Origin of the sequence: Solibacillus sp. FSL R7-0682 (assembly GCF_038005985.1) — a bacterium.
GTDB lineage: Bacteria > Bacillota > Bacilli > Bacillales_A > Planococcaceae > Solibacillus.
This window is the reverse complement of the sequence record NZ_JBBOUI010000001.1, coordinates 1064418-1179760: the sequence shown is the minus strand read 5'-3', so window position 1 is coordinate 1179760 and position 115343 is coordinate 1064418. Positions and strand designations below refer to the sequence as shown.

Here is a 115343-nt window from a genome sequence, read left to right as displayed (position 1 = left end):
ATTGGTCGTGTTGATGAATTTGAAGCAGTGAAAATTGATGCAAATGAATTTGTTACATTTCAATTAAAAACTCTAGACAACTAGAGTTTTTCTTCACCCCAAAATTGACCGGTGGTTAATAAATTTTTTCGAGGTGTACAATGTTTAAAAATATGAACTTTAGTCTATTGTTCTTTGCTACATTTTTCAATTCGTTCGGGGATGCCACTTTATTCGTTATTTTATTGAGCATGATTCAACTTTTTGACGGTGGTAGTATTAGCACATCTTTTTATTATTTATTCTCAGCTCTACCTGTTTTAATATTTGGCTTACATATAGGTGCTTATATCGAAAACAAGTCACTAAAAAATGTAATGCTCAAGTCGGTTGCAATTCGTATTTTATTACTGCTTCTATGTTACATTTACTCATTATTCGCTGATTATTCGACTTACTTTATTTTTATAGTAATCTTCATCATCACATTTATTCATCTCTTTTTTGTAAATGCAAGCGGTGCTATGATGCCCCAAATTGTAGAGCACGTCCATATTCCTAAAGCAAATAGCTTATTTCGTGTTATGACAATGACGGGTAAGCTTCTTGCGTATTCATTTACTGCCCTTCTTTTCCAATTCAATTTAACTGTCTATGAAATGCTTTTACTTCTAATAATTTTTTATGTAGGTGCCCTAGCATCTATTTTCTTTATGCGTGTAATAAATCAACAGACCCCTGAACCAGTTCACAAAGATCGTTTATTCGATGCTATCAAGGAAGGCCTTACCTATATTAAGCAAGATAAAATGCTTTCAAGATTGTTTATCGTATTTGGTTTAGGCTGGATGGTAGGCTCAGCAATTGATTTATATTTAATTAGCTATCTAAGGCTAGTATTAGGAAAAGGAGCTGAAAATTTATTTGTTTTTACAACACCGACGATGATTGGCATTTTGATTGGCTCATTTATTAGCCCAATTTTATATGAAAAATTGAATAAAAAACTCGGCCTCTATTTATCGCTATTCGCCTTTAGTTTTGCGATGTTATGTTTTGCGCTGGAACTGCCTCTCCATTTATTACAGGCAGTATTAATTGTAGGAGGAATTTCGCAAGGGATTTTGAATATTTTCGTTGTTAGCATTCTACAAACTACCGTACCAAGTCATTTTATCGCGCGCGTTTTTAGTGTTTATAACATTATTTGTATTGGAGGTGGTATTCCTACCTATTTGATATTCGGCTATTTTATCGACCAAATGGGCGTAATTTCACTAGGGTTTATTTTATCGATCTATTTATCAGTCGTTGGAATGATATGCGTCCTCTGTTTACCTAATTTAAATAAGGATAATTCGCAGTAAATATTTTGCGTTACTTTTTACCATGGGCGGCTACGAAATAATGATATACTTCATTTAAAAATTAAGTTTTCCATTTCACTACCAATACCCCAACTTTCTTGATACAATTTTCATTAAAGAAAAAAAGCTTTGATAAAGCCACGTCCTCCATTAATACGACTTGCATGTAAATTGATTTTTTAAATGCAAGTTTTTTTACTATGTTCCAGCAATCTTTCACATAGCTTCACACATGCCTTTTTAACAACAATTAGATAATTCTTCCTTATGTTTCTTTTGTAGACTTACACACCCCAATAACAACTAACAACTAACAACTAACAACTAACAACTAATATTATCTTTAATTTCAAAGGACGATAGCAAATCCCCTTAAAATAGACGGTAAGGATTAAATAGAAATGAATTTTATTATTTGTTATAAATATAATTGCATTAAAATATCTATCCTATTGAAATGAGGTTTTTTTGTGAATGCTCAAATAACCGCATATATATCGATTATGTGTGCAGCGGGTGTACTCAATCTATTTTTATGTATTTATGCATTTTATAAGCGACATACATATTCAAATATTGTGTATTATTTTCTTGCGTATGTGGCAACTATAACTATTTATTGTTTTTCTAGTGCAGTTGGATTACTTGCGACAAGTATAGAAGAAATTAAATTTTGGACAAGTGTTCAATATATCGGTATAGCAGTTTCACCAGCTTTAGGTTTATTATTCGTTTTAAAATATTACGGTTTTTATCTTTCAAAAATTATGGCAGTGCTAGTACTGTTGATTCCAACTATAACTGTTTTAATGGTTTCGACAAATGATTGGCATCATTTACATTATCGTGTGTTTAAAGTGGATCCATTTTTAGGTGTTCCATTTATTTATCAGGAGGAAGGTTTTTGGTATCTCGTTCATGGAACCTTTTGCTTCTCCTATATGTTTGCGGCATTTCTTTTCGCTTGCTCGCGCTGGAAAGAAACAAATAAAGTATATCGTCCCCAATCAATTACAATAATCCTTGGGCAGCTCATTCCAATTATAACGGCATTTTTATATTTAATAGATGTAACACCTCGAGGCGTTGACCCTGTCCCAATGGTACTTTGGATTACTTCCGCATTATATTTATGGTCAATTAAATCATCTAGATTATTTACAATGATGCCAATTGATAAAGATACTATTTTTAATAGTATAAATGATGGTGTAGTAGTACTTGATGATTCTAAGCAATTAATAGAATATAACAAAGCATTTCAAAATATATTTCCACAGCTGAATAAAACAATGCTTGGCTTAAACTTTTTAAATATGTGGGAACTGCTTACAAATAAAAGTTTCCCATATGACTTTGAAAGTTTACTTAATACGAAGGAACTAACAATCGGGGAAGCTGAAGATAGAAAGATTTATCAAATAAGTATTTCACCATTACGAAATCTTAAAAATAGTAAGGGGTATATTATTATTTTTGCTGATATTACGAAGCTGAAGGAATTACAGTTACAGCTTGAGCGTCAGGCTTATTACGATGAGCTTACTCAAATTAATAATCGACGAGCATTTTTCCAACAATGCGAACAGGATTTTATTACTGCTACAACGAATTCAACTCCATTTACGATCATCCTATTAGACATTGATCATTTTAAAAAAGTAAATGATACTTATGGTCATCATATAGGCGATGAAATTATTGTTCATGTCGTTAATCGGTGTAAAACACAGCTCCCAGATACGGCACTGTTTGCTAGGTCTGGTGGAGAAGAGTTTGTTATTGCTTTAAATGGTTACAATCAAATTGACGCTTTAGCATTAGCAAAAGACTTATGTACATCTATGGAGTCACAGGTTTGTGTTACTGAAAAGGCTTCTTTAAATGTGACGGTTAGTTTAGGCATAGCTGAAGCTAATTATGAAACAGCAGAAACACTTCATCAGTTACTCAACAAAGCAGACCAAGCTTTATACTCAGCAAAGAAAGCAGGACGCAACCGTACAGGGGTATATGAAGAAAAGAATATCTCTCTAAGTATTTGAAGTGGATTTGAAAGAGTCGAAGCTTGTGGTACTGTTCAAATTCTCACAAAATTTATAGTAATATTAAGTTTAACAGAATGGGATGGGATTGCATGCACTTACGTCCGTTCGAAAACCTTTCATAATACCAAACGAGGGGTTGGGTACGATAATTAAATAGAGGTGATTGTAATGAATAATAATAAAGATACATATTTTCTGAAAATTAGACCCCTATCTATTTCTGATTATGAAACAGTTTTAGAATGGAGCAGACATGAAAATTTTTGTCTAGCTAATCAATGGGAGCTGAATCGTGAGCCCGATGAGGTTTATTCTTGGTGGCATAAATGTGTAAATAATACTGCTAATAATTTTATTCGTATGGGAATAGATATTGAAGGGAATTTAATTGGTTATACTGACCTCGCTAATATTACAAACAACTCAGCTGAATTAGGTATTTGCGAACAATTAAAAGGTAAACAAACTAGTCGTATACCACATTTTGAAGTGCTTGAATACCGATCATATGGGTACGTTTGAGTTGTGTAGAGAAAAACTGTTTACACGATTTTAGGGTTTTCTATGTGGTATATGAAATTGTTTGCAATAAAATAACGCGCTTTCTACTAATTTTCCGGGTACTAGCAAGATGTTTGCAGACAATAGAAAAGGATGGCGTGCGAGCCATCCTTAATAACTTATTAATATGTCAGATATTATTTATAGCCAGTCAGGTATTATAGCATCTTTGATTTGTTTTTTTATGTCTGAGTAAGTTCCCTTTGCTATTTCCTTATGGTCAGGTACAGGGAAAGTTTTACCATTAGGACCTTTCATAATAATATGGCTTCCATTTTGTCTAACTTCTTCAAAACCAACTTTTTTAAGTTTTTTTACAAGATTTTTACCGCTAATTACTTTTGGTAAATCCAATTCTTTCATGACAGCATCTATAACTGCCTGTTTCCCAAAATCTTTTACAGCATCCACTACAGCTTTTCTCAATAAATAAGCAATAATAGGTGCTACAGTTGTATTGTATTCAATCTCTGTTTCATCTACTAAAATCAACTCTTCAGTCAAATTATCATCATTTATGTAATGACCTTTTTCGACCGTACTAGCCTTAACATTTAGACTTGTACTTGATACCGTAACTAAGAACAAAGAGAAAATCATTAAAGAACTTATAACCTTTTTCATAAACTTCAACTCCTTTTAATTTTATAGTTATAGCATATTAGAATTAAAGTTAATTTTCAACATTTAATTTACTTTTATGTAAAATAAAGTAAATTAAATTAAAAAAGAGTAGTTTAACTACTCTTTTAGGATTTCTTATTCTATTTCTTGTTTTTTAATTACTGTCGCTATATCGTCTTCTACATTAAAAATTATGAAGTCATCATCTTTTATTACAACTTCTTTTTTGTATCTTATTTCTTTATCAATTATCATTTCAAAATAGTTAGATTCTATATTTAATTCGAAAACTGGACATTCATCAAATCTAACATCACCAATAAAAATAGCCCTAATTTTTTTCATAGTATTGTATCCTCCGTAATCTGAGTAACAACTGTCACTCTTTATTAGGTACATTCCTCTCCTACTCTTTTTTTACTTTAAATGTAAATAAAATGCAAGAGTTATATTCGTGAATTTACTAGAATAAACCTGGAATTTCGGTAACGATTTTAAAGTAAATACTTTACTTCCCTTACCGATCGGTTTATTTACATCTACTCAGCATACAATCAGCTCCTGTATGTTATGCGAACAATTAGAATTAGGTTATAATACAACTAAAATCAAATTCAATATTCCTCACTCACAATAGGAATAAATAATAGTAAAGGTTGTGAAATACAATGGCATTAACAAAAGAACAACAACGCATAACTGCATTGATAGAAAAGCATTCATCACAAATGCCTTTCTATGTAAATGAATATGTTCAGGATAAGTTGAATGGAGTATTATGATCATGTATTAAAAGAGATGGAAGAACGTGATGAAGAGATTGCAATCAACATGTTCACATCTTAATTTTTTGTCCACTTTGTACACTTCTTGTACACTTCATTTTAATTTTATATGTTATTTAATGCTTTTCATATATTTCCACCCCAAAAGAAAAAACGCTCAAAACCCTTTAATATCAAGGTTTCAAGCGTTTTTCTTTATTGTATTATGTTGACCATAATTACTCGTATTACGTCCCAGGAGGGATTCGAACCCCCGACCGACGGCTTAGAAGGCCGTTGCTCTATCCTGCTGAGCTACTGAGACATGTTTTTCTAACCAATTGGTAAGAAAGACAATTTTTATTATAGGCTACAAGAACTTGAAAGTCAACAGCATTTTCTACAAATATTATTATTGAAAGAAAATAAAAAGCTTATTCGCATGCCTGCCATTGTTCTACAAAAACCAACATTCGACACCCTCTGCAAAACTGGTGCATTCCTTATACCCTATAAAAATATTATACTCTCTTACCGTGCCAGATAGAATATCCTACCTACCAATAAGAAGCAGCTTTCCTACACTTTATCGTTCAATAAACATTTGTTCGATTAAATTATTATTATCGTCATAACAATCTAACGTAAAATGTGTGTTGGAGATTGTAATCGTTACAAATGATTTTTCTTTAATACTGCGTGGCTTTAATAAACTACCAGGGTTCACAAAGAAAATCCCGTCAATGTATTCCGCGCCAAGTTCATGAGAATGACCAAAGCATACAATATTCGCTCCCACTTCTTTTGCTCGGTAAACCAGCTTCATCGGTGAATTTTTCACATCATATAAATGACCGTGAGTTACATATATGCGCTCGCCATTCACTTGGAATAATATTTCTTCTAAATAGTTTGGATCGTGATCGCAATTGCCCTTTACCCGTTCTAAGTTTTCCATCGCTGAATGAAAATAGGGTAATTCACTATCCCCACAATGAATCATCTTCACTGCATCTGGATGAAAGCTTTTCACACGTTCAATAACCTCTATATCTCCATGTGTATCACTCATTACTAATAGTTTCATGCCATCACCTCATTTTTAAAATAACGTATTATTAGTGTGACATTTTTTACCGAAAAATTCAACGCAATTGAAACAGCAAAATAGGTAAACCCTTCTATAAAAAATCACCTTACGCTGTACCAACGTAAGATGACGTATCAAAATTATTTTAAAATTTCCGCTAACTGGTATGCTAATTCACGAATGGCATTGCCTCGATGTGAAATCGCACCTTTTTCTTCCGCACTTAACTCCGCCATATGCTTTTCTAGTGCTGGCACGTAGAAAATTGGGTCATAGCCAAAGCCGTTTGTTCCGCGCTTTTCATGAGCAATAACTCCCTCACACGTACCAAACACTGTTTTTGTCTCCATATTTGGTCCTGCAATCGCTAATGCGCAGCAAAAGCGTGCTGTACGTTCTTTCTCCGGTACGTCCTTCATATTTTCAAGCACCTTAACCATATTGGCCTCGTCATCATGATCGCCTGCGTAGCGAGCTGAATATACCCCTGGTTCGCCATTTAGTGCATCAATCGCTAAACCACTATCGTCAGCAATTACAATTTTACCAAGCAAGTTCGCTAATGTTTCTGCTTTTAAAATTGCATTTTCTTCAAATGTTGTACCAGTTTCTTCGATTTCTAAATCTGGCGCCACCTCAAACATCGTTACGACCTCATAGCCAAATGGTGAGAATAGTGCTTCAAAGTCTTTTGCTTTGCCTTTATTTTTTGTTGCAATTACTACTTGTTTCATTATGCCTCTACCTTTCCGATGAAGTTTGCAAGCTCGCCAAGTGCTTGTTTTTGGATGTCGATTAACTGAGAAATCCCTGCTTCGCCTAAATCTAATAGTTCATTTAGCTCCGCACGAGAGAAAGTAGCCTCTTCACCTGTTCCTTGTAACTCAACAAATTGTCCTGAACCAGTCATGATCACATTCATATCGACTTCTGCTGCAGAGTCTTCAATATAATTTAAGTCTAATACTGCACCAATTTCAGCTAGCTTTCCTACACTTGTTGCCGCTAAATAATCTGTTACGGGGAATTTCTCAAATGACTTGTCTTCTGCAAGTTTTGCAATAGCTTGAGTCATCGCAACAAACGCCCCTGTAATGGACGCTGTACGTGTGCCACCGTCAGCTTGGATGACATCACAGTCAATCCATACTGTTTTTTCACCAAGTGCTTCTAAATCCACAACTGCACGCAATGCTCGTCCAATTAGGCGTTGTATTTCCATTGTGCGCCCTGTCACCTTCCCCGCAGATGATTCACGGCGTGTGCGTTGCTCTGTGGCACGTGGAAGCATCGAATACTCCGCTGTTATCCAGCCCTTTCCTTGTCCACGTAAAAAGCCCGGTACTCTATCTTCAATCGTTGCTGTGCAAATTACTTTTGTATTACCAACTGTAATTAATACAGAACCTTCGGGATGCATTAAATAATTATTTTCAATTTGAACTGGACGTAATTCATTCACAGCTCGTAAGTCATGTCTAGTCATAGGTGACCTCCTCAATTTGTTCGCGCACTTATCTTAACATACTTTTTTTCACGTCTAAAGTGCAAATACACGACTAACAAAGAAAAGACTCAAATAGACTACACATCTATTTGAGTCATATGCTATTTCGTTATTTAGGAAATGAAATTCGACGAATGTCTAATTCGCCACGATCTAACCAACGCTCCGCAATGGAACGAAAAATCGGAACAGAGCCTGAAGCATAAAACACGTGCTTTGGTGGCTCTTGTTCCGTACGCAATTTACCATTATAACGTAAAATCGCTTCAACATCTTTTGCTGTTTCCTCTGCAGATGATAAAACATTTACATTTGGTCCCACTGCAGCCTCAATTTGCTTTTGTAAAATTGGATAATGCGTACAGCCTAAAATGACTGTATCAAAACGCTCATCCTCTAAAGGCTTTAACCCTTTCGCTACTAAGTCGTATGAAAACTGCCCTTCGTATTCTCCACTTTCTACAAGCGGCACGAATGTAGGACAAGCAAGTGGGATGACATGGGTTTTCGTAGTAAGCGATAATAACGCTTGCTCGTAAGCACCACTTTTAATCGTCCCTTCTGTAGCTAGAACAACAACTTCATTTCGTTTTGTCTTTTTAATGGCTGCCCTTGCACCAGCATTAATAACACCCAACACCGGGAAGGGCATATGTTTTTGTAAGCTTTCTAATGCTACCGCAGTTGCCGTATTACAAGCAATCACAAGCATTTTAATATTCATTTTTTCCAGTGACTTTGCCATTTGCCAAGTAAAATTTCTTACTTCCTGTTTAGAACGTGGCCCATAAGGACAACGCGCTGTATCACCAATATAATATATAGTTTCGTTCGGCAAAAGCTCCATAATGGCTTTTGCAACTGTTAACCCGCCAACTCCAGAATCGATTACACCAATTGGGGCATTCACTAGTACCGCCTCTATCCTATTTCATTAATAAATGTAGTTTTTGTAAGTTCTTCGATAATTGTTCGAACTCTTCTACGTCAAATTCTTCCGTAATATCGCGTAAGTATTCCCGACGCTTTATGATTACCTCTTGAATTATACGCTCGCCTTCAGGTAAAAGATGAATTCGTACAACACGTCGGTCATTTTCATCCCGAACACGTTGTACCAACTCATTCTTTTCCATACGATCAACTAAATCAGTTGTCGTACTGAATGCTAAATACATTTTCGTGGATAAATCACCAATTGTCATATCTCCTGATTCGTGTAACCACTGAAGTGCTACAAACTGCGGAGGTGTAATAGTATAATTACTTAAAATTTCGCGACCCTTTTGCTTAATTAAGTGTGAAATATATCTTAACTCTTTTTCTAAGATTGCTACAGACTCAGAGCTATGTTTGCTTTGATCTTTCATCTACTCCATTCACTCCTCGAAACGTTTCATAGTTCTATTTTGATGTTTTTTGCGTAAAATAGCAAGTATGCATTCAGTTTATTGACAATTCTTGTAGTCGTAATAATTCAATAAGTGCCTGCGTTCGACTTGAAACGCCTAACTTTTGAATCGTATTAGAAATATGATTACGTACGGTTTTCTCGCTAATTCCAAGTTTTTTCGATATTTCTCGAGTTGAATAGTCTTCAATTAAAAGTTCAAAAATTTCTCGTTCTCTTTTTGTTAACAGCGAACGATGCTGCGGTCGATTCATTTTTGCAACACCCTCCTATCCTCTTCTTTGTACAGTATGTTCGTAATACAAAGCTGGTGAGGGCATTTAACTATTTCCCAAGCAATAATTTTTTTTGTTCTTCTAAAAGTGGGACACCTTTTCCTGTCTCATAGTTCAATTGAACTAAAGTACCACGTCCAGTGTAGCATACTTCCTCTTTTTCATTTTTCACCAAATAATGCAGATCCATAGAAGACGTTCCTAATGAGGCTGTTTTTACATAAATCGTCAGCATTTCATCAAAAAATACTTCCTTTAAGTAATCACATTGAATATCCGCTACTACAAGCATATTTTTTTCTCCTGATTGAGATGCAAAATCAAAGCCTAATGCTTTAAAATATTCAATTCGCGCGTACTCAAAGTAGGCGAATACCTTTGTATTATTAACATGTCCATACATGTCTGTTTCTGAAAAACGTACTTGAACCTTTGTCGAAAAGCTAAATCCTGCCATCCATTCTGTCACATCTTGAATATATGTTGCTCTCATTATAAATCCCCCTTTGATTGAAATCTCATCATCCCCCGATAATGAATACTCGTTCATTATAGCATGAATTCTTTATTAAGATAATACATTTTATTCCATATACGTCGACCTATACTTTAACAACTATTTTCTTTTACATACGTGAATGATCAGCTAATTTAATTGAGCACAAAAAAGACCCTCACTTAAAGTGAGAGCCTTTTATCTATTAATTAGTCAACCATGTGATCAGAACCGAAGAAGTTCTTGAACATTTGAACTGTTGCTGCACGGTTAAGTGAAGCGATAGATGTTGTTAAAGGAATACCTTTTGGACAAGCAGCTACACAGTTTTGTGAGTTACCACAGTTAGCAAGACCGCCGTCCCCCATGATTGCTTCTAAACGCTCGTCTTTATTCATTGCACCTGTTGGGTGAGTGTTGAATAAACGAACTTGTGATAATGGAGCTGGACCGATGAATGAAGCTTTTTCAGACACGTTTGGACATGCTTCCATACATACACCACAAGTCATACATTTAGATAATTCATAAGCCCATTGACGTTTGCGCTCAGGCATACGTGGACCTTCACCTAAATCATACGTACCATCGATTGGAACCCATGCTTTAACTTTCTTAAGTGCGTTGAACATACGGCTGCGGTCAACCTGTAAGTCACGTACAACTGGGAAAGTTTTCATTGGCTCTAGACGGATTGGTTGAGTTAATTTATCAACTAATGCAGAACAAGATTGTTGTGGGCGGCCATTGATTACCATTGAACATGCACCACATACTTCTTCTAAACAGTTCATATCCCAAGTAACAGGAGTTGTCGTTTTACCATCTGCAGTTACCGGATATTTTTGAATATACATTAATGCAGAGATAACGTTCATACCAGGACGGTAAGGAACTTCGAACTTCTCAACACGAGTAGCTCCGTTCTCTGTATCTTGTCGAAGGATTTCTAACTGAACTGTTCTACCAGTATTTACTGTTTCCATTATTTAGTTCCCCCTTCTTACGCTGAGTAGTCGCGTTTACGTGGTGGAATTAACGAAACGTCTACTTCTTGATAAGTGATAATTGGTTCGCCCGTTGCTGGATCGAACTTCGCCATAGTTGTTTTTAAGAAGTTCTCATCATCACGTTCTGGGAATTCTGGTTTGTAGTGAGCACCACGAGATTCGTTACGTAATAATGCACCCTTCGTCATAACTTTAGCAAGGTATAACATATTTTTTAACTGACGAGTGAAGTGAGCACCTTGGTTTGACCATTTTTGTGTGTCATTGATGTTGATGTTTTCCCAACGCTCCTGTAACTCAGTTAATTTTGCATATGTTTCTTCTAATTTAGAGTTTACACGTACTACAGTCATGTTGTCAGTCATCCACTCACCAAGTTCTTTGTGAAGTAAGTAAGCGTTTTCTGTACCATCCATGTTAAGGATAGCTTCCCATTTTTCTGTTTCTTCTTGTACGCGACGAGTGAAGATTTCTTCTGGTAAATCTTCAGCATGCTTTTTAAGGCCATTAATGTACTTAACAGCATTTGGACCTGCAACCATACCACCGTAAATCGCTGATAATAATGAGTTCGCACCTAAACGGTTAGCACCGTGTTGTGAGAAGTCACATTCTCCAGCAGCGAATAAACCAGGGATTTCAGTCATTTGGTCATAGTCAACCCATAATCCACCCATTGAATAGTGAACTGCTGGGAAGATTTTCATAGGTAATTTACGTGGGTCATCCCCTACGAATTTTTCGTAGATTTCGATGATACCACCTAATTTGATATCTAATTCGTGTGGATCTTTGTGTGAAAGATCTAGGTACACCATGTTTTCGCCGTTGATACCAAGTTTTTGGTTTACACATACGTCGAAGATTTCACGTGTTGCGATATCACGTGGTACTAAGTTACCATAAGCTGGGTATTTTTCTTCTAAGAAGTACCAAGGCTTACCGTCTTTGTAAGTCCAAATACGACCACCTTCACCACGTGCAGATTCTGACATTAGACGGTTTTTGTCGTCACCAGGAATCGCTGTTGGGTGAATTTGAATCATTTCACCGTTTGAGTATGATGCACCTTGTTGATAAACGATCGATGCTGCAGAACCAGTGTTGATTACAGAGTTTGTTGTTTTACCGAAGATAATACCAGGACCACCTGTTGCCATAATTACAGCGTCAGAACGGAATGATTTAATTTCTTCAGTTTTTAAATCTTGTGCAACGATACCACGGCAAACGCCTTCATCGTCAATTACCGCACCAAGGAATTCCCAGTGCTCATATTTTGTTACTAAACCAGCTACTTCGTGTGCACGAACTTGCTCATCTAGTGCGTATAGTAATTGTTGACCAGTCGTTGCACCAGAGAATGCTGTACGGTGCATTAACGTACCACCGAAACGACGGAAGTCAAGTAAACCTTCTGGCGTACGGTTGAACATTACACCCATACGGTCCATTAAGTGGATAATGCCAGGGGCTGCATCACACATACCCTTTACTGGTGGTTGGTTCGCTAAGAAGTCCCCACCGTATACTGTATCGTCAAAGTGGATCCATGGAGAATCCCCTTCACCTTTTGTATTTACTGCTCCATTAATTCCGCCTTGTGCACATACAGAGTGTGAACGTTTTACAGGAACTAACGAGAATAATTCAACTGCAGTACCAACTTCAGCTGCTTTAATCGTAGCCATTAAGCCAGCAAGACCGCCACCAACGACGATAACTTTACTTTTTGCCATGATTATTTCTCACTCCTCATTTAACTAATTACTTTTACTCACAATTCATTCAAAACATTTTCCTCACTATGTATAGTGATTAAGTAAGGTCAATTATACGAATGAAAGAATTGCTGCAACACCAACAATACTTAAGATTGCAAATACGATCATTGAAATATAAGTAAAGATATGCTGAGATTTTTTTGATTGAGTAATACCCCAACTTACGCAGAATGACCATAAGCCGTTTGCTAAGTGGAATGTTGCAGATAAGATACCAACGATATAGAATACTAACATCGCTGGGTTATCAACGATTTCAGCCATCATTTCGAAATTAACTTCTGCACCTAAAGCTTTTTGGATACGTGTTTGGAAAATGTGCCAAGCAACGAAGATTACTAGGAAAATACCTGTAAAACGTTGTAATGCGAACATCCAGTTACGGAATGTGCTGAAGCGTTTCGTGTTGTGTGTAGCAGTAAATGCAATGTACACTCCATAAAATGCGTGGAACATAAGTGGAATATAAATAATAATCCATTCCATAGCTAACAATAATGAGTGAGGAACTAATTCCATAACACCTGTTGCATTATTGTAAACCTCTTCACCACCAACAGCAGTGAAGTTCAAAGATAAGTGGAACGCCAAGAATAACCCGACTGGGATTACACCTAGTAACGAGTGTAAGCGGCGCCATAAAAATTCACGATCTTTCGACAAAACTGTTACCCCCCTTAGTACTTGAAATTTGCAATCACATCGTCACTATTTTGTAGAAGATGTTTTATTGACTGCACATTTCATCATGGTACAATATTATGACATGTCCATTGTACTCTCAACAGTTACTAGCGTCAAGGCAACTCCGTATATTTTATAATCATTTTAAAAACGGGTTTTTACTGTTTTGAGTTTGTTTTTTTCTACTTATATCTCGATTCTTTTACAATGAATCTATATTATAAGAAAATTTATGAAAGAGGTATTTTACTATGGAAGGACTTAAAATGAAAACGATTCCAAGTTTTGGATATGAAATTATCCGTGATCATCTTCTTCATTCGATTCTCGGCAAGCATGAAGAAGATGTTTTATATTGGGCAGGTAAAGAATTAGCACGTAAATTCCCGTTATATTCAATGGATGAAGCAGCTTCATTTTTCGAAGAGGCTGGTTGGGGGCAATTAATCCTCGAAAAAGAGACGAAGGATGAGGCGCATTACATACTGACCACTGTTGATGAAGAATCCTCGCTAAATGTTGAGCATCGTTGTTTCCGATTAGAGGCAGGATTTTTAGCAGAACAAAAGCAAAAACAACTCGGCTATTTAACAGAATGCTATGAAGAAAAGCATGTTAAGAAGAATACGATTAAATTTACTGTAAAATGGGACTCAAAAGAGAAAATTTAACGATAAAAAAAGACCTGTAAGCTTATGCTTATAGGTCCTTTTTCGATTATTGATTCATAACTTTCACTGCTAAATTAAACTCATCATGCAGTACATTTGCTGCACGTATCATTTCGTCTTGTGGCACGACGACAGAAACTTTAATTTCAGAAGTACTTACCATCTTTACAGGAATATGCTCCTTACCGAGGCGTGCAAACATTCGCGCTGCAACACCAGGATTTGACGCCATACCAGAACCAACGATCGACACTTTTGCAAGCCCTACTTCAAAATCAGCAAAGCTAAATCCTAATGATAGCTTACTTGATTCTAACACTCTTAAGCTTTCCGCAAACTCATCTTTAGAAATTGTAAATGAAATGGTCGGTTTTACATTATCGATCACTGCTTGAACGATGATATCGACATTGATATCATGCTCAGCTAAAATACTAAATACTTCTGATAATGATGCGGTTTCATACGAGTCATATCCAATTGTTAAACGTATAATATCCGATTCGTACGCAACGCCACGTACGATTAAATTTTTTTCCATCTCTATATCCCCTTTAATCAATGTACCTTCTACATCCGATTGATTTGATCGAACGACAATTGGCATAAAGTATTTTTTTGCTAATTCCACTGCTCGTGGATGTAGAATATGTGCACCTAAGTTTGCTAATTCAAGCATTTCATCATACGAGAGCTCTTTTAATTTGCTTGCCTGTTGAACAATCATCGGATCTGCTGTGTATATCCCATCGACGTTTGAATATATATCGATTCGCTCTGCACCAATTGCAACACCTATAACTACTGCGGATGTTTCCGAACCACCCTTGCCCAATGTTGAGATACATTCATCTTCAGTAATTCCTTGGAAACCTGCTACAACAACAATTTCTCCTAACGCGAGATGTTTTTTTAATCTTGCTGTGTCTACAGTATCCACACGCGCATTTTGATGTGTCGAATTTGTATAAATTCCTGCTTGCCATCCTGTTAAAGATACAGCTTTACCACCTTGCTCCTGAATTGCCATCGCTAGTAGGGAACTCGTCATTTGAGCCCCAGTGGCAACTAACACATCCATTTCACGCTTTGAAGGTTGATCTGTAATTTCTTGAGCGAATTGACGTAATTCTCTACGAACAGACGCCATCGAAGAAACGACAACTACTAAGTTTATGCCTTTTGCTTGCTCATTTATGACTTTTTTTGCGACTTGTTGAATTTTTTCTGGGGTAGCAATTGCTGGCCCACCAAATTTTGCAACAATAGTTTGCATCACATACACTCCTTTAGTTACGAGACATAAGTTCATTTCTATTTTTCTTATATGCAACGTGAAGTGTCTTTTTAAAACAAAAAAACGACCTTCCACGTTCATGGAAAGTCGCCGTCAATACAAATAATAAACATACGTTAAATGTTTTCGGGATAGCTCTCCAGAACATACGCTCTGACAGTCTTACATCTCTTAAATGTAAAACCAGCAAAATACGTGAACAATACGTTTTTCACTTCGGCAGGATCCCCTTTCGATTGCTGTCAATGGATTTGTTCTTCCTCGAGCAATGTACTTTTGAATACTGCACCTCTATCGTTAGAAAATATAGAATTAATAATTATTTTATCATAGCATTAGTCATTATTCAATGATACATCATGAAAATGACTATATATTGCCTGGGCGAGCTTATTTGGCGCTCCCGACTCCACTAATTGTTCAACAGAAGCCTCACGAATTTTTTTCACAGATCCAAAGTGCTTCATCAGCTGCTGCTTTCTCTTAGGTCCGACGCCTTCAATTTGATCAAGTACGGATACGATGGCATTGGCTTGTCGTTGTTGGCGTAAAAATGTAATGGCAAAGCGGTGCACCTCATCTTGAATACGCTGCAACAAATAAAAGCCATCACTCGTACGTTTTAGTGGAATTGGTTCAATTGGGTCACCGAATAATAATTGTGAAGTATTGTGCTTATCATCCTTTGCTAAACCCGCAATTGGAATCATTAATCCAAGCTCATCTTCAATCACTTCTCGAGCCACTTCCATTTGTCCTTTCCCTCCATCAATAATAATTAAATCAGGCAAAGGTAAATTTTCACGTAGCACACGCGTATACCGACGACGTATCACTTCTTGCATTGCACCGTAATCATCGTGTTTTGCTGCTTGCTTCGTTTTATATTTTCGGTATTCCTTTTTCGCAGGCTTCCCATCAATAAAAACGACCATCGCAGAAACCGGGTCTGTCCCGTGCATATGACTATTATCAAATGCCTCAATGCGTAACGGGATTGAAATATTCATCGCTTCTCCTAGTGCTTCGCAAGCTCCAATTGTTCGTTCTTCCTGTCGCTCAATTAATTGGAACTTTTCACTAACAGCAATCGACGCATTTTTCGTTGCTAAATCGACAAGCTCTTTTTTCTGTCCCCTTTTTGGGATGATTACTTTACAGTTCAGTAGTTTTTCTAATAAAGATTCATCCACATTCGAAGGAATAAAAATTTCTTTCGGCAAAATATGATTCGGTTCATCGTAAAAACGACCGACAAATGTTAAAAACTCTTCCTCTGGTTCGTTATAAATCGGGAATATCGAAACATCTCGTTCGATGAGCTTTCCTTGTCGAACAAAGAAGACTTGTACACACATCCACCCTTTTTCAACTGCAAAACCAAAAACATCTCGATTGCTTAAATCATCAGTTACTATTTTTTGCTTTTGCATAATGCTGTCTATATGTGTGATTAAATCACGAAACTCCTTCGCTCGTTCAAATTCTAATTTTTCTGCGGCATCTAACATTTTTTGCTCTAAATCCTGTTTTATTTCATCTACGCCACCGTTTAAAAACTTTGAAATACTTTCAATCATCTCATCATAGACTTTCTGTTCAATGTCCTTCACGCATGGTGCTAAGCATTGCCCTAAATGATAGTAAAGGCAAACTTGTTGAGGTAATTGAACACATTTCCGTAAAGGATAAAGACGGTCCAATAGCTTTCGTGTTTCATTGGCTGCATAAGCATTTGGATACGGACCAAAATATTTCGCCTTATCCTTTTTTACTTTTCTCGTTGTAATAATACGAGGGTAACGTTCATTCGTAATTTTAATGTACGGATAAGTTTTATCATCTGTTAGTTTAATATTATATTTTGGATCATGTAGCTTAATTAAGTTCAATTCTAAAATAAGTGCTTCAATATTACTTGAAGTGATGATGTATTCAAAGTCTTCAATTTCACTGACTAAACGAGCTGTTTTCCCATCATGACTGCCTGTAAAATAAGAGCGCACACGGTTTTTCAATATTTTGGCCTTGCCAACGTAAATAATTGTCCCTTGGCGATCCTTCATAATATAACAGCCAGGCTCATTTGGCAGTATTTCTAATTTCGCCTTAATGATTGCATTCATTAAATCACCTTTTATTCTGACATTCCATTTTAGTTTATCTTATTTTAAGCATAGAAAAAAGCCGTACATCTTATTAGATATACGGCTTCCGTTCTTAAAAATTATTTGTTGTCGTTAATGAAATCGATTAACGCTTCTTTTGGCATGAAGCCAGCAGTTTTTGCTTTTAACTCACCATCTACGAATAATAATAATGATGGGATAGACATAATTTGATATTCTGCAGCAGTTGCTTGGTTGTTATCTACATCAACCTTTACGATTTTAACGTCGTTACCGATTTCTGCATCTAACTCTTCAAGAACTGGAGCGATCATTTTACATGGGCCACACCATGCTGCCCAGAAGTCTACTAAAGCTACACCATTTGAAATTTCTTGTGCGAATGTTTGATCTGTACCGTGTACAATTGCCATATTGAAACAGCCTCCTTATATAACATCTGTTAGTAGTATAGCATGATTTGCCAATTTAAAAATAATAATATGCTTACAAAATGGATAGTTTCATCCAGATAAAAAACCTCCTCGAAATCGTTCAAGGAGGTCAAGAATGGATTAAGCGTTTACTTTTAACGCTTTGAATTCTTCAATTAACATTGGCACAACTTCGAATAAGTCACCAACAATACCGTAATCTGCTACTTTAAAGATGTTCGCTTCTGGATCTTTATTAATTGCTACGATTACTTTTGAGTTTGACATACCAGCTAGATGTTGGATTGCTCCAGAAATACCTGCTGCGATATATAAGTCAGGCGTTACAACTTTACCTGTTTGGCCAATTTGAAGTGAGTAATCGCAGTATTCTGCATCACATGCACCACGTGAGGCACCAACAGCACCGCCTAGTAAGTTAGCTAACTCTTTTAATGGCTCAAAGCCCTCTTCAGACTTTACGCCACGACCGCCCGCAACTACAACTTTCGCTTCTGAAAGATCGACACCTTCAGTAGATTTACGAACAACCTCTTTAATAATTGTACGTAAGTTTGTAATGTCCACCGTCACAGTTGAAACATCACCTGAACGACTTGCATCTTTAGCAAGTGGTGCAATATTGTTTGGACGAATTGTTGCGAAAATAATACCCTCTTTAACTTTTACTTTTTCAAATGCTTTACCAGAGTAGATTGGACGAATAAATACTGTGTCATCTCCAGCGCCTTCAATTTCAGTAACGTCAGATACTAAGCCTGCTTGTAAACGAGATGCTACTTTTGGCGATAGATCTTTCCCTAATGAAGTGTGACCAAATACGATTGCTTCTGGCTTTTCTTGTTCAATAACTGCTAAAATCGCTTGGCTAAAGCCGTCAGAAGTATATGTTTTTAAATGTGGATGCTCTACCGTAATCACACGGCTTGCACCGTAGGCTACTAATTCAGGTGCTAACCCCGCTACTGAATCCCCTACTAATAAACCAACTACTTCACCACCGTCAGCAACTTGAGTACCTGCTGCGATTGCTTCGAATGAAACGTTACGTAAGCTCCCTTCTCGAACCTCACCTAACACTAAAACTTTCTTTGACATGAATTATCCCTCCATTACCATCTTCGTAAAATTAAACATTTTCAATGAGTAGAATTTTTCAAATTAAACTACTTTTGCTTCGTTGTGCAATAAGTTAACTAATTCTTTTACCTGTGCAGAAAGGTCACCTTCTAAAATACGTCCAGCTGCTTTTTGTGGTGGTAAGTAAATTTCTACAGTTTCTACTTTTACTTCAACATCATCTTCATCAATGTCTAAATCATCTAACTCAAGCTCTTCAAGTGGTTTCTTTTTCGCCTTCATGATCCCTGGTAAAGATGGGTAACGTGGTTCGTTTAACCCTTGTTGTGCTGTTACTAGTAATGGTAAAGATGTTTCTAAAATTTCAGAATCACCTTCGATATCACGAACGATTTTCACATTCGTTCCGTCAATTTCAAGGCTTGTAATTGTTGTTACGTAGTTGATGCCTAGTAAATCCGCTAAACGAGGACCTACTTGACCAGAACCACCATCAATTGCAACGTTACCTGCTAAAATTAAATCTGCTTCTTTGTCTTTTAAATATTCAGCTAAAATATAAGCTGCTGAATATTGATCTAATTCATCTAAATCATCTTCTGTATTAATTAAAACTGCTTCATCAGCGCCCATTGCTAATGCTGTACGTAATTGCTTTTCTGCATCTTCGCCACCGATTGTTACAACTGTTACTTTACCGCCTAATGCATCACGCTTTTGAATCGCTTCCTCAATTGCGTACTCATCATATGGATTGATGATAAACTCTGCACCATCTTCTTGAATTTTACCGTTTGCTACAACGATTTTTTCTTCTGTGTCAAAAGTACGTTTTACTAATACAAAAATATTCATTATCTAGACCTCCTAAAAGCTTTTAATTTATTCCTCATTTACAGGTAAATAGCGATATATTATTTACCTGTAAAAATTGGTTCACGTTTTTCAATAAATGCTTGGATACCTTCTTTTGCATCGCCTGATACAAATACTTCACCAAAGCTCGCTGCCTCTGCTTCTACACCTTCATAAAATGATGGTGTCTTAGAATAATTCAGCATTTGAATTGCTGCTTTTAATGCGATCGGAGACTTCTTCGCAATTTTCTTCGCGATTTCAAGCGTTTTCGGTAATAGCTCTTCATCTGTGAACGCTTTGTTTGCTAATCCCCACTGAACCGCTTCCACCCCTGAAATCGGATCACTTGTGAACATCATTTCCGCTGCTTTTGCAACACCTACATAACGTGGTAAACGCTGAGTCCCTGCAAAACCAGGAATAATTCCTAACGATAACTCTGGTAAGCCGAGCTTTGCTGTTTCAGTAACGAAACGTATATGACATCCCATCGCAAGCTCTAATCCACCACCTAGGGCCGCTCCGTGAATTGCTGCAATAATTGGCTTAGAATACGTTTCTAATCGTTCGAAAACAACTTGACCGTTTTTCGCTAGCCCTGCAAACTCTTCACCTGATGCTACACTAGTAAACTCTTTAATATCAGCGCCTGCTGAGAAGAAACGGCCTTCTCCATGAATAACGATTACGCGAACCGATTCATCTTGCTCAACCGCGTCTAACAATGCATTGACATCCTGAATTAAACCTTGTGATAACGCATTTGCTGGTGGTCTCGAAATCGTAGCGATTGCTACGCCTTCTTCTACTGTCCAACTAAGAAACTCCATTTCCCCACATCCCCTTTTTATGCTTTAATTGCATTTAATATTAATTGTTTAACTTTTGGAGCTTGTTCCATTAAGTCATATCGATATTCATTCATTACCCATGTTGTCGTAATTTCATCGATTGTTCCAAAGACCATTTGACGAGCAATACGAACATCCATTGCTTGATTAAACTCTCCATTTAACATACCTTCGATTAAAATTTGATCGAGTAATACTAAGTACTCTTTTAAAATAGTATTAATCTTCAATCTAATTTCTTTATTCGACTGTCTTAACTCCAATTGAGTTACTGTAGCTAAATGGCGATCACTCGATAAAACTTGGAAATGATTTTCAATCATTCGACTGAGCTTTTCGGAAGAAGTTTCTCCACTTTTAATTATATCCTGTAAATTCTCTACGAAAATACCCATTTTTTCCTGGAATACGGAAATTAAAATATCTTCTTTGTTTTTAAAATATAAATAGATTGTCCCATCAGCTACTCCAGCCTGTTTGGCAATTTTAGAAACTTGGGCTTGATGATAGCCATTTTCTGCTATTGCAATGACTGCAGCATCTACTATTTGCATATACTTGGGTTTATTTCGTTTCAAGCTGTTCACCACCAAAAAAATATGAAAACATGAATGACCATTCATTCATATTTTCATATTATAATTTGTAAAACATTCTGTCAATAGTTTACTACCATATTATTTTGCCGCTGGTTGCTCTGCAATCTTTTGCTTCTCTTCGTCAACAAGTGTTCGACGTAAAATCTTTCCTACAGCTGTTTTTGGTAGCTCATTACGGAACTCATAGAAGCGCGGCACTTTATATGCAGCTAAATTTTTACGGCAAAATTCATTTAACTCTTTTTCAGTTACTGATTTACCTTCTTTAAGAACAATGTATGCCTTCACCGTCTCCCCACGATATGGATCTGGAATACCAGCTACAACACATTCCTGAACGGCTTCATGCTCGTATAAAATTTCTTCTACTTCACGTGGATAAATATTAAAGCCACCTGCAATAATCATATCCTTTTTACGATCAACTACATAGAAATAACCTTTTTCATCCATATAGCCTAAGTCTCCTGTTAAGAACCAGCCATCATTGAAAGTCATTGCTGTGTCTTCAGGACGGTTCCAGTAGCCTTTCATTACTTGCGGACCTTTAATTGCAATTTCCCCAATTTCACCCGGAGGTAAAATTTCGGCTTCACCTGACCGTAAAATTACAGAATCTGTATTTGGCCATGGTAAACCAATTGAACCATTGATACGATTTTCCCAAATTGGGTTTGCATGCGTTACTGGAGACGTTTCAGTTAAACCATAGCCTTCTACGACACGGCCACCAGAAATTTTTTCAAAGCTTTCTTGAACTTCTAATGGAAGTGGTGCTGAGCCACTTAAGCATGCTTTTATTGAAGAGAGGTCATATTTAGAAAGGTCTGGATGATTTAATAATCCGATATACATAGTTGGTGCCCCTGGGAATAATGTCGGCTTTTGTTTGTCGATTGTTTTCAATGCTTGCTCAGCATCAAATTTCGGTAATAACACCATTTTCCCCTGTTGCATCACTGATAAAATTAATACAGTCGTCATTCCATATACGTGGAAGAATGGCAAAATACCTAAAATCGTTTCCTCTCGCTTGTTACAACGATACATCCATGCATCACACATAGTTGTATTTGAAATGAGGTTTTTATGAGTTAGCATTACGCCTTTTGGGAATCCTGTCGTACCACCTGTGTATTGTAATAATGCTAAATCCTCTTCAAAATCAAAGTCTACCTCAATTGGGCTTGTAGAAGCAGATTTCATTATTTCAGTAAACAGATGATTTGTTCCGCTATGCTCCACTTTTACACTGAAGCCATACTGCTTCTTTTGAATAAATGGATACACTAAATTTTTAGGGAATGGTAAATAGTCTTTAATTCCCGTAACGATAACATTTTCTAAACTCGTTTCTTTAATTATTTTCATTGTACGCGGATACAAAATGTCCATGACTAAGATTACTTTTGCACCAGAATCCGCCATTTGATATTGAAGCTCACGTTCTGTATAAAGTGGGTTCGTTTGAACGACAATACCGCCTGCATACATCGTACCATAGTATGCAATTACCGCTTGTGGACAGTTTGGTAACATAATTGCTACTCGATCGCCCTTCTCCACCCCTAGAGAACGCAGATAATTAGCAAACTTCATTGCTGATTCATACAATTCCTTGTATGTCATTTCCTTCCCCATAAAATGCAAGCCAATTTTGTTTGGTACTTCTTCGTATGCCTGTGTTAAAAATTGCTGTACAGGTATTGCCGGAATATCCAACGTATGTGGAATTTCTTCCGGATAACTCGATAACCAAACCTTTTCACTCATAATAATTCCCCCTTTGTGAAAGCTCTTACTTTTTAATCATTATAATTAAAAAAGGTAATTCTTTCAAACTATTTAATCGAATTTTTAGTTATTTTCTCGCTTATGCATTTATTTACTCAAAATAATATTATGACTTTTATAATATTCCTATTCCATTTCCCTTTAAATTGATTCTATTGTTATTAAAATATATTTTTCCACAAAAGTTTTGTTGTTAAAAATTTTCTTAAATGAATTTGAAATCTAGTACATTTTTTTAAAACAAAAAGCAAGTAAACTAAGTTTCTTTAGCTTACCTGCTCTTGTATGGATTAATGAAAGTTTAAACTGTAAACATATAATAGATTCCTACTGCTAGGAATAATAAACAGACAACAATTAAAATTTTAGACAATGTTTCCATCTTTTTTCTCCTAGGATATACTAGCACCAATTACGAATGACAAACCGACTGAAATCGTGAATGAGATAAAGCCAACCGAACGATTGTCTGCTGCAATTTCTTCGTCCACATTAAACTTAGGCGTTAAAAATTCAAATAATAAATAGGCAAAAATTAGTAACATAAATCCGAATAATCCCCAGCCTACCATCTCAACAAATGATGTATGCTGCTCAATTGAATAGCGGAAAATATTACAAATCCCCATAATTTTTCCGCCTGTTGCAAGTGCTACTGCAACATTTCCATTTTTTATCTCTTCCCAATTTTTATATTTTGTAACGATTTCAAATAGAATCATCGCAACAAACAAGCATAGGACAACAACGCTAAAATAGCCAGCTGTTTCAACGAGCGGATGGCGCCAAAAGCTTGAACTTAGCTGCAATCCATTCAACTCCCTCTAAGTTACTTTTCTATCTTTAATATTAGCGATTTTTTTATAAGGAGCAAGCGTTATTTTAACTCGACAACGGTTACACCAAAGCCACCCTCGCCCGCTTCACCGTAGCGGAATGTTTTTACACGCTTATGATTTTTCAAGTAGCTTTGAATCCCTTGGCGTAAAGCACCTGTTCCTTTACCATGGATAATCGAGACACGCGGGTAATTTGCTAAAAGCGCATCATCTAAATATTTCTCTGTACGAAGAAGCGCATCCTCGTAACGTTCTCCTCGTAAATCAAGCTCTAATTTCACATGACTATTGCGATTTTTTACATTCATCATTGTGCGTGTAGCTTTTTCTTTTTCAGGCTTAATGTATTCTAAATCACTTTCTGGTAGCTTCATTTTCAAAATACCAATTTGAACAACCCATTCTTCGCCAGCTACTTTTTGAAGAATTGTTCCTTTTTGGCCGTAGCTTAATACTTTAACTTCGTCTCCTACTTGGAGGTTTTGTTTACGCTCACGGGCAGCTACTGCTTTTTGTAATACTTTATTTTCAATTGGCGCAGCTTCTTCTAAGCGCTTTTTCGCATCAATTAGCTCATGCTCCTTAACGTTTGATGCGGCATTTTCTTTCATCTCACGTAATTCTGTAATTATTTTTTCGGCTTCTTTTTTCGCCTCATCCACAATTTTACGCGCCTTCTCTTTTGCCTTTTTCTCTAAGCTTTCTTTCTTTTCATCGTATGTGCGTAAACGCTCCTCTAGCTGAGCACGAATCCCTTGAGCATCTTCTAGTAATGCATGGGCTTCATCTGCTTCACGTTCTGAACGTAATCGACTTTCTTCTAATGAGGCAATCATCGACTCAACCTCATGACGATCTGTACCTGTAAATGACTTTGCCCGTTCAATAACGTCTGTATTTAAACCGAGACGCTTTGAAATTTCAAAGGCATTTGATCGACCAGGAACACCGATTAAGAGTCGGTACGTTGGGCTTAATGTTTCAATATCAAATTCAACACTTGCATTCACTACGGAAGGACGGTTATAGCCGTAAGCTTTTAACTCTGGGTAGTGGGTTGTTGCCATAACGCGTGCACCTTTACCAACTACTTCATCTAAAATCGATATAGCTAAAGCAGCACCTTCTTGTGGGTCTGTCCCTGCTCCAAGCTCATCGAAAAGGACAAGAGAGTGCTCGTCAAATTTGCTTAAAATATCTACAATGTTCACCATATGTGAAGAGAAAGTTGATAAGGATTGTTCAATTGATTGCTCATCGCCAATATCGGCGAAAATTTTTTCAAATACAGCAAGCTCTGAGCCATCCAAAGCGGGTACTGGTAAACCACATTGTGCCATTAACGTACAAAGTCCTACCGTCTTTAATGTTACCGTTTTACCACCTGTATTCGGTCCCGTAATAACAATCGCCGTAATATCTCGGCCAAACTCGATCGTATTTGCCACTGCTTCTTCAATTGGCAATAGTGGATGACGGGCACGTACTAAACGTGTGAAGCCTTCATTATTCATTTTCGGCATTGTACATTTGTTGGCTTGTCCGTATTTCCCTTTTGCTAAAATAACATCGATTTCACCAAGTAATTGGACAAGTACAAATAAATCATGCCCTACCTCTGCAACCTTTGCTGTAAGTTCGGCTAAAATACGGTCAATTTCAGCTTTTTCCTTCACTTTTAAGCGCTGAACTTCGTTATTTGATTGAATAACTGATTCTGGCTCAATGAATAATGTTTGGCCAGATGCCGATTGATCATGCACAATTCCACCGTAATGCGAACGGTATTCCTGCTTTACGGGAATAACGAAACGGTCATTACGAATCGTAATAATGGAATCAGAAAGCATCTTTGACGCATTTGATCCGCGCGTTAAGCTTTCTAATTTTTGACGCACCTTTGATTCTTCCGAGCGTAACGATTGGCGAATTGAGCGAAGCGCTGGACTAGCAGAGTCTAATACCGCACCATTATCATCAATACAGTCGTTAATTTCATGCTGAAGCGCTGTTAATACAGGCATTTGCTCTTTACGCTCGATAAAATGGGGAATTTCGATTGTATTTTCTGCTTCGATATCCTCGATAAAATTACGTAAAATACGGCTCGCACGAATCGTACTCGCAATTTCCATTAACTCCATCGGGCTTAACATCCCGCCAATTTGTGAGCGGCGTGCATGGGGACGAACATCGAAAATGCCGCCCATTGGCACATTACCTTTCACACGTAAAATAGCTAAGCCTTCATCCATTTCCTCTAACAACTCAACAACAGTTTCAAAATTCGTTTCAGGCACTAATTCGTCAATAGCTTGCTTACCAATTGAATTCGTACAAAACGCAGAAACTTGTTCACGTACTTTATCAAATTCTAGTGTTTTCAATGCTCGTTTTTCGATCATGAGAACACCTCCTGTTTTTCTAAGTTAGTTTTTATTTTTTTTAATAAATGTTTCAAATTGCTTTAACGACCATGTATTTACAATCAATTCTTTTTTTAACCATGCTTTTTGCGCATATTTTGTACCAATATCCATAAAACGTAGTTGATCAATTGCATGAGCATCTGTATTAATCGCAATCGGTACATTCTTTTCCATAGCAAGCTGTAAATACTCAACACTTAAATCAAGTCGATATGGATTAGCATTTAACTCTAATATTTTGCCATGCTCAGCTGCCCATTCAATTAGTAACGGCACATCCGGGTCATAGCCACCACGTTGGCCAACAATGCGGCCTGTTGGATGGGCAATCATGTGCACATAAGGGTTTTCCACAGCCGTTTTTAATCGGGCCATAATTTTATCCTGTGACTGCGTAAAGCTTGAGTGAATCGATGCAATAACGAAGTCTAACTCCTTTAACACATCGTCATTAAAATCTAACGTGCCATCCGGCAAAATATCCATTTCAGTTCCGCGGAATAAACGGAAGTTCGGATGTTTCTCATTAAATGCATAAATATCTAGTTTTTGTTGCTCCAAGCGTTCTGGAGTTAAACCATTTGCTACCTTTAAATATTGGGAATGGTCCGTAATAACTGCATATGTGTACCCGAGTTCTATTAAGGCTTCCCCCATTTCTGTAACTGAGTGCGCACCATCAGACCATGTCGTATGCATATGCAAATCGGACACGATATCACCAGGTTGTACAAGGTACTTTAGTTCCTGTAAACGATCTAATTCCTTCCCACTTTCTCGCACTGTTGGTGGGATAAATGGTAAATTGAAATGTGCAAAAAATTGCTCTTCTGTTTCAAAGGTTTGAATCGTTCCATCCTCTTGCTCAACGCCATATTCACTAATTTTTTTGCCCATTGATTTTGCTAGTTGTCGCATGCGAACATTATGATCCTTTGAGCCTGTAAAATGGTGCAATGCCGTTGCAAATTCTGAACGCTTTACTAGCCTGAAATCCACACTAACTGGCTCTTCTCGGTCCAAAATAACCGACACCTTTGTATCACCAGCAGCTATTGTTTCTAAAATCGCTAGTCGTTTTAAAATCGCTTCACGAACAAGCTCATACTGTTCAGTCGCAACAATAAAGTCGATATCCTTACTCGTTTCTGCAACACGCCTGAAGCTTCCGGCTACTGAAAACTTTTCAACTTCTGGGAGGCTAGCAAGTAATGCATTTATTTCCAATACAACCGGCTCCAGTTGCCAAATTGGGAGTCTTTCCGCTCGCGTACCAAAACTTTCAAGCTCCTTTAAAATTTTTTCCTCCGTCTTGACTGCAAAGCCAGCAAGTTCACGAACTTTCCCTGTTTCACAAGCTACCCTCAATGAAGCTGCATCAATGATGTTTAGCTCTTGATATAGTTTAGCTAGCTTTTTGCCACCTAAGCCAGGTAACTTCATTAATGGCACTAACCCTTTAGGCACAACTTCCTCTAATTCCTTTAATGTGCTAGATTGCCCAGTTTCAATCAGTTCTAAAATGACGGCTGCTGTTCCTTTTCCGATGCCTTTTATTGCAGTAATATCTTCAATTTCACTTAAGCTACGTTCATCTGCTTCAAGAGCTGCAGCTGCTTTTCGAAATGCTGATACTTTAAACGGGTTTTCCGCTTGTAACTCCATATATAATGCTATTTTTTCTAATGTACGAATAATAATTTTTTTGTTCATTTAAAAGCCCCCTTCTTACTGAAAAAACTTCTCCCGAAAATCGAGAGAAGCATAGCGCAATGATTTTCAATTATTTCATGTAAATATACCACCAGTTTTGGAATACTTTCGTAATGACTGGTGTATGCTCGAGCATAAGGCCTGTAATAAAGGAATTATCGACAATTGACTGAATTGACTCAATTGGGATAAGTGCAACTACGTATAAGCCTATAAATAAAATAATATATGCTTCTACAAAGGACAGCGTAGCCCCTAATACATAATTCAATGAGCTAATCACAGGTAAATACGTAAGGAAATCAAACATTGACCCTAAAATTTGCAACGATATCTTTACGACAAAGAAAATAATCGCAAAGGCAAATACACGGTAAAATGTACGGTCAACATCAAGTGTATCAAGCACTAATGTCATTGTTGAACCTTCTGTAAAGCCTGGGTACGGAATCCATAATACAAACTTATCTGCTAATGGCTTGTAATAAATTATTGCCACAACTAATGCAATTATAAAACTACCGATATGAATTAATTGTACGACTAATCCACGTTTTGCACCAATTATTAAACTAATGATAAAAATCGCGAGAATAAATAAATCTAACATGTATGTCAACCCTTCAACTGTTTCAATTGTTCTTCTAATTTTTCTACCTGCTCTTTTAATAATAAATAATCATGAACAGAATTAACCGCTGTCAGCACTGCTAATTTGGCACTGTCTAAAGATGGGTTATGTACACTAATTTCACGCATCTTGTCATCTACGATTGAAGCAACTAAGCGCATATGACCTGTCGACTCAGTTCCAACCATTTTATATGTATGACCGTATATTTCTACTGAAATTCGATTCTTTTCTTGCTCAGCCAAAATAATCCCTCCGTAAAAGAATATATAAACAGTGATTCAAGTACATACCATTTTGTAAAACAGCTTTCCATCCTACTTGAAAGCAACCCGATTCCTGTTCTTATGCGTATTGCCATTTTCATATTGTACATCATACCATTTCCAATTTAATCTAAGCAACACAATCCCCGCATTGTCTCAAGTATTCGTGTGAATAATATGAGATTTCCTCTTTTCATATACTATAGTTATACTATGAACTAATGAATGTTTTCGAAAGGATTTTTTATGACAAATATCGTTTTGCAGTTAACAATGAGTGAGCAACACAAAATCAAAGAATTTTATAGTGAAAAATTAATCGAACGCAATGCCCCAGGAGTCATTTTTGCAGCGAAGCTTTACGATACTTCCATTACGGCTTACAAATCAGGCAAAGTAATGTTTCAAGGGGGTGGCGCAGAACGTGAAGCTGCGAGATGGGGCACTGCTGTTAAATCAACCGTTAAAGTGTCAAACACAAAAGGTGATCAACTACCTGACAATTTTGCCACGCTATCAGTTATTGGCTCAGATGAAACAGGTACAGGAGATTATTTTGGACCTGTCACTGTCGCAGCAGTATATGTACCTGCTGACAAAATTGCTTTAGTTCGTGAATTAGGTGTAAAGGATTCCAAACAACTAACGGATGATTTTATGCGAAAAATTGCGCCTGACTTGATGAAAGTTTGTACACATAGCGTTTTAACCCTTCGAAACGAAAAGTATAATAACATTCAAGCACGTGGCTATTCCCAAGGGAAAATTAAAGCATTACTCCACAATCAAGCATTGAAGCATGTACTGACGAAGATGGAGACTGAAAAACCCGATTACATTTTAATCGATCAATTTGCTGAACGAGGTATCTACTACAATCACATCAAAAACGAAAAAGAAATTATTAATGAAAATGTATTATTTTCAACGAAGGCTGAAAACTTACATGTAGCTGTTGCCACTGCTTCTATCATAGCAAGATATGCTTTTTTAAAGGAAATGGAACGGCTATCTGAAATCGTTGGATTCCCCCTTCAAAAAGGCGCAAGTGCAAAAGTAGACGAAATGGCTGCAAAAATATGGCTAAAATTCGGTGAAGATACATTAAAGTCAATGGCAAAATGGCATTTTGCCAATACAGAAAAAGCAAGAAAGCTTATTCAAAAACGAAAAGGATAAAAAGAAAGGCTGGTCCCCCAACAGAGGAACCAGCCTTTCTCAATTTTCCATGATTGCAAAATAATTGTCTTCATCATCAGCAAAATTAAACACTTTGCCAAACGGCATATTAACAAGCTCCCCTACAGTGACCCGCTGAGATTTTAACTTTTCATATAATGCGTCCAAATCTTTTGCGTAAAACATTAACGATGGCGTACTTAACGTTAGCTCTGGCTGCATCTTTTCTATCGTTTCTTTATCATGTAAAACAATACTTGTTTGTGCTTCTGAACTCGGTGCAATTGTTATTGCACGTATTCCATTATCAATATCTGAAACAACCACAAAGCCAAGCTTTTCTGTCCAAAATTTCTTGGCTTGCTCTTGATTTTTAACATAAAGCATTACTTGTCCTAATTGTTCGATCATCATCTTTTCACTCCTTCCCTATATTTCCCTATTTTATCCTAATTAAATAAATAAAAAACGGTAAGAGCACAAATTCTCTTACCGTCTATTGATTATTGTTCTTGCTTTCGTCCTACATAATCTTCACGTTTTGTAATATCTACACGTTTTAAGAAGAGGGCTAAAATTAATGCTACAATTGTCACTCCAACTGAAATCATGAACGAATACGTTACGCCATCAAGTAATGCCTGTTGACCTACTTGTGCTTGAAGCTGTGCTATTTGTTCTGCTGTTGGTTGAACACCTGGTGTAGCATTGGCTAGCATATCTGCAGCAATTTCCTCTGCACGCATTTTAGTGTGTGAGTTGAAGATTGTTACTAATATTGCCGTACCAATCGCACCTGCTACTTGCTGTGCTGTATTGTTCATTGCAGTACCGTGTGGATTTAAACGGTTTGGTAACGCGTTTAATCCATTTGTCATAATCGGCATCATAACTAGTGAGATACCAAACATTCGAATTGTATACACCGTAATAATGTATAAATAAGATGAATCAGCTTCTAAGTATCCTAAGCCTATTGTTGAGAGCGTTGTAATCGTTAAACCAACAATAGCTAAAATGCGTGGTCCCATCTTATCAAAAAGCTTACCTGTTATTGGTGACATAATCCCCATTATAAGTGCACCTGGAAGCATCATTAAACCTGCTTCAAATGGTTCAATTCCACGAACGTTTTGCACGTAAGCAGGCGTTAAAATCATCCCTGAGAACATCGCTACAGATAATACCATTGAGATGACCGAAGCTAATGCATAAGCTGGATACGTATAAATACGTAAATCTAATAATGGCTCTTCTAAACGTAATTGACGGATGACAAACCAAATCAAACCAATTGTCCCGATGACAATTGTCCCCCAAACTTCAATTGCTCCCCATCCAGCTGTACTTGCTGTACTGAATCCGTACAATAATCCACCGAAACCAATTGTTGATAGTGCAACGGATAAAATATCGATTTTTGCTGGGCGATTTGGTAATACATTATCTAACTTCCAAATTGAAAGTGCTAAAGAAATGATTGCGATCGGTAAGATCATTTTGAACAGAACGCTCCAGTCATAATGTTCAACAATCCATCCAGAAAGTGTCGGTCCAATTGCTGGTGCTAATACCATAACTAAACCAATCATCCCCATTGCAGTACCACGTTTTTCCACTGGGAAACTAATGAGCATTACATTCATTAAAATCGGCGACATCGCAGAAGCCCCTGCCGCCTGAACCATACGTCCCGCTAATAAAAACTCAAATGATGGTGCAAAAGCCGCCAATGCAGTACCAAGGACGAAAATGGCCATTGAAATAATGAATAACGGTCTTGTTTTAAATTTTGTTATCAAATAGGCTGATGCTGGTACTAATACACCACTCACTAGCATATAGCCTGTTGCAAGCCATTGTACGGTTGAATAATCTTCAATATCAAATGCAGTCATTATTGATGGTAATGCGACATTTAATAGTGTGTTATTTAAAAAGGCAACGAATGCTCCGACAAATAATACCGCAATCATTAAATACGGAGGTTTATTCGTTGTAGTTGTTTTTTGAGAATTTTCCATGTACAAAGTCCTTTCTTAAATTCTATTCGAATCATATTTTTATACTCGAACTATTTTATACTCAAGGTATAAAAAATTCAACAAAAATATACCACAAGTCCAATAACGTTGATATTTCCGCTTTTTCCAATTAGAATCAAAGTATAAATTTAACGGAGGAACATTATGAACCAGCGAAAAAGAAAAGTAATTGAGGTCGCGCAACAACTTTTTATCGAAAAAGGTTTCCATAATACATCAATTCAAGATATTTTAGAAAAAGCCTTGATTTCAAAAGGGACATTTTATAATTACTTTTCATCAAAAAATGAATGTTTTATCGCCATCATGGAGCAAACACGCTACATCGCAAGCTTAAGACGACATGAGTTAATGCTCGGACAAGATCCAGGGAATGAAGAGATTTTAATCGAACAAATAAAAGTTTTAATGCAAGTATATAAGGAACAAAATTTATTCTCTATTTTTGAAGGGATCTTTCATTCAAATGATAAGGAACTCCGAGATCTCCTTACACGTTACCGCCTAATCGAAATTGAATGGGTGGCTAATCGATTTATTGATGTGTTCGGCGAAGAAACTCGTCCCCATGCCTTTGAAATATCCATTTGCTTTTTTGGGATGGTGCAGCATTTATCGATGGCATCTCGAATGATTTATGGCACTTCATCTGACACAGATAAAATCGTATTTGTCGCTTATCGAAATATAAAAGCGATCATTCCTATTATGCTTGAAAGCCCAGACATTTTAATCGCGCAAGGGGCAATCCAATTACTCGATTCGTCACATTCTATCCAAAACATTTCAAAAGAAATGATAATCGAAAAACTTCATGGCTTTTATGAGGAGTTACAGTATGACAAAGTTTACGCTATTGGTTGTGAACTTACAGAATGTCTATTAGATGAATTTAATCGCGACCAGCTTCGTTTGTCGGTCATTAAATCGCTTCTCAAGCCATTTCATGAAGCATTAGTCGATACGAGTCACGAGGCAGAATGTATTGAACTTGCAAATCTAATGTGGTATTACATTAAGCTTTTACACAATAAACAGTAAAAACCATTCACAGCAAAGTAATTACTCAGCTGTGAATGGTTTTCATTTATTAATTATTTGCGATATGAACTTTTAATTGTTTCCCTTTAATCGGCGTTGTTTTCATCGCCTTTAATACAAGCTGCCCTTTCCCATTTAAAATCTCAACAAATGTTGACGCATCTAAAATTGTTATAATTCCGATATCTGCAGCCGTCATGCCCGGAAGTTTTGCAATGGTCCCAACAAAATCAATTGCACGTAATTTTTTCTTCTTGCCGCCATTAAAGTAGAGCTTCGTAATTTTCGCATCGACCTTTGCACTCTTTTGCTTTTTTCTTTCGGGACGTGCTGCCATTTTTTTATCAAAGGCATCAACCTTTGCTTCTACCTCCTCATGCGTAGGTAATGTCATTTTAGGAATCGTAAATCCAATGAATTCTTCAATTCCTGCTAAAAACTCCTCTTCAAATGGCGTTACAAAGGTAATGGCCTTCCCTGCTAAACCAGCACGACCTGTTCGTCCTGTACGGTGCACATAGGCTTCTTTTTCCATCGGTAAATCATAGTTAATGACTAATGAAATATTTTCGATGTCAATCCCGCGCGCTGCTACATCTGTTGCAACTAAATAACGAAAATCACCGCGTTTGAAATCATTCATCACTAAAAGACGTGTGGACTGATCCATGCCACCATGTAATTTATCGACACTATATTCCCGGTCATATAAATAGTCATGCACTTCATCAACACGGTCCTTTGTTCGACAGAAAATAATACATGTATCTGGATTTTCAACTACCGCTACTTTTGCTAGTGTGGATAACTTTTCTTCCTCTCCTACTTCCATCACACCATGTTCAATTTTCGGAGCCGCCTCCTCATTATGTACTACAATATCAACTGGCTCATTTAAGAAATTAGCAGACAGGTTTTTAATCTCTTCTGGTACCGTAGCAGAAAATAACATCATTATCGGCTCCGTTGATAGGTGAGCTAAAATCGCCTCCACCTGTTCAATAAAACCCATATTCAACATTTCATCCGCCTCGTCTAAAACAACGTAGCGAATTTTATCAAGCTTTAATGTTCCTTTTTCAATATGATCTAATACACGACCTGGTGTCCCTACTGCCACATGTGTCTTTTGCTTTAATTCATCTTGCTGATAACGGAACGGTTGCTTGCCATACAGCGCGGCAGCTTTAATTCTTTTATAACGACCGATATTTGTAAACTCTTCCTTTACTTGCACTGCTAATTCACGTGTTGGAGTTAATATAAGGGCTTGTGGCTTATTTTCAATCCACTTGATTTTTTCACAAATCGGAATTGCAAAGGCTGCTGTTTTCCCACTTCCTGTTTGTGCCTTAACAATTAGGTCCCTTTCCTCTAATGCATGGGGTAATACCTTTTGTTGCACTTCAGTAGGCGATGTATAATCTAAATCGTATAATGCATTATTAATTTCTTGGGATAATTTAAATTGTTTAAAGTCATTTGACATAATTTTTTCCTCTTTTTCTATAATTAATGGACAATCGCGGGATCAACAATCGCGATAAATTTTCGAGTTGCTCGGGATAACGGAACGGATTTCAAATGAACGATCCCCACATGTCGTTTTGGTATTTTATTTTGTAGTTCAATTTCATATAAAATTCCTCTGTCAAGGTAGTCCAAACAAAATTCCTTTGTCACGCTGGCAATACCTAAATTAATTTTTGCAAATTCAAGCACTAAATCATGGGAGCCAAGTTCAAATTCAGGAGCAATCGTAAAGCCCTGCTCTTTAATATAGTTTTCCACATAATTGCGAGAGTTTGCCTTCTTCTCTAAAAAAATAAGCGGTAATTTCATGAGCATTGTCAAGCTTACTGGCTTTTTCGTTAAATTTTTATATTTTTCTCCGCACACAAATATATCATGAATTTCCTTACATGGTATGACTTTAAGCTGTTCATCGTATACAGGTAGGTTACAAATCCCTAAATCGGCTTCTCCAGCTTTTATAAATGCTAATATTTCACTTGTTGTACCGTTTAATACTTTTAATTTAATCCCAGGATATTTAATATGAAATGTTTCTAAATATGGTAATAAAAAATGGCGGGAAATCGTATCGCCTACCCCTATTCTTAATAATCCAGTACGTAAATTTTTAAATTCTAATATCTTTTCTTCACCTGCATCCAAAATTCCTAGGGCAGAATTAACATACTCGTGTAATAATTTCCCTTCATTGGTCAACGTAACTCCTTTTGGTGTGCGATTAAAAAGTAACGTTTCAAGTTCTTTTTCAAGCTTCGAAATTGCCTGACTCACTGCTGGTTGCGTCATATATAATTCAGCTGCTGCCTTGGTAAAGCTGTTATTTCGACTAACAACATTAAAAATTCGATATAATTCAAGTTTCGCCAACATATAATCACCACTTATATCTGTTATTAGAAATATTAATTTTACTTATATCACATCATTACGTTATAGTAAACCTCGTGAGTATTCTTTAAGAGAAATGAATTTAAAATACATACGTTATGGATAATAGCGTTTTATATTAAGGGAGAGATTATTTTGGAACGTGTAGTAGGAACAGTTGTACGAGGTCTTCGTGGCCCAATTATTAATGAAGGGGACGATATTGTACAAATCGTTGTCGACACGGCATTAAATGCTGCAAAGGTAGAAGGTTATGACATCGAGGATCGTGATATCGTAACAGTAACTGAATCTGTTGTTGCACGTGCACAAGGTAACTATGCCAAAATTACAGATATCGGTGCAGATGTACAAGAAAAATTTGGAGATGATACGGTTGGTGTTATTTTCCCAATTCTTTCACGTAACCGCTTTTCTAACATTTTAAAAGGAATTGCAAAGGGGACAAAAAAAATCGTCCTAATGCTAAGCTATCCATCTGACGAGGTTGGTAACCATTTAGTAACATTAGATGAACTGGATGAAAAAGGAATTAACCCATGGACAGATGTATTAACTGAAGCTGAGTTCCGTGGTCACTTTGGTTATAACAAACATACATTTACTGGTGTTGACTATATCGAATATTATAAAGAACTAATCGAAGAACAAGGCGCTGAAGTGGAAGTCATCTTCTCAAACAATGCAAAAACAATTTTAAACTATACAAAGAGCGTTTTAACTTGTGATATTCATTCTCGCTTCCGTACAAAACGTTTATTAACTGCTGCGGGTGCTGAAAAAATATTTGGATTAGATAACATTTTATCTGAATCAGTAAACGGCTCAGGATTCAATTCAAAATACGGTTTGCTTGGATCGAACAAATCAACAGAAGATGGTATTAAATTATTCCCTGACAATTGCCAACCAATCGTTGATAAAATTCAATCTAAAATTCTTGAAGCGACAGGGAAATTAGTCGAAGTTATGATATACGGTGATGGAGCATTTAAAGATCCAGTAGGTCAAATTTGGGAACTTGCTGACCCAGTTGTCTCACCAGCATATACACCTGGTCTTGACGGTACACCAAACGAAATTAAATTAAAATATTTAGCAGATAATGACTTTTCTGAATTAAAAGGTGAAGATTTAAAAGCTGCGATTAAAGAATATATTAATAATAAGGAAGAAGATTTAACGGGGAACATGGCTGCACAAGGCACTACACCTCGTAAATTAACTGATTTAATTGGTTCTTTATCTGATTTAACTTCGGGTTCAGGTGATAAAGGAACACCAATGATTTACATCCAAGGTTATTTCGATAACTATACAAAATAAAAAATTGTTGGAGAGGTGAGCAACCTATGCTCTTCCTCTCCTTTTTTTTCATTAATTTCCTTTCATAAAAATGCGCAAAAATGCCAAAAATAAACCTATCTAGTTATAGGGTTGTTCTCTTTTTATGAAAATTTATTCTATTTAAAGTATTAGATTTTCTTATTGCCTTCAATGTTTCATTTCTTCATTGCTTCAACTCAATAAAGTTCTTTATTATTCCACGACGAAATGATAATATTTTGACTATTGTAAAAAAGAAATAGGTGTAATTATGAAAAATTTATTTAGAAAAAAACCAATCAATGACCTTTTACTCAATGAAGGTCGTGTTGCTCTTGCCAAAACATTAGGACCATTTGATTTAATCTTATTAGGTGTTGGCGCCATTGTTGGTACAGGGATTTTTATCCTTCCTGGTACGGTTTCTGCACAACATGCCGGTCCTGGTATTGTCTTTTCATTCGTCGTTGCGGCAATTGTGTGTGCACTTGCGGCAATGTGCTACTCTGAATTCGCTTCTACCGTTCCCGTAACAGGAAGTGCCTATTCCTATAGCTACATTGTTTTTGGAGAAATTATTGCTTGGCTAGTCGGCTGGTCATTATTACTTGAATACGGCCTTGCTACAGCTGCCGTTGCAACAGGCTGGTCAGGATATTTTGTCTCATTATTAGAAGGTTTCAATATTCATTTACCCGTCGCCTTAACCGGAGCATATAATCCTGAAAATGGAACGTTTATTAACATACCCGCCATTTTTATTATTTTTGCTATGGGCTACCTACTAATCCTTGGTATGAAAGAGTCTACTCGTTTTAATGCTATTATGGTGACAGTAAAAATTTTGGTCGTTTTATTATTCATTTTAGTCGGTATGTTTTATGTAAAACCTGAAAACTGGACGCCATTTTTACCATTCGGCATGGGTGGAGTGTTTACGGGTGCCGCGCTTGTTTTCTTTGCTTATTTAGGATTTGATGCTGTATCCTCTGCTGCGGAGGAAGTAAAAAATCCACAGCGTAATATGCCGATTGGAATTATCGGTTCGTTATTAATATGTACAATACTATATGTGGCAGTCTCTCTTGTCTTAACAGGTATCGTTCCTTATACGCAACTTAATGTAGCAGATCCAGTTGCCTTCGCAATGCAAGTAATTAATCAAGGTTGGATTGCTGGTATCATTTCACTTGGCGCTGTTGTAGGTATGATGACAGTAATATTAGTGATGATGTACGGTGGAACACGCTTACTTGTCGCTTTTGGTCGTGACGGCTTAATGCCAAAAGTGATGACAGAAATTAGTCCAAAGCGTAAAACTCCAGTGAAAAATACCGTTATCTTTACTATTATCACTTCATTTTTTGCTGGTTTTATTCCTCTGGGGACTCTTGCAGAGCTTGTGAACATGGGAACTTTAATTGCCTTTATTTTTGTATCAGCAGGTATCATTTATTTACGTAAAAATGAAAACCTTCCGAAAGGCGGCTTCAAAGTACCATTTTATCCAGTATTACCGATTATTTCGTTATTGTTATGTATTTTCTTAATTAGCCAATTATCATTCCACACATGGATTGCTTGTGGCATTTGGTTTATTATCGGGATGTTTATTTACTTTACGTATGGTAAAAAGCATTCGGAGCTATCTAAAAAATAATGTATTTGAAAGTGCCAGACATCAATTAATGTCTGGCACTTTTTTATAGGCGACTTGTTAGATGAAAGACTTAAGTAACCCAGACATTTCCCTAACCTTTTGCATAACGTAAAGCAAATGCATGAAAGAAGGGAAATATGTGAATGTAAATCCATTTAATGGACAGCAAGGAGAATTCGAGCCATTCAATTGGCCACAATCGCCTGGTTTCTTTCCACCAGGCCCGCCTGGACCACCTGGACCACCCGGCGGCCCACCACCATGGACACCTGGGCATCCCGGTCCACCTGGGCAACCTGGGCAACCTGGACCTGGAGGAGGCGGTCAAATTCCTCCCCCTCCAATGGGACCACCACCTACGTTTACTCCTACTATGGCTACATGGCGGCCAGGTTCAGGTAGTATGAGAAGCTGTTTATTTAGGCACACCTATGTCTGGCTAAATAATCAACAAGGATTTTGGTTTTATCCAACATTTGTAATGGGGAATATTATTCTTGGCTACCGCTGGAGACAACGATGGGGTTGGACTTATCAACCGCTAAATCCAGACAGTATTTATACATTCCAATGCTTCTAATTTAAAATATTATACTTTTTAAGCGTTCCACTATATATGAGTGGAGCGCTTTTTTTTGTCCAATTATTTGAAAATCTCAATCAGTTCTTACCATACACACTAAATACCGGTAACTGAAACATTTGTAATTAAACTGTAATTTATGCTTTTAAGGCTAATTATGACGTGGGTTTTGCGTTCCTTAAAAATACTCTGGCAACAATTTCCTCCGAGAATCCCCTATTTTCTATGCTAGAGTCAATGGTGTCAAAGTTTTAGGAGGTAAATAGGATGAAAAAACGTTTTATTACAACATTAGCATTAACGATTGGCTTTAGTTCATTATCTGCTATCCCAGTCATTACCGAACCAGCACCGGTATTTGCTGCTAATGCACAAAATAATGATCAAGCGGTTGCCAACAAGGCAAATCAATTAATTAATACAGCTAAAAGTTTAATCGGAAAGGCGACATATAGTAACACTGAGTATAAGCCTACTGCACCATATAAATTCTCTTGTGCAACATTCCTTATGTATATCTTTGAGAAAAATGGGGTTGATTTAGCTACTTACAATGAAGACTCTATGATGCAACAAGGAACGGCAGTTGCTCGTAACAATCTTCAAAAAGGAGATTTACTATTTTTCAAAAGTAAAAAAACAGGAACTGATCCTGACCATGTAGCAATGTATATTGGCGATAATAAAGTAATTCATATGGCCGATTCAAAGCAAAACATTGTTATTTCAGATTTAGATAGCAAACCATATTACACGGAAAATTATGTAGGCGCTCGCCGTGTTTTACCAACACTAATGTCTTCAAATCCTGCAACTACAGGGGACAAAATTGTTGAAAAGGCATACGCCAATATAAACAAAGTAACGATGGGATCTGTCAACAATGACGCTTCTTTAAAATTTACGATGGGCGGATTTGTCGAGTATATTTACCGTACAACGGGTGTGTCACTTGGAACAAAAACAATTAGTGAACAAATGAAGCTTGGAACGGCCGTATCAAAGGCGAATTTAAAGAAAGGGGATTTAGTTTTCTTCAATAGTACAGTAGGCTCTAAAACTCCTTCACTTGTCGCGATTTATGCGGGTGATCATCGATTAATTATTCCGAATTCTAATGGCGTTATTACTCGTGTGATGATGGTAGATTATTATAAAGATCATTATATTACTGCTCGACGTGTAATTAATGGATCAACGTCTTCAACACCATCTACACCATCACAGGAAACTCCATCAACAACAGCTTCGGCTACTAAAATTGTAACTACTGCGAATAACTTATTAGGAAAAACGAAATTTGGTTATAGCTATAATGAAAGCACGTTAACGTTTACAAGTGCGGGATTCACTTATTATGTCTACCAAAAAAATGGTGTCGATTTAAAATCGAAACTAGCTTCTAGTCAAGCAAATGTCGGTACTTCGGTTCAAAAGGCCAACTTAAAAACTGGTGATCTACTATTCTTCTCTGAGGATAATAGCGGGACAAAAATTACCCAAACTGCTGTGTATGTTGGAAACAATCAATATATCATGATGAAAACAGGCGGGACAGCTGTCAAACAAAATATCAACTCAACATGGTCAAAAGAAAATTATGTGAAAGCGAAACGTGTGATATAATATAAAAGAAGAATCCTATGTTTATGCATTAGGATTCTTCTTTATTCCCTATTTTTTTTGCTTTAACTGTTGGGCAAATTCAATCATCGCTCTACTCGACATAGGTCCTTTAATAAGCAATATAGTTCGCGCATCTAGCTTCGGCTCTAATAGCTTTAACACCCCTTGTATGTCTTTAAAAGCATGAACTTCTGCTTTCGTTCCATCCGCAATTGCTTGCTTTGCGATATCTTCCGCTCGTGTACCAACTGTAACGACCGTATTAATCGGATAGGTCGCAACTAAACTGCCAATATCTCGATGATACTTTTTTTCAAACCGACCAAGTCGTTTAATATCACCTAACACAACGATTAGTTTTTTCCCTTTACCTATTGAATGTAATACTTTTAATGCTGCTTCAACTGAAGTTGGGTTATTTGTCCACGTATCATCAATAATAGTACTTCCACCAATACCTTTTGACAGCTGTAAATGCCGTTCCATCTGTTTAAATGTTCTTAAATGTAAAATAGCTTTTTGAACAGAAAGACCCATTTCTCTTACAGTAGCAATTGCTGCGAGAACATTATACACTTGATGTTCTCCAAAGCCTGGGACATACGCTTGATATGTTTTATTATCTATATGCACTTGAAATCTCATACCATTTGCTGCAAATTGCAGCTTAGTCGCATAGACATCTGCCTTATCCTTTATACTGAATGTTACAAGCTTTCCTTGAAAAGTTGTTAACGAAATTTTCTTTGTATTGGCATCATCCGCATTGATAATGAGGGTTCCACCTGTTCTTATCCCTTCCAAAATTTCTGCTTTTGCTTTTATATAACCTGCTAAGTCTTTACAGCCATCTAAATGATGAACACCGATATTCGTAATAATCCCAATTGTTGGCTGATAAATCTTACATTGATGCTTAATATTCCCTGAGTTTCCTAGTCCAAGTTCAAATACTGCTGCTTTCGTATTACTATTAATCCCCAGTAAATAAGGTAAGGATTGGCGTGGTTCATTTTTGCTACTAAAGGACGTTTGCACTGGCATTTCTTTACTTAAAATATGTTTCAGCATTTCTTTTGTTGTTGTCTTTCCACACGTTCCAGTAATCGCAACAACTGGAATATCAAATAAATTACGATAATATTCAATAAATGTCCAATACGCCTGCAAGACACTCCGCACTTGAATAACTGTTGTTTGAGGGAGTGCATGTCTTAGTTCATCTTCTTGCTTATCTGAAATTATAACTACAGGTGCTTTCACATTTAGCTCATTCCAATTTATTTTGTCGCTCTTACTTACAAATAATAACGTATTCGGCGCAACTAAATCATGACGATTATAATAAATTACGTGTTTTACGTACCAATTTTCCGCTCCACTAAGTAATTCCCCTTTTAGTATTTGCCGAATCGTTTTCACATGTATAGCTCGGATAATATCCCCCCCTTTCCACTAGGTTATGAAGATTTTTCTCAATTCACTAGGTTGAATGATTAACATTAATCTTTAAAATATTCTCGTACTGCAATGGATCATTAAATCTGTAAATTAATGACATATCTGGCACATAATTTCCTTCAATAATCCATATCTGTCCATAATCTGTAACGCCCACATCGAATCCAATTATCGTGCGTTCAGCAGGTTGATCAAGTAAATTTGCCGCCATTAAACAAGCCTTATCAATTTTCTTTTCAAGGCTCGGATGATGGATAGGTTGTATTGAGGAATGCTTTAATGCCAACTCTAAAGGTAAAACCGCTTGAGCTGCATTTGTAACAAAGAAATGTGGTCCTGCTACTTTGACAGCCTTCCCTGTAACTTGCCAATCGCTTTGATCCTTATTAGTCATAACACGTATATCAGTAAAGTAGTTTTTAATTGTTGCTAATTCTATCCCTTGTTGAATAATGTAATTATCTTCGATTGGTGCTAGTTCACGAATATGCTCATACACTGGTTGAATACCTTGTATAACCCATTTTTGTCTGCCCATATGAATTTCGTAACATATGCTATTAACATTTTGAACTTTAATAATGCCCTTACCTTGTTGACCATTACATGGTTTTAAAAATATAAGGGGATATGTTTGTAAAAAGGATTGAAATGTCGCTGCTGTTAATAAATCCGTTTTCGGCATTAGGTATTCTAGGGATTGGTATTGATTCCATTTACTTACTGAAAAGTGTAAAAATGAATCTGTAATATAAAAAGTACCCATCCTATTGAATGAGACTTCTACAACAATTGCCTCGCATTCCGAGTAATATTTACCTAATTGTTCTGCCGCCAATAAAGCAATTTTTTGTATACTAGCCCGTTGCGAAGAATAAATAATATATTCTTGAAAATGATTTGATTGTTTTGTTGAAGCCGTAACACGCCAATTTAAACCTCTTTTTTGAACGGTAATAAATCGTCGGTAATTTCTTATAGGAATAAATTTTTCATTTATTTGAGGCTGTATAAGATACCTTCTATTATTGACTTCCTTTTGTATTAGCTCATAAACCGTTTCTCGTTCGGTTGCTTCAAAAGAATGTATAGTTGTCGTTATATGAAACACTTCTTGTATTTTATTAATTGTAATAATATCCATTCCAACAATCGGTTTTAGATATAAGCAGTCATACCTCTCTAACATTTCAAATAGCGTATCTTTCGAATAATTAATTTGCGGAGCTAGATATGGTCGTAATGAATCATGCTGTGCAAGTATTTTGTATTGTCCTACCCTTCCTCTGATTGCTTGCATTTCTCCTCCTCCCATTCCCTTAAATCGAGTTCCTTTATCGTCTGAAAATCTTCTACACGATATTTCTTAATTTTGACAGCCTAAAGATACAACGGCCCCTTCTGAAATTGGTACAATTCCTAATTGGTTGAAAAACCCCTCAATTACAAAGCTTTCAACAAAATCACTAGTAGTATTTTCTAATTTATCCACAAATTCTGCAGTGAACGGATATTGTTCCGACTCAATTGTTCCTGTACCAGTCACCGTTACGATACAGGTGTTGTCTCTTACTCTACAAATAACATCCTTGATGGCATTCGCAGTGAAAAGAAAACTGTACTTATTTGCTATACCTGTTTCATCAAATCGTAAGGTTAATGTTGAATTAGCAAGATTGGAAATACAGACTTCTGCTTTATAGGTTAAATCTCCAATAACCGTATAAGGTACCTGATTAAAGCCAACTTTTCGATAAAATGAAGTGCCGTCTACTTTCACACCACACGGACATATCCCTCCCATTTTACTCTCCTCCCTATCTGTAAATTAGTACACTATATTCCTCTAAAGTTCGATGTGCTTGTGTATTTGCCATTAAGTGTTTTATAGCCTATAAGCTGTTTGTCACAATTTAAAATAATCCAACAAAAAAATCCTCCTTAAAAATGAGGAGGATTCCATTCTTTATTTTTTAAATTACTCGCTAATTCAAACATCGTTTTACTATACATATCTCCTTTTATTAAAATAACTGAGTTCTGATCGACTAAATCCTTCAACAAGTAATAAGCTAAAATTCCATTGTTAAAGCTATAAACATCTGCTTTTATGCCTAATTTTAATGCATAATCCCCCATTATTCTTGCATGTTCTCCAACTGTAATTAGTATATCTACTCCTTCGTTAAATATAATTTCGCCAGCCTGTTGATGAATAAAGACCCCCCACGAGCCGATATCTGTAATCGTACCTATGATGGCAACCCTTTTCCTTCGACCCGCTAACTCATTTAATACCTTTAAACCCGCTTCTAATGAAGTAGTCGTAATGCTCCAAGTATCGTCTATAATTAATGCCCCGTTCAAGCCTTTAAACAATTGTAGTTGCTTATTTAATGGCCGATACGTTCGCAATGGGGCAATTGCTTGTGAAATTGACAATCCAACTTCTACTGATGCTGCTATTGCTGCTAAGGCATTGTAGACTTGATGCTCCCCATATCCACTTACTTCTACATGATGTTTCTGCCCTTGATAATGGACCAAAAACTCCATTCCGTTTTCACCGTACTGAATGTTACTTGCTGCATAATCATTCGATAAACTTCTTCCTATTTTAATCAATTTCCCATTAAATTTTTGGAAATTTATTTTCTTTGTATTTTCATCATCCGCATTAATAATTAAAGTCCCATTATCATCGAGTATTTCTAACATCTCACTCTTTGCGTCAATATAGCCTTCGAGGGTTTTACAGTAATTTAAATGATGTGCACCAATATTTGTAATGATGCCGACTGTAGGCTTAAAATAACTTCCTGCATTTAAAATATCGCCTGGCGCACCTACTGCAGTTTCAATAACTGCAACCTCGGTATCTTCTTCAATGTTTAATAAATATTGAAAATATGCTGTCCTTGAATTTGTACTAAGCTGTGTAGCAGTCACTTTCATATATGAAGATAAAATATGCTTTGTCATTTCCTTCGTCGTCGTTTTTCCAGCGGTACCTGTAATCGCAACGACGGGAAGTTGAAACTGATTACGATAGAAATAGGTAAATTTCCAAAAAGCCTCTTCTGACTCCTCCACTTCAATAACTGTCACCTGACTTGGAAGCTCATGAGCGCTATATTTCCATTCTGTTACAAGTACAAGTGGAAAAAAAGGTTTTAATTCGTCCCAACTCAAAATGCGTTTTTCAATAAATAGAACTGTATTTTTATGCTTTACTTGCTTTAGACGGTACGCACCATAATGAATATTCACTGATGGTCCGTGTGTTATTTTTCCAGAAACAATGGTGCTTAACCTGTCCGCCGATATAGGTTTCATACTCATTTCACACTCCTTCCTTCTATAGCATATGTTCGAAAAAAAATGCTACTTAGATATTTGAATTACACATGATGGATAACCATACAAAATCTATTTCTTGCCATACATTTAAGAGGAGGTATATCCATTTGAAAAATGGAGGTGAAGAAATTGAAATCAATCCTTTTTATCGGTGTCAATAAATCTGGATCAAGTAGAGAAGCAACACGAGTTGCTGAAAAATTAGGTTATTTTATAGTTCTCTTTACAAGCAATGACAGACAATATGAACAGAGGGAACTATATCCTGAAATTCACAAAATGGTTTTTGTCGATACAACCAATATGGAGGCAATGCGAACAGAAATTACGAAACTTCAAAAGACTGGACTTGATTTTAAAACAATTGTCAGTTTTGTCGACCCCTATGTCCATATAGCCTCCCTACTTTGTGACGAATTTTGCATAAATCTCACATCTTCAAAAGCTATTGAAATGATGGAAGATAAAGAAGAAACACGAAAATTTTTAATGAAGGAAGCTTATTCTCCACAGTTTAAAGTGATTGGACCAAATGAAAAAGTTTCAGGTAAACTTACCTTTCCATTAATTCTAAAGTCTCCTAAATCCACGGGCTCCAAAGATGTTTTACTAGCCCAAGATTTAAAGCAGTTTAACAAACATCTTACTTCACTTCAAAAAAAATATCCTGAAGAAACGATCATCGCAGAGGAATATTTAAGGGGGCCACAATATTTAGTTGAGGTTATTGTGTATAAACATCAGCCACATATCGTCGCGGTCATGAAACAAGACATTACAAAAGGAAAACGATTTATTATTACAGGCTATAGGCTACTTGCAACCGTACCTCCTAATCTTGTAACTAGTCTAGATGCATTATGCGAATCAATTGTAAATACTTTTAACATTGAGACGGGTGCGTTTCACTTAGAACTGCGTTTAACAAGTAAAGGATGGAAGCTCGTTGAAGTTAATCCCCGCATTTCAGGTGGAGCGATGAATAAGATGATTGAAGCTGCTTATGGAATTAATCTAGTTGAACAAACGTTAAAGCTTTTCCTTGGGGAAGAGCCCGATTTACAGCCTACCCAGCACTATTTTGTCTATACAAAGTATTTAATCGTCAAACGTAAAGGTATTTTAGAACGAGTGACAGGCAAACTACGTGCAACAAAATCCCCAGGTGTATATGATGTGTATATTAAACCTAAAAAAGGTACATTACTTATTCCGCCTTTATCAATGGGACACCGATATGCCTATATAATCGCACAAGGAAAATCAATTAGTGAGGCGGTAAGACTAGCGAATCAAGCGTCACGCTTAATTAAATTTCATATGCGAGAACCATAAACAAATAAAGAGGCTGTCTCCAATGTATTAGACACATTCGAAACAGCCCTTTTCTTATGCTTTAAATTGTTGATCTAAATATTGAATTGTTTCAAACATATTCGTTTTACTCGCGCCTTTCACTAAAATCGTGTCGCCTCTCCTCACCAATTTTTTGAGCAGTTCATGTAACTTATCTTTATTAATAAAATGGTGGATGCGCGAGGCAGGCATTCCATTTTCTTGCGCCGCTTGCCCAATTTCCTCTGTTCGGAAACCGTACGTAATTAATTGATCAATATTTTTCTCACTAATATAGGCACCTAACTTACGATATTCTTCTTCACGTAAATCACCTAATTCCCGCATTTGCCCGATGATTGCAATTTTTCGCCTTTTACTTATGGCACATAGTACATCAAGTGCTGCTCTTGCTCCTTGTGGATGTGAGTGTACTGTATCATCAATTAATGTAATTTGGTCCCGACAATGATAAAGTGTAAGTCTTCTTGGCGGTTTTTTAAATACTAGCCCAGCTTTAATATCCATTGGGGAAAAGCCTAACAAATCTGCTAAAGCAATCGCGTTTAAAGCGTTATATACATGATGTTCTCCTAGTATCGGAATAAACACTGGCAACTCTTGACCACCAAGTTTTACTTTAAACGCCATGCCATCCTCTTTATACTCCACGTCATATGCCATATAATCCGCCTTTTGTTGAATACCGATTGTTTTTATTTCCCCTTTAAATTGCTCGGTTAACAAATGCTTGGAATTGTCGTCATCTTTATTCAAAATAAGTAAACCGTTTTGATCCATACCTTGTATAAGCTCTGACTTCGCCTTAGCTACTCCTTTAATATCTCCATCAAAATTGCCGACATGAGCTAATCCAATATTTGTGACAATACTTATATTAGGTTGAATAATACTACAATGACTTGTAATAACGCCTGGATATGCCATACCGTATTCTAGTACGACAGCTTCATGGGAATCGTCAATGAGCTCCTTATGCTTTTTCGTATGCTCAGTCGTATTCCAGTAATCTTTCGACTCAAATACCTTCCATTTCTTCGATAAAATCGATGCGACAAATGCTTTCGTTGTCGTTTTCCCTGCACTCCCTGTAATGGCGATAATCGGTGTCTCTTTCTTCTCTACAACTGAAATTTCATTTTGTGCTTCGCTAATTTTTTGTCTAACTTCGTGCTGATGTTTCGCAAGATATTTGGCATATTGGATTGTATGCCTAACTACATCTAATTCTAAATAAAAGGCTGGTGGGCACCCTGGTCGCCAGTTGACCTCATAAATCCATAGTTTATGATTTTCATCTAAGCCTACATCAATACCGATTTCATCGATAACTTCTCCGAATTTTACCATTTGAATGTCATCTAGGTGCCGCGCTAATGACAGACCAAAATGCTCAAGCATACGTTTAATGTTAAAAGCCTGTTCTTTAAATTCTAATTGTAAAAAGGGATCTAAATAATTCGTAAAGCCCCCATTGTTTATATTTGGAACGATCGAGCCAATCGGTGCAACCCGTGGATATACGGTTGTAATGACCCATTTACCCTCCCCGTTTTTTTGTACATGAACCCTGAAATCAAACACTTGCCCTGATTTCATCGTCGACTGGATGTATGGCTGCAAAATAAATGATTCTTCCGCCAATTGCTCTTCTAAAAACTTATCTAATTGCTCCTTAGAGAAACGTTCTTTTACTGTATCTTTTTGCACCTCGTACCCATTTACTAATCTAGAAATAAAATAAATGCCCTTTCCTTTACGACCTTCAATCGGTTTAAATACGACCTTTTTATAAGCTTGAATATTTTTATAAAATTGTTCTATATTTTTTATTGTTTCCGTCGGTATTAAATAGGTAGCAAATTCCTTTGCCTCGAGTAACCGTTTCGTAATGTTCCACTTATTTCCAATTGAATGAGTTGTAAACGGAATTTCTTTTTTTAATTTTTGAATAATATTTCTTGAGACAGCTAATTTCTCTGGACTTCCCGCATTATAAATTACATCGGGAAAAGGCATTGTCCTGTCTTGCCAGACGCCATCTTCTAATACTTTTCCTTGAATTTTTCTTGTAGTAAAGTTAACGGTTCTTGGAGAAAAATAAAAAAATGTTACACCCTCTGCCTTTGCTACTGCTGCAAATGCATACGATTTAAGCACGGTTTCGGGATCTTTCCGATGATGCAACATGCCAATCGTTGTCATTTTATACACTCCCTTTTTTACGTACCATCACCATTTTTCTACATATAAATCTCTACTTAATAATGCCGGCTCTAAAAGCTGTACTGCTAAAATTGAGCGCAAATTAATTGTCACCTGTGAATCTGTCTTTTCTAAACGTACGATGTCCTTAATGACATTCGTTTCATTTTCTTCGGAGTCAATGGCACGTAATAAAGACAATGTTATTTGTTGTTTCGACTTTTCAACTGCTTCAATTCTAAAATAGCACGTTTCTAATTTCATTTTTGAATCATAAATGCGCATCATACTACTTTCAGTTGTTAGTAGAAAAAATGGTATTGTATCGCTTCCAACTATTTTCGTAAATAAATGACCATAATATTTTGACCATGAATTCGTGAGTAAGTCCTGCAATCGTTTTAAATCTTCAAGTGCATCACATAAGGCGCGTTGCTTCTGATTTTCATACTTCACAATGCTTCTCCTTCCTTCTGTCGCCATTTATGGTCTTCATAATAAATGCAGATTTACATACAAAATGGTTCTTCATACGATATGACCGTGCTAGGAAAATGGCGATATAGAATGCCCAATTGTAAAAAAAATCAATTATCTTTCCAACTATTTATGCAAGGCAATTGTTTGTATTTTTTAAATTTCAAGACTGACCTCTATGTTTTATAATATTTTGGCACTTTTAACAGTACCAACTATTTGTTAATGTAAACATTATTCGCGAATAGATTAAAAGTTTAGCTGTAAGAAGAAGAAGTTTGGAGGATTTGTTCAATGCAAAAGACATCAACAAACATTAATACACCTACAAGTACTACACGTACATTTGATTTAATACTATCGGCAATGCTAATTGCACTTGTTTTCGTTTCAACTTTATTTCTAAATATTCGATTACCTATTGCTGCTAATGGGGGCTTAGTTCATTTAGGTACCGCTATGCTTTTTATCGTATCGATTTTATTCGGTCCTAAAAAAGGTGCTATAGCAGGGGCACTTGGTATGGGATTATTTGATTTAGTATCAGGATGGACATTATGGGCACCTTTCACATTTATCGCACGTGGTTTACAAGGATATGTAGTTGGAAAGATTGCTTGGTCATTTAACCGTCAAGGAGATAGTCTAGTCTTGAATATTTTTGCTGTAATTGTTTCAATTCCAGTTATGTTAGCAGGCTATTATGTTTGTGAGGCTGTTCTTTTTAGTAGCTGGATGATCCCACTTGCATCTATCCCAGGAAACCTTGTGCAAAATTTTGTAGGGATTATTATTGCAATTCCGGTTTGTATTGTGTTGTCTAGGATGAAAATTTTTAAGAAGCAATAAATAGATTGCGTTACTAGAAAAATAAATATTTACATAAATTATAAAAAATTGTAATATTTAGAAAATAATAAAATACGATGATTGGAAGTAGTAAGAGCATTTAATTGTTAAGAGAGCTGTTGAATGGTGAAAAACAGTCAATAAACCTCTGAACTCGTCCAGGAGTATTTATGCCGAATGAAAAGTAAGCATGAACGGCAGCTACCGTTATAGTGTAAGTGGGTTAATATTGTTCTTAACCAATTAGAGTGGTAACGCGAATCAAACTTCGTCTCTTTTTAGAGATGGAGTTTTTTTATTTTAAGGAGGGAGCTTATGAAGGAAATTATTGATTACTACGAGCAATTTGATGAATGGGGTAGATTGGACAGAGAACCACTCGAATTTCATGTGAATTGGCACTACATTAAAAAATACTTACCTGTTAAAGGAAGAATTTTAGACAATGGTGCTGGTCCTGGTAAATATTCAATGGCTCTAGCTAAAGAAGGCTTCCGTGTTACTTTGACTGATTTAACACCTAAATTAGTTGAAGTTGCCGAGGCAAAAGCAATTGAGCTAAAGTTAGAAAATCAATTTAGCGAATTTATAGTCGCAGATGCAAGAAAACTTGAACAAATTGAAGATGAACAATTTGATGCAACGCTCATGCTTGGCCCAATGTATCACCTTCAACAAGAAGTAGACCGTATAATAGCATTAAAGGAATTAAATCGAGTTACGAAAAAAGATGGCATTGTTTTTGTTGCGTTTATGCCAAGGACGAAGCATATTTTTAATTCCTTAATAAATCCAGAAAACTGGAGACCGAATGATAGCATGATAGAAATTGAGCAGTTTTCCAAATCTGGTTGCTTTAATCATTCAGAAGTAAATCGATTTACAGGCGCCTATTATTTTGACATTGACGAAATTCAACCTTTAATGGAATCGCAAGGTTTTCAATGTATCCAATTAATTGGCTCCAATATTGCTACAAGTATGACTAAGGAAAGCTGGAATTATTGGAAATTAAAAGGCGAAGAACAAAAAGTTCTTGATTTAATTATTAAGAAAGCTGCGGATCCATATTTATTAGGAATGTCTTCTCACTTACTTTATATTGGACGGAAAACGAAATAAATTTCGCTGTTCAGACATCCTATTAAAACAGAATAAAACACCTCGAACGCAGTATCACATTCGAGGTGTTCGTCTATTTAACGTTTTTATTTTATTTTATTTTGTAGGCTTAATATATGGAACAATCGGTACCGTCACACCGATAGAAGCACCTCGAATATATTCACTTTCTAATAGTGCTTTAAAGCTTTCTGTTCTTCCGGTTAACATAACCCCCAACACAGTTACTTCAGAAAATGGCTTTTGCTCATTCTTTTTAATATACGCCTGAATCATTTCATTTGTTTGACTTTCATCATACAATTTAAGGTTCTCGATGAACGTATGGAACCCCTCTACCGATAACTCATTATCAGCATATCCATAAACAGGTTGCCCTAGAGGACCCTTTGATTCATCTCCAATATTAGATACCATGTATAGCCATACGATATTTAAGGCATCGGGGATACTCTTTTTCACTTCTTCCATTGTCATAGGCTTTTTAAAAGAAATCGCTACTTCTGCTACATGATTGTCCATTTTAATTAGCTCAGGCAATTGATTTTGAACACCGTCATAATAACTTATTATTTTAGGATGATAAAACGTTGGAACCTTTTGCTTCGTTTGTTTATCGTATTCATATTCTGTCGTACCGCGGGAAAAATAACCTGGTAATAATTCATTATAGTCAATAGATGCACCAAACCATGAGTAGGAACTTGTTAACGTACTCCATGGAACAAGGTATCCGTTAATATTTTTTGATCGGTTTGTCACAATATTCCCACCAAACATCGATGAGTTAGCCGTCACTTGGGAGTCAATATTGATATTCGGCTGTGTAATCGAATGCTCTAAAAATAAGGACTCATGTAAATTCTTATGATGAATCGACGATAAATAATTGCCTAATCGATTCATACCGATTAATAGCACTATGCTAACGAAGAAGGAGATAATAATAATTTTTAACCATTGCTTTATTTTTGCCTTTTTTAATGCCCTTTGAATCGATTGATCCATTTTTGTAGCCCCCCAAGTTCTAATTGAATTGTTTTTCTTGCTCGATGCAATTTCTTTTTGACGTTTTCAACTTGAAGTTCAAGTAATTGTCCAATTTCTTCGTATGATAAGTCATAATAATATTTCAACATAAATATTTCCCGGTATGCTGGTTTGATGTTTTTTAAAATAGAAACAATTTCATCTTGATCAAGTATTTTTTTCATTGGATTAGAAGTATCTACCAATTTCTCCTGCAGCTGATTACTTAGTTCAAGATGTTTTGTATGCTTTTTTCGTTTCAAATCAATAAACTCATTCATTGCAACCCGGTAAAACCATGGACGTAAATTGATTTCCTCTAAATCGTCAATCATCGTATAGATTTTATAAAACGTATTTTGTATAATGTCCTCAGCGTCTTCTTTAGTTGCGCCTTTTGAGATTAAAAATCTTACTACTTCACCACCTATTTCTAATAAATAGGAGGTAAGTTCATCATGCTTATTCATTGATTACCTCCTCATTAATATAACGATTGAAGGGTAGATAAAGTGGACAAATTCCTAAAAATTATTTCCTTAAAAAAATTTTAACAAAAAAACCATGAAAGCTGAGTACTCTTTTCATGGTCTTTGACAAACGCTTAGCATTCTTACTTATAAATAATTTCATTTCGCTAAGTAGGATTATTATATTTTTTATTTATTTCTCCCAAATTAAAGTCATTTCTTGCAAAAGTTCATCCCATGTTTGCTCTTTTGTGATCGTTACTTTTTCAAGATCAAACTCTCCATAATACACTTCATCAACATTTTTACTATCGGGTAGCATAAATTGCTCGGGACCTATCCTTTCATCCTCTCTTAAAAAATTACTCGTAGGTGAATTTGCAATTGTTTCCACATAATAGATTAAGCTTATATTTTTTGTTTCCCCATCGATTTCAACCTTCAACGGATGTGTCATATGCGTACCTGCATGGCTTTTTCCAAAGTAATTTGAAACAAGTTCCCCATCTTCTTGCTGTTCAATTGCAAATAAATCGGTCGAATAAGGGATCGTTTTTTTGTAATGAAAAATATATGAAAATACTGCTAAACACAAGAGCACTGTTGTAAGAAAAGAGCCACCAATTAGTAAGATTTTTTTTCGGTTCCATTTTTTATTGACCTTTTCAAACAACGTCACATTTTTTTCAATCGGTACATACATTGTTTGCGTCATTTGTTCATATTCCTTTTGACAAGCTTCACATACTTTTAAATGCTTATTCACTAACTCTTTCGTATCTTCACTCACAACATCATCTACATAAATAGGTAACAGATCTTGAATTACTGTACATTTAATTTCTTTCATCTTGTCTCGCCTCCATTTGCACAATTAGTTTCTTTTTTGCACGATAAAACGTTACTCTCGCCCATCCATCACTTTTCCCAAAAAGCTGCCCTATTTTCTCAAAGGATAATTCGCCAAATGTACGAAGTGTAAACACTTCTTTATAGGGATCTTCCATCCTGTGTAAATAATAGTGAATCGTGAAAGCTTGTTCTTCATCCGCTAAATGCTCTACCATTTGGACATCTAGTGCCGATTCCTCTATTTGGCTAATTTGACGCTGCTGTTTTTTGTAATGCGTAAAATATGTATTTTTCGCTATTGTAAACAGCCAGGCGCGTATATCTTTTTTACCGTCAAATTGGTGAATGGACTTCAGTGCTTTAAAAAATGTTTCTTGTGTGATTTCTTCTGCAATATTTTCATCTAATGCCAACGATCTCATATATAAATAGACATCATTAAAATACTTTTGATAGATTTCCTCAAAGTCCATATCGTTCCCCCTTCACATAAATAACTAGCCAACCTTTAAAGTGTTACAAAAATTTTTAAATAAAAAAGACATATTCATTTTATGTGAATATGCCTAATGAATTTAAAATATTATTATAACCCGTACTCATTTTTAATATGGTACACTACCACAACTACTACTGCCTATTTCACCAACCTACTAATCGCTTTAAAGCTGTCCCCTTTAGCAATTTGTTGCATTTCAAATAAAGCCATTTCAACGCTTGTAATCGTTGCGCCGAGCTGCATCATTTTTTGAAGACCGATTTCACTATTGGTTGCTGTACGTGATGACACACAATCTGCCAACACTTCTACTACATAGCCATTCGCTAGTAAATCTGCTGCAGTTTGATAGACGCAAATATGTGTTTCAATGCCAGCAAGTAACACCTTTTTACGACCTGTTTGCTCAAGTGCTTGGACAAATTCCTCCGTTTGGTAGGCACTGAATGTAATTTTTTCAATTGGTGATTGATCCGTTAAATGCTGGGCGATAGTCTCTACTGTATGACCTAGCCCCTTTGGATATTGCTCTAACCATAAAACAGGGAGTTGTAATTCCTTCGCTCCTTGTACAACTGTTGCAATATTCCCTATTATAAACTCGCTATTATCGACAATTTGTGCTAGCTTCCCCTGAATATCAATTAACACGAGTACTGTTTCTTCTTTTTTTAGCATCATTTATCCTCCCCTAAGTGAAATTCCCTTTCATTATACGTCAAAATGAAGCAAATTGAAGTAGGAACTTTGATTGAATCGTTATCGAAGAGCATGTATAGTAAGAATTAGATATGGAGGGTTTACATGCTACGTCTTAGTTGGCTCATTAGTATGGGCATTAGTTTATTTGGCGTTATGATTATTCAACACTTTTTCACAGTAAAGCCTGATGATGTGGCAGAGGCAGGAAATCTTGGCGCATTAGGGATGGCTCTTACTGCACCATTTATTCTTTTAAGCTTATTTATTACATACCGCTTCCTCGTCGAAAGCTCACGTCATGCACGGGATCAGATGATGCGATTAATTTATTTAGTATTTGGTGTTGCACTGCTTGTCGTCATGATTTACTTTGCCATTGATTTTAAAAATGAAGTGTATGCTTCCCTTGGTGGGAATACGAAAACCCAGGGCTCACAAATTTACGGCTTCCCTGTATTGAATGAATATACGAACCATGTATTTATTAACTTTTATACATTCGGTGTCGTACATTTGATTAGCGGTATTGCTGGTGCGCTTGTCGGACTGTTTAAGTCTACTACAAGCGAGAGCGCCGAAACTAGTGAATAAGGACAAATGAAAAAGGAAGTGATTATCGAACAATTCGTCGAATCACTTCCTTTTCATCTTTTATTTATCGTACTTCCGCGCCAGCTTCTGCTAATGCTTTTAATACTTTATTGTGGGCTGTCACCACTTCTTCATCCGTAAGCGTACGCTCTGGATCGAAGTATTTTAATGAGAAGGCAACGGATTTTTTACCGGCAACCATTTTCTCACCTGCATAAACGTCAAATATTTTTACATCCTTCAATAGACTAGTTCCTGCACCTGTAATGATGTTCACGATTTCACCTGCTGGCGTTGTAACATCTAGCTCTAATGCGATGTCACGTGTCATAACTGGGAAACGTGGCACAACAGAATAGAATAATTCATCTTTCGTCGCCTTTAAAATGGCATGTAAGTTTAACTCGGCTACGTATGTTTCTTTTACGTCAAATGCTTTTTGCTCTTGTGGGTGAAGCTGAGCGATTACCCCAACCTTTTCACCGTCTAACAAAATTTCTGCAGTTCGACCTGGGTGTAAGCCATCTAATTGAGCTTTCACATAAGACACGCGAGAAGCTAAGCCAAGTTTTGCAAATACTGCTTCAATAATGCCTTTAGTTACGAAGAAATCTACATTCTTCTTCTCACCTTGCCATGTATTATCAATCCATTTACCTGTTAATACAAGGGCTAAATGCTCCTCTTCAAATGGTAATTCTTCAGCAGTTTGACCAAGGAACACTGAACCAATTTCATAAAATGCGACTGTTTCTGCTTGACGTGCTACGTTATAGCTTGCAGCTTCCACTAAGTGTGGAATTAAGCTTTGACGTAACGTTGAGCGATCTTCCGACATTGGCATTAATAATTTCGTTGTTTCTTCTGCTTTTAAGGCAAATTTTTGTGAATGACTTGCTGAAGTTAATGAATAAGTAACGGCTTGATAAAGACCTGCACCTTCCATCACATTACGTACGATTCGACGACCTGCTTGATACGTAGTTAAGCCACCAATTTGATCACTTGTTGGAATGCTTAAAGGAATTTCATCATAGCCATACATACGTGCGATTTCTTCTACTATATCTTCTTGGATTTTAATATCTTGGCGACGCGTTGGTGCATCGATAATTAATACCCCATTTGCTGCCTCTACATCGAATTTTAAGCGTTCTAAAATCGAAAGCATATCTTCTAAAGAAATTTTCATTCCTAAACGACCATTAATAAAATCAGGAGATACGACAACGCGTGCAGCTGTTTTATCTAGCTCATCAACTAATACTGTACCCTCTAACACTTCACCACCAGCTAATTCGGCAAGTAATTGTGCTGCGCGCTCAGCTGCTGGAAGTACACGGTTCGGGTCAACACCCTTTTCAAACCGTGCAGAAGAATCTGAACGTAAGCCGATATCCTTTGACGTACGACGCACGGATGCTGGGTTGAAGTAAGCCGATTCAATAACTACTGTCGTAGTCGCATCTGAAACCTCTGATTTTGCACCACCCATTACACCGGCAACTGCTTCCGCTTCTATCCCATTCGTAATGACAAGGTTGTGAGCAGCTAATTTACGTTCCTGATCGTCTAATGTCGTGATCACTTCACCGTCTTTTGCTAATCGCGTTACGATTTCACCTGTTGCAAGCTTGTCATAGTCAAATGCGTGTAATGGTTGACCATATTCCATTAATACGTAGTTTGTAATATCTACTACATTGTTATGTGGACGTACACCAGCAGCCATTAAGTAATGTTGTAACCATAGTGGAGACTCTTTTACTTCAATATTTTTTACAACTTTTGCAGCGTACATTGGATTTGCTTCTGTATTTTCAACACGTAGCTTTAATACATCTGAAACCTTTTTTGAAGATGTTGCATACGTAATTTCAGGAAGCTTTACTTCTTTTGAAAGAATCGCAGCCACTTCATAAGCAACTCCTAGCATGCTCATTGCGTCTGAACGGTTTGGTGTTAAGCCTAGTTCTAACACTGTATCACGTAATCCTAGAACTTCTAATGCATCCACACCAGGTGTAGCATCAGCTGGTAATACGTAAATACCTTCAGCGTAAGCTTTTGGTACGAGACGACCTTCAATACCAAGCTCTTGTAATGAGCAAATCATACCGTTCGATTCTTGACCACGTAATTTTGCTTTTTTAATTTTAATGCCACCTGGAAGTTTTGCACCTGGACGCGCAACGATTACTTTTTGACCTGCATCGACATTTGGTGCACCACAAACGATTTGTTGTAATTCCTCTTCACCAACGTCTACTTGACATACATTTAATTTATCTGCTTCTGGATGCTTTTCCTTTGATACTACGTGACCGACAACGACATTTGTCATGCCTTGCGCACGATCGATTACTGCATCTACTTCAATCCCAGCACGGGTAATTTTTTCTGCTAATTTTTCCGCCGATAATTCTGCGAAATCTACATATTGGCTTAACCATTTTAACGATACTAACATTTCATTTGTCCTCCTTACACTTCTGCCTGGTGGAATTGTGATAAGAAGCGTGTGTCATTTGTATAGAAATGACGAATATCATCCACACCGTATTTTAACATTGCGATACGCTCTGCACCGATACCGAATGCGAAGCCTGAAAGTTGTGTTGAGTCATAGCCTGCCATTTCAAGTACGTTTGGATGTACCATACCCGCACCTAAAATTTCAATCCATCCAGTCGATTTACATACATTACAGCCTTTACCGCCGCATTTATGACATGAAACGTCTACCTCTACAGATGGCTCTGTAAATGGGAAGAAAGATGGACGTAAGCGAATTTCACGCTCTGCACCGAACATTTTCTTTGCTAATGCATCTAATGTACCTTTTAAATCAGACATACGAATGTTTTCACCAATGACAAGTCCTTCAATTTGCATGAATTGATGAGAGTGTGTTGCATCATCCGTATCCCGACGGAATACTTTACCTGGACAAATAACTCGAATTGGTTCTCCTTTTTTCGCTTCCATCGTACGTGCTTGCACTGGGGAAGTATGCGTACGTAATAACGTTTCTTCTGAAATGTAGAATGAATCTTGCATATCACGTGCTGGGTGACCTTTTGGTAAGTTCATCGCTTCGAAATTATAGTAATCCTTCTCTACCTCTGGACCTTCTACGATTTCGTAACCCATCCCTAAAAATAGGTCTTCTATTTCTTCAATAACACGAGTAAGTGGGTGACGATTTCCTACACGCACTTGTGCACCTGGTAACGTTACGTCAATTGATTCATTTTCTAACTGCTCTTGAATGGCAGCCTCTTCTAATACCGCTACTTTCTTTTCTAGCTCAGCTGTCACGTTTTCACGCACTGTGTTAACAAGTGCACCCATCTTTGGACGATCTTCAGCAGAAAGCTTACCCATTCCCTTTAAAAGGTCTGTGATTGGTCCTTTTTTACCTAAGTACGCAACCCGAACTTCGTTTAATGCTTTCAAATCTGTTGCTTCGGCAATTTTCGCTAAAGCTTCTTGTTCCAATTGCTTTAATTGTTGTTCCATAAAACTTTGCCTCCTATAAAAATCTTTTAGAAAATAAAAAAACCTCGTCCCCTAAAAAAGGGACGAGGACGAGTTTCGCGGTACCACCCTAGTTATTGCTTGTAATAAGCAATCACTTCATTTGAGCTAACGACTATCTCTAGCCGGCTATCCTTTCACCAAATTGGCTCCCGGACGCTGCTCGCGGGGTGAACTTCACTATGCAATTTGTTAGTAAGCTTACAGTCAGTGGCTTACATTCCCTAAAACAAATTTCACATAATTACTCTTCCCGGTCAAAGCATTTAGTATTTATTCTTCAACCAGTCTAAACGATTTTTCACCAATTTTCAACTAATGTGTAAATTTTACTCTTACATATCCCAAAGAAGGATTAAAAGTGTACCAAGTACAGTAACAACTACTAAACCAATACCGTAAAGAATGTTTGAGTAAATTGACCATTTGTCTTCTGTTTCACCAGCGTGCATGAATACCATGAACTGTAAACCAGCTTGAATGAATGCCGTTACTAATAGAATAATCATCCCTGTAGTGAATGACATGTCTGTGAAGTACACAAGCATTGCAATCACTGTTAAAACTAGAGAGAAAACGAAGCCCATAATTTGGCCGATTGGAAAGAACTTAGCCATAGATTACATCATTCCTTTCAAGTAAATGAAACTGAAGATGAAGATCCAAACAACATCTAGGAAGTGCCAGTAAAGTGAGAATACAAATGTCTTACCAGCAGTTACTGAGTTTAATCCACGTTTTGCAATTTGGTAAATAATGAATGAACCCCAGAATAGACCCATTGTTACGTGAAGTCCGTGAGTACCTAAAGTTGTTAATAAAATCGAAGTGAAGGCACTTACTGTAATACCTGCACCAATGTGCACATAGTGTACGAATTCGTAAATCTCAACGCCTAAGAATACTAAACCTAGTAATAATGTGATAACCATGAAGTTGATTGTCGCTTTTTTACTACCAAGACGCATTGCATGAATCGCTAAACCAATTGTGAAACTTGATGTTAAAAGTACGAATGTTTCGATTAACACCGGTGTAATTTCAAAAATTTCCGCACCAGTTGGACCGCTACCTGTACGGTCAACAAGTGTGAAGTATGATGCGAATAATGTACCGAATAACATAATTTCCGCACCTAGGAATACCCAGAAACCAAAGATTTTCAGGTTATTTTCCTCTGTAGAATACTCTAAAGGAACATTGTTGTTAACTTTACCCATTATTTCGCACCTCCTTTTTTCTCATAGCTTTTTTCTGTTTCTTCTACTTCATGTGCATGAATGTGATAACCATGGTCGTCTTCTAATGAACGGTATGCCATACAAGCAAGAACTCCGATTAAACCGAAGATTGTTAAGTACCACATACTGAATACCATTGCGAAACCGATGATGAAGAAGAATACAGACATGATGAATGTCTGACCTGAGTTATTTGGCATATGAATGTCTTCAATTTTGCCTTTGAATAACTTTGTACCGTGCTTTTTAGAATCCCAGAATGCTTCTGAAGAGCTATCAGTTACGTCTGGAGTAATCGCAAAGTTGTAATGCGGAACTGGCGTATGTGTCGCCCATTCAAGACCACGTGCATCCCAAGGGTCGCTTGAAATATCGCGTGAAGAGTTTTTAAAGCTGTACCAAATGTTCCAAACGATCATTACGAATGAAACTGTTAAAATACCAGCACCGATGAACGATACCATGTTTAGTAATGAGAATCCTGTTGATTCAGAGTAAGTGTACATACGACGTGCTTGACCATCTAAACCAGTGATATACATTGGAATGAAGGCTAACACGAAACCGATTGACATTGTCCATACTGTTGCTTTACCAATACGTTCGTTAAGCATGAAGCCGAACATTTTTGGCCAGTAGAATGTTAAACCTGCTAACATCGCGTAAACAACACCAGGGATGATTACGTTATGGAAGTGGGCTACTAAGAACATTGTGTTGTGGTATTGGTAGTCCGCTGCTGACATCGCAAGCATAACCCCTGTTACACCACCAAGTGTGAATAAAGGAATGAAGTGCATCGCGTATAACATTGGCGTTGTCATCTCAATTTTCCCTTTATACATTGTGAATAACCAGTTGAAAATCTTAACCCCTGTTGGGATGGCAATTGCCATTGTTGTAATCGAGAAGATCGAGTTCGTGAATGCACCTTGACCCATTGTAAAGAAGTGGTGAGTCCATACTGCGAACGCGAATACTGAGATTACGATCATAGACCATACCATTGACGTATAACCATATAAGTTACGACGTGAGAATGTTGAAATAATCTCAGAGAAAATACCGAATGCCGGTAAGATTAAGATATAAACTTCAGGGTGACCCCAAACCCAGAATAGGTTGGCCCATAACATGTCCATACCACCGTTACCGATCGCGAAGAACTTCGTGTCGAATAAACGGTCAAGTGTACCCATCGCTAACGCTACAGTTAAAACTGGGAACGCGAATACGATGATTAAGTTAGCAATAAGCGCTGACCAAGTGAACATTGGCATTTTGAATAATGTCATACCTGGAGCACGCATTTTCATAATTGTCGTAATGAAGTTAATACCCGTCATTAACGTACCAAGACCCGCAATTTGTAGCGAGAGCATGTAATAGTTCGTACCTACTGAAGTACTGAACTCGTTGTCTGCTAGTGGGAAGTAAGATGTCCAACCAGCATCAGGAGATCCACCCACGATGAATGAGATATTGAATAATCCCATACCCATGAAGAATAACCAGAACGCTAAGTTATTTAAGCGTGGGAACGCAACGTCACGTGCCCCGATTTGTAATGGTACTAAATAGTTAAAGAAGAAAGTAATGAAAGGCATCGCCATGAATAGGATCATGACTACCCCATGTGTTGTAAAGACTTCGTTATAGTGCTGTGCATCTAAAAATGTATTATCTGGAACAGCAAGTTGTAAACGAAGCATTACGGCATCAACGCCACCACGGAATAGCATTAATAATGCTACTACTAAGTACATAATACCGATTTTTTTATGGTCAACAGTTGTAATCCACTCGCGCCATAAATAGCCCCATAATTTGAAGTACGTAACGACTGCAATTAACGCAATTGTACCAAGGATAATTGAAGCCATTGCGATATAAATCAGTGTGCTTGGGTGTGGAACAGCAAACTGTGCAAAAAATTCCTTCATAATAGTACTCCTTTCAAAAAGTAATAACTCCAATAATTAGTGTGAAGAGTGATCCTCTTCTTCAGATGATTCATTATCATCGTGATCGTGATGTGGAGCTGGTGAGAACTCTAAGTGTGTACCAGTATAAGTAGACTTACCTAAGTGACCTGGTTCTAGTAATTCATTGAATTTTTCTTCTGTAAGTGGTTTGGCAGTTTCGTGAACTTCCGTTACCCACTCATCAAATTCTTGTTGTGTCATAGCTGTAACATCGAAAGTGTTTTCTGCAGTTCCGCGACCAGAGAAGTTCGCGTTACGTCCCCAGAATTCGCCTGGGTTGTCAGCAGCTAAGTGTAAAGTCGTAACCATGTCTGCCATGGCATACTTTTGTCCACCTAATTGTGGAATCCAGAAACTTGTAATCGGACCATGAGAATATAATTTAAACTCAATTGCACGACCTGCTGGAATGTATAAGTAGTTAACTGTTTCAATTCCTTGTTCTGGATAGCTGAAGTGCCATTTCCAGTTAGATGAAGAAGCATAAATTACAAGCGGCTCCTGATCTTCATAGCCTTCAGGCGTACTTTCTACAATGTAGTTACTCTTAACAGAAACTACTGATAAGAAAATTACGATGATAACAGGAATACCAATCATAAATGTTTCTACTAGCCAGTGACCATGAATATGTGGTGGCTCGTAATCTGGACTTTGTTTTGAAGCACGATATTTAACTAACATAAATACCATAATTGCTAATACAACAAATACAATCCCTGACATTAAGTAAATTAATAACATCGTGTCATCGGCTTGTCGTTGTGCTTGAGGACCTTTAGGATCAAGTACTGTTAACTTATCGTTACAGCCTGCTAATAACATAGCACCTAGTCCCATGAAAGAGAGTAATGTTCCCTTCATATTTGCTTTCATAGTTGGACTCCTTTCCAAAATAAATAGAGCTAGTTAGACTGTCTTAAGCGCTTTCAAGTAGTGCTTAAAATTAGACCAATTAATCATACATGTGCAATCGAATAATTCACTTTCACCATTCCTACTATGCATATAGTAGAAATAAATTATATTATCCCGTAAATACATACATAAACTGCTCGTATATATTTTTTCCAAAATAATAAATGGGAAACCTACTTTATTAAATAATTTATTTTCTTGCACATCGCTCAAGTTATTATCTAACCACCCTCGATTTTAGTTAAACATCAAATAAGTGTCAAAACATCAAATTGGAAAAAAACCATTTTTCTTACTGTTTTCAAGACTTTTTATTTTAGTATTGCAAAATAATGTCCAAAAACATAGTAAAACCGCGCACTAGCGAGCAATAAAAAACTTGTTTCTAAAATTGACAGTTCTATGAACTTGAAAAAGTAATTTTTTTTCGATTAATCAGAATTAGAAATTTTATTCATATAATGGTTTAAATTGGGAAATATATATTTATACTCTACTAAAAAAAGGGTTTTGAGTAGGTTCCTATTACTCAAAACTCCTTATGAATCAAAATTTATTTAACAAAAGTATATAATAATATCCCAGTGGCTACTGCTACATTTAGGGATTCTGCCCCACCTAAAATTGGAATAATGACATTCTGATCGGTTTTTGCTAATAATTGTGGACTAATCCCACTACCTTCATTCCCAACGATTAACGCAAATGCATTACTCGGCTGAACATCTTTATATGATATAGACTCTTCTAAAGACGTTCCATATACTCGGACACCATCTAGCTGTAGATTTTCAATCCACTCCATTAAATCTCCACGTACAACAGGAATATGGAAATGCGAACCTTGAGCAGAACGAAGAGTTTTTGGATTAAATGCATCTACACAACCTTTCCCCAATACTACTGCATCAATACCGGCTGCATCTGCCGTTCGGATCATTGTCCCAATATTTCCTGGATCTTGCACTGCATCTACTAATAGGACTCTACGCCAATCAAACATTTCATCTTCTGATAGTGAGCGTTGCTTACAATGTGCAAATACCCCTTGTGAATTTTCAGTCTCCGCTATTTCTTTTGCCACAGCATCATTTACTTGAATGATTTCTACATCATCAATTGCCCATAATAAAGGTAAATCAACGCCTTCACGAACAATAATTTGAACAACTTGTTCTTTATGTTTTAAAGCTTCCTCAACTAAATGAAACCCCTCAATAATATACTCACCTGTTTTTTCACGTTCTTTGCGCTGTGTCACAAGCTTTTTCCAATGCTTTACTAATGCATTTTGTGTCGATTCAATTCGTTTCATACATATTCCGTCCTTTATCTTTAATCGATTATTCATTCTATCATAAAATGTGTGATTCTATCATGAATTCATCTGTATTATTTATTGGAATTTGTACATAGTAAGAAAAAAAGGAGGTTCAAATATGGATTTTCAAATTCGACAAGCTATTACAGCAAATGTGACAGGTCAAAATGCAGATGAGTTTAGTGATATTGTCAACGATGCGATTTCACGAGGTGAAGAACATTTACTGCCTGGACTTGGCGTATTTTTAGAAAAATGGTGGAATGCCGCGAATGAGACGGAACGAAATGATTTTTCTCAAAAACTTGCTACCCAATTTTCCGCTTAATACTATTAAAGCTGTTCTGAAAAGTAAACTACTACTTTTTAGAACAGCTTTCATTTATTTTAGATTAAAGAATTATTCCCTTCATTATTAAATTACGTTAGTATTTGTAAATTATTTTAAGTATTAATCCTTACATATAAAGTCTTTGATGAAATAAAGTGAAAATCCCCTCTAATTAGTTGTGAATTTTTTTACTGCTTCAACAAACCGAATTTCTAAAAAAACCATAAATTTAAAAAACATTGCGTGACATTTCATAAATTTCAGAATTTTCACTATTGATAGATTATTCAAAGCGTATTACACTGGAAAACATCAACTTAGACAATGCTTTAATTAGAAGGGAAATGACTTTATGAAAAACTTTATTAACAATGTATTAACCGGCATGAGCATGGGGATTGTTGTCTGTTTAATTCCGAATGCCCTTGTAGGAGAAATACTAAAACTAATTATTCCATACGTGCCTCAATTACAAATTATTTTAGATACATCAATTGTTGCTATGAGTTTATTGCCTCTTGTTATTGGCGTGATGACGGGTATTTGCTTTAAGCTAACACCAATTCAAACATGTAGTGTTGGACTTGCTTCCTTTATCGGAAGTGGTGTTTATACGATGCAAGAAGGTGTATTAACTCTTGCAGGTATTGGGGTTGTTATTAATATCGGGATTACAGCAGCACTTGCTGTACTATTTGTTCAGTTTTTAGGAAACCATTTAAAGGATTTTACACTTATCGGGATGCCTGCATTAACAATGTTTATTCCAGGTCTTATCGGTGTAGCCCTTTTACCTTATGTACGTTCTGCATCTGGTTGGGTAGGAGAAGTCATCATGTACGCAACATCACTACAACCAATTTTAATGGGCTCTATTATTGCTGTTATATTCTCAATTTTAATTATTTCACCGATATCTACGATTGGTGTAGCAACCGTTATTATGCTTTCTGGTATCGGCGCAGGTACTGCAAATCTTGGAGTATGTGCATCGGGCGTTGGGATGTGTATCGCAAGTTATCGTGCTAACAACTTCGGTACTGCGATTGCACACGTTGTGTCAGCGAAAATTCAAATGCGTAATTTCTTTATGAAGCCAACGATTGCTTTTCCGATGATTCTAACTGCTGCTATTTTGGGTGCATTAGGTGGTTACTTCGAAATCGTAGGTACACCTTATAGTGCTGGCTTTGGGCTTGGTGGTTTCGTAGGACCACTAAAATATTTAGATTTAGTTGGTTGGAATGCTACATCAATTACTCTTTCGTTAACCTTATTTATTGCATTACCTATTATTTTAAATTTAATTTTCATCAAGCTGTTCGAGCTGAAGTTTAAATGGATTAAATCAAGCGACTACGCTGTTCATTATGAATAATGAATTAACCCGGTAGCACCATTGCTACTGGGTTATATTTATTTAGTTTTTGAGAAAAAAATAAAAAGCAATCCAGCGTCTCCCGGATTGCTTTTTCTATGTAGTGATGAAGTATTCCATCTTGACTACATTCATCACATTTGTAGTTGTATGATGCGGCACAGCGTCTCCTGTTTCTTCATCAAAGGGAACTACTACAATATTTGTTCGCTCTTCCTGCTTACAAATATTGCATTGTTACAAAAAGTCTATGAAAGATGCGACCCGCGCCTTTGCAAGACCCGTTTCATTAACCTAATAATGAAACTAATACTGCTTTTTGAGCATGTAGGCGATTTTCGGCCTGCTCATAAATATAGGAATTCGGTCCATCAATTACTGATGTTGCGACTTCTTCTTCACGGTGTGCTGGTAAGCAATGTAGGAACATATAATCTTGTTTGGCATGGGCAACTAATGCGTCGTTTATTTGATATGCTGCGAAATCTTTTAAACGTTGCTCTGTCTCTTCTTCTTGCCCCATTGATGTCCAAACGTCTGCATAAATAACATCCGCATTTTTCACTGCTTCGATTGGATTATTCGTAATATATACAATGCTACCATTACGCGCGCCAATTTCTTGTGCTTTTTCAATAATTGTATCATCACATTCATAACCTTCTGGAGTAGCGACTGTAACATGCATCCCTACGTGTGCAGCAGCAACAACTAATGCATGTGCAACATTATTGCCATCCCCAACGTATGCAATTTTTAAACCTTTTAATTCGCCCTTATTTTCAGCGATTGTTTCAAGGTCAGCTAATGCTTGGCATGGATGATCCATATCCGTTAATCCATTAATAATCGGAATTGATGCATGCTCTGCTAACTCTTCTACCATTTCGTGTGAGTTCGCACGAATCATAATCCCATCTAAATAACCGGATAAAACCTTCCCTGTGTCCGAGATTGGCTCACCTCGACCAATTTGCATATCACGGGCATTCATAAACATACCGTATCCACCTAGCTGTTGCATACCTACTTCGAACGATACACGTGTACGCGTCGAGCTTTTCTCAAAAATCATGCCGAGTGTTTTACCTTCAAGTAAACGTGGACACTTGCCTGCTTTTGTAATTTTTTTAAGCTGTGTTGCTAATTGAACTAAGTCATTTACTTCTTCACTTGTATAATCAAGCAGTGTTAGTAAGTCTTTTCCTTTAAGACTTGTCACAGGCTTTAATTGAACCTCTTCTAACAATTTCATGTCTTACACACCCCTGTTACCTTTATGTTGTTTTTTATTATACATATGCATAAATATTAAATCAAGCGAATTATTATAAATTTTTATATTTATTTAAATTATTCGATTTTTATTCAACTTATTACTTACTGTTACGATTTAGATTTCCGAATAAAGTAGCAAATTTAAGATTTTTACAGAAAATTACTACGAATTATTGAATTATCGTTCATTTTTTAAGATAATAATTATAATGACTTAATTTGGTAATCATTTCGTCATTTAAAAGTTACTAAGGGGGAAATTTCATGCCACAAGCATTACACACAGTCGAGCTACCAATTTCTAATGACGTTTCGTGGGATTTTTTAAAGAGTTACGACAATTGGGCTACCTTAATTCCAGGTTATATTGCACATGAGGCACAAAGTGATTCACAATTTACATGGATTTTTTTAGCGGATTTAGGATTTACAAAAAAGACGATAAAGCTACAAGTGGATATTACAGAGCTTGCTAAACCTAACGAAATAAAATTCCAATTAAAGGGTCTTTCTGATAACTTTAATGGTCATGGCTATTTTAAAACAGACGCTGCTAAGCTTTCAGGTAGCTTAGATCTTTCAGCTAGTGGCATGATGGGTATGATGATTAATTCTGTACTTGAAGGCTTTATCCCTAAAACAACAACGAATTTAGTTGAAGCAATTGCAGTAAAGTTACAGGAGTTGCAGGCAATTAAATAAATTAAAAATGCGTATGACGAAATGAGTTCGTCATACGCTTCTTTATTGTGCTACTTTTTGCTCTAATTTTTTGTAGAGCTCATCCGTTTCTTCTGCCGTTGCTAAATTGAAAATGACGTGCTGATCAGCAACGAAAAAGGAAATGAAAGGCGGGTTTCGCTTATCAACAAATAATTTGACCTTTTCCCCATTCTTCAGCTTAAAATGCCCTTTGTGCTTTGAACCAACAGAGGAGCCATTTGTACGGATTGCGATATTAGGAATTTCTTGAAGCAATGTTACTTGCTCCATCTTATCGAATGAATATTCATCTCCATACATTCCTTTAATCTCCAGCTGATTTTCATGCATAATAATTTTTGTTTCTGACACGGCAAATGTCATAATAACGGCAACAGCAATGACCGTAATGGCAAGAATAATAATTGGGCGCTTCATTTGTTTACCTGCGCCTTTTTTTACTTTGCCTTTTTCATCAAGAATATTGTGATTAAACTTTTGCGACTTTATAACAACAATAATTGTTGCTGCAATTAAAGCAAGAATTAGCGGTAAAATGAGTTGACTATAATTTTGCCATTCAGCAATTCCGATTAAAATAAAGAGGAGCGCTAGGAAATAAGAAAACTTTGCCATAAGACGAGCTAGCCCTTCTGTATCGACATTCTCCTTTTGCTCCTTTGACATTGTATTATAGCCCGAAATAAGGAAATACCATTTCAATTTCTGCATTGCAAAGCCTAAAAAGATAAATAATGCCGCTAAAATAAGCCAAATCATAAAATCCCCCCTTAAATATAAAAGATAGGTTAAAAAATAAATACCTACCCTCTATTATAAGCTATTCATTTGATTCTACGACCACAATTTGGCAATTAATCAACCAAAATATTATTCACTGCATTACGGACTAAGCGGCCATTCACTAATAAGATAATCAAATATTTCATCAACTGTGCCAATTTTTACTTCTTTAAAACGTGTATTTGCCCAGAGCGACATTGCCTGTGGGTTTTTTTCATTTAGTGCTTCTGCACGGATAGGCTGAGTCATTGTGTGAACAGTAGGATAGATGGGTGGCGCTAATTTATCGTACTTGCATATAAAATCATTTTTTAATCCTCGAGCCAGACGTCCCGTAAAGGCTCGGGTGAGGATTGTTTCTGTAAACAGATCAGATTGAAGAACCTGTTTATATATTGTATTTGCGCCACTTTCTTGAGTACAAAGAAAAGCTGTGCCAAGTTGAACCGCATTTGCACCAGCACATAACGCAAGATGAATATCTCTTCCATTAATAATTCCTCCGGCAGCAATAATTGGAATAGAGATTTCTTGACGAATTGTGTGGATTAAATTAATTAATGATAGGTAAGCTATTTCATCAGAATTTTGAAATGTTGCTCTATGTCCTCCCGCATCAATCCCTTGTAAACAAATCGCATCTGCACCGTTTTTTTCTGCTAAAGTTGCCTCTGATAAATTAGTTACCGTAACAATGATTTTACTGCCATTATTTTTTAATTGTTGGATGATTTCTTTCGATGGACAGCCAAAAGTAAAGGATATATACGGCACTTTGTACTTCATCACTAATTTAAGTTTTTCCTGCCAAAAGTCATCTTTCGGTTCTTCTATTGTCAATTGTATTCGAAAGTCTTGCTCTAATTGTTCTTTGTATGGATGAATTGATGTATGGATTAAATCACTACATGGCATAAATAGATTGATGCCGAATTGTAGATTTGTTGAGGTGCACGCTAAAATTTCCTGCTCAACTAAGGTAGGATTTTTGTACCAGCAGCTAAAAAGCCTAGTCCGCCTTTGCGTGAAACGGCAGTTGCAAGTTCAACTGTTGCAACACCACCAGCCATTGGTGCTTGGATAATCGGATATTTTAAATTATCGAACATTCAAATTAAATCTCCTTTCACGAATGGAATAAAAGACGACACACAAACTTGCAGTTAGTACTGTAATCCCTGCAAATAAAAAAGCACTGCTAAAATGTTTAGAATCTAGCAAAATCCCTGCTATAGCAGGTCCTATTATTTGACCTAGTGCATATAACGCTGTTAATGTGCCAATCGCTGAAGTATTTATTTTTTTTACAATGGCGTTTGCCAAGGCTGTAATCCCCATAAACGTAAAACCAAATAAAAAGGCACTAATTATGAAGCTCCAATTTGTCACATTTAAAGCGGGTAAAACAATACCGATCGATTGTAATAAAAGTACTATTGATAAAACTTTTGAATAACCAAACTGTTCTGCTAGTCGAATTAATAGAAAGCACGAAGGAATCGCAGCAATACCAACAATTAGCCAAACTAATGTACTATCGAAATGAATCGTTGATGAATTTTTGGCAACATTGACGATAAAAGTACCTGTAATAATATAGCCAAGGCCTTCTAAAAAGTAAGCTAAATAGAGCCAGTAGATTGTAGCCGTATTGTTGACTTTCCCTTTAGATTTCGTTGAATCAATCGGCAGCATTCGAATGATGGAATATCCAATTAACCCCATAATTAAACTAGCAATACCAAGTATCCTCCATATTTCATTCCAATCTAAAATAGGAGAAAATAGCATCAGTAAAATACTTGAGCCAACAATTCCAAAGCCGACCCCACTATATAAATACCCCGCATAGCCATTTTTCTGAATGGATTGAATATAAGTTAAAATAATTTGAGAGGTAAAAATAAAGATGACTGCACTTGTAAGCCCAGAAACAAATCTCCCAATAAAAATAAGCATGATATTTTCTGTAAAACCTAATAGGAGAGTCGAGATTGCACTGATCCATATCATGATGAATATACTTAATTGCTTATTTCGAAAAAAAGAAAAAGTACATAGTAAAGCACCTATAAAATAGCCAACATAATTACTTAAAGCAATGTAGCCTGCAGTACTGTTCGTCCAATTTAAACTTTCTTGCATGAATGGCAGCATTGGTGTATAAGCGAACCTTCCAATCCCCATTGCAACCGCTAATAATAACACTCCTCCAAAAACAATTTTCAATTTAACCCCCCCCTAAAATATCGTAACAAGATTTAGATATAAATAATAATTCAAAAAATATATAATGGGTATAATTAAAAATGATACCAAGGAGAAAGATATGGATATTGAAGCATTAAAAGCATTTCGAGCTGTAGTAGAACTTGGAACTATTTCACATGCAGCGGAGAGTCTAAATTATTCGCAATCTAATGTAACAATGAAAATAGCTAAACTAGAAGAACAGCTACAAACAAAACTATTACATCGACATAATCGTGGTTGTCAATTAACTGTGAAAGGGAAAGAATTGTACGAGTATGCACTTCAAATTTTTATGATGGTTGAACAAGCAGAAAATGCCATGCAAGATGAACATGCACCAAGAGGTTCCTTACAAATCGGTTCTATCGAAACAACAGCAGCTATTCATTTACCAAATGTCTTAATGCAATACCATCGAAGTTGCCCTGATGTAGCCTTACATGTCCGTACTCAACCAACAGCTAAGTTAGTTGAACAAGTATTACATTATCAACTTGATGGGGCGTTTATTTCAGGTCCATTAGAACATAGTTTAGTAGGGAAACGTGTCGTGTTGAATGAAGAGCTTGTTTTTATTTTTGCAAAGGGAAAAAAACCTGTATTAGAAAATGCAACAATATTAGTATTTCGATCAGGTTGTTCTTATCGTTTTCAATTTGAAAAGTATTTAAGAGAAGAAAGCATAAAAACATATCAAATAATGGAAATGGGTTCACTTGAAGCAATATTAGGTTGCGTTCAAGTAGGATTAGGAGTTACTTTATTACCAAAGTCAGTTTTTGAGCGATATACACGTTACTTTAATTTGGAATATGAAACACTTCCGCAAAGCTATAATGAAATTCCGACAGAATTTATTTATAGAAAAGATAACCCATCCGTTGCATTGCGCTATTTTTTAAATATGCTTGTAAAAGGTTAAGTACATATTAAATAATATGTAGAAAAACAGGCTGAATCCCACGAAATGGTGCTCGCTTCTTTGTTGCAACAAATGGAAAAAAGAGGCTGGGACAGAAGTGAAAATTTCTCTATTTACGGTAAAGTACAGTATTAATTGGTTGTAGTGGAGGGGTGAGTCCTGGGTGAATAAATAGCGTGGCCTGAGCCTGTAGTCTCAGGCCACGCCCCCGGAAAGCGTCCCCGCAACGGAAACCAATTACAAAAAAACATCATTTTTCTCACTCGAGAAAAATGATGTTTTTGTTTTGTCCTAGCCTCTCAACTATGGAATTTCTATTTAGTTCTATCTGTATTTCTTTTCACTATTATTCAAACGTAATTTTATTTACTGCATCACGGTCTAAACGTTTAATTACTTCAACAATTAATTTGACCGCATTGTCATAGTCATCACGGTGCAGGATGCCTGCGTGTGAGTGAATATAACGTGTTGCTACACCGATTGCAAGTGATGGCACACCATTTGCTGTGATATGGATAGAACCTGCGTCTGTTCCACCGCCAGCCATCGCTTCGAATTGGTACGGGATGCCTGCTTCTTCTGCTACATCAAGCACAAATTCACGTAAGCCTGTGTGCGATACCATCGATGCATCATAAACTACGATTTGAGGGCCTGCACCCATTTTTGAAGTAGATTCTTTTGGTGTTACTCCTGGCGTATCTCCAGCTACACCAACGTCAACTGAGAAACCAATATCAGGCTGTACTTTGTATGTAGAAGTTTTCGCACCACGTAAGCCGATTTCTTCTTGAACGTTACCAACACCATATACAACGTTCGGGTGCTTTTCATCTTTTAATGCTTTTAATACATCAATCGCAATAGCACACCCAATACGGTTATCCCACGCTTTTGCTAATAAGTGTTTTTCGTTTTTCATGACGTTAAATTCAAAATATGGTGTAATCATATCACCAGGACGTACGCCCCATTCCATTGCCTCTTCTTTTGAAGTTGCGCCGATATCAACGAACATTGCTTTAACGTCAACTGGTTTATTTCTTACTTCAGCTGGTAAAATGTGAGGTGGTTTTGAACCGATTACCCCAATAATTTCCTCGCCTTTACGTGTTGTAATCGTTACGCGCTGTGCAAGCATAACTTGACCCCACCAGCCGCCTACAGTTTGGAAGAAGATGAAACCTTTATCATCAATACGTGTCACCATGAAGCCTACTTCATCTAAGTGACCAGCAACCATAATTTTCGGACCGTTTTCATCGCCCACTTTTTTCGCAATTAAGCTGCCTAAATTATCTGTTTCAATTTCATCTGCATATGGTGCAATATGTTTTTTCATTACTTCACGAGGCGCACGTTCGTTCCCGGGAATACCATTCGCATCTGTTAATTCTTTAAACATTTGTAATGTTGGATCAAGCTTTGTCATAGCATATAGCCTCCTAATTAGATTCTCTCCCATTATACCGATGTTATTTCGAAAAGTGAAATAGTTTTCTTAATAGCCTGAACGTTGACGCTCATAGTTTTTTTCATTTTTCTCCATATAGGCTTTTATAATATCCGATTCTGTGAAGCCTAAATTATAAGCAAGTATACTATATTGCTTCCAAAGAGCATCATAATTTTCATATGTTTGCTCCTTTAAAAATGTTAGTACAGCATTTGTCGCTTCTATAAATGCTGGTGTTAATTCGCATTTTTCTTCTACTTTTGGCCACTCCTGTAATGTTAGTTTGCGCATATTCCCTAATGACAGCATAAAGTGAATTGAATCTACAAACTCCTCTAAAATAACCGTTCGCTCAGATGGTCCCTTCGTAGACCAAAATTTAAAGCACCGCGTTTCATTTGCAAGCTCTGCTAGCTCAACTAATAGCGCTAAGCTTTTTTCTACAAAAACATCCTTCTGAACATTTTGTGTTTCCTCGATAAATGCATCGAGCTCTCGTTGCATTTCAAATAATTGTTTAAACTCCATAATTTTTTCCCTCATTTACTTAAAAAAATGAAACCTTTTATACTACTCAATCGTATAGCATGAAAACACCGTAAGCAAGGAGGAAGTTTCGTGGCATTATTACTGCGCATCGCCATTATAATCCTCATCATTTACATATTTTATAAAGGCGTTCGTTACTTAACAGACCCAAAGCGTAAATTAGATGAGGCATACGAAAATGGAAGTTATTATTTTTTTGATGATGTTAAAAATATTCGGAAAAACTTTTTCATTTCGTATAAAGGCGCATTATTTGAAGGTGAAAAATATTTGGGTACGACTGAAAATGCCTTTGAAGTCGTAAGTATTTTCGTCTTTGTCCATGATCCAATGAAGCTTCAAGGATTTACGAAGGAAGACTTCCGATTTTTAGAAAATGAGATTTTAATGAATTACCCGAACGCTAGTGTAAATTGGAAAAACCCAATTGAAAAATTGATGAAAGAATAATCTAGCGAATGTGAATCGATGAATACGTCGATTCACATTTTTATTTTAGTTGAAACTAATTTCCATATTCAACCGTAATAGAAATTAGAGGTGAGCATTGTGATCGTTACTATACAAAAAGCAGGCTATTCAACAAATGAGCCGTGCGTTGAGGAAATTCAATTTGAAGTAAAAAATGGCGAAATCCTTGGACTCATTGGTGGAAATGGGGCTGGAAAAAGTACGACAATTCAAGCGATTTTACAAGTGTTACCGTATTTTGAAGGTGAAATCGAATTATCAGATTATGGCTATGTGCCGGAGCGCCCTCTTTTATACGAGCACTTTACTTTACGTGAGCATATTCAATTTCTAATCGATGAGCAGCCGAATAAACAATTATGGGATGATGCACAAAAGCTGTTAACATTATTCCAAATTAATAATCGACTTGATGATTTACCGATTTATTTTTCAAAAGGTATGCAACAAAAGGTAATGCTTGTCTTAGCTTTCCTTATAGATCGTCCTTTCTATATTTTAGATGAACCATTTATGGGACTTGATCCTCGTGCTATGCGCGAATTATTAGTCATGATAGAGGAGAGGAAAAATCAAGGTGCAGGTATTTTACTATGTACCCACCAACTAGAAATGGCTGAACGAATTTGTGATCGTTTTCTTTTATTAGATGACGGTAAAATGCAAGCACAAGGCACTTTAAAGCATCTTCAGCAGCTTGTTCAAAAGGAAATTTCCTTACTTGATGTCTTTTACGAACTACAAGGTGGACAATGACGATGTTTATTCGTAGATGGAAGGGATCAGCCCTTTATAATATAAAACTCTTTAGGTCTGTTTTGGATTGGACTGTAATTGTATATTTAGTCATTCCTGCATTCGTCATTGGGGGATTTTCATACTTTGAAGCCGTATCGAACTTACAATCATTTTCGATCGATACAAATCTATTTTTACTTTTGTTATTTATTGTATGCTTTGTCGCCACTAAATCTTCAATTCGGTTGTATTTATATGATGCAGATTTATTATTTTATCGACAAAACGAACGAAAGATTCGACTCTTAAAAAAGTCTGCCTACAGCTATGCATTTTTAACATTTAATAGTATGTTACTTTTAATTATTAGTATAGTTAGCCCTTACTTATTAGCAGCTGGGTTCACTATTTTTGAGCTCATAAAAATAGCATTCTTATTTAATGTTGTAAGTTTAATAAGAATAATTATCCGATACAAAATACAGCGCTCACTCATTCGAATTCCTTTCATTTTCTGTATGCTTACGCTATTTGCCTGGAGTTTCTTCATTATTCCTTTTTGGATTTATACATTGTTAATTGTAATAAGTGGAATATATTTATGGAAGTTGATACAATCAAATCGATTTTGGCAAATGGAAGTGACAATTGAATATGAGGAGTTTAATAAATGGATGAAAACGGTGTACAACTTTAGTATGGAAATGAAGTATTACTTACCCGCTAAAACGAAACCACCACTTTTTGTACTAGCTAAACGTCATACTTTTAGCGATTATCGCGTTGATAATCTCGTATATAAAACTTTTTTAAGAAAGTCCCAATACATCCGATTACCTCTACAGTTACTTGCTATTGGCATTGGTTTATTATTTATTTTACCTACTTGGGCAAAAATAATCGTAGTTTTAACAGTCATTTTTGGCCTGCTGACATCTCTAGAATCGATTTTAAAAGAAATCAAACAAGCCCATTTTTTCCGGTTGATGAATGTTTCAGATGAAGAATGGCTTATGACAAAGAAACGACTGCAACAGCGATTGCTTTATCCACTTTTTGCAGTAATTATTGTGTTATTTTTTGTATTATTATAGATGAACGGGCCCCCCTTTTTAAGGCGACCCGTTTTTTATGTACAACCTTCTCTCGTCTAAAACAATTGTACGATAAGAAAAATTTGTACCGCTGCTAATAATGGAAAGCCAAATGCAAAGCTATTGTGCTGGGTTTTATGTCGGAATAAATACATACCAAGTACACCACCAATTGCCCCACCAAAAATAGCGAGCGTAAATAGTGTTCTCTCAGAAATACGCCATTCTTTCTTTTTGGAACGTTCTTTATCAACATACATGTAAATACATAAAATTAATGAAACGATGGCTACATAAGTAATTGCTGCTAGCTCCATATGTAATCCCCCTCTATAGTTAAAAAAAGACTGATAAGGAAAACTCCCTATCAGTCTTTATCAGTAAACTAAAATTATTTAGCGACTGCTTTTTTAGCTTCTTCAGCTAATGAAGTGAATGCTGCAGCATCAGTTACAGCTAAGTCAGCTAACATTTTACGGTTAACTTCGATACCAGCTACTTTTAAGCCGTGCATTAAACGAGAGTAAGATAAACCGTTCATGCGAGCAGCCGCGTTGATACGAGTGATCCATAATTTACGGAAATCACGTTTTTTCTGACGACGGTCACGGTATGCATATTGACCTGATTTCATTACTGCTTGGTTAGCTACTTTGAATAATGTATGTTTTGAACCGTAGTAACCTTTAGCTAATTTTAAAACTTTTTTGCGACGTGCGCGTGTTACTGTTCCGCCTTTTACGCGTGGCATAGTAATTACCTCCTGCTAATTCTTTCGAATGTTTAATTGTTTTTTGTTGTTTACGTTCAAATCGTTAGAAACGATTATTTCATGTAAGTTAATAAAGTACGGATACGTTTGAAATCGCCTGAAGTTGCAACTTTAGCTTTACGTAGGTGACGTTTCGCTTTAGTTGATTTGTTAGCGAATAAGTGGCTGCCGTAAGCACGGTCAAATTTTAATTTACCAGTACCTGTTTTTTTGAAACGTTTCGCAGCTCCACGGTGAGTTTTCATTTTTGGCATGTCGAGTTCCTCCTAAACTTGTTTCTACATTACTTTAATTATTTCTCGTTCTTCGGTTGAAGAACTAAGAACATGCTTCGGCCTTCCATCTTCGGTTTTTGTTCAACCGTAGATAGTTCAGCACAAGCTTCAGCAAAGCGATCTAACACACGCTGACCGATTTCTTTGTGTGTGATTGCACGACCTTTAAAGCGAATTGTCGCCTTAACTTTATCGCCTTTTTCAAGGAATTTGATCGCATTACGTAATTTCGTTTGGAAATCATGTTCATCAATTGTTGGGCTCAAACGAACCTCTTTCATTACGATGACTTTAGAATTTTTACGAATCTCACGGTCTTTCTTTTGCTGTTCAAACTTAAATTTACCATAGTCCATGATACGAGCGACTGGTGGCTTGGCTTGAGGGGCCACAAGGACAAGATCCAAGTTTGCACGAGCGGCAATTTCAAGCGCTTCATTGCGTGATTTTACACCAAGCTGATCACCATTATGGTCAATTAGTCGAAGTTCACGTGCGCGAATGCCTTCGTTTACATACATGTCTTTGCTAATATTAATCCACCTCCAAGAATGTGTCGCGAATACATGATTTGGTGTAAAGTATAACCCGGTCGAACGGTACACCTCCGCGTTATGTCCATATGTTTTTCGTCTAAAAACAAAAAAGACGGACATTCGAGATGTCCGCCCGCTATATGTGCATACGCATCTTTGCGTAAAACAATTCAACGTGTCTATACCTGCTCGTAACTATAAAAGCACTTATCAGGTGAGAAGCGGGCAGCCTCTACTTGCAAACTTTGTATTCATAACCTAGATAATAATAGCATGCTTGATTTTTCATGTCAACAAAAAGTCCATAGTTAATTAAAATAATAAAAAAAACATTTTTCAAACTATTTGATTCATTTATATCTATCTGACAATATTTGTATTACAATAACGGTATAGTTATCATTTTTTCCATTATAAGGAGTGTTACATATGTCTATTCAGAAAAAATTAATTGCGGGCTTTGCTACGTTAATTGTCATTGCATTAATTACTAGTACAATTTCATTTTTCCAAATGAAAAGCATTAACGATAAATATAGCACTACGCTAGAAAGCGGATTGCCTCAATTATATGAAGTAAGCGATATTCGAAATTATATTACATTACAAGGCTCAATGACACAAACATACATATTAGGTGATCAAGCATCCTTACAAAGGTTGCGTGACACCCAAGAAAGTTTGAGGAACTCAATTCAATTTTTACAAGAAAAATTCAAGACTGAGCAAGAGCAACAAATTCTTGCTAATGTTGCTGATAAAGTGAATATTTTCGAAACCGAGCTGAATGAAACCATTTCCCTCAACGATTCCCAAGGTGGCGCAGCTGCAGCAAGTAATTACAATCAGCAAGTTTTAACTGCCCGCGATGAGGCAGTTGCTGCAGGTCAAGAGCTAAACGAATTAGTTCAAAACTTATTCGCAAATGCGCAAAAGGAATCTAATACGAAAATTACGATAGCTATTATCATTGCAACGGTGCTCTTTTTCAGTATTATTGCGATTGGCCTTGTCATTACCTATATTTTAAATCGCCAAATCTCACTTCCATTAAATAAGTTAAACGAATCTGTCCAAGTAATTGCCGCTGGTGATTTAAGTGGACAAGATTTAACCTTTCATTCGAAAGATGAGATTGGTCAATTAACGCAGTCCTTTAATTCAATGAAAGAAACTTTAAAGAAATTAATCCAAGCGTTAAGCACAAACGCAGCACAGTTAAGTTCTTCTGCTGATCAACTAAACCGTTCAACTTTTGAAATGACCGAACTATCGGAAAATATTTCGAAAAGTTCTATCCGTTCATCGGATAATACAGCTAGTGCAGCGAATGCTGCTAACGAAAGCGCAGTTGCAATGGAAGAAACTTCAACAGCTATACAACGTGTAGCGGAATCGGCACAAACTTTACACTCATCAGCAACCGAAACTTCCGTAATCGCTGATGAAGGAGAGCACAATGTTACATCGGCAAAACAACAAATGCATACGATTTATGAATCAACAAAATTAACAACCAAGCTCATTCAAAAATTAAGTAAGCAATCAAATGAAATCGAAAATATTTCACGCGTTATTACAAGTATTACCGATCAAACAAATTTACTTGCATTAAATGCAGCGATTGAAGCAGCTCGGGCAGGTGAACATGGAAAAGGATTTGCTGTTGTAGCAGATGAAGTTCGAAAATTAGCCGAGGAATCTAATCATTCGGCTAATCAAATTGTCTCTTTAACAACCGAAATACAAATCGATACTCAAAATGCTGAGGCTGCAATACAGGATAGCTTACAGTCCGTTGAAAACGGCGTTGACATCATTCAAAATGCAGGTGAATCATTCAACAAAATTATTCATGCAGTGAATCAAATGAAAATCCAAATTGAAGATATTTCAGCAGTTTCCGAAGAGATTTCTGCTGCATCTGAACAGGTTACAGCATCTGTTCAGGAATTAGCGACGCAAGCAAATGCGGTTTCTGAAGAAACGAAACAATCTAAAGAAGCAATTAACGAACAAATTGAAACAATGGAAGAGATTAATCGTGTTTCGAATGATTTAAGTGCTCGGGCAGACCAATTACAAAATGCTGTGTTGCAATTTAAATTATAAAGTTTTATATGCACAAAAAACCCTTTATTCAGTAACAATACTGACTAAAGGGTTTTAATGTTATTTCGTTGCTTCTGCTTTAATAGCTGCTAAGAATTCTTCAAATGAAAGTGTTTCAGAATCCTTCGAGCCGTATCGACGGATATTTACACTTGCCTCTGCAACTTCTTTGTCCCCGATAACAAGCATGTAAGGAATTTTTTGCATTTGTGCTTCACGGATTTTATAACCAAGCTTTTCTTCACGATCATCCATTTCAACACGTACACCAGCAGCTTGTAATTTTTCTTGTACTTCACGTGCATAATCATAGTGAACAGTGTTTGATACCGGAATAATTGTTGCTTGTACTGGTGCTAACCAAGTTGGGAATGCACCTTTATATTCTTCGATTAAGAAAGCTACGAAACGTTCCATCGTTGATACAACACCACGGTGGATAACTACAGGGCGTTGTGGTTGACCATCTTCACCAATGTAAGAAAGGTCAAAGCGTTGTGGTAATAAGAAATCAAGCTGTGCAGTAGATAACGTTTCTTCTTTACCAATTGCAGTTTTTACTTGAACGTCTAATTTTGGACCGTAGAATGCCGCTTCGTCTTCTGCGATGAAGTATTCATAGCCTAACTCATCCATAGCTTCTTTTAACATGCTTTGAGCAGTTTCCCACATTTGATCGTCATCAAAATATTTTTCTTTGTTATTCGGGTCACGGTATGAAAGACGGAATGAGAAATCTTTTAACTCGAAGTCTTTATAAACTTCTAAAATAAGCTCAACAACTTTTTTGAATTCCGCTTTAATTTGATCTGGACGTACGAAAATGTGTGCATCGTTTAAAGTCATCCCGCGTACACGCTGTAAGCCTGATACCGCTCCACTCATTTCGTAACGGTGCATCGTACCAAGTTCCGCAATACGAATTGGTAAGTGACGGTATGAATGTAAACCGTTTTTAAATACCATCATGTGGTGAGGACAGTTCATTGGACGTAACACTAAAGTTTCGTTATCCATTTCCATTGGTGGGAACATGCCATCTTGATAGTGCTCCCAGTGACCTGAAGTTTCATATAATTTTTTTGAACCAAGTACTGGAGTATACACGTGTTTATAGCCTAAAGATAATTCTTTGTCTACAATATAACGCTCAATTGTACGACGGATTGTTGCTCCATTTGGTAACCATAATGGTAAACCTTGACCTACAGTTTGAGAAGTCATGAATAAGTCTAACTCTTTACCAATTTTACGGTGGTCACGTTCTTTTGCTTCTTCAAGCATATTTAAATGATGTTTAAGTTCTTCTTTTGTAAAGAAGGCAGTTCCATAAATACGTTGTAGCATTTTGTTATCTGAGTTTCCGCGCCAATATGCACCTGCTAAAGAAAGTAATTTAAATTCCTTTAATTTACCTGTAGATGGTACGTGTACCCCACGGCAAAGATCAAAGAAATCACCTTGGTAATAAATTGATACTTGTTCATCCGCTGGGATTGCTTCAAGTAATTCTAATTTGTAATCGTCGCCAACTTCTTCATAGATTTTTTGTGCTTCCGCACGCGCAACGTTTTTACGATCAATTTCGATATTTTCAGCAATGATTTTTTTCATTTCTTTTTCAATTGCCGGTAAATCTTCTGTTGTAATTGGTGTTGGTGAATCAATGTCATAATAGAAGCCTGAATCGATTACTGGACCAATCCCTAATTTTGCATCTGGGTATAAGCGTTTAACTGCCTGAGCTGTTAAGTGGGCAGTTGAGTGACGCAGGATTTCAAGTGCTTCAGGAGATTTGTTTGTAATAATCTCGATAGCACCGTCTTCTTCGATCCCTGTTTTAGCATCTACTAACGTACCGTTAATTTTACCTGCTAATGTTGATTTTTTTAGACCCGGGCTAATTGAGCCTGCCACATCTAAAGTTGAAGTTCCCTTAGCGAATTCCTTTACAGCGCCATCTGGGAAAGTTAATTTGATCATTTCTGACATAATGTTTCCTCCTCTAATTTTAAGCAAAATAAAAAGCACCGTCCCTGGTAAAGGGACGATGCTGTATGCTCGTGGTGCCACCCTTCTTCCTTCTTCGTCCATGACGAATAAGAAGCTCTCGGTCAGTTAACGTACTGAGAAACGATGACGGATTTGCCCCGTCACTGCTCCAAGGTAGTAAAGAATTACGCTTGTGCTAGGAAGCTTGCAGCCGTGGCTCCCCTCTCTAAAAGCTAGTTCGTAAAACTTGTTGTCCTTTTCTAAGCATTTAGTTATATTAATTACTAAAAAAGTATACGCCCGTTTTTCAGGAAATGCAACCGAGAAAAAAAGAATTTTTTTAACAATTAACTGCGCCGATTAATCCCATCTATTTGCACAGGAATAGTCACGGCCTTTATACGCTCCATAATACGCGCCGCCTTTACAACTTCTATATCTCCACGTTGTGATTGTGCTAAATGATGCTCAAGGCCAGCATAATCAAAATTAGAGGTAATAAATGTCGGAAGCTCTTCACTCATGCGATAATGTAAAATCGTCCCTAATATTTCGTCCCTTGTCCAAGCAGACATCGTTTCTGCTCCTATATCATCTAGCATTAATACAGGTGCCTTTTTCACATAATCAATTTTTTCATTTAATGAATTGTCGCCTATCGCATTTTTCATTTCTCGTAAAAACTCCGGAACGAATACGACAACCGATTTTACCTTTAAAGAAGCTAGCTCATTTGCAATTGCCCCTAGTACGAAGGATTTACCCACTCCAAATGGACCGTATAAATAAAAACCTCTCTTTGGAAGGTTGCCTGTACTTTTATAGTATGCTACAAATTCTGCTGCTTGATCGGCAATACTTAAACGGGAATGATTGTCAATCGCTAAGTCTTTTAATGTAGCCTTTAATACGTCTTTTGGCATGTGCATACTTGAAATCATATTAGCAACTTCTCGACGTTCATCTTCACGCATTTTTTGCTCACATGCTACGTACGTAATATCTATTACATTGCGTGTAATAAATAGCTTCGGAACATAACCCTGCAATAAATTATTACAGTTTCTCGTATCACCACAGCCACAGCAAGTAGTCGCTTGATTAATATATTCATATAATTTCGGTAAACTAATATCGACCATCTCTTTTGTGACTTGTTGTTCATGCTCTTGTAAAAATTGTTGTACTTTTGGATGCTCGATTGTTGCTCGTCTCATTGCTTCAAATCGTTCTTCAAACGATGGCATCTTTTTCTTAATTTGATTTAATTGTTCATTTATTGGTTCGATCGTTATTCACCTGCCTTATCTTGTTGACCAAGTTTTTGTAATATCTTCAAACGCTCTTCTTCAAAGTTGACCGCATGATCACTTGCTGGCTGAGCTTCTTCATTACGCTTATAAAACCAGTCAGGAATTTGCTCATCACGACCATTTTTCCGATTATACGATTGCTTTTTTGCTGTTTGTGTTGGTTGTTTAACTGTACTAGCATTCGTACTGTCTTGCTTCCACTGTGCATATTTATCTCGCTCTTGGCGCGCTAAATCCATTGCTTCCTTCGCTGTTTTTAATTGCTTACGGTTCCAATGGTCTGCGATTTTCTCAACGTAGCTTTTAGGCAGCTTCATATCTGTAGAAAGCATAACGTATTCTAATAGTACATTTGCGACTCCTACTGGCATGCCATACTTAACAACTAAATCCTCTGCAAGTTGAATCGAAGAAGGAATTGGCTCCTTCCCATCATTAATATCTCGTAATACTTGAACTGGAGGCGTCGTTTCCAAATATTGAAGGAGCTCTTGCTCTTTCGTTAAATTTTCAGTGCTAGCCGTCTCTTGTTTTGTTGTGTCAAACACTTTTACTAAAGCCGGTGCGTCAGTTGAAACAGTTAGCTTATAATAATCAGCCGCTTCCTTTTTCAAGCGTGTAGTCGTTAACTTATTTTGATCATCTAACGCTGCAATTACAACCTTTTGCATTTGTAAAGGTGTAAGTTGATATAAGAACGCAAGCTTCGCAATCATTTCCTTTGCTTTTACAGTTAATGCTGACCTAGGAATTAGCTGTTCAGATAAACCGGCCTGCAATAAGTTAAAGTCAAATTGGGTATAGTGAAAAGGATAATCAGATTGTTGAACAGGTATTTCTGAATAATTATCGACCGGCAATTTACTATTAACTGGGCGATACACATCAATAAATGTTCGTGTCACTTCCTCAAAATGCTCTTTACTTGGCTGTATTAAAAAACGCTGACGTAATTTCCTATACGGAGCTTCGCCAATTTTGCTAAATAAAAACATCGATAAAAGTGGATCTTTAAAAAAGCTCGGTGCATCTAATGGACGAACGAGCTCATATATAAAATGACGCTGTTCGTCAATATCTCTTCTAAATGTGCGTAGCAAGCCAATAGCTTCTAATGCAATCCGTGCTTCAAATATCTTTTTTAATGGCACTGATAATACATTCATTAAATAATAATGAGTATATTGCTGAGGCACTTGACTTTCTGCTTCCGCCCAAAGTGTTAAATAAAGACTAATTGGCTCTGGACCTGTTAATGGTTGATAAAATAATGTTAATAATTGACGTTCATTTGTAGATAATGCGTGAGGGAGCGTTATTTCAAAATGATCCGTAGGCTGTAATTCGTTAAAGTGAACCATTTTTTGTCCCCCTCCTTGTTATTTTCCATTCGATTGGCGTGTCATAATTTCCTTTAACTCTTCAATGAATACAGTAATATCTTTAAATTGTCGATAAACGGATGCAAAGCGAACATAGGCTACTTCATCCACTTTTGCTAGGTGATCCATCACCATTTCCCCAACATCTTCAGAGCGAACTTCAGCATTTCCGATACGGCGTAATTCTTTTTCAATGCTTAATACAATTTCTTCAAGTTGCTCTAATGGGACAGGTCGTTTTTCACAGGCACGAATAAGTCCACGCAACACTTTTTCACGACTAAACTCTTCGCGTGAGCCTTCTTTTTTAACGACAATTAATGGTGTCTCTTCTATTTTTTCGAACGTTGTGAAACGGAAGCCACATGACTCACACTCACGACGTCTACGAATTTCTTTATTATCATCGACAGGTCTTGAATCTACAACACGTGTACCGTTGTATTGACAAGCTGGACATCTCATAGTTTGTTCTCCTGAATTTTCTTAGTATATAGGTATTATAACAAAAACAACGCGTATGAAATAGTGATTCCTACGCGTACAAATAATTCCATTAAGATTTATTGTTTACTATATAAATAACTTCCCTTTTATGCGAATAAGAAAAAGCCTTTCTCAGAAACAAATCATCATTTCTGAAAAAAGGCTAATGAAAGCAAACTAAGCGTGTACTGTCGCTAATTCATTTGCGATTTTTGTTGCTAAGTCTACAACACGTGCAGAGTAACCCCACTCATTATCGTACCAAGCGATTACTTTCACTTTACGATCACCTAAAACGATTGTTGTTAAACCATCAACAGTAGAAGAGTACGTTGTTGTATTGTAGTCAGAAGATACTAATGGTTCCATTGAGAAGTTTAAAATACCGTTCATTTTACCTTCAGCAGCTTGTTTAAATGCAGCATTTACTTCTTCAACTGTCACGTCTTTTTCTAGGTCTACAACTAAGTCTACTAAAGAAACGTTTGGTGTTGGTACACGTAATGCCATACCGTGAATTTTGCCATCTAATTCTGGTAACACTAAACGCAATGCTTTTGCAGCACCAGTAGAAGTTGGGATAATTGACGATGCGCAGTTACGTGCACGGCGTAAATCTTTATGTGGGTTGTCAATGTTATTTTGATCATTTGTGTATGCATGAACTGTTGTCATTAGACCGTTTACGATACCGAATTCATCGTTTAATACTTTCGCTACTGGCGCTAAGCAGTTTGTTGTACAAGATGCATTTGAAATAACATCATGTTTTGATAAATCTAATTTATCGTCGTTTACACCTAAAACGACTGTAATATCTTCATTTTTACCAGGAGCAGTTAAAATAACTTTTTTCGCACCAGCTTCTAAATGCATTGCCGCTTTGTCACGATCATTAAATTTACCAGTAGCTTCAATTACGATATCTACACCCATTTTAGCCCAAGGTAATTTTAATGGATCACGCTCGCTTACTAGCTCAACACGTTTTCCATTTACAATTAAAGCGCCTTCAATAGCTTCAACTGTACCAGGGAACATACCGTGATTTGTGTCATACTTAATCAAATGTGCTAACGTTTCAGCTGGATAGCTAGCATTTACCGCTACGATATTAACATCGCCGCGCATCATAGCTTGACGGAACACCATACGACCGATACGGCCAAAACCATTAATTGCAATAGAAACTGTCATATTATATAAATCCTCCTAAAAGTACATTTGTTCATTTTTCTTTATTCGCTCATTAGTATAACACATTTTTTATAAAGGTGAACATATTTCACATACATAAAAAAAGTTGTTATTTTCTGATAATAGTATGCTCATTTCAGTACATAATTTGCTGTATTAAGTAAGAAAAAGCCAGTGAAAAGTATAATACTTTTCACTGGCTTTTCACCTCTATTTTATTACATTCCAATCGCGTAATTGAGTTTCCAATTGTTCAGCTGTTTCTTCCACAGTCCCATCATTTTCGATGACTGCATCCGCTTTAGCCGCTTTCTCAGCTACAGAGATTTGTGTTGCAATACGAGCACGTGCCTCTTCCTCCGAAAAACCATTTCGTGCCATTAGGCGCTTTAATTGCACTTCTTCTGAAACAAAAACGACTAAAATTTTATCTACAAAATGCTGTAGCTTGCTTTCAAATAATAGCGGAATATCCATAATAACTGTCTTTTCACCACTTGCTAAATGTTCATCACGTTGACGTAGCATTTCCGCGCGAATAGCTGGATGAATAATTGCATTTAAAACCTCACGCTTACTCTCATCATGAAAAATAATCGAGCCTACTTTCGCACGGTCCATTGAGCCATCTTCCGCAATAACTTGCTGACCAAATGCTTCCGCAATTTTTACAAGTGTCTCACTTCCCGGCTCCACTACTTGACGTGCTACAATATCCGCGTCGACAATTGGTAAATTATAAGCTGCCAACATATGTGCAACAGTACTTTTCCCACTCGCAATACTACCTGTTAATCCAATGATCACAAGAAATACCCCTTTATTTTCAATTAATAGTCCCTAATCGAGACGAATACTTAGCGGTAGCTGGAGATACCCACTGAGTATTTATCTTTGGCATTTCGGGCAATAAGTTGATGTTCTTCCTGCAATGACAATTGATTTTGTCGTAGTGTCACAAGTTAAACATTGTTTTTTCCCGTACATTTTCAAGCGGTGCTGCATTGTACCAGCGCCACCATTTATGCTTCGATAATCCGAAATCGTCGAGCCTCCCGAGTTTATACTTTCCTGCAACACATCACAGATGACCTGAAACAACTGCTGCTTTCGTTCACGACTAATTCGGTTCGTTTTTCTTCCAGGATGAATGTTCATTTTAAATAGTGACTCCGTTGCATAAATATTACCGCAGCCTGATATTACTTGACCATCCATAATAACCTCTTTAATTGGTTTATTTCTATATTTTGGCTTTTCACTTTGTGTAATGAAAAAATCACACGCATCTTCATCAAATGGTTCTGGTGCCATTTTCAATAAAGGCGGATGCTCTTCAATCTCTTTTATAAAACGCAATTCGCCAAATCGACGAATATCCGAAAACACAAGTAATTCGCCTGTCGTTAAAGTGAAAACGGCGTGAATATGCTTTCGAAATTTATCCTCTGTGATTTCCGTAATATCATTTACGACAAACCAAGCTCCAGTCATTCCGAGATGGTTGATCAAATGGAATGTTTCCCCATCTTTTTCCAACTGAAAGAAAATATATTTTGAGCGCCGTTTCAATTCGATAATTGTCATTTGTTGAATTAAACGTTCGAATTGATGCGGTTCATTATTTTTAACAATCGTCTGCTTCCCTGCATCATGTGAAGTAAAAACCGTTTCTGATAATGCGACTTGTGCAATTGTTTTTCCTTCTACAATTGGTCTCAAATCACGGACGACGCCTTCTACTTCTGGTAATTCTGGCATGCTAATAACTCCTTACTTTGCATCATACCATGTGGAGCCATATGAGAAATCTACCTTCAATGGCACAAGTAACTGAATCGCATTTTCCATTACTTCTGGTACGATACGTTCTAAAATTTCAATTTCATCTTTAGGCGCTTCGAAAATTAATTCATCGTGTACTTGCAAAAGTAGCTTTGTTTGAAGACCTTCTTCTTTTAATCGTGCAGCCATATCAATCATCGCCTTTTTAATAATGTCTGCTGCGCTTCCTTGAATTGGTGTGTTCATTGCTGTCCGCTCAGCAAAGCTACGTAAATTAAAGTTTGAGCTTGTAATGTCTGGCAAGTAACGACGACGATTTAAAATGGTCGTCACATAGCCTGTTTTCTTTGCATCTTCAATAATCGTTTCCATATAATTTTTTACACCTGGGAAACTTGCTAAATAATTATCGATAAATGTCGCTGCTTCTTTTCGTGTAATGTCTAAGCTTTGAGATAAGCCATAATCACTAATACCATACACAATTCCAAAATTTACTGCTTTTGCTGTACGACGCATATTACTCTTTACTTCTTCTGCAGCAACACCAAATACATCCATTGCTGTACGTGTATGGATGTCCATTCCTTTCTTAAAGGCATCGACTAATGCTGGATCTTCACACATATGGGCAAGTACACGTAGCTCGATTTGTGAGTAATCTGCTGCGAACAATACCCAATCCTTTTTTGAAGGGACGAATGCTTGGCGAATTTTTCTTCCTTCCTCAAGGCGTATCGGGATATTTTGTAAGTTTGGATCTGTTGAGCTTAAACGTCCTGTTGCCGTCAAAGCTTGTTGGAAGCGGGTATGCACTTTCGAATCTTCACAATGTACTTCCTTTGTTAAGCCTTCAATATACGTTGATTGCAATTTTGCTAATGTTCGATACGTTAAAATATGCTGGACAATTTCATGTTCAGATTGTAATTTTTCTAATACATCTGCAGCTGTTGAATAGCCTGTTTTCGTCTTTTTAATAACTGGGAGGCCTAATTTATCAAATAAAATAACACCGAGCTGTTTTGGAGAATTAATATTGAAGGTTTCCCCCGCCTGTTCATAAATCGTTGCCTCCATAACGGCTAGTTTTTCTTTTAGCTCATCCCCCATATGTTCAAGTGTATCAACATTAACCGTAATTCCTTCGCTCTCCATTTTTCCTAAAATGTGCGCAAGTGGTAGCTCAAGATCTTTGTATAGCTCAAATTGCTCGTTAGCTTTTAGCTTTTCTTCAAGTACAGGTTGCAAGTTCCAAACAGCGACTGCCTTTCTACTAACATGTTCCGCTAATATATTTATAGCAGGTACAGCCCTTTTTGCGCCCTTCCCATAAACGGCCTCATTTGATTGTACTGCGTTATAACCAAACTCTTTTGCTAATGTTGCAACATCATCTCCTGAAATCGATGGCTTCATAATGTACGAAGCTAGAAGTAAATCAAACTCTACACCTTGAAGGTCAATATTTAATCGATGTAGCATCGCTTGTGTCGCCTTACTATCCGCTATAAATTTCTTCTTTGTTGGATCTTCTAACCATGCTTTTAACGCTTCATTATTCTTTACATCTTCAATTGTAGTAAACACTGTTCTTTCACCATCTGAAAGAGCTAGTCCAAGAGCTTCACAGCTATGGTAGTGTTCATTTTCAATTTCTAAATGAATGGCCATTGTAGGTTGCAACATTTCTGATGTAACCTTTTCAATTATTTCAAATGATAGCGCTGCTTGCTCTGTTTGTTCTTCCTCAAAATCACTTTTTTCAATTAATGATTTGAAGCCTAATTCTTTCCACACTTTTAGCAGGGATTCTTCGTTTGGACCTGGATAAGCTAAATCATCTAATGAAATGGTTAAAGGTGCCTCTGTATAAATCGTCGCTAATTTTTTCGATAAATGAGCAAGCTCTTCATTTTCCATTAGCTTCTCCTTCATTTTCGAAGCCTTTAACGAATCAATTACTTCATATAATCCTTCAATTGTTCCGTGTTCTTTTAATAATTTAATTGCTGTTTTTTCACCGACACCGGGTACACCTGGTATATTATCTGATTGATCTCCCATAAGCCCCTTCATATCAATAATTTGCTCTGGTGTTAGGCCATATTTTTCTTCAATATGAGCTGGAGTATATTTTTCAATATCCGTAATCCCTTTACGCGTAATATAAACTGTAATATGTTCAGTAGCGAGCTGTGTTAAATCTTTATCTCCTGAAACAACGATTACTTCAGTCCCTTGCGCGGCAGCCTGCTTCGCTAATGTACCAATGATATCATCTGCTTCATAAAGCTCTAATTCATAGCGCTTAATTTGATAGGCATCAATCAATTTTCTAATATATGGGAATTGTTCTGATAATTCAGGTGGTGTTTTTTGACGCCCACCTTTATATTCACCGAATGATTCATGACGGAATGTTGTTTTACCTGCATCAAATGCAACAAGCATTTGTGTTGGGTTTTCTTCACCAATGATTTTTTGTAGCATTGTCGTAAATCCATAAGTAGCATTGGTATGAATTCCACTATCGTTAGTTAGTAATGGCAAGGCGAAAAAAGCGCGGTACGCTAAACTATTGCCATCTAATAAAAGTAATTTTTGTTTTGTCATGCATGTTCCTCCAATATACAAAGTACGATTGTATGTTCTCCTTCTACTTTAGCGATAGTTGCACGGAAATGCCAATATTTAATTAACATATCGGAAAATATTTTATTGAACATAAAAAAGCACCTCTTTCAAGGCGCTTATTATTTCAAGTTCTTAAATTTAAAATTTTGGACAGTATCTTTCTCTTTTACATAAAAGATTTCTTCAAAAATAACTGTTAATAGAAAGGCATTTAAAAATGGAATAATTAAATACATTGGCATACCGCCTAAATCATAGGGCATTAGGCCACGTGCGAATACTTCAATAAAGCCAACTTGTGTAAAATAGAAGATCATTCCAATACCAACTTGCCAAATAGGAAGTTTATCTTCACGTTTTTCATACCAAAGCACCTTTTTAAACGAATTTCGAACATCCTCTGCCACTACGAAACATAAAGGCAGCATGACTAAAAATAATATGGGTATATGAAAAATTTCAACTTTCATGAAGTCAAAATTCGCTTGGAAGAACATGGCAGTTACTGATGTAGCCATAATAAAAGCTATTAAACTATTTTGAATTGCTTTACTCACGTGAAAACACACTCCTTTTTAATGAGATTTCACATGCAAGATAGCAGAAGTGAATCTCTTTCTATCTCATAGGAAAAATTATAGTTTCCTAATGAACGAAATAGCTAGTCCTTATTATAGCAAATTTATATTATATTTCAGTAATATATTTTGAACTTTTTATGAATCCAATTTCAAGAAAAAAAGGAGAAGCTACCTGAACGCATGTAATTTATACATCACGCAAGGTAGCCGCTCCTTAATCTAACCGACCAGATAAAAGCTTTGCATAAGGTGAATCCGCAGGAATAATAATCATTGTTTCATCACCTATTGTCTTCTTATAGGACTCTAATGTTCTAAATAAACTATAAAACTCTGGATCTTTTGAGTATGCATTATTATAAATTTGTGCAGCTTGTGATTCGCCTTCTGCTCGAATGATGGCCGCCTTTTTATTTGCGGTTGCCAGCTTCACTTGTACTTCTTGATCCGTTTTTGCTTCCTCACTTCGTTTTACAGCATCCCCTTCCGATATATACGTTTGAGCAGTTGATTGGCGTTCTGATACCATACGTGTATAAACCGCCTGCTCGTTTTCCTTTGGTAAATCCGTACGGCGAATACGAACATCCATAACTTCAATCCCAAAATTCGCAGCTGTTATTAATTCATTGACACGTTCTGTTACGCGATCATTAATATTTCCTCTTGAAGATTTCTTGTCGTTAATTATATCTTCATAGTTCGTTTGACCAAACTCTGTACGAAGCGCTGAATAAATAAATTCTTCCATCCGACTTTCTGCATTTAACAATTGTCCTGCATTCGATATTAATGCTTTAGGATCTGTTACACGCCAAACGGTATAATTATCGATAATAATACGCTTCTTATCCTTCGTACTAATTTCTTCTTCTGTCATATCATGTGTCATTAAATTTCGAGGTAATGTTGTTACGCTTTGAATGAATGGAATTTTCATATGAAGACCTGGCTCTTTTTCATATTTAACTACTTCCCCGAACTGACGAACAACTTTATATTCATTTTCCTTCACGACATAAAGGTTCGCAAATACGATAATAAAAGCAGCAAATACAACGGTTAAAATAACAGCAGATGTAATCCATTGCTTCATATTGACAGGCTTTTTATTTTTTGAGAGCGGTGTTTTAGCTTTTTTAGCTGTTCCTTTATCATTGGAAGCCACCTCATCTGTATTATTGTAATCGGGCGTAATGTCCTTTACATTTTTCGGTGCTTTCTTTTCACCGAATAACTTTTTGACGAATTTATCTAAATCCCCATCAAAATTATTTTTATTATTACTCATTAGTTCGAACCTCCTTCCTTCTTCGTTTCAGTCGAAGAATTCGTTTGCGTTTGCTGTAGAGGTAAATACTTCAATGTACTACTACCATCATCATTCATAATATAAATTTGTGCGTTCGGTAAAACTGCCTCCAACGTTTCAATAACAAGACGCTCCCGAGTAATTTCTTTATTTAATCGATATTCTTCGTATAGGTTATTAAATAATGCAACTTCCCCGTTCGCTTGCTCAATACGGGCCGTCTTTTCACCTTCTGCCTTTGACAGAATGGCATTAATTTCCCCTTCTACTTCACTCAGTCGTTGGTTTTTATATTTTGTCGCTTCATTAATTTTAGTATTTTTCATTTCACGAGCATCTGTTACCGCTGTAAATGCCGCACGTACCTCTTCATTTGGTACATCTACATCCTGTAACTTAACGCCAACAATACTAATACCAATGTCATATTTATCAATTAATGACACAAGCAATTCCCGTGTATTTGCTTCGATATCTGCTTTTCCATCTGTTAATGCATCATCTATTTTTGAGTTACCAATAACTGAACGAATAGCACTTGAAGTGGCGCTATGTAAAATAGTACGAGGTTCTTGAGCATTAAATAAATATTTTTTTGGATCAACAATGCGCCATTGTACGACAAGATCCGTTAATACAATGAACTCATCACCTGTAATCATTTTTGTTTCTTTATCAAATGTTTCTAGTGTGCCATCCGAGTTTTGCTTATAACCAAATTGTAAGCTGTATGTTTCTTTTGATAATTTTTCTACTTTTTGGATTGGCCAAGGTAATTTAAAATGTAAGCCCGAATCTTGAATTGTTTCATCGGCTTGACCAAATGTGATGACAACGGCCTGTTCGGATTCGTCTACAGTATACCAAGACGTTGTGACAGCGATTAATGCAATAATAGTAAATAGTCCAAGACCAATAAGTAATAGCGTTCGCTTTGCACTCATCGTAATTTCCCCCTAACAAATTTGTAAGTCTATTCATTTTACGGTTAAGGCTTACAAAAAGTTTCGATATTTTAAATTTTATTATTTTTCAAAAACAAAAAGCAGACCATCCACATTCATGGACAGACTGCATTTTGTAAACAACCTTATTCAAGCTAATTCCTGTTACCTTTGAAACGGGGGTTTCTATAAGGTACTATAGCACTTGAATATAAAGGGAATATAATTAATTTGTAAAGACATTGTTAAGGCTTATTTTTTTAGTGGTAAAAACACTTTCATACTTGTTCCTTTCCCGACTTCACTAGAAACTTGAATTTTCCCTTGATGCGCCTCAATTAAGTGTTTAACAATCGAAAGGCCTAGTCCAGTCCCTCCAGAATTTCGGCTACGCGCTCGGTCTACTCGGTAAAAACGTTCAAAAATCCGTGATACCTCACTCTTTTCAATCCCAATTCCTTGGTCCTTTACTTCAAAAATACCGTATTGTTCATTCGTACTAATACGCAATGTAATGGTCGTTTCTTCTTTAGAATAGGAAATAGCATTGTTAATAAGATTTGTGAAGATTTGCATGAGTCGATTAACATCACCTAATATGACAGCATCCTGTTCAATCTCAACTTCAAATTGCATATTTTTATTTTCTAATTGAGAGCTGGTTAAATCTACAACACGTATTAGTATATCTTGAAGCTTTGTCGGAACAACATCGAGAGTAAATCCATGCCGTTCGATTTTAGAAAGCTCCAATAAGTCATGTACAAGCACCTCAATTCGATTACTTTCCTCATAAATGATTCCTAAAAATGATAACAGCATTTGCTCATCTTTAAATGCACCATCTAGTAATGTTTCAGAAAAGCCTTTGATCGACGTAATCGGCGTTCTTAATTCGTGTGAAACGTTCGCAACGAAATCTTTACGAATTTGCTCTAAGCGCACAAGCTCACTTATATCATGCATGACAATGACTACTCCAAGCCATCTTCCATGCTCTCCTACTACTGGAGCACCATACACTTGCTCAATGTACAATTCCTCACTGATTTCCATTTCTAATTGCTGACGGTACGGCATTTCAGTTAAAAATACATGGTCGATAAATTCCTCTAATTGCTTAGGTAAGCCTAAATTCAAGAAATTTTTCCCGATAAGCTGTTCCTTTTCTAGTTCAAATAACATTTGAAATTTTTTGTTAACAATTGAAACTTGCCCTTCACGATCAATCATCATAAGGGCACTTCCCATATTTTCAATTAACGTTTTTAACCGTTCTTCTTCTATAACACGTGTCTTCGTAATATCTTGTAAATTTCGTGCTAATATATTGATTGAATTACGTAATTCTACTACTGTTTTCGGGCCATTTGCAAAGGCACGGGCACGGTAGTTTCCTTTTGATAGCTCTATTGCTGTACGGGTAATATTAATGATTGGATGAATAAAATTACTCGCTACTCGGTGTGCCATAACGGCCATTAAAAAACATGAAACAGCAATTAGTAGTGCAATTAATAAGTATAAACGCTTTCGAATCTCGTCATAGCTTTCAGATTCTTTATCCATTTCATATGTCGTCATTAATGCATCTTTTTGACTTGAAGTAAGTTCAATATTTTCTTCTTTTAACACCTGTTCAAGCTTTTGCTCATTTTCAGCTACCGTTGATTGGACATACTCTTCTGCAAAAAAAGGAAAAAGCTGCCCTATGAACAACCCTAGAACAGCTAAAATCGACCCAATAACAAAAATAAAGGAATAAAACAAACGATTCGTTATTGTATTCATTATTTTTTTGGCTCCTCAAACTTATAACCTAAACCACGAATTGTCTTAATATATACCGGTTTACGGCTATTTTCTTCAATTTTATCGCGCAAATGGCTAATATGCACATCAACAATACGTGTATCCCCGGCAAAATCATAATTCCAAACTGCGCTTAGAAGCTGATCTCGTGTTAACACACGGTTTTTATTTTCTAATAAGTATACTAAAAGTTCAAATTCCTTTGGTGTGAACTCTAATGATTGTTCATCGATAAATGCCTCAAATCTTTCAGGATATACTTGAAGCTTTCCAAATGAGTATACGACTTCATCTGTTTCCACAACTTCTTCAATAACGGGCACAGAAAAACGTCGTAACACGGCCTTTACGCGTGCGATCACTTCACGTGGGCTAAATGGTTTTGTCATATAATCATCTGCGCCAAGTTCTAAACCAAGCACTTTATCAAACTCGTCATCACGAGCAGTTAACATAATAATTGGAATATTAATACGTAATCTACGTAGCTCCTTACAAACCTCTACTCCATCTAACTTTGGCAACATTAAATCCAGTAGCATTAGATCTGGTGATTGCTCCACAGCAGTATCTAATCCAGCCTGACCATCATGTGCCAGCAGTACCGAATAGCCTGCCTGCTCTAAATTGTATTTTAATAATGTAGCAATTGAAATTTCATCTTCTACTACTAAAATCGTTTTTCCCATTATGTGCTTCCTCCAAAATCGATTTGAAACCCCCATTTCAAATCAATTATTCCATTTCTTTGTATGGTGGTGAAACTTTCATAACCTCATCATCGCAAGCAAGTGAAGCAACTAGAGTCTACATTCATAGTATCAACTTTTTATAAAAAGTACAAATAGAGATGTAAGTAATTCTTCGTTTTCCTTTTTTACTTCCATTTCCTTTTCTAAAAACCCAAAACAGAATGGCTGCCACATCATAAATGCGATAGAAGCCATTCTATTTTAGAATCTCACGCAAAATTAAAACAAAAATAAACACATCAAAAATTATAAATACTTTGAATCTCTTTTAGCCAAGACTAATTCACAGACACAATTTTCAATATGCTCTGCTAGTTCAATATTTATTTGATTTGTTATATTTTCTAATGCTTCAACATGTAAATAGTCTTTAGAAGAATTAAAATAAATCGAAACCCACATTCTTCTTCCAGTCCGAGTAACATCATAAAATACGGCTTGTAAATCTGTATCTCTTAATACGTCTTCGCAAATCCCTTTCACTTTCTCCATCACTTCTTTTTCAGGTGAAAATAAAAATACGTCTTTAATCGCACGGATTAGCATTTTTAAAGCTTCTGGCAACATAAATAAGATAATCAGTACAGCAATTATTTGGTCAAAATAGGGTGAAATAAATGCTAACTTTGTTCCTTCAAGAAAAGTAGAAGCAAAAAAAGCAATACCCATTCCAATACTGTAGACTACATCAATTTTCCATCCATAAATCTCCATTTTGATGATTGGTGAAGACAATGATTTATTTATACGCATCATAAAATACAGTACAACTAAACTTGCTAATGCAATAATAAATTGAAAAATAGAAACCAATTTTCCATCTATAATGTTTCCTCCGGATAATGCAATTTCTACGCTATTTGCAGACAACCCTAATGTAACTGCTAATAACATAAAACCTTTAATAATTACTAAAAAGGACTCAATTTGAGCATATCCAAAAGGATGTTTTTCCGAAATAGGTCGATGAAACAAAGGAATTAAAAATAAAGTCAAACCAATCATTAATAATTCCGATGCATCGTAAGCAGCATCCATCAATACGGACTGGGATTTAGTATAAATAGCAATTATAAACTCAAAAAGTACAAAAAACAGACCTGTACTTAGGGATAACCATAATATTTTTCTTTCTAACTTTTGTTGCTTTGACATCTTTTCAAATCCAATCTTAATCCAAGCGGGCAATTTTTAATTTATACTTCACTTAGGTTAATCATACTTAAATTAAAGCGTTCATTACATCTTTTACAGCTTCTGCTGAATGATCTAATGCAACTTTTTCATCGTTTGTTAATTGTAACTCAAAAATCTTCTCTATTCCATTTGCACCTAATAGTGTTGGCACACCTAAATAAATTCCATCATAGCCGTACTCGCCCTCTAAATATGCAATGGATGGTAAAATTCGTTTTTGATCTTTTAAAACTGCTTCTGCCATTTCCACCATCGCTGCTGCTGGTGCATAATAGGCAGAACCATTTCCTAATAAGTTTACAATTTCACCACCACCCACACGTGTACGCTGAACAATTTGCTCTAGACGTTCAGAAGGGATAAGGCTTTCCAATGGAACTCCACCTACAGATGCATAACGTGTCAATGGAACCATTGTATCACCATGCCCACCTAATACTAACGCTGTTATATCTTTTACAGATACATTTAACTCTTCTGCAACGAATGCACGGAAGCGAGCAGTATCAAGCACCCCTGATTGACCTATTACACGATTTTTCGGGAATCCAGTCTCTTTAAATACTGTATATGTCATTGCATCTACAGGATTTGTTAATACAATTATTGTTGCGTTCGGCGACGTACGAGCGATTTCCTTCGAAACAGACTTCATAACGCCTTGATTGATTTGAACTAAATCGTCACGACTCATACCTGGTTTACGCGCAACTCCTGCAGTAATTAATACGATGTCAGAATTTGCTGTATCTTCATAGTTTGAAGTGCCTTTCACATAGGAATCAAAACCTTGAACAGGTGCGGCTTCCCACATATCTAATGCTTTCCCTTTTGTTGGGTTTTCTGCATTTGGAATATCCAATAGTACAACATCACCTAATTCTTTTTGGGCTGTTAAAAATGCAGCTGTTGCCCCTGTAAATCCACTACCAATTACGGAAATCTTTTTACGTTTCAACACCATCAGAATCGCTCCTATTCAAAACATTATTGTATAACTTTATGTTGTACAAAAAAGGGAGAAAACATAATGCTCTCTCCCTTTTTCTTACTACTATTTATTTGAAACTTATATAGGTAATGTAAATAAGTGCCTTTATAGTGATTTATTATGTTCACAATATTATTCAAATTAAAATAAATTGTTAATAATTTCACATAAAATGGCAAGTTTTAAGCTATAATTAGAAGTTTTCGATTAAACGAGTAGCGAACTCAGAACATTTAACTTCTGTTGCGCCATCCATTAAACGTGCGAAGTCATAAGTAACATACTTAGAAGAGATAGTTTTCTCTACAGAGTTCGTAATTAAGTCCGCAGCTTCTTGCCATCCTAAGTGCTCAAGCATTAATACGCCTGATAATAATACTGAAGATGGGTTTACTTTATCTTGTCCAGCATATTTAGGAGCAGTACCGTGAGTAGCTTCGAAAATAGCGTGACCAGTTACGTAGTTAATGTTAGCACCTGGAGCGATACCAATACCACCAACTTGAGCAGCTAATGCATCAGAGATGTAGTCACCGTTTAAGTTCATTGTAGCTACTACGTCAAACTCATTTGGACGAGTTAAGATTTGTTGTAAGAAGATATCAGCGATAGAATCTTTTACGATGATTTTGCCTTCAGCTACAGCTTTAGCTTGTGCTTCGTTAGCAGCCGCTTCGCCTTGCTCAGCTTTAATTGCATCATATTGGTTCCAAGTGAATACTTGTGCACCGAATTCTTTTTCAGCTAATTCATAACCCCATTTTTTGAATCCACCTTCAGTGAACTTCATGATGTTACCTTTGTGTACTAAAGTAACAGTTGGTTGGTTGTGTTTGATAGCATATTCGATAGCAGAACGTACTAAACGCTCAGTACCTTCTTTAGATACAGGTTTTACACCGATACCTGAAGTTTCTGGGAAACGAATGTTTTTTGTACCGAATTCTGTTTGTAAGAAGTCGATAATTTTTTTAGCTTGGTCAGAACCAGCTTCAAATTCGATACCAGCATAGATATCTTCAGTGTTTTCACGGAAAATTACCATGTTAACATCTTCTGGACGTTTAACTGGAGAAGGTACACCATCAAAGTGACGTACTGGGCGTAAGCATACATATAAGTCAAGTTGTTGACGTAATGCTACGTTTAGGGAACGGATACCGCCACCGATTGGAGTTGTTAAAGGACCTTTAATTGCGATTAAGTATTCGTTGATTTTATCTAAAGTTTCTTGTGGTAACCATTCACCAGTTTGGTTGAATGCTTTTTCACCCGCTAATACTTCTAACCACTCGATTTTCTTTTCGCCGTTGTAAGCTTTTTCTACTGCTGCGTCAATAACGCGAGAAGCCGCAGCCCAGATATCTGGACCAATTCCGTCACCCTCGATGAATGGGATAACAGGACTGTTTGGAACGATTAATTTACCGTTTTCTACTACAATTTTGTTAGTCATTGGAAATTTGCCTCCTAATAATCATAAATCTAGGACTGTGTTAGTACACAATCCTAGATATTTTAACATACTTTTTTAATTAGCGCTCGTTAATTGGAATGTATTTTTGCATATCTGGACCAACATATTCCGCACGTGGACGGATTAAGCGGTTGTTTGCATACTGCTCTAAAATGTGCGCTACCCAACCTGAAGTACGAGATACTGCAAAGATTGGTGTGAATAAGTCATGCTCGATACCTAAAGAATCATATACTGATGCTGAGAAGAAGTCTACGTTTGCAGGTAGGTTCTTTTGCTCAACGATCATGTCGTGAATTTTCACTGACATATCGTATAATTCTGGTTTACCAGTTAACTTAGTTAACTTTTCAGACATTACACGTAAGTGAGGTGCACGTGGGTCGCCTTTACGGTATACGCGGTGACCGAAGCCCATGATTTTTTCTTTGTTATCAAGTTTGTTTTGTACCCAAGCTTCTACGTTATCTAATGAACCGATTTCAGTTAACATTTTCATAACTTGCTCGTTAGCACCACCGTGTAATGGGCCTTTTAATGCGCCGATTGCAGCAGTAACACCAGAATAAACATCTGATAATGTAGCTACACATACACGTGCAGTGAATGTTGAAGCGTTTAACTCGTGGTCAGCGTGTAGAATTAACGCTTTGTCAAATGCTTCTATTGCGATTGCTTCTGGCTCTTCACCAGTTAACATATATAAGAAGTTAGCTGCATAACCTAATTCTGGTTTTGGAGCTAATGGCTCTTTACCTTGACGTACACGTGCAAAAGTAGTTACTACTGTACCAATTTTCGCTTGTAAACGAATTGCTTTACGGTAGTTAGCTTCTGCTTCCATTACGTCTGCTTCATCGTCAAATGTACCTAACATAGATACAGCTGTACGTAGTGCAGCCATTGGGTGTACTGTGTTTAATGGCATAGATTTGAATAAATCAGTAATTGCCGATGGAATCTCCATGTTTTTAGCTAATTCTGCTTTTAAGTTAGCTAATTCTTCTGCGTTTGGTAAACGTGTGTTCCATAATAAAAATACTACTTCTTCAAATGTAGCGTTGTTAGTAAGGTCGTCGATGCCATAACCTACATATGTAAGTGTATCATCGATAATAGAACTGATCTTAGATTCCGCTGCTACGATACCTTCTAAACCTTTAGTTGCTGACATAAAAAAATCGCTCCTTCACTTAATAAATTAGTTTTGTAAGTGCTTTCTTTTCTTTCTATAAAAGAGTTACACTCATATTGTTCTGCTCAATGAACCTATAAGTAAATCGCTTACACAACTCATTATAATCAATTTTGACGGCTTTGTGAATGAAATCCTCTGATTTTAAGAAAAAAAAGCATAGGTGATAGATTTTGTGTTTTAAAGAGAATTTAATGATTCTAACGAGATATATATGGCATAATTTAGGAGTGAATTGAGTGATTCAACAAAATAGTTTCGATAGTTTCCTTTCAAAAAGTGGTAAATATGTCATTATGTTACTTTATTTTGCATTAATTTATTTCACTTTTCCTATTGCTTTAGGACTTTTTCTTGCATATATACTATTCCCTATATTTGATTTTTTTAAACGCCTAACAAAACTACCATTCCCACTCATTGTAATATTTCTTTCGCTTACAATCTTCTCTCTAGTTGGTGTAATTGGTTTTTTACTTATTCAAAGTTTGTTGCAGCTTCTTCCTTCCGTTCAAACGACATTGTATTCCTTTTCTTTAAAATACATCGAAGATCCATTAGTGCCATACATCATAGAAAAGCTTTCAACGATATTGAACGACATTACAATATTTCTTATTGATACCGTTAAAAACAGCTTAAATTCATTGTTTGATTTATTTTTATTTACAATTACGTTTTACTTTTCACTCTTTGAAAGCAAAAAAAATAGACTTTGGTTTTTTACATATACCCCAAAAGCCTATCGAGAAGAGTGGTCTCGCTATTTTGCAAAAGCGATGTCACTTATTAGCTATTTTATTTTTGTGGAGCTTCAGCTTTTTACACTTACATTCATTTTACTTAGTATTGGGTTTTACTTTTTATCCTTTAGCGCTCCTATTATGACAGCATTCGTTATTGCTTTAGCGGACATTCTTCCCTTTTTAGGCATCGGGCTTTTTCTAATCCCACTTGCTATTTACCATTTTTTTGTACAAAACCATTTTCTTGCGCTGGCTCTCGTTGTCCTTTACATTTTCGTACAAATTACAAGGCAGCTAACAGAATCAATGCTTTGGTCACATACACTTCATATTCGCATGATTCATACATTCTTAATTAGCGCTGGCTCTGTATTAATTTTTGGTTTTTATGGCATCTTACTTAGCCCAATCTTTTTAGTAATCGCCTTAAAGCTAAAACAAAGTACTATCTTTGCAAAATAACAACTTGTCCATTTTTCATTTTTTTACGTAAGACGTAAAAAATGAGTGGCTTAAATAAATTTCTTGTAATTCCTAAAACAAATAATAACCCAATTAAATCTGTTAAAAATCCAGGTAGAGCTAATAAAATCCCCCCAATAAAGATCATAAATGTTTCGATCATTGGAATACCAGGTGGTTGCCCTTCAGCTAAGCTTTTTTGAATATCCTGGACAGATTTTGTACCGCGTTTCTTGGCAATTAATACCCCGGCTACTGATGTAAAAACAATTAATAATAATGTATAGAAAACACCGATCGCATTTCCAACTACTATAAATAGTGCGATTTCAGCGAAAACAAGTGCAAGTAATCCAATTAACAATTTTTTCATGACAATTGCCTCCTCTATAGTTTATATACGAATTATTAGCTAAAAGGTTTCAAAAAAAGCTGCTCGAGTAGACCATTCTCGAGCAGCTCTAGAAATTTTATAGTACGCTTGCATGTCCTTTATAAATTACGCCAGTTTCTGCATCCATTGTAATTTCTTGACCACTGCGGATCAATGTTGTTGCTTCTTTCACACCAACAATGACAGGAATACCAAGGCTAAGGCCAACCACAGCTGCATGACTCGTTAAGCCACCCTCTTCTGTAATAATCCCTACACAGTTTTCAATTGCTGGCATCATTTCACGGTCCGTACCAACCGTAACAATGATTGCTCCTTCTGTATCATAGGCTAATGCTTCACCCGCATTTTTTGCGATAATTGCTTTACCTACTACGGAAGCTTTACCAATTCCTTGACCACGTGCCAATAAATCCCCGATCACGTGTACTTTCATTAAGTTCGTTGTCCCAGCTTCACCAACTGGTACACCTGCAGTAATGATAACAACATCCCCGTGACTTACATATTCATATTTTAATGCTTCATCAACTGAAAGCTCTAAAATTTCATCTGTTGTCGTCACACGCTGTGTCACGATTGGCTTAACGCCCCAAACTAATGTTAATTTTTGAGCAGTAGTAGTCTGACTTGTTACGGCGATAATGGATACACCAGGGCGATACTTCGCAATCATGCGTGCCGTGTTTCCACTTTCTGTTGGCGCTAATACGGCACTTACACCTAAATTAATAGATGTAAAGGCAACAGCTTGTGAAATTGCCTCTGTCATATTCGCTCCTTTTTCGCGGCTACGTTGCGTTACAATTGCACGATAGTCTAATGAATTTTCTGTACGTAATGCAATTTTGTTCATTGTTGTAACTGATTCTACTGGATAAAGACCAGCAGCCGTTTCACCTGATAACATAATTGCATCTGTACCATCAAAAATAGCGTTTGCTACGTCTGATGCTTCCGCACGTGTTGGACGCGGGTTGCGTTGCATCGAGTCTAACATTTGAGTTGCTGTAATAACTGGTTTACCTACTTGATTACATTTTTTAATTAAGGACTTTTGAACAAGCGGTACTTCTTCAGCTGGAATTTCAACTCCTAAATCTCCACGTGCTACCATTAAACCATCTGAAACTTCGATAATTTCATCGATATTATCTACGCCTTCTTGGTTTTCAATTTTTGGGATAATTTGAATGTGGCTACCATTATTTTGCTCTAATAACTCACGAATTTCTAATACATCCTTAGCAGTACGTACAAATGATGCTGCAATAAAGTCTACGCCTTGATCGATACCGAATAAAATATCCGCTGCATCTTTCTCTGTAATACCAGGTAATTTCACTGATACACCCGGAACGTTTACACCTTTTTTATTTTTTAAAATACCTGCGTTTTCAACGATTGTATGAATACGACCTGCTTCTAAATCTTTTGCTAGCACACGTAATTGAATTAATCCATCATCCAATAAAATAATGTCATTTTGCTCAACGTCTTCAATTAATCGTTCATACGTAACAGAAAAAACAGATTCGTTGCCTAAAACTTCTGTCATTGAAATATCGATTACTTGTCCAGTAACTAAGTGTAATTCTCCGTTTTCCATCGAATGTGTACGAATTTCTGGACCTTTTGTGTCTAATAAAATGCCCACTGGTTTTTTCATACGCTCTGATGCATCACGAATTGCTGCAATTCGAATCGCATGCTCCTCATGATTTCCGTGAGAGAAGTTTAACCGTGCTACATTCATTCCCGCAGTGATTAATTTATCTAACATCTCTGGTGATTCACTTGCTGGTCCAATCGTACATACAATTTTCGTTTTTCTCATATTCTGTCATCTCCGTTGTACATTAAATTGATAGTTCTTTTGATAAAGTATATAGACTTAAATCTGCTACATGTTTCTGTTCAAATGCTTGTTGTAAATCATAATCGACCACATTATGGCTTTTTACACCTACTGCACGTCCACCTTTATTTTCCAATAAAAGCTCTACAGCACGCGCACCTAGTCTTCCAGCTATTACACGATCACGAGCAGATGGGGAACCTCCACGCTGAATATGCCCTAAAACAGAAGTTCTAATTTTTACTCCTGTGCGCTCTTCAAGATGTTTAGCTAGTTTGTGGCCATTCATGACACCTTCTGCAACGATGATGATACTGTGACGCTTTCCACGCGCAGCACCTCGTTCTAAACGTGTTATAATTGCTTCCAAATCAAAATCTTCTTCTGGAATAAGAATCGATTCTGCCCCCGCAGCAAGTCCCGCCCATAAGGCGATATCCCCTGCATCACGACCCATAACTTCAATTACAAATGTATTTTCGTGACTTGTTGCCGTATCACGAATTTTATCAATTGATTCTACGACTGTATTTAAAGCTGTATCAAAACCAATCGTATATTCTGTACCAGGTACATCGTTATCTATTGTGCCTGGAATTCCAACACATGGGAATCCTTTTTTCGTCAATTCCATCGCACCGCGATAAGAACCATCGCCCCCAATGACAACTAAACCTTCAATACCCGCTTCTTTCATGCGTTCTATTGCTTTCAATTGATATTCTTCTTCTTTGAATTCTGGAAAACGTGCCGAAAATAATTTTGTTCCGCCACGTTGAATAATATCACCAACAGAACCGATATCTAGTAATTCGTAGTTACCTTTATAGAGCCCTTGGAAGCCATGATAAACTCCGACAACTTCTACATCATGAAAACGCGCTTTTCGAACAACTGCACGGATAGCAGCATTCATTCCTGGAGCATCTCCTCCACTCGTTAAAACCGCAATCTTCTTCATTTTAGAAATCTCCTCTCAGATTACTCATACACTCACATTAACATAAAAAAACATCTATATGTAACTATTCAAGGCAACATTTATACAAAGCTTTACAAAAAAATTAAAGAATGCGCTTCCACGCATTCTTTAGTCCCTAAATCTACCAATTACAAGGATTATAGCTCGGCAAATTGTCCAATATTTTTAAATTTAGAATAACGATTTTCAATTAATTGCTCTTCAGTCATTTGAGATAATTCATTCAACGTATCAAGAATACATTCTCTCATCGTAAGGATTTGTTTTTCAATATTTTTATGTGCACCACCAGCCACTTCTGGAATGATGCCATCAATAATTTGCAATTGCTTTAAATCTGGTGCTGTAATTTTCATCGCCTCTGCTGCTTGTTTTGCATAGCTCGCATCCTTCCATAAAATCGAAGCTGCTCCTTCTGGTGAAATAACTGAATAAGTAGCATTTTCAAGCATTAGTATTTTGTTGGCTACTCCTAATGCAAGTGCACCACCACTTCCACCTTCACCAATAACAATACTAATAATCGGTACCCTTAGTCCTGCCATTTCAAACAGATTTCTTGCGATAGCCTCACTTTGTCCACGCTCTTCCGCAGCTTTCCCCGGATAAGCACCTTTTGTATCAATAAAACAAATGATCGGACGTTTAAACTTTTCTGCTTGCTTCATTAATCGTAATGCTTTACGGTAGCCCTCAGGATGAGGCATCCCAAAGTTACGGCGAATATTTTCTTTTGTTGTTTTACCACGCTGGTGCCCGATAATTGTCACTGGTTGCCCATTAAAAGAAGCAATTCCACCAACAATGGCTGCATCATCTTTAAAAGTACGATCACCATGTAACTCAATAAAATCATCAAAAATACGTGATATATAATCAAGTGTCGTAGGACGTTCAGGATGACGTGCTACTTGTACACGGTCCCACGGCTCCATATTAGCATAAATACTTTGCTCTAATTGCTGTAACCGTGTTTCAAGCTTTTCAATTTCCCCACTCATATCTACTTCTGCTTCTACAGCGATTGTTTTTAATTCATCAATTTTTTCACGTAGTTTTACAACGGGTTCTTCAAAGGCCATTAATTTAGTCATGTAAAATCCCCTCCTGTACATGTAATTTTACAATCGTTGCAATTTTGTCTCGCATCTCTAGTCGGCTAAATATTGCATCAAGCTGACCATGATCTAGTAAAAATTCTGCTGTTTGGAAATCCTCCGGCAATTTCTCACGTACGGTTTGCTCGATAACACGTCTCCCAGCAAAACCAATTAAGCTTTGAGGCTCTGCAATATTAAAATCACCAATTGATGCAAAACTTGCAGAGACACCACCAGTAGTTGGATGTGTCAAAATGGAAATATATAGTAACCCTTCGTCACTGTGGCGTTTTAGGGCAACACTTGTTTTGGCCATTTGCATGAGCGATAACACACCTTCTTGCATACGTGCCCCGCCACTTGCTGTAAATATAATAAAAGGAACACGTAATTCCGTTGCTTTTTCTACAGCACGAGTAATTTTTTCTCCAACGACTGAACCCATCGATCCCATACGGAAATGTGAGTCCATGACAGCAACAACAACTTGCATTCCCTTTAATGCCCCAACACCAGTTAGGACGGCTTCGTTTAATCCCGTTTTTAATTTATCCGCATTGACCTTTTCCACGTAGGCCGGAAAGTTTAATGGATTGATTGTTTGTAAATGATCATCCATCGAAGTAAATGAATCTGCGTCTAAAAATGAGTTAATACGTTCGATTGCTGTCATATTAAAATGAAATTCACATTTTGGACATACTTTTAAATTTTTCTCAATTTCCTTTGTGACATGAATTGTTTTACATTTTGGACATTTCGTTACAATGCCTTCAGGAAAAGCTTTTTCATCTGTTTTTTTTGTAATTGTTCCCATGTTTTTTTTACGACTAATTGAAAATATATCTCGAATTGACATCATAATCCCCCTTTGAATTCCCATGAAGTTCTCAATCTTTTATAATTGTCATCCATTTTTCATAAGCTTCTATTGCTTCTTTTTCGTAACCCATTTGCATTGATGTAATCATCGTTTCTACATGTAGTTTTTCCATTTTCAACAGTTCCTGTTGCATTGATTGGTTACTATAAGCCGATAATTGTAGCCAAATTTTATAAGCTAAGCGATTGCCTGAAACAATCATACATTCTCGTAAAATGTCTTTTCTAGCCAACGGTTGCTCTAACTCAACCTTAATAAAAAAGCTTTCCCATATCGGGAGCGAACGTAATGATAGAGACCGGCAAATTAGTCGAATCGCCTCTTTTTCATGCATTTGTCTAGTTGCTTCAACATCTTCAATTGACTTCCCATCTTGTAATATAAAGGAGCCAACAATTTCGACAAACTGATGTTGTTGCACGCTTGCTAAATAAGTACCCCCACCATGCCTTGTTTCAATTAGACCTAGTAGCTCCAAACTTCGTAGTGCCTCCCTGACAGAAGATCGACCAACTTGAAGCTGCTCACTCAACACCCTTTCAGAAGGCAATTTTTCTCCTTCTTGAATATTTTGCTCTGCTATTAAGTCACGTAATTGCTTCACAATTTGTAAAAACATTTTTTTGGCAGGCTTTTGCTCCACTTTACTCACCTCAATTATCTAAAAGTGGTCTGACCAGTTCTAATCTAGAATACAAAATGTTTTTGTTATTGTAAAGAGAAAACGTAAATTGTATTATTTATATATAAAGAAATTCATACATTTATAACTTAATCAAAAACCTTTTCGAGCATAAATAGAAAACAATATAAAAAAGAGCGTTCCTAATTCCCTGAACTGAACCCCGAATAGTAGACACTTTAGAAAAAAGTGACCTATTCGGGGTTTTTTCTATTTTCATTCCTAGAAATCCCCGTTATACTGACCATACGATTTAAGAACGGGAGAACATCATGAGTAAAATAATTTTTAACGAACATCAACGTCGACAAATTGAACAGAATCCAAATGTCGTTTTGATAACCGATCGATCTATTCAATATACAGTAGCTTTCAAATTAAAAGCTGTTCAAGAAAATCTAAAAGGCAAAGGGCCTACCGAAATCTTCAAAGCTGCAGGCTTTGATTTAGAAATCATCGGGATTAAAAAAGTTCAAAGTGCTGTTCATAGGTGGAAGAAAATTTATCAAACATACGGTGAGGATGGTTTTACACAAGAGCGTCGTGGAAAAGGCAGTACAGGTCGCCCACGTGCCGAAAAATTATCAGCTGATAAAAAGTTAGAGAAAGCAGAAGCTCGTATTCATCTATTGGAAGCAGAGCTAGCGCTCTTAAAAAAGCTCGACGAAATGGAAAGGCAGGCGAAGAAGAATCGTTTTTAACACCCAAAGAAAAATATCAAGCAATCAGTGAAACGATTCGATTATTTCAACTCAAAAATATGACACGGTATCTTTGTGAAGTAGCAAATGTCAGCTCGAGTGGTTACTATAAATGGCGACAAAATATGGAGAAACATTCATTACGTGAAGAAGCTGATTATCAAGATTATCTTTTACTAAAAGTAATCTATGATGAAGCAAAAGGCAAAATTGGTTATCGAGGGTTTTATATGGAACTGGTGGACCAATTAGGGAAACCGATGAACCATAAAAAAATTCTTCGATTGATGCGTAAATTTAATTTGTATGCGAAGGTTCGTCGTGCCAATCCTTATCGACTTATAGAAAAAGCGAATGAAGCACATCGTCAAATTCCAAATTACTTAAATCGGGCATTCAAACAAGACGAGCCAGGAAAAGTCTTCTTAACAGACATTACCTATCTCCAATATAAGGGTGGCCGTACGGCTTATTTATCATGTGTAAAAGATGTCGCAACAAGAGAAATCGTTGCGTATAAACTAGCTACTACTCTTAAATTGTCGATTGTTTATGAAACACTTGAACAATTAAAACATCATTTGGATGGGAATCTTCATCCGGAAGCAATGATTCATTCGGATCAGGGGTTTCATTATACGCATCCAGGATTTCAGAAGCTTGTGAAAGACATGGGGTTAAAACAATCTATGTCACGTCGAGGAAACTGTCTAGATAATGCGCCAATGGAATCGTTCTTTGGTCATTTTAAAGATGAAGTCGATTATCATGAAGCTGAAAGTTTCACGGAGCTACATACACAAGTCATTGACTATATCACGCATTACAACCACACAAGAAAGCAATGGACATTAAAAAAGATGACTCCGGCGAGTTACCGAAGTCATCTAATCGCAGCCTAATTAAATGGCTATCTTGTTTTTTATTAAACTGTCTACAAAATAGGGTTCAGTTCACCCATTAGAATAACGCTCTTTTATTATTTATTTTATAATAATTTGTTTCACTTTCACTTGTGGTTTATTAAAACGATACTCAAATGACCCTTCTACATATAGTAATGTATCTTCCTGTAATTTCCCATAAATCCCTTCATATTCTTTCGGAAATATCGTTAGTGAAACAATGCCAAATTCATCTTCTAATTGAACAAACGCCATTAGTTCCCCTCGTTTTGTTCGTAATTGTCGTATTTCACTAACGAAGCCAATAAGTTTTACGTAAGTATTTTCTTTAAGCTTTGTCATGGATTGAACGGTAGTGGTCACTTCAGGAAATTGTGCACGTACTTTAACAATCGGATGATCGGATAAATAAAAACCAAGTACTTCTTTTTCAAATTGTAGCTTTATTTTTTCTGGCATTGGTGTAACTTCATTATATTTTGGTTTACCAAATGCAAAAAAATCTCCACTAAATAAATCTTCACCCGTGGTTGGTCGTATGAAATCGGCTTGTTTTTGAGCACCTTCAATTGTCGCAAGAAGTGTTGCCCTATCCTTTCCAAAATCGTCAAGTGCGCCAGCTTTAATTAATGGCTCAATTATTTTTCGTGTAAAATTAGCGGTAGTCATAGAGACCGCTAAGTCAAATATTGATTCAAATCCCTTATGCTTTTCTTTACGTGCTGTTAATAATTTTTGTAAAAACGGCTGTGGAACACCTTTTATAGCAGATAAGCTAAAGCGAATTTTTCCATTTTCAACGTTAAAAAGACGCATACTCCGATTAATCGATGGTGGTAAAATGTCAATTCCACGCATTTTAACTTCTGCAATAATTTGTGCAAGCTTTTCTGAATTACCTGTAGCGTTTGTTAACAAAGCTGCATAAAAATCAACTGGGAAATTTGCTTTTAAATAAGCCATTTGATAAGAAATCATACTATAGGCAACTGCGTGACTTTTGGCGAATCCGTAATCAGCAAATCGCACAATTAATGCATAAACTTCATCTGCAACTTGTTCTGAGTACCCTTGATTACATGCACCTAGAACGAATGCCTCACGTTGTGCTTCTAAAACTTCACGCTTTTTTTTACTTACTGCACGGCGTAGCAAATCCGCCTGTCCAATTGTAAAACCTGCCATTCTATTCGCTATCCTCATAATTTGCTCTTGATAGATAATGACACCATATGTTTCTTGTAATATTGGAGCGAGTGCTGGATGCGGCATGTTAACAGGCTCTTGCTGATGTTTTCTTCTTGCATACACTGGAATAAAATCCATAGGACCTGGTCGGTAGAGGGCATTTACCGCCACAATATCTAAAAAATCGGTAGGTTTTATTTCCCGTAAAGCATTTTTCATGCCGTCGGATTCAAGCTGAAAAATTCCCGAAGTATCGCCTTGCTGAAGAAGTTGGAACGTCGCTTCATCATCTAATGGAATTTGATTAATATCGAGCTGGAGCTGATGACTGTATTGAATAGAACGACGTATTTGTTCAATAATAGTTAAATTACGTAAGCCTAAAAAATCAATTTTAAGTAGTCCTGTTTGTTCTACTTCTAACATAGGCCATTGTGTTAAAAAAATATCATCATGCCCTTCTTCAATTGGCACAACTTCAACAAGTGGTACAGGACTTAAAACAACCCCTGCAGCATGTGTCGATGCATTTCTTGGTAATCCCTCTAATCGCAGTGCAGCGGCGAACCATTTTTGATGAATTGGTTCTGCTTGTATCCAATCACGTAATCGTTCCGACATAGCATAGGCTTCCTTCAAAGTGATACCCAACTTATTCGGAATCAGCTTCGAAATCATTTCTAATGTTTCATTTTCAAAATTGAACATCCTTGCTACATCTCTTGCAACCGCCTTTGCCGATAATGTTCCAAATGTAATAATTTGCGCGACATGTTGCTTTCCATATTTTCGTGCTACATATTGAATGACCTCATGACGTCTTGTATCAATAAAGTCAATATCGATATCCGGTAATGACACACGTTCTGGATTTAAAAAACGTTCAAATAATAAATCAAATTGAAGTGGGTCCACCTGCGTAATTTGCAATGCATAGGCAACAAGTGACGAGGCTGAAGAACCACGCCCTGGACCAGTTAAAATATTTTCATCGCGGGCAAAGCGCATAAAATCTGCAACGATTAAAAAATAATCCGAGTAGCCCATCGATTGAATAATATGTAGCTCATATAGCATGCGCTCTTCATATTCTTTCGGCAACGCCTGTACTTGTAACCGCCATTTTAAACCTACTATCACTTGCTCTTGTAGAATGGCCTCTGCCGTTTGACCTGGGGCAAGAGGGAATTTTGGCATATACACTTCATTATTCGCTATCGTTACTTGGCAGCTTAATAGTAGCGCCCTCGTTTGTTCAAGCCATTGCTTTTGATCAGCGAAGCGTGTAATCCACTCTTCTTTTGACAAAACATAACTCCCTCTTAAAGTCATATTTTCTACTGAATCACTGAGCTTTACACCATTTTCAATTGCTTGTGCAACTTCATAGGAAAAGAAGTCTTCTTCTTTTAAAAAAAAGCTTTCATGGGTCGCAATAATTGGCAAGGAATTCGTCGTTGCCCATTGTACAACTGTTTGTTCATATTCTGACACGCCATTTAAGCGCGTAATACCTACGTATAAATACGCCCCGAAGCTTTCTCGAAACTTTTCTAGTACTGGCGCATATTGCTGTTGGAGCCAAATTTGTTGTTGTTCGAGTGCTGGAATTACAAACGCAATGCCTTTCCCGTAAGCAAGTAACCAACGGAGTGGAATTGTTTGTTGTGGGCGAATCGCAATACTGCTTGAAATTTTCAATAAATTTTTGTAGCCAGTTGTCTCTTGTGCATAGAGAACCAGTGGTAATGACACTTCTTCGGTTACTTCTAGCTGTATCGTCAAACCGATTACTGGATGAATGCCAGCCTTTTTCATCTGATGATAAAAAGGCAAAAGCCCGTACAGTTTCGTATTCACGATTGCACATGCTTCTGCCTCTTGTTGTTTTAAAAAAGGGATGAGTTCTTCGATACGAATCGTACTTTTTAATAAGTCGGCACTTGTCCGTATTTGTGGATAAACAGACATGATCGATACCCCCCTCTCTATTATTTAAAGCTGCGACAAATTTCTGTTAATTCTTCGATTACTTGATCTGTTTCTTCCCAGGAATAAGCTGTAGCACCGGATGCTAATGGATGCCCACCACCATTGTACTTTTTTGCCAATCCATTTATTACTGGTCCTTTTGAACGGAGACGTACACGAATAGAATCATTTTCTTCTATGAACATGACCCAAGCACATATTCCTTTCACATTACCAAGTGAACCAACTAATAAAGATGTTTCGGATGGTGTTACATCGAATTCTTTTAAAATTTCCTGTGTAATTTTAATATACGCTGTGCCATATTCATCAATCGTAAAGTTTTGATAAATATAACCTTGTAAATGAAGTAGCTTACGGTCCATTTCGTACATGCCATCAAATAAAGCTGTACGGTTGAAATTATATTTAATTAAATGACCCGCTGTTTCAAATGTTTTTTCACTTGCACTCGGGAAGATAAAGCGACCTGTATCGCCCACAATTCCTGCAAATAATAAACGAGCCGCATTGTCCGACATTGTCCAATTCGCATAACCTTGCGCCTCTTCAAATAAATCATAAACCATTTCGCTACAAGAGCTTGCACTCGTATCTACCCATAATAAGTCGCCATAAACGTCATCATTAGGGTGATGATCAATTTTAATAATGAAGGCGCCTCTTTTATATCGTTGGTCGTCAATACGCTCTGTATTTGCCGTATCTGTAACGATTATTAACGCTCCGTCGAACTTGTCGTCTTCAATTAGTTGTGGCGTTGCTAAAAATGATAACGAATCTTCATGCTCCCCTACTACATAAACACTTTTTTCTGGATAGTTTGTACGAATTAATTCTGCTAGTCCAATTTGAGAACCATAAGCATCTGGATCTGGGCGCACATGACGATGTAAAATGATCGTTTCATATTGTTTAATTGTGTCAATGATTTGACGTTTCATTCTGATTCCCCCTAAAAGCTAGTGAATTCCAGTCGCATTTTCCAATAAAAGTAGTTACAATATTTAGTAGCTATGCAATTGGGAGGTTCACTATGGTTTTTTTAAATTTTTTGTTAGTAGCTTTTATCATTATTTCCATCGTGTTTTATTTTTACTTCAAAACAAAGCAATTCCGTTCAACTTTACCAATTCGTAAAAAATGGTATACAGCAAAAGCTGGTATCGCATTAGGATTATTCCTTGTGTTCTTCGGTTTAAATGCTACAATTTTATATCCTGATTGGATTGGCTACATTGTAGCTGTTCTATTTGTATTGATTGGTGCAGGGCTTAGCTCGAATAATTTCAAGCGTATGCGTCACGAAGGTAAATACGTGATAGAAGAATACGAATTAAACAAATAAGAAATTTATTCAAGACACTTATCCATGAAGAAAAGGGGCGCCATACTATATGTGGAATGCCCCTTTTTTATGCAGTAACTTATCTTTCTAGCAGTTGGAACATCATCATCGCTTTTCCAACTAATAACGAACCGTTAAATACTTCAAAATCCATTTTTACAAACTTACGTGACATATCTAAAATTCGCGGCTTAACTGTAAGAACACTTTCCATTTGTACAGGCTTAATGAAGTAAATCGTCATATTTTCAGCAACAGCCTCTCCACGTTTATGACGCTTTAAAGCAAATGAGCCAACTTCCGAAAGTAAAGTCGTAAAAGC

Annotated in this window: 110 protein-coding genes, 1 tRNA gene, 1 riboswitch and 2 other annotated features (2 of these 114 cut by a window edge); of the genes, 26 read left to right on the top strand and 85 right to left on the bottom strand. The window is 36.6% G+C overall.

Translation table 11 applies throughout. The features are described from left to right. The 4 genes from MKZ17_RS06025 to MKZ17_RS06010 form a co-directional block, all read left to right on the top strand. Positions 1–84, top strand: the end of a protein-coding gene (locus tag MKZ17_RS06025; RefSeq protein ID WP_340722855.1) for a TetR/AcrR family transcriptional regulator. Its footprint begins 480 nt before the window's first position; only the last 84 of its 564 coding nucleotides appear in the window; its start codon lies beyond the left edge, outside the window; the stop codon is at positions 82–84. Between the two features lie 56 nt (positions 85–140). Then, positions 141–1346 (top strand): MFS transporter, encoded by a 1206-nt coding sequence (locus MKZ17_RS06020; RefSeq protein WP_340722854.1) that lies wholly within the window; start codon positions 141–143, stop codon positions 1344–1346. Positions 1347–1816: 470 nt separating this feature from the next. Further along, positions 1817–3391, top strand: coding sequence for a histidine kinase N-terminal 7TM domain-containing diguanylate cyclase (locus MKZ17_RS06015; RefSeq protein ID WP_340722853.1), 1575 nt, complete (start codon positions 1817–1819; stop codon positions 3389–3391). A gap of 171 nt (positions 3392–3562) precedes the next feature. Further along, on the top strand, positions 3563–3916 hold the full coding sequence (locus tag MKZ17_RS06010; RefSeq protein WP_340722852.1) for a hypothetical protein: 354 nt from the start codon (positions 3563–3565) through the stop codon (positions 3914–3916). A 180-nt stretch (positions 3917–4096) separates the two neighbouring features. Here the strand turns inward: MKZ17_RS06010 and MKZ17_RS06005 are convergent, their stop codons facing one another. From MKZ17_RS06005 to MKZ17_RS05945, 13 genes are all read right to left on the bottom strand, one after another. Next, a complete protein-coding gene (locus MKZ17_RS06005; protein WP_340722851.1) occupies positions 4097–4579 on the bottom strand; it encodes a type II toxin-antitoxin system HicA family toxin in 483 nt (160 codons plus the stop codon). A gap of 135 nt (positions 4580–4714) precedes the next feature. Beyond that, positions 4715–4924 carry a hypothetical protein gene (locus tag MKZ17_RS06000; RefSeq protein ID WP_340722850.1) on the bottom strand — a complete coding sequence of 70 codons (210 nt, stop codon included), beginning with the start codon at positions 4922–4924 and terminating at the stop codon, positions 4715–4717. Positions 4925–5594: 670 nt separating this feature from the next. Next, a tRNA-Arg gene (locus MKZ17_RS05995) sits at positions 5595–5668 on the bottom strand. Positions 5669–5929: 261 nt separating this feature from the next. Further along, on the bottom strand, positions 5930–6430 hold the full coding sequence (locus tag MKZ17_RS05990) for a metallophosphoesterase family protein (RefSeq protein WP_340722849.1): 501 nt from the start codon (positions 6428–6430) through the stop codon (positions 5930–5932). A 143-nt stretch (positions 6431–6573) separates the two neighbouring features. Further along, positions 6574–7167: an XTP/dITP diphosphatase gene (locus tag MKZ17_RS05985; RefSeq protein WP_340722848.1), complete on the bottom strand. Its 594-nt coding sequence runs from the start codon at positions 7165–7167 to the stop codon at positions 6574–6576. Next, entirely contained in the window at positions 7167–7919 is a 753-nt protein-coding gene (gene rph / locus MKZ17_RS05980) for a ribonuclease PH (protein ID WP_340722847.1), read from the bottom strand. The genes MKZ17_RS05985 and rph overlap by 1 nt, the downstream gene beginning before the upstream one ends. Before the next feature lie 130 nt (positions 7920–8049). Then, the gene (gene racE / locus MKZ17_RS05975; protein WP_340722846.1) at positions 8050–8850 is read right to left on the bottom strand and encodes a glutamate racemase; all 801 of its coding nucleotides are present in this window, start codon (positions 8848–8850) and stop codon (positions 8050–8052) included. A 16-nt stretch (positions 8851–8866) separates the two neighbouring features. Then, entirely contained in the window at positions 8867–9310 is a 444-nt protein-coding gene (locus MKZ17_RS05970) for a MarR family winged helix-turn-helix transcriptional regulator (RefSeq protein ID WP_340722845.1), read from the bottom strand. A 73-nt stretch (positions 9311–9383) separates the two neighbouring features. After that, positions 9384–9605, bottom strand: coding sequence for a helix-turn-helix domain-containing protein (locus MKZ17_RS05965; protein WP_340722844.1), 222 nt, complete (start codon positions 9603–9605; stop codon positions 9384–9386). A 70-nt stretch (positions 9606–9675) separates the two neighbouring features. Further along, a complete protein-coding gene (locus MKZ17_RS05960) occupies positions 9676–10119 on the bottom strand; it encodes an acyl-CoA thioesterase (protein WP_340722843.1) in 444 nt (147 codons plus the stop codon). Positions 10120–10331: 212 nt separating this feature from the next. Then, on the bottom strand, positions 10332–11108 hold the full coding sequence (sdhB, locus tag MKZ17_RS05955; RefSeq protein ID WP_340722842.1) for a succinate dehydrogenase iron-sulfur subunit: 777 nt from the start codon (positions 11106–11108) through the stop codon (positions 10332–10334). Between the two features lie 17 nt (positions 11109–11125). Further along, positions 11126–12871, bottom strand: a complete 1746-nt coding sequence (gene sdhA / locus MKZ17_RS05950; RefSeq protein ID WP_340722841.1) for a succinate dehydrogenase flavoprotein subunit — start codon at positions 12869–12871, stop codon at positions 11126–11128. Between the two features lie 93 nt (positions 12872–12964). Then, entirely contained in the window at positions 12965–13579 is a 615-nt protein-coding gene (locus MKZ17_RS05945; RefSeq protein WP_340722840.1) for a succinate dehydrogenase cytochrome b558 subunit, read from the bottom strand. A 272-nt stretch (positions 13580–13851) separates the two neighbouring features. Here MKZ17_RS05945 and MKZ17_RS05940 point away from each other — a divergent pair, with 272 nt between their 5' ends. Next, positions 13852–14271 (top strand): YslB family protein, encoded by a 420-nt coding sequence (locus tag MKZ17_RS05940; protein WP_340722839.1) that lies wholly within the window; start codon positions 13852–13854, stop codon positions 14269–14271. A gap of 46 nt (positions 14272–14317) precedes the next feature. On the opposite strand, the gene MKZ17_RS05935 is transcribed toward MKZ17_RS05940, so the two are convergent. The 13 genes from MKZ17_RS05935 to zapA all read right to left on the bottom strand — a co-directional run bounded on the left by MKZ17_RS05935 (position 14318) and on the right by zapA (position 29170). Further along, positions 14318–15547 carry an aspartate kinase gene (locus tag MKZ17_RS05935; protein WP_340722838.1) on the bottom strand — a complete coding sequence of 410 codons (1230 nt, stop codon included), beginning with the start codon at positions 15545–15547 and terminating at the stop codon, positions 14318–14320. A gap of 145 nt (positions 15548–15692) precedes the next feature. Continuing rightward, positions 15693–15870, bottom strand: a riboswitch (Lysine riboswitch). Between the two features lie 33 nt (positions 15871–15903). After that, entirely contained in the window at positions 15904–17694 is a 1791-nt protein-coding gene (gene uvrC / locus MKZ17_RS05930; RefSeq protein WP_340722837.1) for an excinuclease ABC subunit UvrC, read from the bottom strand. 101 nt (positions 17695–17795) lie between these two features. Further along, positions 17796–18110, bottom strand: coding sequence for a thioredoxin (gene trxA / locus MKZ17_RS05925; RefSeq protein WP_340722836.1), 315 nt, complete (start codon positions 18108–18110; stop codon positions 17796–17798). A 141-nt stretch (positions 18111–18251) separates the two neighbouring features. After that, positions 18252–19229 carry an electron transfer flavoprotein subunit alpha/FixB family protein gene (locus MKZ17_RS05920; protein WP_340722835.1) on the bottom strand — a complete coding sequence of 326 codons (978 nt, stop codon included), beginning with the start codon at positions 19227–19229 and terminating at the stop codon, positions 18252–18254. A 63-nt stretch (positions 19230–19292) separates the two neighbouring features. Continuing rightward, complete coding sequence (locus tag MKZ17_RS05915; protein WP_340722834.1) at positions 19293–20066, bottom strand: electron transfer flavoprotein subunit beta/FixA family protein; 774 nt, start codon at positions 20064–20066, stop codon at positions 19293–19295. Between the two features lie 59 nt (positions 20067–20125). Then, positions 20126–20899, bottom strand: coding sequence for an enoyl-CoA hydratase (locus MKZ17_RS05910; RefSeq protein WP_340722833.1), 774 nt, complete (start codon positions 20897–20899; stop codon positions 20126–20128). Between the two features lie 17 nt (positions 20900–20916). Further along, on the bottom strand, positions 20917–21498 hold the full coding sequence (locus MKZ17_RS05905) for a TetR/AcrR family transcriptional regulator (protein WP_340722832.1): 582 nt from the start codon (positions 21496–21498) through the stop codon (positions 20917–20919). Between the two features lie 99 nt (positions 21499–21597). Beyond that, entirely contained in the window at positions 21598–23292 is a 1695-nt protein-coding gene (locus MKZ17_RS05900) for a long-chain-fatty-acid--CoA ligase (RefSeq protein ID WP_340722831.1), read from the bottom strand. Positions 23293–23705: 413 nt separating this feature from the next. After that, a complete protein-coding gene (locus tag MKZ17_RS05895; protein ID WP_340722830.1) occupies positions 23706–24122 on the bottom strand; it encodes a DUF350 domain-containing protein in 417 nt (138 codons plus the stop codon). Positions 24123–24190: 68 nt separating this feature from the next. Beyond that, positions 24191–26557, bottom strand: coding sequence for an endonuclease MutS2 (locus MKZ17_RS05890; RefSeq protein ID WP_340722829.1), 2367 nt, complete (start codon positions 26555–26557; stop codon positions 24191–24193). 24 nt (positions 26558–26581) lie between these two features. Further along, positions 26582–28294, bottom strand: a complete 1713-nt coding sequence (polX, locus tag MKZ17_RS05885; protein WP_340722828.1) for a DNA polymerase/3'-5' exonuclease PolX — start codon at positions 28292–28294, stop codon at positions 26582–26584. A gap of 70 nt (positions 28295–28364) precedes the next feature. Continuing rightward, positions 28365–28904, bottom strand: a complete 540-nt coding sequence (locus MKZ17_RS05880; RefSeq protein WP_340722827.1) for a CvpA family protein — start codon at positions 28902–28904, stop codon at positions 28365–28367. 5 nt (positions 28905–28909) lie between these two features. Next, positions 28910–29170 (bottom strand): cell division protein ZapA, encoded by a 261-nt coding sequence (gene zapA / locus MKZ17_RS05875; protein ID WP_340722826.1) that lies wholly within the window; start codon positions 29168–29170, stop codon positions 28910–28912. Between the two features lie 267 nt (positions 29171–29437). Between zapA and rnhC the strand changes: the two genes are divergently transcribed. After that, the gene (gene rnhC, locus MKZ17_RS05870) at positions 29438–30370 is read left to right on the top strand and encodes a ribonuclease HIII (RefSeq protein WP_340722825.1); all 933 of its coding nucleotides are present in this window, start codon (positions 29438–29440) and stop codon (positions 30368–30370) included. A gap of 39 nt (positions 30371–30409) precedes the next feature. Here rnhC and MKZ17_RS05865 read toward each other — a convergent pair whose 3' ends face one another. Continuing rightward, the gene (locus tag MKZ17_RS05865) at positions 30410–30781 is read right to left on the bottom strand and encodes a VOC family protein (protein ID WP_340725503.1); all 372 of its coding nucleotides are present in this window, start codon (positions 30779–30781) and stop codon (positions 30410–30412) included. A 92-nt stretch (positions 30782–30873) separates the two neighbouring features. Then, positions 30874–32394: a DHA2 family efflux MFS transporter permease subunit gene (locus MKZ17_RS05860; protein WP_340722824.1), complete on the bottom strand. Its 1521-nt coding sequence runs from the start codon at positions 32392–32394 to the stop codon at positions 30874–30876. Positions 32395–32559: 165 nt separating this feature from the next. Between MKZ17_RS05860 and MKZ17_RS05855 the strand changes: the two genes are divergently transcribed. Continuing rightward, on the top strand, positions 32560–33456 hold the full coding sequence (locus tag MKZ17_RS05855) for a TetR/AcrR family transcriptional regulator (RefSeq protein ID WP_340722823.1): 897 nt from the start codon (positions 32560–32562) through the stop codon (positions 33454–33456). Positions 33457–33505: 49 nt separating this feature from the next. On the opposite strand, the gene MKZ17_RS05850 is transcribed toward MKZ17_RS05855, so the two are convergent. Together MKZ17_RS05850 and MKZ17_RS05845 are read right to left on the bottom strand one after the other, a co-directional pair. Continuing rightward, on the bottom strand, positions 33506–34948 hold the full coding sequence (locus tag MKZ17_RS05850; protein ID WP_445326939.1) for a DEAD/DEAH box helicase: 1443 nt from the start codon (positions 34946–34948) through the stop codon (positions 33506–33508). 20 nt (positions 34949–34968) lie between these two features. Further along, the gene (locus tag MKZ17_RS05845; RefSeq protein ID WP_340722821.1) at positions 34969–35862 is read right to left on the bottom strand and encodes a LysR family transcriptional regulator; all 894 of its coding nucleotides are present in this window, start codon (positions 35860–35862) and stop codon (positions 34969–34971) included. Positions 35863–36015: 153 nt separating this feature from the next. On the opposite strand from MKZ17_RS05845, the gene MKZ17_RS05840 reads away from it, so the two are divergent. The 4 genes from MKZ17_RS05840 to MKZ17_RS05825 all read left to right on the top strand — a co-directional run bounded on the left by MKZ17_RS05840 (position 36016) and on the right by MKZ17_RS05825 (position 41075). After that, complete coding sequence (locus MKZ17_RS05840) at positions 36016–37206, top strand: coenzyme F420-0:L-glutamate ligase (RefSeq protein ID WP_340722820.1); 1191 nt, start codon at positions 36016–36018, stop codon at positions 37204–37206. A gap of 271 nt (positions 37207–37477) precedes the next feature. After that, entirely contained in the window at positions 37478–38866 is a 1389-nt protein-coding gene (locus MKZ17_RS05835; protein ID WP_340722819.1) for an amino acid permease, read from the top strand. A gap of 139 nt (positions 38867–39005) precedes the next feature. Next, a complete protein-coding gene (locus MKZ17_RS05830) occupies positions 39006–39446 on the top strand; it encodes a hypothetical protein (RefSeq protein ID WP_340722818.1) in 441 nt (146 codons plus the stop codon). Between the two features lie 270 nt (positions 39447–39716). Next, positions 39717–41075, top strand: coding sequence for an NlpC/P60 family protein (locus tag MKZ17_RS05825; RefSeq protein ID WP_340722817.1), 1359 nt, complete (start codon positions 39717–39719; stop codon positions 41073–41075). Positions 41076–41123: 48 nt separating this feature from the next. Here MKZ17_RS05825 and MKZ17_RS05820 read toward each other — a convergent pair whose 3' ends face one another. From MKZ17_RS05820 to MKZ17_RS05805, 4 genes are all read right to left on the bottom strand, one after another. Next, entirely contained in the window at positions 41124–42497 is a 1374-nt protein-coding gene (locus MKZ17_RS05820) for a UDP-N-acetylmuramoyl-tripeptide--D-alanyl-D-alanine ligase (RefSeq protein WP_340722816.1), read from the bottom strand. A 61-nt stretch (positions 42498–42558) separates the two neighbouring features. Continuing rightward, positions 42559–43836, bottom strand: a complete 1278-nt coding sequence (locus tag MKZ17_RS05815; RefSeq protein ID WP_340722815.1) for a YheC/YheD family protein — start codon at positions 43834–43836, stop codon at positions 42559–42561. Between the two features lie 66 nt (positions 43837–43902). Continuing rightward, positions 43903–44340, bottom strand: a complete 438-nt coding sequence (locus MKZ17_RS05810) for a hypothetical protein (RefSeq protein ID WP_340722814.1) — start codon at positions 44338–44340, stop codon at positions 43903–43905. Positions 44341–44477: 137 nt separating this feature from the next. After that, on the bottom strand, positions 44478–45878 hold the full coding sequence (locus tag MKZ17_RS05805; protein WP_340722813.1) for a UDP-N-acetylmuramoyl-tripeptide--D-alanyl-D-alanine ligase: 1401 nt from the start codon (positions 45876–45878) through the stop codon (positions 44478–44480). 147 nt (positions 45879–46025) lie between these two features. Between MKZ17_RS05805 and MKZ17_RS05800 the strand changes: the two genes are divergently transcribed. Further along, a complete protein-coding gene (locus MKZ17_RS05800) occupies positions 46026–47231 on the top strand; it encodes an ATP-grasp domain-containing protein (protein WP_445326900.1) in 1206 nt (401 codons plus the stop codon). A gap of 54 nt (positions 47232–47285) precedes the next feature. On the opposite strand, the gene MKZ17_RS05795 is transcribed toward MKZ17_RS05800, so the two are convergent. Next, positions 47286–49457 (bottom strand): YheC/YheD family protein, encoded by a 2172-nt coding sequence (locus tag MKZ17_RS05795; RefSeq protein ID WP_340722811.1) that lies wholly within the window; start codon positions 49455–49457, stop codon positions 47286–47288. 27 nt (positions 49458–49484) lie between these two features. Beyond that, positions 49485–49913 carry a hypothetical protein gene (locus MKZ17_RS05790; protein ID WP_340722810.1) on the bottom strand — a complete coding sequence of 143 codons (429 nt, stop codon included), beginning with the start codon at positions 49911–49913 and terminating at the stop codon, positions 49485–49487. 315 nt (positions 49914–50228) lie between these two features. On the opposite strand from MKZ17_RS05790, the gene MKZ17_RS05785 reads away from it, so the two are divergent. Together MKZ17_RS05785 and MKZ17_RS05780 are read left to right on the top strand one after the other, a co-directional pair. Continuing rightward, positions 50229–50783 (top strand): ECF transporter S component, encoded by a 555-nt coding sequence (locus tag MKZ17_RS05785; RefSeq protein WP_340722809.1) that lies wholly within the window; start codon positions 50229–50231, stop codon positions 50781–50783. A 68-nt stretch (positions 50784–50851) separates the two neighbouring features. Then, positions 50852–51062: a binding site (T-box leader), on the top strand. Between the two features lie 36 nt (positions 51063–51098). Continuing rightward, complete coding sequence (locus tag MKZ17_RS05780) at positions 51099–51905, top strand: class I SAM-dependent methyltransferase (RefSeq protein ID WP_340722808.1); 807 nt, start codon at positions 51099–51101, stop codon at positions 51903–51905. Positions 51906–52001: 96 nt separating this feature from the next. On the opposite strand, the gene MKZ17_RS05775 is transcribed toward MKZ17_RS05780, so the two are convergent. The 5 genes from MKZ17_RS05775 to MKZ17_RS05755 all read right to left on the bottom strand — a co-directional run bounded on the left by MKZ17_RS05775 (position 52002) and on the right by MKZ17_RS05755 (position 55433). Further along, positions 52002–52913, bottom strand: a complete 912-nt coding sequence (locus MKZ17_RS05775) for a sigma factor regulator N-terminal domain-containing protein (protein ID WP_340722807.1) — start codon at positions 52911–52913, stop codon at positions 52002–52004. Then, positions 52886–53404 (bottom strand): RNA polymerase sigma factor, encoded by a 519-nt coding sequence (locus MKZ17_RS05770; protein ID WP_340722806.1) that lies wholly within the window; start codon positions 53402–53404, stop codon positions 52886–52888. The genes MKZ17_RS05775 and MKZ17_RS05770 overlap by 28 nt, the downstream gene beginning before the upstream one ends. A gap of 193 nt (positions 53405–53597) precedes the next feature. After that, positions 53598–54254 (bottom strand): zf-HC2 domain-containing protein, encoded by a 657-nt coding sequence (locus MKZ17_RS05765; RefSeq protein ID WP_340722805.1) that lies wholly within the window; start codon positions 54252–54254, stop codon positions 53598–53600. Further along, positions 54241–54729 carry an RNA polymerase sigma factor gene (locus MKZ17_RS05760; protein WP_340722804.1) on the bottom strand — a complete coding sequence of 163 codons (489 nt, stop codon included), beginning with the start codon at positions 54727–54729 and terminating at the stop codon, positions 54241–54243. Before MKZ17_RS05760 ends, MKZ17_RS05765 begins: the two co-directional genes overlap by 14 nt. Positions 54730–54893: 164 nt before the next feature. After that, entirely contained in the window at positions 54894–55433 is a 540-nt protein-coding gene (locus tag MKZ17_RS05755) for a hydrolase (protein ID WP_340722803.1), read from the bottom strand. Between the two features lie 126 nt (positions 55434–55559). On the opposite strand from MKZ17_RS05755, the gene MKZ17_RS05750 reads away from it, so the two are divergent. Further along, on the top strand, positions 55560–56048 hold the full coding sequence (locus tag MKZ17_RS05750) for a nucleoside-diphosphate sugar epimerase (protein ID WP_340722802.1): 489 nt from the start codon (positions 55560–55562) through the stop codon (positions 56046–56048). 64 nt (positions 56049–56112) lie between these two features. Here MKZ17_RS05750 and pheT read toward each other — a convergent pair whose 3' ends face one another. From pheT to MKZ17_RS05715, 7 genes are all read right to left on the bottom strand, one after another. After that, positions 56113–58518 carry a phenylalanine--tRNA ligase subunit beta gene (pheT, locus tag MKZ17_RS05745; RefSeq protein ID WP_340722801.1) on the bottom strand — a complete coding sequence of 802 codons (2406 nt, stop codon included), beginning with the start codon at positions 58516–58518 and terminating at the stop codon, positions 56113–56115. Positions 58519–58532: 14 nt separating this feature from the next. After that, a complete protein-coding gene (pheS, locus tag MKZ17_RS05740) occupies positions 58533–59570 on the bottom strand; it encodes a phenylalanine--tRNA ligase subunit alpha (RefSeq protein ID WP_340722800.1) in 1038 nt (345 codons plus the stop codon). Positions 59571–59625: 55 nt separating this feature from the next. Beyond that, positions 59626–59858 (bottom strand) — a binding site (T-box leader). Between the two features lie 65 nt (positions 59859–59923). After that, the gene (qoxD, locus tag MKZ17_RS05735) at positions 59924–60205 is read right to left on the bottom strand and encodes a cytochrome aa3 quinol oxidase subunit IV (RefSeq protein WP_340722799.1); all 282 of its coding nucleotides are present in this window, start codon (positions 60203–60205) and stop codon (positions 59924–59926) included. 3 nt (positions 60206–60208) lie between these two features. After that, entirely contained in the window at positions 60209–60808 is a 600-nt protein-coding gene (gene qoxC, locus MKZ17_RS05730; protein WP_340722798.1) for a cytochrome aa3 quinol oxidase subunit III, read from the bottom strand. Then, complete coding sequence (gene qoxB, locus MKZ17_RS05725; protein WP_340722797.1) at positions 60808–62772, bottom strand: cytochrome aa3 quinol oxidase subunit I; 1965 nt, start codon at positions 62770–62772, stop codon at positions 60808–60810. Before qoxB ends, qoxC begins: the two co-directional genes overlap by 1 nt. A gap of 36 nt (positions 62773–62808) precedes the next feature. Beyond that, complete coding sequence (gene qoxA, locus MKZ17_RS05720; protein WP_340722796.1) at positions 62809–63690, bottom strand: cytochrome aa3 quinol oxidase subunit II; 882 nt, start codon at positions 63688–63690, stop codon at positions 62809–62811. 595 nt (positions 63691–64285) lie between these two features. Next, complete coding sequence (locus tag MKZ17_RS05715; RefSeq protein WP_340722795.1) at positions 64286–65047, bottom strand: TrmH family RNA methyltransferase; 762 nt, start codon at positions 65045–65047, stop codon at positions 64286–64288. 124 nt (positions 65048–65171) lie between these two features. On the opposite strand from MKZ17_RS05715, the gene sspI reads away from it, so the two are divergent. Further along, complete coding sequence (gene sspI / locus MKZ17_RS05710; RefSeq protein WP_340722794.1) at positions 65172–65381, top strand: small acid-soluble spore protein SspI; 210 nt, start codon at positions 65172–65174, stop codon at positions 65379–65381. A gap of 355 nt (positions 65382–65736) precedes the next feature. Beyond that, complete coding sequence (locus tag MKZ17_RS05705) at positions 65737–66762, top strand: PTS transporter subunit IIC (RefSeq protein ID WP_340722793.1); 1026 nt, start codon at positions 65737–65739, stop codon at positions 66760–66762. Between the two features lie 289 nt (positions 66763–67051). Here MKZ17_RS05705 and argF read toward each other — a convergent pair whose 3' ends face one another. Further along, positions 67052–68017 (bottom strand): ornithine carbamoyltransferase, encoded by a 966-nt coding sequence (gene argF, locus MKZ17_RS05700; protein ID WP_340722792.1) that lies wholly within the window; start codon positions 68015–68017, stop codon positions 67052–67054. A gap of 287 nt (positions 68018–68304) precedes the next feature. Between argF and MKZ17_RS05695 the strand changes: the two genes are divergently transcribed. After that, positions 68305–68742 (top strand): CoxG family protein, encoded by a 438-nt coding sequence (locus MKZ17_RS05695; RefSeq protein ID WP_340722791.1) that lies wholly within the window; start codon positions 68305–68307, stop codon positions 68740–68742. A gap of 42 nt (positions 68743–68784) precedes the next feature. Here the strand turns inward: MKZ17_RS05695 and MKZ17_RS05690 are convergent, their stop codons facing one another. From MKZ17_RS05690 to MKZ17_RS05675, 4 genes are all read right to left on the bottom strand, one after another. Further along, the gene (locus MKZ17_RS05690; RefSeq protein ID WP_340722790.1) at positions 68785–69522 is read right to left on the bottom strand and encodes a DUF3784 domain-containing protein; all 738 of its coding nucleotides are present in this window, start codon (positions 69520–69522) and stop codon (positions 68785–68787) included. A gap of 123 nt (positions 69523–69645) precedes the next feature. After that, complete coding sequence (locus MKZ17_RS05685) at positions 69646–70461, bottom strand: NAD(P)H-dependent flavin oxidoreductase (protein ID WP_445326899.1); 816 nt, start codon at positions 70459–70461, stop codon at positions 69646–69648. 59 nt (positions 70462–70520) lie between these two features. Then, the gene (locus tag MKZ17_RS05680) at positions 70521–70655 is read right to left on the bottom strand and encodes a nitronate monooxygenase (RefSeq protein ID WP_340722789.1); all 135 of its coding nucleotides are present in this window, start codon (positions 70653–70655) and stop codon (positions 70521–70523) included. Beyond that, the gene (locus MKZ17_RS05675; RefSeq protein ID WP_340722788.1) at positions 70645–71775 is read right to left on the bottom strand and encodes a YbfB/YjiJ family MFS transporter; all 1131 of its coding nucleotides are present in this window, start codon (positions 71773–71775) and stop codon (positions 70645–70647) included. Before MKZ17_RS05675 ends, MKZ17_RS05680 begins: the two co-directional genes overlap by 11 nt. 100 nt (positions 71776–71875) lie before the next feature. Between MKZ17_RS05675 and MKZ17_RS05670 the strand changes: the two genes are divergently transcribed. Beyond that, positions 71876–72721 (top strand): LysR family transcriptional regulator, encoded by an 846-nt coding sequence (locus tag MKZ17_RS05670; RefSeq protein ID WP_340722787.1) that lies wholly within the window; start codon positions 71876–71878, stop codon positions 72719–72721. A gap of 346 nt (positions 72722–73067) precedes the next feature. On the opposite strand, the gene MKZ17_RS05665 is transcribed toward MKZ17_RS05670, so the two are convergent. Together MKZ17_RS05665 and MKZ17_RS05660 are read right to left on the bottom strand one after the other, a co-directional pair. Continuing rightward, the gene (locus MKZ17_RS05665) at positions 73068–74156 is read right to left on the bottom strand and encodes a M42 family metallopeptidase (protein ID WP_340722786.1); all 1089 of its coding nucleotides are present in this window, start codon (positions 74154–74156) and stop codon (positions 73068–73070) included. 69 nt (positions 74157–74225) lie between these two features. Beyond that, on the bottom strand, positions 74226–74708 hold the full coding sequence (locus MKZ17_RS05660) for a dUTP diphosphatase (RefSeq protein ID WP_340722785.1): 483 nt from the start codon (positions 74706–74708) through the stop codon (positions 74226–74228). Positions 74709–74798: 90 nt separating this feature from the next. Between MKZ17_RS05660 and MKZ17_RS05655 the strand changes: the two genes are divergently transcribed. The 3 genes from MKZ17_RS05655 to MKZ17_RS05645 all read left to right on the top strand — a co-directional run bounded on the left by MKZ17_RS05655 (position 74799) and on the right by MKZ17_RS05645 (position 77032). Then, a complete protein-coding gene (locus MKZ17_RS05655) occupies positions 74799–75179 on the top strand; it encodes a sigma-w pathway protein ysdB (RefSeq protein WP_340722784.1) in 381 nt (126 codons plus the stop codon). A 99-nt stretch (positions 75180–75278) separates the two neighbouring features. Further along, on the top strand, positions 75279–75956 hold the full coding sequence (locus MKZ17_RS05650) for an ABC transporter ATP-binding protein (protein WP_340722783.1): 678 nt from the start codon (positions 75279–75281) through the stop codon (positions 75954–75956). Positions 75957–75958: 2 nt separating this feature from the next. After that, a complete protein-coding gene (locus MKZ17_RS05645) occupies positions 75959–77032 on the top strand; it encodes an ABC transporter permease (protein ID WP_340722782.1) in 1074 nt (357 codons plus the stop codon). A 56-nt stretch (positions 77033–77088) separates the two neighbouring features. Here MKZ17_RS05645 and MKZ17_RS05640 read toward each other — a convergent pair whose 3' ends face one another. The 4 genes from MKZ17_RS05640 to infC form a co-directional block, all read right to left on the bottom strand. Then, the gene (locus MKZ17_RS05640) at positions 77089–77349 is read right to left on the bottom strand and encodes a DUF1294 domain-containing protein (protein ID WP_340722781.1); all 261 of its coding nucleotides are present in this window, start codon (positions 77347–77349) and stop codon (positions 77089–77091) included. A 74-nt stretch (positions 77350–77423) separates the two neighbouring features. Beyond that, positions 77424–77783 (bottom strand): 50S ribosomal protein L20, encoded by a 360-nt coding sequence (gene rplT, locus MKZ17_RS05635; protein WP_340722780.1) that lies wholly within the window; start codon positions 77781–77783, stop codon positions 77424–77426. 74 nt (positions 77784–77857) lie between these two features. Beyond that, positions 77858–78058, bottom strand: coding sequence for a 50S ribosomal protein L35 (gene rpmI, locus MKZ17_RS05630; protein WP_008407727.1), 201 nt, complete (start codon positions 78056–78058; stop codon positions 77858–77860). 38 nt (positions 78059–78096) lie between these two features. Continuing rightward, positions 78097–78600 (bottom strand): translation initiation factor IF-3, encoded by a 504-nt coding sequence (gene infC, locus MKZ17_RS05625; RefSeq protein WP_340725501.1) that lies wholly within the window; start codon positions 78598–78600, stop codon positions 78097–78099. A 444-nt stretch (positions 78601–79044) separates the two neighbouring features. Here infC and MKZ17_RS05620 point away from each other — a divergent pair, with 444 nt between their 5' ends. Continuing rightward, on the top strand, positions 79045–80727 hold the full coding sequence (locus tag MKZ17_RS05620) for a methyl-accepting chemotaxis protein (protein WP_340722779.1): 1683 nt from the start codon (positions 79045–79047) through the stop codon (positions 80725–80727). 60 nt (positions 80728–80787) lie between these two features. Here the strand turns inward: MKZ17_RS05620 and thrS are convergent, their stop codons facing one another. From thrS to citZ, 17 genes are all read right to left on the bottom strand, one after another. After that, positions 80788–82719, bottom strand: coding sequence for a threonine--tRNA ligase (gene thrS / locus MKZ17_RS05615; protein WP_340722778.1), 1932 nt, complete (start codon positions 82717–82719; stop codon positions 80788–80790). A gap of 347 nt (positions 82720–83066) precedes the next feature. Beyond that, positions 83067–84008 (bottom strand): primosomal protein DnaI, encoded by a 942-nt coding sequence (dnaI, locus tag MKZ17_RS05610; protein WP_340725500.1) that lies wholly within the window; start codon positions 84006–84008, stop codon positions 83067–83069. 2 nt (positions 84009–84010) lie between these two features. Further along, positions 84011–85393 carry a replication initiation and membrane attachment family protein gene (locus MKZ17_RS05605; protein WP_340722777.1) on the bottom strand — a complete coding sequence of 461 codons (1383 nt, stop codon included), beginning with the start codon at positions 85391–85393 and terminating at the stop codon, positions 84011–84013. Between the two features lie 18 nt (positions 85394–85411). After that, the gene (gene nrdR / locus MKZ17_RS05600; protein WP_340722776.1) at positions 85412–85879 is read right to left on the bottom strand and encodes a transcriptional regulator NrdR; all 468 of its coding nucleotides are present in this window, start codon (positions 85877–85879) and stop codon (positions 85412–85414) included. Between the two features lie 198 nt (positions 85880–86077). Beyond that, entirely contained in the window at positions 86078–87097 is a 1020-nt protein-coding gene (locus MKZ17_RS05595; protein ID WP_340722775.1) for a glyceraldehyde-3-phosphate dehydrogenase, read from the bottom strand. Between the two features lie 210 nt (positions 87098–87307). Next, on the bottom strand, positions 87308–87904 hold the full coding sequence (coaE, locus tag MKZ17_RS05590) for a dephospho-CoA kinase (RefSeq protein ID WP_340722774.1): 597 nt from the start codon (positions 87902–87904) through the stop codon (positions 87308–87310). Positions 87905–87985: 81 nt separating this feature from the next. Beyond that, positions 87986–88858 carry a bifunctional DNA-formamidopyrimidine glycosylase/DNA-(apurinic or apyrimidinic site) lyase gene (gene mutM / locus MKZ17_RS05585; RefSeq protein WP_340722773.1) on the bottom strand — a complete coding sequence of 291 codons (873 nt, stop codon included), beginning with the start codon at positions 88856–88858 and terminating at the stop codon, positions 87986–87988. A 12-nt stretch (positions 88859–88870) separates the two neighbouring features. Beyond that, on the bottom strand, positions 88871–91498 hold the full coding sequence (gene polA, locus MKZ17_RS05580; RefSeq protein ID WP_340722772.1) for a DNA polymerase I: 2628 nt from the start codon (positions 91496–91498) through the stop codon (positions 88871–88873). Between the two features lie 140 nt (positions 91499–91638). Next, on the bottom strand, positions 91639–92076 hold the full coding sequence (locus MKZ17_RS05575; protein ID WP_340722771.1) for a DNA polymerase I: 438 nt from the start codon (positions 92074–92076) through the stop codon (positions 91639–91641). Between the two features lie 238 nt (positions 92077–92314). After that, positions 92315–93391 carry a protease modulator HflC gene (gene hflC / locus MKZ17_RS05570; RefSeq protein WP_340722770.1) on the bottom strand — a complete coding sequence of 359 codons (1077 nt, stop codon included), beginning with the start codon at positions 93389–93391 and terminating at the stop codon, positions 92315–92317. Continuing rightward, positions 93391–94356 carry an FtsH protease activity modulator HflK gene (hflK, locus tag MKZ17_RS05565; RefSeq protein ID WP_340722769.1) on the bottom strand — a complete coding sequence of 322 codons (966 nt, stop codon included), beginning with the start codon at positions 94354–94356 and terminating at the stop codon, positions 93391–93393. The genes hflC and hflK overlap by 1 nt, the downstream gene beginning before the upstream one ends. A 252-nt stretch (positions 94357–94608) precedes the next feature. Next, positions 94609–96147, bottom strand: a complete 1539-nt coding sequence (pnpS, locus tag MKZ17_RS05560) for a two-component system histidine kinase PnpS (RefSeq protein WP_340722768.1) — start codon at positions 96145–96147, stop codon at positions 94609–94611. Further along, entirely contained in the window at positions 96147–96857 is a 711-nt protein-coding gene (locus MKZ17_RS05555) for a response regulator transcription factor (RefSeq protein ID WP_340722767.1), read from the bottom strand. Before MKZ17_RS05555 ends, pnpS begins: the two co-directional genes overlap by 1 nt. A 309-nt stretch (positions 96858–97166) precedes the next feature. Beyond that, a complete protein-coding gene (locus MKZ17_RS05550) occupies positions 97167–98075 on the bottom strand; it encodes a cation transporter (RefSeq protein ID WP_340722766.1) in 909 nt (302 codons plus the stop codon). A 67-nt stretch (positions 98076–98142) separates the two neighbouring features. Continuing rightward, positions 98143–99081: a malate dehydrogenase gene (gene mdh / locus MKZ17_RS05545; protein WP_340722765.1), complete on the bottom strand. Its 939-nt coding sequence runs from the start codon at positions 99079–99081 to the stop codon at positions 98143–98145. 220 nt (positions 99082–99301) lie between these two features. Further along, positions 99302–100564, bottom strand: coding sequence for an NADP-dependent isocitrate dehydrogenase (gene icd / locus MKZ17_RS05540; protein ID WP_340722764.1), 1263 nt, complete (start codon positions 100562–100564; stop codon positions 99302–99304). Between the two features lie 79 nt (positions 100565–100643). Then, positions 100644–101759 carry a citrate synthase gene (gene citZ, locus MKZ17_RS05535; protein WP_340722763.1) on the bottom strand — a complete coding sequence of 372 codons (1116 nt, stop codon included), beginning with the start codon at positions 101757–101759 and terminating at the stop codon, positions 100644–100646. Between the two features lie 260 nt (positions 101760–102019). Between citZ and MKZ17_RS05530 the strand changes: the two genes are divergently transcribed. Beyond that, positions 102020–102988 (top strand): AI-2E family transporter, encoded by a 969-nt coding sequence (locus MKZ17_RS05530; RefSeq protein ID WP_340722762.1) that lies wholly within the window; start codon positions 102020–102022, stop codon positions 102986–102988. Here MKZ17_RS05530 and MKZ17_RS05525 read toward each other — a convergent pair. The 6 genes from MKZ17_RS05525 to MKZ17_RS05500 all read right to left on the bottom strand — a co-directional run bounded on the left by MKZ17_RS05525 (position 102972) and on the right by MKZ17_RS05500 (position 108848). Further along, a complete protein-coding gene (locus MKZ17_RS05525; protein ID WP_340722761.1) occupies positions 102972–103361 on the bottom strand; it encodes an FxsA family protein in 390 nt (129 codons plus the stop codon). The genes MKZ17_RS05530 and MKZ17_RS05525 overlap by 17 nt on opposite strands. A 97-nt stretch (positions 103362–103458) precedes the next feature. Further along, the gene (gene pyk, locus MKZ17_RS05520; protein WP_340722760.1) at positions 103459–105219 is read right to left on the bottom strand and encodes a pyruvate kinase; all 1761 of its coding nucleotides are present in this window, start codon (positions 105217–105219) and stop codon (positions 103459–103461) included. Between the two features lie 22 nt (positions 105220–105241). Then, a complete protein-coding gene (gene pfkA / locus MKZ17_RS05515; RefSeq protein WP_340722759.1) occupies positions 105242–106201 on the bottom strand; it encodes a 6-phosphofructokinase in 960 nt (319 codons plus the stop codon). 158 nt (positions 106202–106359) lie between these two features. After that, entirely contained in the window at positions 106360–107316 is a 957-nt protein-coding gene (locus tag MKZ17_RS05510) for an acetyl-CoA carboxylase carboxyltransferase subunit alpha (RefSeq protein WP_340722758.1), read from the bottom strand. Beyond that, positions 107309–108181, bottom strand: coding sequence for an acetyl-CoA carboxylase, carboxyltransferase subunit beta (gene accD / locus MKZ17_RS05505; protein WP_340722757.1), 873 nt, complete (start codon positions 108179–108181; stop codon positions 107309–107311). Before accD ends, MKZ17_RS05510 begins: the two co-directional genes overlap by 8 nt. Before the next feature lie 31 nt (positions 108182–108212). Beyond that, positions 108213–108848, bottom strand: a complete 636-nt coding sequence (locus tag MKZ17_RS05500; protein ID WP_340722756.1) for a FadR/GntR family transcriptional regulator — start codon at positions 108846–108848, stop codon at positions 108213–108215. Between the two features lie 311 nt (positions 108849–109159). Here MKZ17_RS05500 and MKZ17_RS05495 point away from each other — a divergent pair. Further along, a protein-coding gene (locus MKZ17_RS05495; protein WP_340722512.1) for an IS3 family transposase occupies positions 109160–110490 on the top strand; the annotation gives its coding sequence in 2 pieces (ribosomal slippage) (positions 109160–109535 and positions 109535–110490; 1332 coding nt in all). A gap of 81 nt (positions 110491–110571) precedes the next feature. Here MKZ17_RS05495 and dnaE read toward each other — a convergent pair. After that, entirely contained in the window at positions 110572–113652 is a 3081-nt protein-coding gene (dnaE, locus tag MKZ17_RS05490; protein ID WP_340722755.1) for a DNA polymerase III subunit alpha, read from the bottom strand. 20 nt (positions 113653–113672) lie between these two features. Next, positions 113673–114617: a DHH family phosphoesterase gene (locus MKZ17_RS05485; RefSeq protein ID WP_340722754.1), complete on the bottom strand. Its 945-nt coding sequence runs from the start codon at positions 114615–114617 to the stop codon at positions 113673–113675. A gap of 92 nt (positions 114618–114709) precedes the next feature. On the opposite strand from MKZ17_RS05485, the gene MKZ17_RS05480 reads away from it, so the two are divergent. Beyond that, positions 114710–115021 (top strand): YtpI family protein, encoded by a 312-nt coding sequence (locus tag MKZ17_RS05480; protein ID WP_340722753.1) that lies wholly within the window; start codon positions 114710–114712, stop codon positions 115019–115021. A 79-nt stretch (positions 115022–115100) separates the two neighbouring features. Here the strand turns inward: MKZ17_RS05480 and MKZ17_RS05475 are convergent, their stop codons facing one another. Further along, a protein-coding gene (locus MKZ17_RS05475) for a DRTGG domain-containing protein (RefSeq protein WP_340725499.1) crosses the window boundary here: on the bottom strand, positions 115101–115343 show its 3' end. The gene runs 1065 nt beyond the window's last position; only the last 243 of its 1308 coding nucleotides appear in the window; its start codon lies off the right edge, out of view — the gene reads right to left on this strand; its stop codon occupies positions 115101–115103.

Coding starts and splice junctions, on each gene's coding strand:
- MKZ17_RS06020 (WP_340722854.1), top strand. CDS start 141: ATGTTTAAAAATATGAACTTTAGTCTATTGTTCTTTGCTACATTTTTC.
- MKZ17_RS06010 (WP_340722852.1), top strand. CDS start 3,563: ATGAATAATAATAAAGATACATATTTTCTGAAAATTAGACCCCTATCT.
- MKZ17_RS06005 (WP_340722851.1), bottom strand. CDS start 4,579: ATGAAAAAGGTTATAAGTTCTTTAATGATTTTCTCTTTGTTCTTAGTT.
- MKZ17_RS06000 (WP_340722850.1), bottom strand. CDS start 4,924: ATGAAAAAAATTAGGGCTATTTTTATTGGTGATGTTAGATTTGATGAA.
- MKZ17_RS05990 (WP_340722849.1), bottom strand. CDS start 6,430: ATGAAACTATTAGTAATGAGTGATACACATGGAGATATAGAGGTTATT.
- MKZ17_RS05985 (WP_340722848.1), bottom strand. CDS start 7,167: ATGAAACAAGTAGTAATTGCAACAAAAAATAAAGGCAAAGCAAAAGAC.
- rph (WP_340722847.1), bottom strand. CDS start 7,919: ATGACTAGACATGACTTACGAGCTGTGAATGAATTACGTCCAGTTCAA.
- MKZ17_RS05970 (WP_340722845.1), bottom strand. CDS start 9,310: ATGAAAGATCAAAGCAAACATAGCTCTGAGTCTGTAGCAATCTTAGAA.
- MKZ17_RS05965 (WP_340722844.1), bottom strand. CDS start 9,605: ATGAATCGACCGCAGCATCGTTCGCTGTTAACAAAAAGAGAACGAGAA.
- MKZ17_RS05960 (WP_340722843.1), bottom strand. CDS start 10,119: ATGAGAGCAACATATATTCAAGATGTGACAGAATGGATGGCAGGATTT.
- sdhB (WP_340722842.1), bottom strand. CDS start 11,108: ATGGAAACAGTAAATACTGGTAGAACAGTTCAGTTAGAAATCCTTCGA.
- sdhA (WP_340722841.1), bottom strand. CDS start 12,871: ATGGCAAAAAGTAAAGTTATCGTCGTTGGTGGCGGTCTTGCTGGCTTA.
- MKZ17_RS05940 (WP_340722839.1), top strand. CDS start 13,852: ATGGAAGGACTTAAAATGAAAACGATTCCAAGTTTTGGATATGAAATT.
- MKZ17_RS05935 (WP_340722838.1), bottom strand. CDS start 15,547: ATGCAAACTATTGTTGCAAAATTTGGTGGGCCAGCAATTGCTACCCCA.
- uvrC (WP_340722837.1), bottom strand. CDS start 17,694: ATGAATGCAATCATTAAGGCGAAATTAGAAATACTGCCAAATGAGCCT.
- trxA (WP_340722836.1), bottom strand. CDS start 18,110: ATGGCAATTGTACACGGTACAGATCAAACATTCGCACAAGAAATTTCA.
- MKZ17_RS05920 (WP_340722835.1), bottom strand. CDS start 19,229: ATGTCAAAGAAAGTTTTAGTGTTAGGTGAGGTTCGAGAAGGGAGCTTA.
- MKZ17_RS05915 (WP_340722834.1), bottom strand. CDS start 20,066: ATGAATATTTTTGTATTAGTAAAACGTACTTTTGACACAGAAGAAAAA.
- MKZ17_RS05910 (WP_340722833.1), bottom strand. CDS start 20,899: ATGGAGTTTCTTAGTTGGACAGTAGAAGAAGGCGTAGCAATCGCTACG.
- MKZ17_RS05900 (WP_340722831.1), bottom strand. CDS start 23,292: ATGAGTGAAAAGGTTTGGTTATCGAGTTATCCGGAAGAAATTCCACAT.
- MKZ17_RS05890 (WP_340722829.1), bottom strand. CDS start 26,557: ATGATCGAAAAACGAGCATTGAAAACACTAGAATTTGATAAAGTACGT.
- polX (WP_340722828.1), bottom strand. CDS start 28,294: ATGAACAAAAAAATTATTATTCGTACATTAGAAAAAATAGCATTATAT.
- MKZ17_RS05880 (WP_340722827.1), bottom strand. CDS start 28,904: ATGTTAGATTTATTTATTCTCGCGATTTTTATCATTAGTTTAATAATT.
- rnhC (WP_340722825.1), top strand. CDS start 29,438: ATGACAAATATCGTTTTGCAGTTAACAATGAGTGAGCAACACAAAATC.
- MKZ17_RS05865 (WP_340725503.1), bottom strand. CDS start 30,781: ATGATCGAACAATTAGGACAAGTAATGCTTTATGTTAAAAATCAAGAG.
- MKZ17_RS05860 (WP_340722824.1), bottom strand. CDS start 32,394: ATGGAAAATTCTCAAAAAACAACTACAACGAATAAACCTCCGTATTTA.
- MKZ17_RS05855 (WP_340722823.1), top strand. CDS start 32,560: ATGAACCAGCGAAAAAGAAAAGTAATTGAGGTCGCGCAACAACTTTTT.
- MKZ17_RS05845 (WP_340722821.1), bottom strand. CDS start 35,862: ATGTTGGCGAAACTTGAATTATATCGAATTTTTAATGTTGTTAGTCGA.
- MKZ17_RS05835 (WP_340722819.1), top strand. CDS start 37,478: ATGAAAAATTTATTTAGAAAAAAACCAATCAATGACCTTTTACTCAAT.
- MKZ17_RS05825 (WP_340722817.1), top strand. CDS start 39,717: ATGAAAAAACGTTTTATTACAACATTAGCATTAACGATTGGCTTTAGT.
- MKZ17_RS05815 (WP_340722815.1), bottom strand. CDS start 43,836: ATGCAAGCAATCAGAGGAAGGGTAGGACAATACAAAATACTTGCACAG.
- MKZ17_RS05810 (WP_340722814.1), bottom strand. CDS start 44,340: ATGGGAGGGATATGTCCGTGTGGTGTGAAAGTAGACGGCACTTCATTT.
- MKZ17_RS05805 (WP_340722813.1), bottom strand. CDS start 45,878: ATGAGTATGAAACCTATATCGGCGGACAGGTTAAGCACCATTGTTTCT.
- MKZ17_RS05795 (WP_340722811.1), bottom strand. CDS start 49,457: ATGACAACGATTGGCATGTTGCATCATCGGAAAGATCCCGAAACCGTG.
- MKZ17_RS05785 (WP_340722809.1), top strand. CDS start 50,229: ATGCAAAAGACATCAACAAACATTAATACACCTACAAGTACTACACGT.
- MKZ17_RS05780 (WP_340722808.1), top strand. CDS start 51,099: ATGAAGGAAATTATTGATTACTACGAGCAATTTGATGAATGGGGTAGA.
- MKZ17_RS05775 (WP_340722807.1), bottom strand. CDS start 52,913: ATGGATCAATCGATTCAAAGGGCATTAAAAAAGGCAAAAATAAAGCAA.
- MKZ17_RS05770 (WP_340722806.1), bottom strand. CDS start 53,404: ATGAATAAGCATGATGAACTTACCTCCTATTTATTAGAAATAGGTGGT.
- MKZ17_RS05765 (WP_340722805.1), bottom strand. CDS start 54,254: ATGAAAGAAATTAAATGTACAGTAATTCAAGATCTGTTACCTATTTAT.
- MKZ17_RS05760 (WP_340722804.1), bottom strand. CDS start 54,729: ATGGACTTTGAGGAAATCTATCAAAAGTATTTTAATGATGTCTATTTA.
- MKZ17_RS05755 (WP_340722803.1), bottom strand. CDS start 55,433: ATGCTAAAAAAAGAAGAAACAGTACTCGTGTTAATTGATATTCAGGGG.
- MKZ17_RS05750 (WP_340722802.1), top strand. CDS start 55,560: ATGCTACGTCTTAGTTGGCTCATTAGTATGGGCATTAGTTTATTTGGC.
- pheT (WP_340722801.1), bottom strand. CDS start 58,518: ATGTTAGTATCGTTAAAATGGTTAAGCCAATATGTAGATTTCGCAGAA.
- pheS (WP_340722800.1), bottom strand. CDS start 59,570: ATGGAACAACAATTAAAGCAATTGGAACAAGAAGCTTTAGCGAAAATT.
- qoxD (WP_340722799.1), bottom strand. CDS start 60,205: ATGGCTAAGTTCTTTCCAATCGGCCAAATTATGGGCTTCGTTTTCTCT.
- qoxC (WP_340722798.1), bottom strand. CDS start 60,808: ATGGGTAAAGTTAACAACAATGTTCCTTTAGAGTATTCTACAGAGGAA.
- qoxB (WP_340722797.1), bottom strand. CDS start 62,772: ATGAAGGAATTTTTTGCACAGTTTGCTGTTCCACACCCAAGCACACTG.
- qoxA (WP_340722796.1), bottom strand. CDS start 63,690: ATGAAAGCAAATATGAAGGGAACATTACTCTCTTTCATGGGACTAGGT.
- MKZ17_RS05715 (WP_340722795.1), bottom strand. CDS start 65,047: ATGAAACGAATTGAATCGACACAAAATGCATTAGTAAAGCATTGGAAA.
- sspI (WP_340722794.1), top strand. CDS start 65,172: ATGGATTTTCAAATTCGACAAGCTATTACAGCAAATGTGACAGGTCAA.
- MKZ17_RS05705 (WP_340722793.1), top strand. CDS start 65,737: ATGAAAAACTTTATTAACAATGTATTAACCGGCATGAGCATGGGGATT.
- argF (WP_340722792.1), bottom strand. CDS start 68,017: ATGAAATTGTTAGAAGAGGTTCAATTAAAGCCTGTGACAAGTCTTAAA.
- MKZ17_RS05695 (WP_340722791.1), top strand. CDS start 68,305: ATGCCACAAGCATTACACACAGTCGAGCTACCAATTTCTAATGACGTT.
- MKZ17_RS05690 (WP_340722790.1), bottom strand. CDS start 69,522: ATGATTTGGCTTATTTTAGCGGCATTATTTATCTTTTTAGGCTTTGCA.
- MKZ17_RS05685 (WP_445326899.1), bottom strand. CDS start 70,461: ATGCCATGTAGTGATTTAATCCATACATCAATTCATCCATACAAAGAA.
- MKZ17_RS05680 (WP_340722789.1), bottom strand. CDS start 70,655: ATGTTCGATAATTTAAAATATCCGATTATCCAAGCACCAATGGCTGGT.
- MKZ17_RS05670 (WP_340722787.1), top strand. CDS start 71,876: ATGGATATTGAAGCATTAAAAGCATTTCGAGCTGTAGTAGAACTTGGA.
- MKZ17_RS05665 (WP_340722786.1), bottom strand. CDS start 74,156: ATGACAAAGCTTGATCCAACATTACAAATGTTTAAAGAATTAACAGAT.
- MKZ17_RS05660 (WP_340722785.1), bottom strand. CDS start 74,708: ATGGAGTTTAAACAATTATTTGAAATGCAACGAGAGCTCGATGCATTT.
- MKZ17_RS05645 (WP_340722782.1), top strand. CDS start 75,959: ATGTTTATTCGTAGATGGAAGGGATCAGCCCTTTATAATATAAAACTC.
- MKZ17_RS05640 (WP_340722781.1), bottom strand. CDS start 77,349: ATGGAGCTAGCAGCAATTACTTATGTAGCCATCGTTTCATTAATTTTA.
- rplT (WP_340722780.1), bottom strand. CDS start 77,783: ATGCCACGCGTAAAAGGCGGAACAGTAACACGCGCACGTCGCAAAAAA.
- rpmI (WP_008407727.1), bottom strand. CDS start 78,058: ATGCCAAAAATGAAAACTCACCGTGGAGCTGCGAAACGTTTCAAAAAA.
- infC (WP_340725501.1), bottom strand. CDS start 78,600: ATGTATGTAAACGAAGGCATTCGCGCACGTGAACTTCGACTAATTGAC.
- MKZ17_RS05620 (WP_340722779.1), top strand. CDS start 79,045: ATGTCTATTCAGAAAAAATTAATTGCGGGCTTTGCTACGTTAATTGTC.
- thrS (WP_340722778.1), bottom strand. CDS start 82,719: ATGTCAGAAATGATCAAATTAACTTTCCCAGATGGCGCTGTAAAGGAA.
- MKZ17_RS05605 (WP_340722777.1), bottom strand. CDS start 85,393: ATGGTTCACTTTAACGAATTACAGCCTACGGATCATTTTGAAATAACG.
- nrdR (WP_340722776.1), bottom strand. CDS start 85,879: ATGAGATGTCCAGCTTGTCAATACAACGGTACACGTGTTGTAGATTCA.
- MKZ17_RS05595 (WP_340722775.1), bottom strand. CDS start 87,097: ATGACAGTTTCTATTGCAATTAATGGTTTTGGCCGTATCGGTCGTATG.
- mutM (WP_340722773.1), bottom strand. CDS start 88,858: ATGCCAGAATTACCAGAAGTAGAAGGCGTCGTCCGTGATTTGAGACCA.
- polA (WP_340722772.1), bottom strand. CDS start 91,498: ATGACAAAACAAAAATTACTTTTATTAGATGGCAATAGTTTAGCGTAC.
- hflC (WP_340722770.1), bottom strand. CDS start 93,391: ATGAGTAATAATAAAAATAATTTTGATGGGGATTTAGATAAATTCGTC.
- hflK (WP_340722769.1), bottom strand. CDS start 94,356: ATGAGTGCAAAGCGAACGCTATTACTTATTGGTCTTGGACTATTTACT.
- pnpS (WP_340722768.1), bottom strand. CDS start 96,147: ATGAATACAATAACGAATCGTTTGTTTTATTCCTTTATTTTTGTTATT.
- MKZ17_RS05555 (WP_340722767.1), bottom strand. CDS start 96,857: ATGGGAAAAACGATTTTAGTAGTAGAAGATGAAATTTCAATTGCTACA.
- MKZ17_RS05550 (WP_340722766.1), bottom strand. CDS start 98,075: ATGTCAAAGCAACAAAAGTTAGAAAGAAAAATATTATGGTTATCCCTA.
- mdh (WP_340722765.1), bottom strand. CDS start 99,081: ATGGTGTTGAAACGTAAAAAGATTTCCGTAATTGGTAGTGGATTTACA.
- icd (WP_340722764.1), bottom strand. CDS start 100,564: ATGACTAACAAAATTGTAGTAGAAAACGGTAAATTAATCGTTCCAAAC.
- citZ (WP_340722763.1), bottom strand. CDS start 101,759: ATGTCAGCAACTAAAGGTTTAGAAGGTATCGTAGCAGCGGAATCTAAG.
- MKZ17_RS05525 (WP_340722761.1), bottom strand. CDS start 103,361: ATGAAAAAATTGTTAATTGGATTACTTGCACTTGTTTTCGCTGAAATC.
- pyk (WP_340722760.1), bottom strand. CDS start 105,219: ATGAGAAAAACGAAAATTGTATGTACGATTGGACCAGCAAGTGAATCA.
- pfkA (WP_340722759.1), bottom strand. CDS start 106,201: ATGAAGAAGATTGCGGTTTTAACGAGTGGAGGAGATGCTCCAGGAATG.
- MKZ17_RS05510 (WP_340722758.1), bottom strand. CDS start 107,316: ATGACTAAATTAATGGCCTTTGAAGAACCCGTTGTAAAACTACGTGAA.
- accD (WP_340722757.1), bottom strand. CDS start 108,181: ATGTCAATTCGAGATATATTTTCAATTAGTCGTAAAAAAAACATGGGA.
- dnaE (WP_340722755.1), bottom strand. CDS start 113,652: ATGTCTGTTTATCCACAAATACGGACAAGTGCCGACTTATTAAAAAGT.
- MKZ17_RS05485 (WP_340722754.1), bottom strand. CDS start 114,617: ATGAAACGTCAAATCATTGACACAATTAAACAATATGAAACGATCATT.
- MKZ17_RS05480 (WP_340722753.1), top strand. CDS start 114,710: ATGGTTTTTTTAAATTTTTTGTTAGTAGCTTTTATCATTATTTCCATC.